Origin of the sequence: Paracoccus alcaliphilus, assembly GCF_028553725.1 — a bacterium.
Taxonomy (GTDB): domain Bacteria; phylum Pseudomonadota; class Alphaproteobacteria; order Rhodobacterales; family Rhodobacteraceae; genus Paracoccus; species Paracoccus alcaliphilus.
In genome coordinates, this window is sequence record NZ_CP067124.1 from 1,976,289 (window position 1) to 2,088,271 (window position 111,983).

Below are 111,983 nucleotides of genomic sequence, written 5' to 3' on the forward strand. Positions count from 1 at the left end.
TGGATGTCGGTGACCCACAGCCGCGCCGCCAGCGCCACCCGCCCGGCCAGATCCCGCTCGGCACGCCAGCCCGCGACCAGCGCCTCGATCGCCTGACTGCTCACCCCCAGATAGAGCCGGTCGGCCTTGTGATAGCCCGCCATCTTCGCCACCCTGCCGGGATCGGCCTCGGCCTCCAGCGCCTTCAGTTCCTGCATGCAGCACCTCGCTTTGCGGCCTTTCTAGGAACTGCGCCCGAAAGCCTCAAGAAGTTGGTGGAGATGGCCGCCCGTCGCGGCTAGAAGAGGCTGCGCGATGATCTGGCCGCCCATCCGGCCCGCCGATAACAGAAGGAATTCCGTGATGTCCCATGCCGGTGACCCCCAACCGATGACCTCTCGTCCCAGTGGCAGCCTGCGGGGCGAGGCGCAGGTGCCCGGCGACAAGTCGGTCAGCCATCGGGCGCTGATCCTCGGGGCGCTGGCGGTGGGGGAAACCCGGATCACCGGGCTGCTGGAAGGGCAGGACATTCTGGACACCGCCAAAGCGATGCAGGCTTTCGGGGCGCAGGTCGAACGCCAGGGCCCCGGCGAATGGTCGGTGCATGGGGTCGGAACCGGCGGCTTCGGCGAACCTGAAACGGCTATTGACTGTGGCAATTCCGGCACCGGCGTGCGGCTTATCATGGGGGCGATGGCCACCACCCCGGTCAGCGCGACCTTCACCGGCGATGCCAGCCTGTCGCGCCGCCCGATGGCGCGGGTGACCGATCCGCTGGCCATGTTCGGCGCCGAAATCACCGCGCGAGAGGGCGGCCGCCTGCCGGTCACCATCCGCGGCGCCACCGATCCGGTGCCGGTCAGCTATCGCTCGCCGGTGGCCAGCGCTCAGATCAAATCCGCGATCCTGCTGGCCGGCCTGAACGCGCCGGGCGAAACCGTGGTGACCGAACCCGAACAGACCCGCGACCATACCGAACGGATGCTGGCGGGATTCGGCGCGCAGGTCCGGACCGAAACCACGCCCGAGGGCCATGTCGTCCGCCTGACCGGACGGCCCGAACTGCGCGCCCAGTCGGTCGCGGTGCCGCGCGACCCCTCCAGCGCGGCTTTCCCGGTGGCAGCGGCCCTGATCGTGCCCGGATCCGAGATCCGCGTCCCCGGCGTCAGCCGCAACCCGACGCGCGACGGCCTCTATACAACCTTGCAAGAGATGGGCGCCGACATCACCTTCGAAAACGACCGCATCGAAGGCGGAGAGCCCGTGGCCGACCTGCTGATCCGCCACAGCCGGCTGAAAGGCGTCAACGTCCCGGCCGAACGCGCCTCCTCGATGATCGACGAATTCCCGATCCTGTCGGTGATCGCCGCCTTCGCCGAAGGCAAGACGGTGATGAACGGCGTCGCGGAATTGCGGGTGAAGGAAAGCGACCGCATCGACGCCATGGCGCGCGGACTGGAAGCGAATGGCGTCAGGGTCGAGGAAACGCCCGACAGCATGACCGTCCACGGCATGCAGAAGGTGCCGGGCGGCGGTCGCGCGGCCACCCATCTCGATCACCGCATCGCCATGTCCTTCCTCGTCCTCGGCCTGGCGACACAGGCGCCGGTCAGCATCGACGACGGCGGCCCGATCGCGACCTCCTTCCCTGATTTCCTGCCGCTGATGCAGGGCCTCGGCGCCGATCTGGGCTGACCCGCCCCTATCTTTGGTGTCTCAAATATCCCGGGGGAAGCCCTGAAGACCCCGTCGAGGGGCCTTCAGGGCTGGGGGCAGAGCCCCCGGACCCGGCCACTACTCAGCGCTTCAATTCCGACAGGGCGCCCGCGATCTCGTCCAGAACCGCGGGATCGTCGATGGTGGCGGGCATCTTGTATTCCTCGCCATCCGCGATCCTGGCCATGGTTGCGCGCAGGATCTTGCCCGAGCGGGTCTTGGGCAGGCGCTCGACCACGCAGGCGTTCTTGAATGCGGCGACCGGGCCGATCTGATCGCGGACCATGCCAACGACCTCGCGGATCACCTGTTCGTGGCTGGTCCCGATGCCCTTCTTCAGACACAGAAAACCAAGCGGAGTCTGCCCCTTCAGCGTATCGGCGATGCCGATCACCGCGCATTCCGCCACCGCCGGATGTGCCGACAGGACTTCCTCCATCGCGCCGGTGGACAGCCGGTGACCCGCGACATTGATCACGTCATCGGTGCGCGCCATGATATAGAGATAGCCCTCCTCATCGACATAGCCCGCATCGCCGGTCTCGTAAAAACCGGGGAAATGCGCCAGATAGGACGTCACGAAGCGCCCTTCCGCATTCCACAGCGTCGGCAGGGTGCCGGGCGGCAGGGGCAAGCGGATGGCGATGGCTCCCAGCGTGCCGGGGGCGACCGGATGGCCCGCCTCGTCCAGCACCTGCACGTCATAGCCGGGCATCGGCAGGGTCGGGCTGCCCTTCTTGACCGGCAGCAGCTCGATCCCGGCGGGATTGGCGGCGATGGCCCAGCCGGTCTCGGTCTGCCACCAGTGATCGATCACCGGCACGCCCAGCCGATCCTCGGCCCATTGGATGGTGTCGGGATCGGCGCGTTCGCCCGCCAGAAACAGGATCTTCAGGCCGGACAGATCGTATTGTCCGATCAGCTTGCCCTCGGGATCCTCTCGCTTGACGGCGCGGATCGCGGTCGGCGCGGTGAAGAAACTCTTGACGCCGTGATCGCGGATCACCCGCCAGAAGGTGCCCGCATCGGGGGTGCCGACGGGCTTGCCCTCGAAGACGATGGTGGTGGCGCCAGCGATCAGCGGGCCGTAACAGATATAGCTGTGACCGACGACCCAGCCCACATCCGAGGCCGCCCAGAACACATCCCCCGCCCCGATGTCATAGATGTTCCGCATCGACCAGTTCAGCGCCACCAGGTGCCCGGCGGTATGACGAACCACGCCCTTGGGCTGCCCGGTCGTGCCCGAGGTATAGAGGATATAGGCGGGATGGTTGCCTTCGACCGGGACGCAATCGGCGGGTTCGGTCCCGTATTGGAAACCGTGCCAGCTGACGTCGCGCCCCTCGGTCAGTTGCGCAACCTCTTGTTCGCGCTGGAAGATGACGCAGAAATCCGGTTTGTGGCTGGCCAGATCGATGGCCTTGTCCAGAAGCGGCTTGTAATGGACGACGCGCCCCGGCTCCAACCCGCAAGAGGCCGCGATGATCGCCTTCGGTCTGGCATCGTCCAGACGCACCGCCAGCTCATTCGCGGCAAAACCCCCGAACACAACCGAATGGATCGCCCCCAGACGGGCGCAGGCCAGCATCGCCTCCAGCGCCTCGGGGATCATCGGCATATAGATGACGACACGGTCGCCCTTTTCGATCCCTCTGGCGCGCAGCGCCCCGGCAAGGCTGGCGACGCGGTTGCGCAGCTCGGCATAGGTGATGCTGCGATGCGACAGGGTGATCGGGCTGTCATGGATGATGGCGATCTGGTCGCCGCGCCCGGCCTCGACATGGCGATCCACGGCATTCCAGCAGGTGTTCACGCGACCATCGGCGAACCATTCCCCGGCCGGACCCTGATCGAAGAATGCGCGGCTGGGGGGCTGGTCCCAGTCGATCTGCGCGGCGGCCTCCATCCAGAATTGCTCGGGGTTTTCTTTCCACCCCTGATACAGATCGCGATACGACATCATAACCCTCCCTGAGCATGATGGTTTGTTACGCAGGCAAAGCGGTTTCACGCAACCATGTTAGCGGTGGAGGACGGCACCGCCGGGGTCGATTTTGCATAATCCGGCCAATTATTGCTGCGCGATTTTGCAAAATGAAGATGCCAGCAAAACCGGCTTTGCCGGGGCGGTGGATTTGCAAACCCGCCCGCGACAGGGTCACGGGCGGGGCATGGTGATTCGCAGGCCCGGACGGTTCAGCCGTAGGCGGCGACGGGGGTTCCGGCCAGCGCGCTCATGTTCAGCAGCCCGCGCGTGGTGATCGAGGGGGTGACGATATGGGCGCGGTTGCCTAGCCCCATCAGGATCGGCCCGACCTCCAGCCCGTTGGCGCGCATCTTCAGCGCGTTGCGCACGCCCGACGCCGCGTCGGTTCCGGCAAAGACCAGCACGTTGGCCGCACCCTCCAGCCGCGATCCCGGAAAGATCCGGTCCCGCAGTTCCGGGTCAAGCGCCGCATCCACATGCATTTCGCCGTCATACATGAAGTCGGGCTTGAAGGTTTCCAGAATGGCCAGCGCCTCGCGCATCTTGCGGCCGCTATAGGTGTCCAGATTGCCGAATTGCGAATGGGCGCACAACGCGATCTTTGGCGTCATGCCAAAGCGGCGGACATGACGGGCCGCGCCCATCACCGTATTGGCGACCTGCAACGGCGTCGGGTCGTTATGGACCTGCGTGTCGGCGATGAACAGCGGCCCTTCCTGCATGATGATCATCGACAGCGCGCCGATCGGGTCGAGCCCTTCACTGGCCAGAATTTCCCGGACATAGCGCAGATGCCACGCATATTGTCCGAAGGTGCCGCAGATCAGGCTGTCGGCCTCGCCCCGGTGAACCATGACCGAGGCGATGGCGGTGGTATTGGTGCGCATGATCGCACGCGCGATATCGGGCGAGACGCCGCGCCGTGCCATCAACTGGTGATAGGTTTCCCAGTAATCGCGATAGCGCGGATCGTTTTCGGGGTTCACGATTTCGAAATCGCGCTCTGGGCGGATCGGCAGGCCGGCGCGTTCGGCGCGCATGGCGATCACCTCGGGGCGGCCGATCAGGATCGGCTTGTCGGTGGTTTCCTCCAGCATCGCATTGGCGGCGCGCAGCACGCGCTCATCCTCGCCCTCGGCGAAGGCGATGCGGCGTTCGCTGGTCGCGGCGGCCTCGAAGACCGGGCGCATGATCATGGCCGAGCGGAAGACCGAACCGTCCAGCTTGCGCTTGTAGCTGTCCAGATCCTCGATCGGGCGGGTGGCGACGCCGGTTTCCATCGCCGCACGCGCCACGGCGGATGAGACGACTCCCATCAGCCGCGGATCGAAGGGCTTGGGGATCAGATATTCCGGCCCGAATGTCAGCGTCTCGCCCAGATAGGCGGCTGCGGCCTCGGCGGTGGTGGTGGCGCGGGCCAGCGCCGCGATGCCTTCGATACAGGCCAGTTCCATCTGGTCGTTGATCGTCGTCGCCCCCACATCCAGCGCACCGCGGAAGATGAAGGGAAAACACAACACGTTGTTGACCTGATTGGGAAAATCGCTGCGCCCGGTGGCGATGATCGCATCGGGGGCGACCTCTCGCGCCAGATCGGGCAGGATTTCCGGCATGGGATTGGCCAGCGCGAAGATAACTGGACGCGGCGACATGCGCGCCACCATCTCGGGTTTCAGCACGCCGGGACCGGACAGGCCAAGGAACAGGTCAGCCCCCTCGATCACCTGATCCAGCGAGCGCAACGCGCTGTCCTGCGCATAGGCGGCCTTTTGCGGGTTCATGTCCTCGGTCCGGCCCTGATGGACCAGCCCGTGGATGTCGCACAGCCAGACGTTCTCGCGTTTCACGCCCAGCTTCAGCAGCATGTCCAGACAGGCGATGCCCGCCGCCCCGCCGCCGGTCGAGACGACCTTGATATCCTCGAACCGCTTGCCCGCGACATGCAGTGCATTGGTGGCGGCGGCACCCACGACGATGGCGGTGCCGTGCTGGTCGTCGTGAAAGACCGGAATGTTCATCCGCTCGCGGCACAGTTTTTCGACGATGAAACAGTCGGGGGCCTTGATGTCCTCAAGGTTTATCGCGCCGAAGGTGGGTTCCAGCGCGCAGACGATATCGGCCAGCTTCTCGGGATCGGATTCGTTCACCTCGATATCAAAGCAGTCGATATTGGCGAATTTCTTGAACAGGACCGCCTTGCCCTCCATCACCGGTTTCGAGGCCGCCGCGCCGATATTGCCCAAGCCCAGAACCGCCGTGCCGTTCGACACCACCGCGACCAGATTGCCCCGCGCGGTATAGCGGGCGGCATTCATCGGGTCGCTCTGGATCTCAAGGCAGGCTTCGGCCACGCCGGGGGAATAGGCGCGGGACAGGTCGCGACCATTCGCAAGGGGTTTGGTCGCCCGGATCTCAAGTTTGCCGGGACGTGGAAATTCGTGGTAATCCAATGCATCCTGGCGGGTCTGATCCTGCCTGCGATCTTCCATCTAAGCCTCCTTCGCGTCGGTTAGTTCACCGTTAAACCATTTTTTGCGCAAGGAACAGATGGCGCGCGCGTGCATTGTGTCAGGCTTGCATTGTGACAAGGCGGGGCGCAGAACATTCGGATGGAACGCCCGGTCGGGATGACGAACAAAGGGGAATGGCAATGACGCTGATGGATGCGGCCCGCGATGTGCGCGAACGGGCCTATGCGCCTTATTCCAGATTCAAGGTCGGGGCGGCCATCCGGGGTGCTTCGGGCAAGATTTATGCCGGCTGCAATGTCGAGAACGTGGCCTATCCCGAGGGCACCTGCGCCGAGGCCGGGGCGATTGCCGCGATGGTCGCCGCCGGAGAGACCGAGCTGATCGAGGTCGCCGTGATCGCCGATGCGTCCGCCCCCTGTCCCCCCTGTGGCGGCTGTCGCCAGAAACTGGCCGAGTTCGGGCGCGCCGATACGCCGGTTCTGCTGGCGACGATAGCCGGGCAGACGATGGCGACGACGGTCGGGGAATTGCTGCCGGGCCGGTTCGGGGCCGAACATATGGACCGGGCGGAATGACCGATCCGCGTCCTGTCATCGCCGCCATTCGCGACGGGCGCGGGCTGGACGGGCCGGGTGCGGCGCTGATCGCGCAGGGGCTGGCCAATGGCTCGGTCAGCGATGCGCAGGCGGGGGCATTCGCGATGGCGGTGCTGACCCGTGGAATCGGCACGCCCGGGCGGGTGGCGCTGACGCGGGCGATGCGCGATTCCGGGCGGGTGCTGCGCTGGGAACTGCCGGGGCCGGTGGTGGACAAGCATTCCACCGGCGGCATCGGCGATACGGTCAGCCTGATCCTTGCGCCGCTTCTGGCGGCGGCGGGGGCCTATGTCCCGATGATCTCGGGGCGGGGTCTGGGCCATACCGGCGGCACGCTGGACAAGCTGGAGGCGATCCCGGGGCTGAGCGTGCAGCAATCCGAGGATGATTTCCGCCGCATCACGCGCGAGGCCGGATGCGCCATCGTTGCGGCTTCGGGCGATCTGGCACCAGCAGATCGCAGGCTTTACGCCATTCGCGACGAATCCGGCACGGTGGAATCGATCGACCTTATCACCGCCTCGATCCTGTCGAAAAAGCTGGCGGCGGGGCTGGATGCGCTGGTCCTCGACGTGAAGGCCGGGGTGGGGGCGTTCCTGAAATCGCCCGAGCAGGCGCGCGATCTGGCCGAGGCTCTGGTCACCACCGCCAATGGCGCGGGATGCCGGACATCGGCCTTCATCACCGATATGGACCAGCCGCTGGCCCGCAGCGCCGGAAACACGCTGGAGGTGGCCGAGGCGATCCGCGTTCTGCGCGGAGAGGCGGGGGCGCTGCGCGATCTGACGCTGGAACTGGCGGCGGAATGCCTGCATCTGGTCGGACGCGGGGCGGATCTGGCGGCGCTGCTGGACAGCGGCGCTGCGGCCGAGGCTTTCGGACGGATGGTGGCCGCGCAGGGCGGGCCCGCCGATCTGCTGGACCGTCCCGACCGGCATCTGCGCGCGGCCCCGGTAATCCGCCCCGTGCCTGCGCCCGAAGGTGTCGTGACCCATATCGACGTGGCGGCGCTTGGCCATGCGGTCGTGGCCCTTGGCGGTGGCCGGGTCCGCGCCGGAGAGGCCATCGACAACAGCGTCGGTCTGGATGCCCTGGCGCGGCTGGGTGAACCCGTCGGCCCCGACCGCCCGCTGGCGATGATCCATGCGGGGGACGAGACCGCCGCCGAAATCTCTGTCGCTGCGGTGCGCGCCGCCTATGATATAGGCAGGTCAACCACTTCGGGACCATTGATTCGCCACAGGATACGGCCGGATGCCTGAGAAGACGATGGCTGGGAAGCGCGCATTCGTGATCGTCATGGACAGCGTCGGCATCGGCGGTGCGCCCGATGCCGACCGCTTTTTCAACGATGGCCGTCCCGATACCGGCGCGAACACTGTCGGCCATATTGCCGCGCGACAGCGACTGAACATGCCGCATCTGGACCGTCTGGGTCTGGGCGCCGCGCTGCGGCTGGCCAGCGGCGCCGAAGTGGACGGTTTGGGCACCGAGCCGCAAGGGCTGTGGGGGGCCGCGACGGAAATCTCGCCCGGCAAGGACACGCCCTCGGGTCACTGGGAGATAGCGGGCGTGCCGGTCCCGTGGGAGTGGCACTGTTTCCCCGACACCACCCCCGCCTTTCTCCCCGAAGTCACCGAGCGGATCTGCGAACTTGCCGCGACCGGGGGCATCCTTGGCAATTGCCATGCCTCGGGAACCGAGGTGATCGAGGAATATGGCGAGGAACATATCCGTACCGGCTGGCCGATCTGCTATACCTCGGTGGACAGCGTGTTGCAGATCGCCGCGCATGAAGAGCGTTTCGGCCTGAACCGCCTTCTGGCGCTGTGCGAGGGGCTGGCGCCGATGCTGCACGAGATGCGGGTGGGCCGGGTCATCGCGCGCCCCTTTCTGGGTGACAAACCGGGCGCCTTCCACCGCACGCCGAACCGCCGCGATTTTGCCATCGCGCCGCCCTCTGACACGATGCTCGACATCGCCCATGCGGCGGGCCGCGTGACCCATGCCATCGGCAAGATCGGCGATATTTTCAGCCATCGCGGCATCAGCCATCTGTGGAAGGGGCGTTCGGATGCAGAACTGGCCGATCACCTGATCCGGCTGGCCGGTCAGGCCGAACCCGGCAGCCTGACCTTCGCCAATTTCGTCGAGTTCGATTCGAATTTCGGGCACCGGCGGGATGTGGCGGGCTATGCCGCGCAGCTGGAATGGTTCGACACCATCGCCGGGCAGTTTCTGGCCGCGCTTCGCCCCGGCGATCTGGCGATCTTCACGGCCGATCACGGCAATGACCCCAGTTGGCGCGGCACCGATCACACCCGCGAAAGGGTGGCCGTGCTGGGGCATGGGCTGGGCGCGCGGGCCATCGGCCATGTCGGCTTCTCGGATATCGGCGCCTCGGTCATGGATCATCTGGACCTGCCGCCGACTCATCACGGGCGCAGTTTTCTTTGAGGGATTTCCGGTGAGCGGCAGCAAGATCGAACTTCACCTGCATCTGGAGGGCGCGGCGCCCCCCGCCTTCATTCGCGGGATCGCCGCCGAAAAGCATGTCGATCTGTCCGGCATCTTCGACGCGCAGGGCCATTATGCCTATGATGATTTCGACGGTTTCCTGCGTGTCTATGAGGCCGCGACCAGCGTCTTGCGGACCCCGCGCGACTATGCCCGCCTGCTGGCCGAGGTGCTGGAGTGTTCCGTCGGGCAGGGCGTAATCTATACCGAGCTTTTCATCTCTCCTGAATTCTGCGGCGGTGCCGATCTGGCGGCATGGCGCGACCATCTGGCCGCGATGACCGAGGTGGCGGAACGCGCAAGGGGGCAGGGAATCGACAGCCGCGCGGTGCTGACCGCCATCCGTCATATGGGCCCCGACCGGGCCAGACAGACCGCCATCTGCGCCGCCGAGACCGCGCTGGATGCCGGGGGCGGCTGGGTCACCGGCTTTGGCATGGGCGGCGCCGAGACCGTGGGGCAGGCGACCGATTTCCACTGGGCCTTCGATTGCGCGCGCGAGGCCGGGCTGGGCCTGACCTGCCATGGGGGCGAATGGGGCGGGCCGGACAGTATCCGGCAGGCCTTGGCGCTGGGATGCACGCGTATCGGCCACGGCATCAGCGCCATTCACGACCCGGCGCTGATGCGCGATCTGGCCGACCGGCAGATCACGCTGGAGCTTTGCCCCGGCTCGAATATCGCGCTGGGGCTGTGTCGTGACTGGGCCGCCCATCCCATCGCGCAGCTGGTGGATGCCGGGGTCCGGGTGACGGTCTCGACCGACGATCCGCCGTTTTTTCACACCACCATGCGGCACGAATATCAGCGGCTGGCCGACGCTTTCGGCTGGGGTCTGGATGAATTCAACCGGATCAATAAATGGGCCCTTGACGCGGCTTTCTGCGACAGTGAAACCCGTGAAAGGCTGAGAAAGGAATTCGCGTGAGCCAGAAACACCTGACCATCATCGACCACCCTCTGGTCCAGCACAAGCTGACGATCATGCGGCAGAAGGATGTCTCGACGGCGGGCTTCCGAAGGCTTTTGCGGGAAATCAGCCTGCTGCTGGCCTATGAGGTCACGCGCGAGCTGGAGCTGACCACCACCCGGATCGAGACGCCCATCTGCGAGATGGACGCGCCGATGCTGGAGGGCAAGAAGCTGGCGCTGATCTCGATCCTGCGGGCGGGCAACGGTCTGCTGGACGGGATACTGGAGATGATCCCCTCGGCGCGGGTGGGCTTTGTCGGGCTGTACCGCGACCCCGAAACCCTGCAACCCGTACAGTATTACAACAAGGTTCCCAAGGAACTGGACGCGCGGATGACCATCGTCGTCGATCCGATGCTGGCCACCGGCAATTCGCTGGTCGCGGCCATCGACCTGCTGAAACAGGCGGGGGCGAAAAACCTGCGTTTCCTGTGCCTTCTGGCCGCGCCCGAAGGGGTCGAGAGGATGCGGCAGGCCCATCCCGATGTTCCGATCTTCACCGCCGCGCTGGACGAGAGGCTGGACGATCACGGCTATATCGTGCCCGGTCTGGGCGATGCGGGCGACCGGATGTTCGGCACGAAATAGCGCCGGTTAACCGACGGTTCAGGTTTTTGCCCTAAGCACGATTGCAATGGTGCGAATCGTGGGGCGACAATGCGGGTCTGGCTGGTTTTTCTGTGGCTTCTGGCTTTGGCCGCAAGGGCCGTGGCCGCGCCCGAACCACCGCCGCCGCAGGATTTCGCGGGCGCGCAATATATCGACGGCAGCGGTTGCGTGTTTGCGCGGGCGGGTGACAATTGGGCGCCGCGTCTGGACCGGCAGGGCGCGCCGGTCTGTGGCTTTCCTCCCACCCTGTCGCAGCGCGGGCTGAATCTGGATGCCGCGCCACGCCCCACGGTCGAGGACCGGCTGTTCGAGCAATTCTCGCAAGGGCTGCGCGACGGCGAATTCACCGCCGACCCACGCCAGCGGCAGGAACTGCACGATCCCGGCCTGCCTGACCGGCAAGACCCGCTGACCCGCAACCTGCAAACGGCCATCGCCCGGCAAGAGGCGTTACGCGCCGCCATGTCCGGTGCGCGCGAAAACAGTGATCTGTGCAACTTGCTGGGCTATCACTCTGACCCCTCAGATCAGCCGGCTTTGGGCGGCGATGTGACCTTCGGGCTGTGCCCCGGCATGCGGGCCGATCCGCCCCGCGCGATCCTGACCGAAGGCGCAAGGCTGGATCGGGTGAAGGTGGCGGCGGCTGAACCCGTTGACGATGAAGCGCAGACTGAGGCGGCGACACCTGCGGCATCGCCGGGCATCGCGGCACCAGTGGCCCGACCCGCTGCCGGGACTTCGCCCGACAAGGGCAAGCGATCCGCGCAGGCGGCCCCTGCAGCGCGGCGTCCGGTGCCTGCCGTCCCGGATGTCGAGATGATCCCGGCAAATGCCCGCTATGTGCAGGTCGGCCTTTATCCCGATCAGGCCAGCGCCGAAATCATTGCGCGGCGTCTGATTGCGCGCGGATATCCGGCGGGACTGGCGCGGCGAGACGGCTATGCCCCCGATGTGCGGGCAGTGCTGGCCGGACCGTTCGAGGATCGGGGCCGGTTGGTGCGGGCGCTGAACGATCTGCGCCGTCAGGGCTATGACCGTGCCGTGGCGCGCTGAGGCGGCGGCAGGCCCGCCGCCCCGGTCTTGGCGCGGTTCAGCCCAGTCGCAGCATCCGGTGCTTTTTCTTGCCGATCGAGACTTTCAGCCCGTCCCCGATCAGCTGCGCCGTGACCGGCATCTGCGGATCGCCGACCGCTTCGTTGTTCAGTCGCAACCCGCCTTCCGCGATCAGCCGCTTGGCCTCCTTGCCCGATCCGGTCAGCCCGGCCTGAACCAGCATCTGTACCACCGACAGCCCTTCGGTCAGCGCCACGGCGGGCAGCAGCGCCACTTCCAGATCGCCGCCCGCGCCGCCCTGTTCAAAGACCTCGCGCGCCGTGGCCTCGGCGCTGGCGGCGGCATCGGCGCCGTGCAGCAGGGTGGTGACCTCATTGGCCAGCCGCACCTTGGCCTCGTTGATCTCGGACCCCTGAAGCGCGCCAAGGCGGTCGCATTCCGCGACCGGCAGTTCGGTATAAAGCTTCAGGAACCGCCCGACATCGGCATCGGTTGTATTGCGCCAGAACTGCCAGAACTCGTAAGACGACAGCATCGCGCCGTTCAGCCAGACCGCGCCGCCCGCCGATTTGCCCATCTTGCGCCCGTCGCTGGTCGTCAGCAACGGAGAGGTCAGCCCCCAGACCACTGCATCATCGACCCGGCGCGTCAGATCGACACCATTGACGATATTGCCCCACTGATCCGATCCGCCCATCTGCAACTGGCAGCCCTGACGGCGATGCAACTCAAGAAAATCATAGGCTTGCAGGATCATGTAGTTGAATTCCAGAAAGGACAGCGACTGCTCGCGGTCCAGCCGGGACTTCACCGATTCGAAGGACAGCATCCGGTTGACGCTGAAATGCCGCCCGATATCGCGCAGGAACTCCAGATAGTTCAGCCCGTCCAGCCATTCCGCATTGTTCAGCATCCGCGCCCCATCCGGGCCGTAATCCAGATAGCGCGCAAAGACCTGCTGCATCCCGTCGATATTCGACTGGATCGCGGCCTCGTCCAGCAGCGGGCGCTCGTCCGAGCGGAAGGACGGATCGCCCACCTTGGTCGTACCGCCGCCCATCAGCGTGATCGGACGGTTGCCGGTGTTCTGGAACCAGCGCAGCATCATGATGTTCAGCAGATGCCCCACATGCAGGCTGGCCGCCGTCGCGTCATAACCGATATAGGCGGTGACCGGCCCCGCCAGCAGCGCCTGATCCAGCGCCTGATAATCCGTGCAGTCGGCGATATAGCCGCGCTCGGCCATCACATGCAGGAAATCGGATCGGGGCTGGTAGGTCATGGGCTTTTTCCTTCTGATGGCGGCGGATATACCGGCTGCGGCAGTAAAGGAAAAGGCGAATGATCCGGGCTTTGGGAATGATGTCGGGCACCTCGCTGGACGGGGTCGATGCCGCGCTGATCGAGACCGACGGCATCCGTATCGGCAGTTTTGGCCGCAGCGCGTTTCGGGCCTATTCCGACAATGAAAGCGCGGTTCTGCATGGCGCGCTGGGGTGCTGGCCCGGTGACAAGCGCACGGCCGAGGCGGCGGCGATATCCGTCGCCAGCCATGCGGCGCTGGCGCAGGATTTCCCCGAGGCCGGGTTGATCGGTTTTCACGGCCAGACGCTGGCCCATGATCCGGGCGGGTGGGGCACCCATCAGGCGGGCGACGGTGCGGCGCTGGCACGGCAGGTGGGGCGCCCGGTCGTCTGGGATTTCCGCAGCGAGGATGTACGTCAGGGCGGAGAGGGGGCGCCGCTGGCCCCGTTCTTTCACTGGGCTTGCGCGGAATGGGCGGTCGGGCAGGGCAGGCTGCCCGCGCGGCCCCTGTGTTTTCTGAACCTTGGCGGCGTCGGCAACCTGACCTGGGTCGATCCGACCGCCACCGCGCCCGAGGCCGATGGCGCCTGTCTGGCCTTCGACACCGGCCCCGCCAACGCGCCGATCAACGATCTGCTGAGGCAGCGTCGCGGGTGGACGCGGGATGAGGGTGGGGCGCTGGCGCTGTCCGGGCAGGCGCGGCACAACGTGGTCGCGGATTTTCTGCGCCATCCCTATTTCCAGCGTCCGCCGCCGAAATCGCTGGACCGCGACAGTTTCGCCGGTCTGGCGGATCAGCTGCGGGGCCTGTCCGATGCGGATGCGGCGGCGACTCTGGTGGCGGTGCTGGCGGAATCGGTGGCGGCAGGGATGCGCTGGTTTCCCCGGCTTCCGGAACAGGTGCTGGTTTGCGGCGGGGGCCGTCACAATCGCGCGATCATGGCGGCGCTGTCCGCGGTGCTGCCCTGTCCGGTTCAGCCGGTCGAGGCGGCGGGACTGGATGGCGACATGCTGGAGGCGCAGGCCTTCGGCTGGCTGGCGGTGCGGGTGCAACGCGGCTTGCCGACATCGGGGCCGTCCACCACCGGCGCGCCGAGGCCGGTCTGTGGCGGGCGCATCTCGTGGCCGCGCATTGGTTAACGGCTATTCGGCGGCTTTCTCGGCCGCCTTGGCCTGATCCCACAGCCGGTCCATTTCCGCCAGGTCGCTGTCCTCGGGGCGGCGGCCATCTGCGGCAAGAGACGCCTCTATCGCGTTGAATCGGCGGGTGAATTTCGCATTGGCTCGGCGCAAGGCCAGTTCCGGGTCGATGTTCAGATGCCGCGCCAGATTGGCCATGACGAACAGCAGGTCGCCAAATTCCTCTTCCATCGCCTCGGGGCCAAGATGGTCGCGCGCCTCGACCAGTTCGGCGGATTCCTCGGTGATCTTGTCCAGAACCTCCTCGGCGCCCGGCCAGTCGAAGCCCACCCGGGCGGCGCGGTTTTGCAGCTTGAGCGCCCGGGTCAGCGCAGGCAGCCCAAGCGCCACCCCGTCCAGCGTGCCGCGTTCGGCCTTGCCCGCGCGTTCGACGGCCTTGATCGCCTCCCAGTCGCGGACCTGCTGCTCGGCCGATTTGTCGCGGTTTTCGTCGCCAAAGACATGCGGATGGCGGAATATCAGCTTGTCGGAAATAGCCGCCGCGCAATCGGCGAAATCGAACATCCCGGCCTCCGTCGCCATCTGGGCGTGGAACACGACCTGTAACAGCAGATCGCCCAACTCGCCCGGCAATTCATCCCATGCCTTGCGTTCGATCGCGTCGGCGACCTCATGCGCCTCTTCGATGGTATAGGGCGCGATCGAGGCGAAGTCCTGCTCTATATCCCAGGGGCAACCGCGATCAGGGTCACGCAGCAGAGCCATGATTTCGATCAGGCGGGCGATCTCGGCCCCGGCGTCGCGGGTGGTCCGGTTGGCGGATGCGTCGGCCATTGCATTTTCCCCGTGGTTGAGGTCCTCATGCCTGGACTGCCACACTGAAAGGTCCAAGTCCACATGCCCGTTCTGAACCGCATCGCGGATTTCGCCGACGAGATGACCGCATGGCGCCGCCACCTGCACCAGAACCCCGAACTTGGCTTTGAATGCCAGCAGACCGCCGGTTTCGTGGCCGAACGGCTGCGCGAATTCGGCGTTGACGAGATCTATGAGGGGATCGGTTCGACCGGTCTTGTGGGCATCATCCGCGGGCGGAAAGAGGGGCCGGTGATCGGGCTGCGCGCCGATATGGACGCGCTGCCGATGGACGAGGAAACCGGCGCCGAATGGGCCTCGAAAGTGCCGGGGCGGATGCATGCCTGCGGCCATGACGGCCATACGACGATGCTGCTGGGTGCGGCGAAATATCTGGCCGAGACGCGCAATTTCGCCGGCAGCGTGGCGCTGATCTTTCAGCCGGCCGAGGAAAACGGCGGCGGCGCAGATGTGATGGTGCGCGAGGGGATGATGGAGCGGTTCGGCATCGAGCGCGTCTTTGCCATGCACAACAATCCCGGTCAGGCGCTGGGGACGTTCCAGACCACGCCCGGCCCGATCATGGCCGCCGTCGATACGTTCGAGATCCATCTGCGCGGGCGCGGCGGCCATGGCGCCATGCCGCATCTGACCGCCGATCCGGTGGTTGCGGCGGTGGCCATCGTCAATGCGATCCAGACGATTTCCAGCCGCAACCACTATGCGCTGGACGAACTGGTCATCTCGGTCACCCAGATCCATACCGGCAGCGCCGACAATATCGTGCCCGAAACCGCCTGGATCTGCGGCACGGTGCGGACCTTCGATCCCGAAGTGCAGGCGATGGTGCGCAGGCGGATGACGCAGATCTGCGACGGGCAGGCGATGGGTTATGATGTCTGCGTCCGGCTGGATTACCAGCAGGGCTATCCGGCGACGGTGAACGATCCGGCCGAGACCGCCCGCGCCGTCGCCGCCGCCACAGAGATCGCCGGAGAGGCCGGGGTTTGTGACGATTCCGGGCGCGAGATGGGGGCCGAGGATTTCAGCTATATGCTGCAGGCGCGGCCCGGCTGCTATCTGTTCATCGGTCAGGGCGAGGGGCCGGGCGTCCATAACGCGAATTACGACTTCAATGACGAGGTCGCCCCGGTCGGTGCCAGCTTCTTTGCGCGGCTGGTCGAAAGGGCGCAGCCGGTCTGAGGCCCGCCGATGCAGGCCCCGGAACAGGGATAACGAAACCGTTGGCGGCACTTGACGCTGCGGGTGGTCGCGCTTTCTTGCCAAGGGCGTGCGCCGCGGCTAGGTTGCGCGCCAATTCACAAGGGTCTGCACCGTGGCAGGTCCACCAGCCAAGAGGATAGTCCATGTTCGTGACCCCCGCCTATGCACAGGCCGCAGGCGGCGCCGGTGCCGGTGCCGCCTTCGCGCAGTTCATCCCGCTGATCCTGATCTTCGCGATCATGTATTTCCTGATGATCCGCCCGCAGCAGAAGCGCGCGAAACAGCATCGCGAAATGGTGGGGGCACTGAAAAAGGGCGATCAGGTCATCACGCAGGGCGGTATCATCGGCAAGGTCGCCTCGGTCCGCGACGACGAAATCGAGGTCGAGATCGCCTCGGGCGTGCGCGTTCGCATTGTCCGTTCGACCGTCGCCCAGGTGCTGAACCCGACAACTGCGGTTGCCGCCAATAACTGAGGATCGGGGCGCCACATGCTTCAGATTGACCGCTGGAAACGCATCCTGATCATCGGGATCTGCGTATTGGGCATGTTCTATGCGCTGCCGAACCTGTTCTATAGCCGGGTCGAGGTGCATAACGATGCCGTCAAGACCATCGAGCAGACCGGTGCCGAGACGCCAGAGCTGATCGACGAGCGCGCGGGCTGGCCGAACTGGATGCCAAGTGGTCTGGTCAATCTGGGGCTGGACCTGCGCGGCGGCGCGCATCTGCTGGCCGAGGTGCATCTGGAGGACGTCTATAAGTCGCGCATGGATTCGCTGTGGCCGGAACTGCGCCGCGACATGAGCGCCGAGCGCGAGACGCTTGGCGCGATTCGCCGCGTAAGCTCGCCCGATGGCACCCTGCGCATCGAGATCGGTGAACCTGCGGGCATCAATCGCGCGGTCGAGATCGTGCGCAGCTATTCCTCGCCCGTCACCTCGCTGACCGGGGCCGGGCAAAGCAGCCTGTCGATCCGCACCGAGGGCAATGCGATCCTCGTGCAGCTGTCGGACGCGGAAAAGACTGCCAGCAATGACCGCACCGTGCAGCAAAGCCTTGAAATCATCCGCCGTCGCGTGGATGAGGTCGGCACCCGCGAACCCACCATCATGCGTCAGGGGGCAGACCGGATCCTGATCCAGGTGCCCGGCATCGGCTCGGCCGAAGAGCTGAAGGCGCTGATCGGCACCACCGCGCGGCTGACCTTCAACTCGGTCGTCTCGACCGGCACCGATCCTGACGGGCCCGCCGATGTGGGGCAGGTCGTATTGCCCGCCGCCGATCAGCCGGGCTTCTATTACACGATCGAGACCAGCCCCGTCGTCACCGGCGAGGAACTGACCGACGCCATGCCCGCGACCGATCAGAACGGCATGCCCGCGGTCGATTTCCGCTTCAACCCGACCGGCGCGCGCAAATTCGGCAACTATACCGCCGCCAATGTCGGCCAGCCCTTCGCCATCGTGCTGGATGACGAGGTGATCTCGGCACCGGTGATCCGGCAGGCGATCACCGGCGGGTCGGGGCAGATTTCCGGCTCGATGAATTTCGAAGAAGCCAGCCGTCTGGCGGTGCTGCTGCGTGCAGGTGCGCTGCCGACCGAACTGACCTTCCTTGAGGAACGCACCGTCGGCCCCGAACTGGGGCAGGACAGCATCGACGCGGGCAGCCTGTCGGCAATCATCGCGACTGTGGCGGTCGCGATCTATATGGTGCTGAGTTACGGGCTGTTCGGCGTCTTTGCCGCCACTTCGGTCATCATCAACGTGGTGCTGATCCTGTCGGCCATGTCGGTCATGGGCGCGACGCTGACTTTGCCGGGGATTGCAGGCATCGTGCTGACCGTCGGTACGGCGGTCGATGCGAACGTGATCATCTATGAACGCATCCGCGAGGAATTGCGTGCCGGAAAACGGGTGGTCCGCGCCATCAATGACGGCTTCAACGAAGCGATGAGTGCGATCATCGACGCCAATGTGACTACCTTCATCGCGGCGGCGGTGATGTTCTTCCTCGGCTCGGGTCCGGTAAAGGGCTTTGCCGTGACGCTGACCATCGGGTTGGTGACATCGGTCTTTACCGCGATCTTCCTGACACGTCTGATGATCATCTGGTGGATCGAATGGCGCAAACCCAAAGAACTGATCCTGTAAGGGGGAACGACACATGGCATTCCGTCTGAAACTCGTCCCCGAGGTTACGCATTTCAACTTCTTCCGCTGGCAATGGGCAACCTTCGGGGTGTCCGCTGCCGCCATGATCGGCTCGGTCCTGCTGGTGCTGGTGATGGGGCTGAACTTCGGGATCGACTTCAAGGGCGGCACCACCATCCGCACCGAAAGCCCGACCGCTTTCGAGGTCAGCGAATATCGCGCGGCCTTGACCCAGCTGGATCTGGGCGATGTCGCCATCACCGAGGTATTCGACCCCAGTTTCGGCACCACCCGCCACGTCGCGATGATCCGCATCGGCACCACGGACGAGACCGGATCGGTCTCGCCCGAACAGTTGAACCAGGTCGAGGCGGCGCTGCACGAGGTCGATCCCGAGGTCCGCTTTGCCTCGGTCGAATCGGTCGGGCCGAAGGTCTCGGAAGAACTCATCAGGACCGCGATCTATGCGGTCGGCGCGGCAACATTGGGGATCATGGCCTATATCTGGCTGCGCTTCGAATGGCAGTTTGCGGTCGGCTGCGTCATTGCGCTGATCCATGACGTGCTGCTGACCATCGGGCTGTTCTCGCTGTTCCAGCTGCGCTTTGATCTGACCACCATCGCGGCGCTGCTGACCACGGTCGGATATTCCTGTAACGATACGGTCGTGGTCTTTGACCGGCTGCGGGAAAACCTGATCAAATACAAATCCAAGTCACTGTTCGACCTGATGAACCTGACCGCCAACGAGACGCTGTCGCGGACCATCATGACCGGCGTGACCACAGCGATCGCGCTGACCGCGATGCTGATCTTCGGAGGTGACGTGGTGCGCGATTTCGTCATTGCCATGCTGTGGGGCGTTGTCGTCGGCTGCTATTCCACGCTTTATGTCGCAAAGAACATCGTGCTGTGGATGGGTGTGAAACGCGACTGGTCGAAGACCCAGAAAAACGTCGATTCGCCCTTCAGCGGCGCGGAAGAGCGTCCCTGATGCCGATGATCCCCACCGATTATCAGGAAGGGGCGCTGCCGGTCGATGGCTATGGGCCGGGCTTCTTCCGCGCCGGTGGGCAGGTGCTGCAAGGCGCCGTCCTTCTGGACGGCACCCGGATGCTGCCCTGGGGCGGGTTGTCGGATCGCGACACGCTGGCGGCGCTGTCGGGGCGGGTCGATGTGCTGTTTCTGGGCATGGGGGCCGATATCAGCCATCCGCCCGCCGATCTGCTGGATGCGCTGGACGCGCTGGGGATCATGGTCGAGACGATGGCCTCGGCCACGGCGGCGCGGACCTATAACGTCACCCTGTCCGAGGGCCGCCGGGTCGCCTGTGCGTTGCTGCCGTTGTGAGCCTGCTGGCCGTTCAGGATCTGGCCGTTTCCCGCGGCGGGATGCGAGCGGTCGAAGGCGTCAGCTTTGCGCTTGAGCCGGGGCAGGCGCTGATCCTGCGTGGCCCCAACGGCATCGGCAAGACCACGCTGCTGCGCACGGTGGCGGGGCTTCAGCCCGCGCTCGAGGGGCGCATCGACATGGCCGGGGATTGTGTCGCCTATGCCGCCCATGCCGACGGGCTGAAAGGCGCGCTGACGGTGACGGAAAACCTGCGTTTCTGGTCCAGCGTCTTTGACGGCGGCCCGGTCGCGCCCGCGCTGATGGCGATGGATCTGGAGCATCTGGCGGACCGTCCGGCAGCGGCCCTGTCGGCGGGGCAGAAGCGGCGGCTGGGTCTGGCGCGGCTGCTGGTCTCGGGCCGCCCGCTATGGGTGCTGGATGAGCCGACGGTATCGCTGGACGCGCCTTCGGTGGCGCGTTTCGGCGTGGCGGTGCGGGCGCATCTGGCGGGCGGTGGCGCGGCGCTGATGGCGACGCATATCGACCTTGGGCTGGATGAGGCGCGGGTGCTGGACCTGACGCCCTATCGCGCCAGACCGGGCAGGGATGCCCGACCCGCCGGCTTCAACGAGGCCTTCGCGTGATGGCGTCCGGGCAGGGCGGCGCAGGGCTGCATGTATTAAAGGGGGCCCCATGCTGGCCCTGCTGAAACGCGACCTGAGCCTTGCCACCCGCGCGGGCGGCGGTTTCGGGCTGGGCGTGGCCTTCTTTCTGATCCTCTGCGCGCTGGTGCCTTTTGGCGTCGGCCCCGAAAGCGATGCGCTGCGGCCGGTCGCTGCGGGCATCCTGTGGGTCGGCGCATTGCTGGCCTGCCTGCTGTCGCTGGACCGCATCTTCGCGCTGGATCACGAGGATGGCAGCCTCGATCTGCTGGCCACCTCGCCCCTGCCGCTGGAGGGGGCGGTGGCCGTCAAGGCCCTTGCGCATTGGATCACCACCGGCCTGCCGCTGATCGCCTCCGCGCCCCTGTTCGGGCTGTTGCTGCACCTGCCCGCGCACGCGGTGCCGTGGCTGGTGCTGTCGCTGCTGCTGGGCACGCCGGCGCTGTCGATGCTGGGGGCCTTTGGCGCGGCGATCACCGTCGGGCTGCGGCGCGGGGGGCTGCTTTTGTCGCTCTTGGTGCTACCGCTCTATATTCCTACGCTGCTGTTTGGCACCGAGGTCGTGCGGCGCGGGGCCGAGGGCATGGCGACGCTGACTCCGGTGCTGTTTCTGGCCGGGATCACCGCTGGCGTGCTGGCGCTGATACCCTTTGCCGCAGCCGCCGCCCTTCGGGTCAATTTGCGGTGAATCCCGCTTGAGCCGCCATCGAGCCGACGCTAGGGAAACGATATGTCGATCTGGGAATACGCAAATCCGGTCAAGTTCATGCGCCTGTCGGGCGCCGTGCTGCCGTGGGTGGCGGCGGCGGCGGCGATCTGCACGGTGGGCGGTGTCCTCTGGGGCTTTCTGACGCCCGAGGATTACAAGCAGGGATCCACCGTCAAGATCGTGTTCCTGCATGTGCCCGCCGCGATGATGGCGATCAATATCTGGGTGATGATGCTGGTGGCCTCGCTGATCTGGCTGATCCGGCGTCACCATGTCAGCGCGCTGGCCGCCCGCGCCGCCGCCCCCATCGGCGCGGTGATGACGCTGATAGCGCTGGCCACCGGGGCGATCTGGGGGCAGCCGATGTGGGGGACATGGTGGGAATGGGACCCGCGACTGACCTCGTTTCTGATCCTGCTGCTGTTCTATGTCGGCTATATGGCGCTGTGGTCGGCGATCGAGGACCCTGACAGCGCCGCCGACCTGACCTGCTTTCTGTGCCTTGTCGGATCGGTTTTTGCGCTGCTGTCGCGCTATGCCGTGCTGTTCTGGAATCAGGGGCTGCATCAGGGCGCCAGCCTGTCGGTCCAGTCGGGCGAGAGGATGAGCGCGGTCTATCGCCACCCGCTCTATCTGTCGATGCTGGGCTTTTTCCTGCTGTTTCTGGCGCTGCTGCTGATCCGCACCCGGACCGAGATCCGCCGCCGCAGGCTGGCCGCGTTGCAGGCAAGGGAGATACGCAGATGATCGAGCTTGGAAAATATGCCGGCACCGTGCTGGCCGCCTATGGCGTGTCGCTGGCGCTGCTGGCGGGGCTGATCTGGCACACCATTGTCGCCAATGCCCGTGCGCGGCGCGATCTGGAAAGGCAGGAACGCAATGGCTAGGCTGTCACCGCTTATCGCACTGCCGCCGCTGATCTTTGCGGCGCTGGCCGCCACCTTCTATTGGGGCATGGGCCGCGACGACCCGGATTCGCTGCCCTCGGCCATGATCGGACGCGAGGCGCCGGCCCTGCCCGAGACGACGCTGCCGGGCAAGGAACAGCTGACCGATGCGATGCTGCGCGAACCGGGCGTGAAGCTGGTGAATTTCTGGGCCAGCTGGTGCCCGCCCTGCCGCGCCGAACATCCGACGCTGATGGAGCTGTCGCAGGACATGCCGGTCTATGGCGTCGATCTGAAGGATCCCGAGGCCAACGCCCTGCGCTTTCTGGCCGAGGATGGCGACCCCTTTCACGCGCTGGCCACCGATCCGCGCGGCCGCGCCGCCATCGACTGGGGCGTGACCGCCCCGCCCGAAACCTTCATCATCGACGGCGATGGCCGGGTGCTGTACCGCTTTGCCGGGCCTCTGCTGCGCGAGGATTACACCAACCGCTTTCTGCCCGAACTGGAAAAGGCATTATCCGCCGAGCAGTGATCCCATGTCTTGCACGGTCCGATTGCAATCGCCAGACTGCCCCTGACTGGAAGCAATGGGGGGACATCATGCGGATCGGTTTGGTGACGGCGCTGGTGTTGGCTGCGGGCTCGGCCTGGGGTCAGCAGGCGGCGGATGGATTCACGCCCGAGGCGGCGACGGATACGGTTGCGGACAGCGACGCCTTTGCCGGTCTGGGACAGGCCGCGCAGGCGGGCTTGCAGGCCAAGACGGCGGGTCAGCCGGTCGCGGCGCAGGACTGGATGGTGACGGCGGCGCATCCGCTGGCGGTCGAGGCCGGCGCGCGGGTGCTGGAACAGGGCGGCAGCGCCGCCGATGCGATGGTCGCCGTTCAGGTCGTGCTGGGGCTGGTCGAGCCGCAGGCCTCGGGGCTTGGCGGCGGTGCCTTTCTTGTCTGGTATGACGCGGAAACGGGCGAGATCACCACACTGGATGCCCGCGAAACCGCGCCTGCCGCCGCCACGCCGCTGCTGTTCCAGACCGAGGATGGCGAGCCTCTGGAGTTCATGGAGGCGGTCGTCGGCGGGCGCTCGGTCGGCACGCCGGGCACGCCCGCGCTGCTGGAAGAGGCGCATCGTCGCTGGGGCCGGGCCAACTGGTCGGGTCTGTTCGCCGATGGTATCCGGCTGGCTGAAGAGGGCTTTCCGGTTTCTCCGCGTCTGGCGCAGCAGGTCGCGGGCGAGGGGATCGAGGCGCTGGGGGTCGATGAGGCCACGCGCGATTACTTCTTTCCCGATGGCCAGCCGCTGGCCGAGGGCGCGACGCTGACCAACCCGGATTATGCCGGGGTGCTGCGCCAGCTGGCCGACAAGGGCAGCCGCGCCTTCTATCAAGGCGAGATCGCCGAGGCCATCGTGGCCGCCGTACGCGGGGCCGAGGGCAATCCCGGCCTGCTGACGATGGAGGATCTGGCGCGTTATCGCGTGGTCGAGCGCGCGCCGGTCTGCGTCGAATATCGCGATCACGACATCTGCGGCATGGGGCCGCCTTCGTCGGGGGCGCTGACCGTGGGGCAGATCCTCGGGATGCTGGGCGGCTATGACCTTGCCGCCTTGGGGGCCGACAATGCCGAAAGCTGGCGGCTGATCGGCGATGCCTCGCGTCTGGCCTTTGCCGACCGCGAACGCTTCATGGCCGACAGCGATTTCGTGCCCATGCCGGTCGAGGGGCTGGTGGCGCCCGATTATCTGGCCGAGCGTGGCGCATTGCTGGCGGGCGATGACAGCCTGCCCGAAGTCACGGCGGGCCAGCCGGGCTGGAGCCATGCGATGCTGTGGGGGCGCGATACGTCGCCGGAACTGCCCTCGACCTCGCATATCTCGATTGTAGATGCCGATGGCAATGCGCTGTCGATGACCACGACCATCGAGAACGGCTTTGGCTCGCGGGTCATGGCCAACGGGTTCCTGCTGAACAACGAGCTGACGGATTTTTCCTTCACCACCCATGACGAGGCCGGATATCCCGTCGCCAACCGGGTCGAGCCGGGCAAGCGGCCGCGGTCCTCGATGGCGCCGACCATCGTGCTGAAGGACGGCCAGCCGGTGCTGGTGATCGGCTCTCCGGGTGGCAGCCGGATCATCGGCTATGTCGCCAAGGCGATCATCGGGACGCTGGATTGGGGGCTGGATGTGCAGCAGGCGATCTCGTTGCCCAATATCGTGAACCGTTTCGGGCCGATGGATGTCGAGGCGGGCACCGATGCCACTGCGCTGTCGCAAGCCCTGTCCGATCTGGGGTTCGAGATCTCGGAGACCGAACTGACCTCGGGGCTGCAAGGGATCGCGATTTCGCCCGAGGGTCTGACCGGCGGGGCCGATCCGCGCCGCGAGGGCATTGCTATCGGCGGGTGAGGAGCCGGCATGATCTGGAACCGCGGGCGTTTCTTGCGTCCCGCGACCGCCGGGGGTTTTACACCCCCGGACCCCCGTAAGGTATTTGGAAGGAGTGCGAGGCCCGGGCGGGTGTTACAGGCCTGCGCGCACTGCTGCCTCGGCGGCGGTGGCCAGCGTCTTGCGGGTCTGGCCTGCGACGGGAATCGGTGGATGCAGGCGCACCGTGACTGATCCCTGACGCGGTGCGGCCAGAACCGTCAGCAGATGGGCGCCCAGCTCCATATCCGCCCACCAGCCGTAGAAGCGCGGATCGGTGCCGGGGGGGGCGTGATAGGTCACGCTCATCGGCTGGATTGCCAGCGCGTCGGGCAGGTCGGGGTCCAGAAAGCCCTGAAACAGCGTCGGCTTGAAGGGCAGCACCCGGCGCCCGTCGCTGGAGGTGCCTTCGGGAAAGAACAGCAGCCGGTGACCGGCGCGGATACGGGCGGCGAATTCCTCGGCCTGCTGGCGGGCGAGGCGGGGGTCGCGGATCACGAAATGGGTATTGGTGACGCGGGTCAGGATATTGATGCCGGGCCAGCCCGCCACCTCGGCCTTGGACACGAAAAAGACCGGCATCGCGGCATTCATCGTCAGGATGTCCAGCCAGCTTGAATGGTTCGCCACCACCGCGCCGGGGCCGGTCATCGCCGCGCCCTCGCGCCGCCAGCGGATGCCCATCGCGGCCAGCGTCAGACGGCAGACGATCTGCACATGCGGGCCGGTCCAGGGGCGGCGGGGGCCGTGGATCAGGCGTTCGACCCCGCGCAGGGGCAGGATCAGGATCACCCCGATCAGCAGCACCAGAATGGCGGGCAGACCGCGCCGGATCACCCGCCACCACGCGGCGATGCCGCGAGGGGCAGGCAGAGGCGGCGGGGTTTCACCACGCCATGTCGCCTGACGCTGCAAAGGCTGGTCGGTCATTGGCCCTGCCAGCGGCCTTCATAGAATTTGCGGTGCTTGGCCGACATGGCGGAAGTGTCCATCAGCAAGAACACATCGGTCGTATTGAAATCGCGGTCGATGAACGCGCCTTCGCCGACCACGCCACCCAGACGCAGATAGGCCTTGATCAGCGCGGGCATGCTGATCATCGCCTCTTTCCGGTCCAGCCTGTCGGGTGCGATCAGGTCCATGCGCTGATAACCTTCGGGGCGGGCTTTGGGGCGCAGATGCGGCGGTGCGGAATGGTGATGGTGCAGCCATGACAGCGAGGGCGCCAGCACCGGGATGTCGGTGCCGTGAAAGCTGGCGACGCCGAACAGGATCTCGATCCCGTGGTCCAGAACGTAATCGGCCAGCGCGTTCCATAAAAGGAACATCCCCGAGCCGCCGCGATGGGCCGGATCGACGCAGGACCGGCCCAGTTCCAGCAGCGGACGCCCGCAGGCACGCAGCGGTGCAAGGTCATATTCGCTGTCGCAATAGAACCGCCCGAATGTCGCCGCCTGTTCGCCCGACATCAGGCGATAGACGCCCACGACGTGATCCAGATCGCCTTCGGAACGGCGCGTATCAACAAGGCAAAGCTGATCGACCACGGGGTCGAATTCGTCGCGTTCCAGCCGCCGGTCGTGATCGACCATCTTGCCGTCGCCGCCCAGTTCCTCGACAAACACGCGATAGCGCAGTCGTTGCGCGGCCAGAAGGTCCGTCTCGGAGCGCGCGATGCGGATGTCGAAAAAGGCGGGGTCGGGTCTCATTCGGCCTGCGGATTTGTTGGCGATGCCTGCGCCGACTGTCTAGGCGGGGTGGCATCCCAATGCAACAGCCTGTTCCCCGTCGTGGATGATCGCGGAGTCAAATCGGTTGATTAACACAAGTTAAGGTTGCATTGTCCGGTTTATGTTAATCGAGTCACCCTGTTACAGATCGTCCCGTCTGAGAATGCGCAGCATCACCCGGCTGCCGTCGATCACCTGTTTTCCGCCTTCGGTGAAATTCACCGTGATCCGGGTCCCGATCCGTGATTGCACCTGTCCTTCGCCCCATTCGGGCGCGGCGGGATGGGTCACGATCATGCCGGGCTCCAATATCTCGTTCATCTGACGTCTCCAGTGTGTTCATGTTAAAAGGTATGTGCAGATGGTTCAGCAAACAACCGCAGCCGCGCGGGTCGCGGCGCAGGAACTGGCGGCGCTGGTCGGCTCTCGCCTGTGTCATGATCTTGTCTCGCCGCTGGGGGCGATCGGCAACGGGGTCGAGCTTCTGACCATGTCCGGCGACTATCCGGGGCTGCGCGACAGCCCGGAATTGCGGCTGATCATGGAATCGGTGGCCTCGGCGCAGCAGCGCATCCAGACCTTTCGGATGGCGTTCGGCCATGCCTCGGCGGATCACCGCATCTCTTGGACAGAGTTGGGGCGGCTGACCGATGCCGTCTCGGGGCAGGGGCGGATCAGGGTAAGGCTGGACGCGGCGGGCGATTTCGCGCGGACCGAGGTGCGGATGCTGATGCTGGCGCTGATGTGTCTGGAAACCGCGATGCCCTGGGGCGGGCAGGTTCTGGCGGTTCATCTGGCGCCCGGCTGGCGTCTGGTGGCCGAAAGCGACCGGATGCGCCCCGATCCGGCGCTGTGGTCATGGCTGGACGGCCCGGCCGCGCAGGACCGCATCGCGCCGTCGCCATCCGAGGTGCATTTCGCGCTGCTGGCCGAACTGGCCGATGGGGCGGGGCGCCGGCTGCAATGGGATATGGACGACAGCGGGGCCGAGATCCGGTTCTGACACACGGCGCGCCGAAAAGGGGGCAGACAGTGGGTTTTCGGCGCGCTAGAACATCGAAATGAGCCTGCCCCGCGCCCCCGACCGCCTGTCCGACGAGATGGCCGCCGCCATCGGTCACGCCGTTTCCGGCTTTGGTTTTCTGGAAGAGGCGCTGAAGCGCGCCATCTTTTCCCTGACCCGGATGGGGTTGGGCGAGGATGCCTCGGACGAGGCCTTGCAGAAATGGCTGCGACTGATGGAGAATATCGCCGATGACACGCTGGGAACGCTGATCGACAGCTTTGGCGCGGCAATGCGGCAATCCGGGGTCGCGGATCGCGAAGCCCTGCGCCAGACGCTGGACGAGCTGCGGCTGAAGCGCAATCTGCTGTGCCATGCCTCGTGGCGGCCGGGCAAGCAGCCGGGACACTGGTATCCGACCTTCGTCAACACCCGAGGCGAGCGTCACCCCGACGACATGACCCCCGCCGATGTCCATGCCATCCATGCCGATACGCTGAGGGCGGGGCGGCGCATCGTGTCGATCATGCGCGCGACCGGCATTGCCGGGGAATGGGCGGGCTATGAAGAGGAAGAGGGATGACGGCCGATTATCCGCAGATCTGGTTTCTGGGCTTTGTGGTGCTGGCCATTCTGACGGGGATGGGGTGGCCGCATGGTCCGGGCTGGCTGATCTGGCCCGGCGGGTTGCTGATGGGGGCGGGCACCGCGCTGATGGGGGCGGCGGTCATCGCCATGCGCCGGGCGCGCACCACCGTCGATCCCTATGGTCGTCCTGCCGCGCTTGTGGTTTCGGGTGTGTTCGCGCTGAGCCGCAATCCGATCTATCTGGGCAATGCGCTGCTGCTGGCGGGGTTGTGTCTGGTCATGCGCGCGCCGTTTGCGGTGATCGTGCTGGTTCCTGCCTTCGTGCTGGTGATCTCGTCCCGCTTCATTCCGCGAGAAGAGGCGCGTTTGCGCGCCAGCTTTCCGCGGGAATTCAGCGACTATTCCGCCCGGACCCGCCGTTGGCTGTGACCTGATCGCGGGGCGGCACCTTTCGCGCGTTGCAACGCGGGCGGCGGCGCGCTAACACCCGTCAAATCCAAGACGAGAGGCTTTCATGTCGTCCCCCCTTCGCCTGGGTATCGCCGGGCTTGGCACCGTCGGGATCGGTGTCGTCAAGATCGTTCAGAAACATGCCGGCCTGCTGGCCCGGCGCTCGGGCCGTCCGGTCGAGATTACCGCCGTCAGCGCGCGCGACCGGATGAAGAACCGCGATGCCGATCTGTCGGCCTTCCGCTGGGAGACCGACCCGATGGCGCTGGCCACGGCAGAGGATGTCGATGTCTTTGTCGAACTGATCGGCGGCGATAACGGTATCGCGAAGGACAGTATCGAGGCGGCGCTGCGGGCGGGCAAGGATGTGGTCACCGCCAACAAGGCGCTGCTGGCGATGCATGGGCAGGAACTGGCGGAACTGGCCGAAAGCCTTGGCCGGGCGATCCGTTTCGAGGCCGCCGTCGCAGGCGGCATCCCGGTCATCAAGACGATGACGGAATCGCTGGCCGGGAATGACATCACGCGGGTCATGGGCGTGATGAACGGCACCTGCAATTATATCCTGACCCGCATGGCCAGTGCAGGTCTGCCCTATGCGGCGGTGTTCGAAGAGGCGCGGCAGCTAGGCTATCTCGAGGCCGATCCGACGCTGGATGTGGGCGGGATCGACGCGGGGCACAAGCTGGCGATCCTGTCCTCGATCGCCTTCGGAACACGGGTGAATTTCGATGCGGTCGAGATCGAGGGGATCGAGCGGGTCAGCATCGACGACATCAACCGCGTTGCCGATATGGGCTATCGCATCAAGCTGCTGGGTGTGGCGCAGATGACGCCGCGCGGGCTGGAACAGCGCATGTCGCCCTGCCTCGTGCCTGCCGACAGTCCGTTGGGACAGTTGATGGGCGGCACCAATATGGTGGTGATCGAGGGTGACAGTGTCGGCCAGATCGTGCTGCGCGGCGCCGGCGCGGGCGAGGGTCCGACCGCCAGCGCGGTGATGTCCGATATCGTCGAGATCGCGCGTGATATCCGTCTGCCGGTCTTCGGTCAGCCCGCGGCGATGCTGACCGACGCGGTTCCGGCCCGGACCGCCGTGCCCGCCGCCTATTACCTGCGGATCGAGTTGCTGGACAAGCCCGGTGCGCTGGCCAAGGTCGCCACCGTGCTGAGCGATGCTGGGATCTCGATCGACCGGATGCGGCAATATGGCCATCCCGACGGAGCCAGTGTGCCGGTGCTGATCGTGACCGACAAGACGACGCCGGATGCGATCGATTTCGCCATCGAGGCGCTGCCCGGAACCGGCGTGCTGATCGGCGATCCCGTCGAGTTGCGGATCGAGGAAGTCTGAGCTTGATCACCGGATAAGGCAGGGGGCGCTCGCGCCCCCTCTTGCGCCTGCGGCGCAATTCACCCCCTGAGGATATTTTTGCACCAAAGATGGGGCGGGCGTTCAGCTGCCGTGAATGATGCGGACGTAGTTTCGCGTTTCGCGATAGGGCGGGATGCCACCATATTTCTGCACCGCGCCGGGGCCTGCATTATAGGCCGCAAGCGCCAGCCGCCAGTTGCCGAACTGATTGTACATCATGCGCAGATAGCGCGCGCCGCCCTCGAGATTCTGCATCGGATCGAGCGGGTTCACACCCAGTTTGGCCGCCGTTCCCGGCATCAGCTGGGCAAGGCCGGTTGCCCCCTTGTGCGAGCGGGCGGACGGATTCCAGCCTGATTCCTGCTGGACCAGCCGCAGGAAAAGATCTTCGGGGATGCCGTGGCGTTGTGCCGCTGCGCGCGCATGGGGCAGAAACTCGCTGCGGCGGCCGCGATAGGCGGGAATGGCCACGGCCAGTTCGGTGGCGTCGCTTGTTGCGGCGCGGCCGGCATTGGGCTGAAGGCGGGCGGAACGCTGATATTGCGCCGAGAGGCGCGAATCCATCAGCCGGGTCTGACGCTGGAACTGATCGGCGCGGGATTTGCTGGAACTGCCGGAAAGGCGCAACCCCTCGGCCGAAACGGGCGCCGCAAGTGCGGCCAGCAGCAGGGCGCAGAGCGCCGTTTTCAGCTTGGGTTGAAACCTCATGAAGCCGCCCTCGTATCCTCATTTTTTGGAAGGACTATACAGCAAAACGCCGGTCTCGCCAGTGAAGGGATTTTCCGCCTCTGTGCGGGCTATCGGGTCGGCGGATTATTGCCTATGACGGCTGCGGCTTGCGTTGCTCGGCAAGGCTGCGATAGACCTGCCCCAACAGACAGTATCGGAGAGCCCATATGGCAGGCAGCGTGAACAAGGTCATTCTGATCGGCAATCTTGGCCGGGATCCAGAAATAAGGACCTTTCAGAATGGCGGCAAGGTCGCCAACCTGCGGATCGCGACATCCGAGCAGTGGAAGGACCGCACCAGCGGCGAGCGTCGCGAGCGGACCGAATGGCATTCCGTCGCGATCATGTCCGAGGGGCTGGTCAATGTGGTCGAGCGGTTCCTGAAGAAGGGCTCGAAGGTCTATGTCGAGGGGCAATTGGAAACCCGCAAATGGCAGGATCAGTCGGGGCAGGACCGCTATACCACCGAGGTGGTTCTGCGCGGCTTCAACGGCACGTTGCAGATGCTGGATGCCCGTGGCGAAGGCGGCGGTGGCAGCCGTGACAGCGGCGGCGGCTATGACGATTATCGCGGTGGCGATTCGGGCGGGGGTTCAGCGCCCTCGGGTTCGGGCGGTGGTGCCGGTCGCGCCGATTATGATGACGAGATCCCGTTCTGAGGTCGGGTTTTCTGGCCCGTCTGGGTTTGTCGAGCGTATCAGGGGCCGGATTTCCGGCCCCTTGGTTTTGCAAGGTCAGGCCGCGCCGTCAGAGGGTCGCCAGCCCAGCCTGAACCTTTTTCGGCAAGCTGTTGCGGATGATGCGATAGCTGGCGGTGATTCGGTGGCGCAGTTCGGCCTCGTCCGCGTCCAGCGGCAAGGCGATCCAGCTGCGGTGCATATAATCGGCCTTTTGGCCGATGCCCGCTTCGATCAGCATTTCGGCGGTCTCGATGCTGTCGGTCTTGACGGCGACGGTGGGGCGGATTGCGGCGGTGAGGGCGAAGATCCGGGCGCCGACCTTCCAGCAATCATGTCCGCCGCCCCAGGGATCGGACCATTCGGCCCCCGGAAACGCGGCGCAGATGCGGTTGACGGTGTCGCGGCTCATATGGCCTCGCGATGTTCCAGCCGGATCAGGATGCCGTCGCGGCCGCGCACGGTCAAGCGGGCGACAGGGATGGGATCGATGCTGCCGCGCGACAGGCGGAAGGCCGCCGTGATCCTGGCCAGCATCAGCACCCCCTCCAGCATAGCAAAACCGGCGCCGGGGCAGGCGCGCTGACCGGCGGAAAACGGGGTGAAGGCATCGCGGGCAGAGGTCTTGCCCTCGGGCGTGTCCCATCGGTCCGGGTCGAAATCGTCGGGGCGGTCCCACAGCCGCTGATGCCGGTGCAGGTGCCAGGGCGAGATCACCAGTTGCGCCCCCTTGGACACGGCGCGGTTGCGGAAGGTTTCGGGGATGCGCGCCTGCCGCACCATCATCGGCACCGGGGGATAGAGGCGCAGCGCCTCGCGGAACACGGCACGGCTGGCCCTGAGGCGGCTGACGGCGGCGAAATCGCGCGGCAGGCCCGTGCCCTCGGCGGCTACGCGGTCCTGCCATTCGGGATGCGCCGCCAGCAGCCACAGCGCCCATGCCAGTGCCGAAGCGCCGGTTTCATGCCCGGCCAGAAAGAAGGTCGCGACCTGATCGACCATCTCGGGGACGGTGAAGCAGGTGCCGGTTTCGGGGTCGGGCGTGGTCATGATCTTGGTCGCCAGATCGTCAGGGGCGGTGCCATCGCGGATCGCCTGCTGGCGGGTGGCGACCAGCGTTTCGATCAGGCCCCGGATCTCGCCTGCGGTCTGGCGGATGCGGCGCGAATGAAAGCGCGGGAACCAGCGCGGCAGCGGTACCACCGAGGCCAGATTGACCAGCGGCTGCGCGGCCTGATGGGCGCGGAAGGCGCGAAACACACGCTCGGCGATCTGGTGTTCGATGGGCAGCGAGAACAGCGCGCGGAAGATCACATCGGCGGCGGCATGGCTGGTTTCGGGCTCGATATCCACCTCTCCGGGGCGCAGGCGGGTGATGGTGGCCTCGGTCGCGTCCCAGATGGCGCCAAAGCTTTCGCGCAGACGGCCGCCCTCGAAGGCAGGGTCGATGATGCGCCGCTGATGGGCCCATTCCCCGCCATTGCTGATGAAGATCGAGTTGCCCAGCAGTGGCGCCAGACCTTCGCGCAGCCGGTTCGATTTCGGGAAATCGCCGGGCCGCTCGCGCAGGATCAGCCGCACCAGTGCCGGGTCGTTGCAGATGAAGCTGTGGATCAGCGGGTTGCGGAACTCGGCCATCCAGCCGCGATAGAGCCGCTCGGGCAGGGCCGACAGCAGGTCGCGCCGAAAGCCCCGCGCCAGCCGGATAAAGCCGCTGCGTCCGTCGCCGCTGGTGGGGCGGGGCGGGATCATGCCAGCCCCTTGCCCGCGGGCGTGGTGATCCGGCCCGGCGAGGGCGGGCGACCCGCGAATCGTTCCGCCAGCGTCAGCGGCCCGGCGGTGATGGCGAAATAGTCGTAATCGCCCGGACGGTCGAAGGCGCAGAGATACTGGAAATGCTTGCGGAACCAGCGGTTGCGCAACTCCTTTTGCCGCTGCGGCGACAGGGTCCGGGTGAAGGCCGCCGAAATCACCAGCGGCCAGCGTTGATCCGGCCCCGCGACGCCCGTGACCGCCACCGGATCGCACAGGCCAAAACAGCAGGCATCGCCGGGTGCCGAGACATCCAGCCAGAACAGGTCCGGGCTTTCCGATACCAGCGCCAGATCGGCACGCAGCCTTTGCGAGCGTGGCAGGAACGAGGCCATCGGCACCACATGCCCCAGCGTCAGCAGCGCCAGCGCCGGGCCATTTTCCGGCACCCGCCCTGAACGGATCAGATCGGCCAGCAGCGACACGCCCAGATAGGCGCCCGAGGAATGGCCGACGACCAGAACCTCGTCCAGATCGCTGTTCAGAACCTCGGCCAGCCGGTCGGTGAACTGGGCCAGCCGCGCCTCCAGTTCCGGGGGATAGGCGCCGCCATGCTGCGCGGTAAAGGCATAGTCATGCATCAGGTAATAGGCGAAAAGCTTGTGATCCAGCGATTTGAACCAGACCAGCATGCCCCAGACGGTGGCCAGCGCCGCGATCAGCCCGACCGGCCAGCCCAGCCAGATCGAGACCAGCCAGCCAATGCCCGCGCCCAGCAGGCAGGCGGCCAGAAGTTGCGCCAGCAGTACCGCGACCGGATAGAAGGCCGCCAGCAAGGGCGCCAGCCGCAGCCGCATCAGCCTGCGGATCGCACCCGAGGCGAAATAGGTCCATGCCGTCCTGACCAGTTGCAGATAGGTGCCGGCGATGCCGCTTTTCATGGATTTCTGCACCAGATCGGCCCAGATCAGAACCTCGATCTGCGCGGCGGTCAGATCGGTGCCAAATTGCCCCTCGACCGACCAGCCGAAGCGGCCGGAATCGTCGTCCGATCTGCCGGTGCCGATGCGATAACCCGAGATACGGGCCTGTTCGGGCCCCTCGCGCCGGTAAAGCTCGCGATAGCGGCGGGGCGGGATCGGGTCGAAGCCGGGCAGGTAAAGCACCCGGCGACGGAACGAAACGCTCATGGATGGCCTCTTGCTGCGTGGCAGCATGATAGGCTGAACGGGACGGTCTGCAAGGGATCAGCCTTTCTGCCAGCGGGCCTCGTGCTGCTCGATCGCGGCGATGCGGCGCTCGACCGGCGGGTGCGACAGGAACCATGCGGGGGCGGTGCTGCGGCCCCCGGCCATCTTGTCCAGCTTGCGAAACAGCGATTTCTGCGGAGCGGTTCCCAGACCGGCGCGCATCATCAGCGCGCTGGCGAAGCGGTCGGCCTCGAATTCGTCCTGTCGCGACAGGCGGGCGGCGACGGCATTGGCGATCAGCGTGGCAATCCACGGCCCGATGCCCGGAATGATCCGGCCCAGCACGCCCGCCAGCGCCATGCGGATCGCGTTCTGCCCGGCAAAGTCGATCATCCGGCGCCGCGAATGGCCAAGGCTGACATGGCCCAGCTCATGCGCGATGACGCTGGCCAGTTCCTCGGGCGTGACCTCGCAGGCGTCCAGCTTGCGGATGAAACCGCGGGTCAGGAAGATGCGGCCATCGGGGGCGGCAAGGCCGTTGACCGGCTCGACCTCATAGATTTGGGCGCGGATCGGCGGCAGGTCCATCGCTTCGCCCAGACGTTTCAGCATCGGCGACAGGCGGGGATGGTTCAGAGGCGAGGATTTCTGCTTCAGGTCCTGCTTCAGCCGCCAGGCCGAAAAGAACCACATCACCGCCATATAGGCGATCAGCAACAGGATGGGGGTCAGTTTCAGCATGCGACCGGCCTCATCCCAGCACCCGCATCGCCTGCGTCAACCCCTCCAGCGTCAGGGGCATCATGCGGTTCTCGAAGATCTGGCCGATCATGGCGATGGACTGGGTATGGCGCCAATGCGGCTGTGGCACCGGGTTCAGCCAGATGTGATCGGGCCATGTCTCGCAGGCGCGGCGCAGCCACAACTCGCCGGATTCGGGGTTCCAGTGTTCATTCGCGCCACCCGGCGCCACGATCTCATATGGCGACATCGAGGCATCGCCGACGAAGATGCATTTATAATCGCGCCCGTAACGGTGCATGACATCCCATGTCGGCGTCTGCTGGTCCCAGCGGCGGCGGTTGTCGGTCCACAGGCCTTCGTAAAGGCAGTTGTGGAAATAGAAATGCTGCATATGCCGGAATTCGGCCCGCGCGGCCGAGAACAACTCGTCCACCACCCGGACGTGATCGTCCATCGAGCCGCCCACGTCCAGAAACAGCAGCACCTTGACCGCGTTGCGACGTTCCGGCCGCGTCTGCACGTCGATATAGCCGTGATCGGCGGTGGCGCGGATGGTGGCGGGCAGGTCCAGTTCCTCGGCCGCGCCGTGCCGCGCCCATTGCCGCAGCCGTTTCAGCGCGACCTTGATATTGCGGGTGCCCAGTTCCACGCTGTCGTCGAAATCGCGGAATTCGCGCTTGTCCCAGACCTTCACCGCGCGACGGTGGCGGCTTTCATGCTGGCCGATGCGCACGCCTTCGGGGTTATAGCCATAGGCGCCGAAGGGCGAGGTGCCGCCGGTGCCGATCCACTTGTTGCCGCCCTGATGGCGGGCCTGCTGCTCGGCCAACCGCTCGCGCAGCTTTTTCATCAGTTCCTCGAAACTGCCGCTGCCTTCGATTGCCGCCTTTTCCTCGTCGGTCAGCAGTTTCTCGGCCAGCTTTTCCAGCCATTCCTTTGGGATCGCCTGTTCAGTGACCAGCGCCTCGACCGGGATATGCTCAAGACCCGAAAATGCCTCGGCGAAGGCGCGGTCGAAACGGTCGATATGGCGTTCGTCCTTGACCAGAACCAGCCGGGCAAAGTGATAGAACCCCTCGACCCCGTGACCGGGCAGACCCGCCGCCATTCCCCCCATCAGATCCAGCCATTCGCGCAGGCTGACGGGAACTCCTTGTCGGCGTAACCCGTCAAGGAAGGGAATGAACATCAGAACATCCGCTCGATGAAGATGGTGGCGAAAAGGCCCAGAATCGCAAAGCCCAAAGCATAAGCCACGGCATATTGCGCCCGGTCGCGCCGGTTCCCCTTCAACTGGGTGGCGCGGCGCCAGCCCAGAATGGCGCCGATGACGGCTGCGGCGATAACGATCATGGCTGCCTCTGTAAAACCCTTCCCTTGCAGATAGACCGGACCGCCCCGCCGCGCAACCGGACTGCCCTGCGTCCAGTTGCAACTGGCCCCGCCTTGGTGCATGAACAGGACATGACAGAGACGCGCGCGAAACAGCTGGAAGAGGCATTGCGGGCCGCAGGCGTGCGGGTGACGCGGCAGCGCGCGGCGTTGCTGCGGGTGCTGGCCGACAGCGCCGATCACCCCGACGCGACGGAATTGCACAGCCGGGCCGAGGCCGCGGGCGCGGGGGTGTCGCTGGCCACGGTCTATCGCACGCTGACCACCTTGCAGGCGCAGGGCGTGATCGAAAAGCTGGAATTTCAGGGCGAACCGGCCCGCTGGGAAACCGCCGACCAGCAGCATCACGATCACATGATCGACGTCGATACCGGCGAGGTGATGGAATTCACCAGCGAAAGGATCGAGCGTCTTCAGGCCGAGATCGCCGCCGCGATGGGATACGAGATCGTCCATCACCGGATGGAACTGTATGTGCGGCGTAAACAGGCGCGCTGAGATGGCCGGATTGCAGGTTTTCGACAAGATCATCTCGGATCGCGGGTCGCGCTACGCGGTGTCGGGCGGTCCTGCGCGCAACCGGGCCGAGGTGGCGGCGCTGCTGGCAAAGCTGAAATCCGCCAAGCGCTTCCAGAAGGCGACCCATCACAGCTGGGCCGCGATCCTGGAGGGAGAGCCGGTCAAGGACGATGACGGCGAAAGCGGCGCGGGGGCGCTGATTTTGCAAATGCTGGAGCGCGCCGGGCTGCACGATCATGTCGTCGTCGTGACCCGCTGGTATGGCGGCAAGCATCTGGGCGGCGATCGTTTCCGCCATGTCGCGGATGCCGTACGCCACTATCTGGCGCATCATTCCTGAAATCCGGCAGGCTGAAGTCTGGCGATGTCGCAGGCTTGGTCGGCACGGATTGCGCCGGGCTGGCTGTATCGCGATTGGCAGGATGGTCGGCTGGCGCGGGGCTGGCAAACTGTCTGGCATACGGTCCGGCTGGCAATCTGCTGGCGGAACGACAAGGGCGGGGCTGGCGCGCGGCGGCTGGCTGGCGGCCCGTGACGTTGGCTGGCTGGAAGGCTGGCTGATTTGACCGAAGTGCTGGCGGGCGTGATGCTGGCTGGCTGGTTCGGAAGGCTGGCTTGCCGCAAGGGGCTGGCTGGCTGTCTTGAGGGTTGAATAGGCGATTCGCGCGGCGGGGTCAAGAAATTTGTTTGTTTTCAAATAGTTGACTGAAACAATCAGGCAATGCAGGCCAAGTGTTTTACTCGGACTTTGGCGCGAAACGGCGATCAATCGGAAAGCAAACGAAAAAAGGCCCGCAGCGGCGGACCTTTTCATCGTGATCTGTCTGGCAGGGGTCAGCTGGCTTCGCGCCCCGCGCGTTCAAGGATGTCGTCAAAGCGGTTCTGCACGCCGCGCGGCATCTTTTCCGGTAGGGTGATTTCGTGGCCCTCGCCGACCTCGATCAGCATGACCATGCCCATGGCGTAATGCGGTGTGCATTTGATGCCATATATGCCTTCCTCGGTCAGGGTGACCTCCAGCTCCTGGTTGATCTTGCCCTTGATGGGCTCGGCGCCTTCGGGGGTCATCTCCTTGATGCTTTCGGCATTGTGGCTGGGATCGGTGGGGATGAACTTGATCGTATCGCCGGGGGCGACGGTCAGGAAATCGGGCTCATAGACCATGTTTCCGGTGTCGTTGCTGTTCAGCATCTTCACTTCATGCACCTCGGCCCAGACGGGGCCGGTCAGAAGCAGCAAAGCGGTCAGGCTGCGAATAATCATATGGGTTCCTCCTCTGTGTCAGACGGACGTTTCTGAGGCGGCGCGCAATTCTGTTCCATCGCCGCGACCGGACAGGGGTGCGGCGGCTGGCAGGTGGCTGGCAGCCAGAACAGAAAGAGACCAGCCCGTCGGACCGGATGCGCCATTTGACGTGACAAACAGGCTGCGTCGGACCGGATAGTGTTGAGGGCGATGCCTTCCGGCAACCCAGACTTTGGTCGCGAAACGCAGCATTTGCTGCCTGATTGGCGGTCGCATCCGGTCAGAGTTTCGTGAACAGGTCCTGACGATGCGGGTTCAGCCGCCGCAGATCTCCCCGCCGCAGGGTCAGCCCGTGGCGGTCGAAGAAGTCGAGGATCTCGATGGCGACCTTGCGTCCGTTCTGGACCCGGTCGCGAAAGGCGGGGGCGCCGAACCAGCCATCGGGGCTTTCGGCGGCCAGTTCGTGCAGGATGCTGACCATCTCGGCGGTGACCTCGCGCGCGAAGAAATGGTCATGCGCGATCTGGTCGGTGCGCCCGGTCTTTTGGGTCAGCTTCAGCACCCGGCGGATCGTGCCCTCGTCGATGCCGAATTCGGTGGCGAAGTCGCGGACCCGAGGCGGGCGGAAGCGCATGTCGCCGGTCAGGGCGGGCAGGATGCGGGCAAACAGCGCCTCGTCCTCGGGCGACAGTTGCACCTCGTGATCGGGCAGGCGCAGGAAGGCACCGTCAAGGCGGATGCGCCCCTGCGCGGCCTCGTCGCGCAGAAAGGCCAGAAACGCCTCTTTCGGCAGGCGGGGTTGCAGGGCAAGGCGGGTGCGTTCGCGGCCCAGTCCGGGCAGGTCGGGCTGTTCCTCGTGCCACCGGCGCAGCGTGTCGGTCAGATCGTCGCGCAACTGCCGATGCGTCGGGGCCGACAGCGCCAGCCCGCCGATCTCGACCGCGTCGGATTGTTCCAGCACGGCATGGATCTGCGTCGTGGTCAGGCTGCGGTCGCGGGCGAAACCGGCGATATCGACCGGAGCGACCTTTAGCAGCGCGGCCAGCGCCTGCGCCGGATCGGGGTGGGCGGCGGCAGAGATCAGCGCCAGACGTTGTGGCGTGCGGCGCTTGCGGGCCGGGCCGCGCAAATCGAGCAACCGCCCGCCGCCGATGGTGCGGCTGGACGAGGTGTCGCGCAGGATGAAGCGGTCGCCCACGGCGGCAGAGATGGGCCGGTCCAGCACGATCTGCACCGGACCCGAGGCGCCGGGCCGCAGCGGATCGCCAAGCGGCACGATCCGCGCGCCCGCTTCGACCGCGTGGCTGTGCAGGCGGGCGGGGAACCATGTGCCGATGGGTTTGGCCTCGGTGGGCAGCACGTCGAGGATCGCGTCGATCCGGTCGGTCGGCGCGTGCAGTTCGGGCGACAGGACCACATCGCCGCGATGGATCGCCTCTTTGGTGATCGCCTCTCCGGCAAGGTTCAGCGCGCATCGCTGCCCGGCCAGACCCTCGGCGGCGGGCTGGTTCTGGGCATGGATGCCGCGCACCCGCGCCGTCAGCCCGCGCGGCGAGACGGTGACGATATCGCCGATCGCGACACGCCCGCCCAGCACGGTGCCGGTGACCACGGTGCCGGTGCCTTGCAGGGTAAAGCTGCGATCCACGGCCAGCCGGAACAGCCCGGCATCCTGCCGCGCGGTGGTCTCGGCCTCGGCCTGAACGACGGCCTTGCGCAGGGCGTCGATGCCGCTGCCGGTCAGCGAGGAAACCGGAAAGACCGGCGCATCTCGCAGCCCGGTCGGCGCCAGCAACTGGCGCAATTGCGTTTCAACCTCGGCCAGCCGGACGTCATCGGCCAGATCGGCCTTGGTCAGTGCCACGATGCCACGGGTGATCCCCAACAGGTCCAGAATCGCCAGATGTTCGCGCGTCTGCGGCATCACCCCATCGTCGGCGGCCACGATCAGCAGCGCCAGATCAATCCCGCCCGCCCCGGCCAGCATGGTGTGGATCAGGCGCTCATGCCCCGGCACATCGACAAATCCGGTGATCGCGCCGCCCCCCAGATCGGCATAAGCAAAGCCCAGGTCGATGGTGATGCCGCGCGATTTCTCCTCGGCCAGCCGGTCGGTATCGGTGCCGGTCAGCGCCTTGATCAGCGCGGTCTTGCCGTGGTCGATATGGCCTGCGGTTCCGACGATCATGGGATTTCCTTCAGCTTGCAGCCGGACATATCTGATAGCGACAAAGCCGCGCAGTGTCTAACCCCCCCGCGGGGACGGTGGACGCCCGCGCAGGCTTTGCTAAGCTGCCCCGGAACAAACGCAATCTGACCCGTGAGGCCGATATGACCCCGTCTGACCAGCAACAAGAGCCGCGCCTGACCTCCCTTGCCCATGGGGGCGGTTGCGGTTGCAAGATCGCGCCGGGGCTGCTGTCGGGCATCCTGCGCGACACGCGGGCAATGCCCATCCCCGAGGCGCTGCTGGTCGGCATCGAGACCTCGGACGACGCGGCGGTTTACCTGCTGAACGAGACGCAGGCGCTGGTGGCGACGACCGATTTCTTCATGCCGGTGGTCGATGATCCGCATGATTTCGGGCGCATCGCCGCCACCAATGCGATCAGCGACGTCTATGCGATGGGGGCCACGCCGATCATGGCGCTGGCGCTGGTGGGGATGCCGATCAACGTGCTGTCGCCCGAAACCATCGGCCGGGTGCTGGATGGCGGCGCCTCGATCTGTCGCGAGGCCGGGATTCCCATCGCGGGTGGCCACAGCATCGATTCGGTCGAGCCGATCTATGGGCTGGTGGCGATGGGTCTGGTCGATCCGGCGCTGCTGAAGAAGAACAGCGGCGCGCGTCCCGGCGATGTGCTGGTGCTGGGCAAGCCGCTTGGCGTCGGGGTCATGTCGGCGGCGCTGAAACAGGGTGCGCTGGATCCTGCGGGCTATGCGCGGATGATCGACACCACCACGCGGCTGAACCGCCCCGGCCCGGAACTGGCGCGGCTGGAGGGCGTGCATGCCCTGACCGACGTGACCGGCTTCGGTCTGGGCGGCCATGCGCTGGAGATGGCGCGCGGCTCGGGCAGCGATCTGGCGCTGGACTGGCGCGCGGTGCCGCTGCTGGAAGGCGTGCGCGATCTGGCCGAACGGGGATTTGTCACCGGCGCCTCGGGTCGCAACTGGGCCAGCTATGGTCAGGGGATCGCGCTGTCAGCCGATATGTCCGAACTGGATCGCGCCCTGCTGAGCGATCCGCAGACCAGTGGCGGGCTGCTGGTCGCCTGCGCCCCCGATGCGGTCGATCAGGTGCTGGGCATCTTTGCCGCGCAGGGTTTCGCCGCTGCAGCGCCCATCGGGCAGATCCTCGACCGCTCGGATACCCCGCGCGTCATTCTGCGATAGGATCGCTGCAATCCCCGGCCTGCCACAGGCGCAGCGGTTCCGAAGCGCTGCGCCCCAATTCGTGACAGATTGCCCCGGCGCACAGGGTCCAGCCGCCGTCCGTGGCGCCCGAGGCGGCCAGAAACACCTGCTTTTGCGGCGGCAGATCGACGCTGAAGCGCCAGCCATCGCTGACGCGGCGGGCATGGTCGGGAATCTCGACCCCGGCGCCGGGTCCGACGACGAAGGCCTCGACCGGGTGCAGGCCTTCGGGGTCGGCCTGCCAGCGTTCCTCCCACGTGGTGCGGGTGACGGAATGGGTCCAGCGCAGCGTGAACTGGTCGGCGGCCAGCGCCATGATCGCGCCCGCCGCCGCGATGCAGATCATGCCGATGCGCCCTGCAACGGACGGCGGTGGCGCAGCCAGTGCTGAAGGATGAAGCCGAAGGCCAGCACGAACCCGATGATGTCGGCCTGCATCGAGGCCAGGATCAGCGCGATCCCCGCAGCCAGCGCCCATGCGCGTTCCCACAACCGGGCGGGCGCCAGCAGATATCCGATCACGGCAACCCCCCACAGCCCGATGGCCAGCGCGGCCTTGACGGTGACATAGGTGACCTCGGCCCAGAAGCCGAAATGCTCGTTCATGAACGACCCCGGATAGGGGGTCTGCAACATCAACGCGGGGGAATAGACCGCGATGAAGGGCATGACGAAGCCGGCGATGGCCAGCCGCGTCGCATCCATCGAAATCTTCAGCCCCGAGACCTTGGCCATTGGCGCCGCCGCGAAACAGGCCAGCGCCACCGGCGGGGTAAGGTCCGCCATGATCCCGAAATAAAAGACGAACATATGGCTGATCAGCAGCGGAACGCCCAGTTGCTCCAGCGCGGGGCCCGCCAGCGACGAGGTGATGATGTAATTCGGGATCGTCGGGATGCCCATGCCCAGCACCAGACAGGTCAGCATGACCAGCACCAGCGACAGAAACAGGTTGTTCTCGCCGATGCGGATCACCGCGCCGATGAAGGTCGAGGCGATGCCGGTCAGGGTCAGCGTGCCGATGATGATGCCGACGATGGCGCAGGCCGTCGCCACCGGCAGCGCATTGCGCGCGCCCAAGGCCAGCGAATCGCGCACGATGATCAGCCCCTCGCGCGCGCCCCGCAGCACGAAGCACAGTGCCATCAGTACCGCTACCACCACGGCCAGCAGGTTGACGCCGTATTTCAGGAACGCCGCCGAGGCCAGCCCGACCGAGATCCAGAACACGATGCGAAAGACGAATGGTCCGATCTGCGCCGCGATGGCTGTGGCAAGGATCAGCACCACCACCAGCGCCAGCCCCATCGAGCCCGCAAAGATCGGCGTGTAATTGGCGAACAGCAGATAGACCAGCATCCCCAGCGGGATCATCAGCATCCATTGCTTCTTGATCGCCTCCCAAGGGCTGGGCAACTGGTCGCGGGGCAGGCCGTGCAGGTTGTGCTTGCCCGATTCCAGATAGACGGTCCAGAAGCAGACGCCGAAATACATCGCCGCCGGGATCAGCGCCGCACGCACCACGTCGCCATATGGGATGTTCAGCGTCTCGGCCATGATGAAGGCCACCGCGCCCATGATCGGCGGCATGATCTGCCCGCCCATCGAGGATGTCGCCTCGATCCCGCCGGCAAAGGCGGCGCGGAACCCCGACCGCTTCATCAGCGGAATGGTGAACTGTCCCGAGGCCACCACATTGGCCACGCCCGAGCCCGACACCGTGCCCATCAGCGCCGACGACAGGGTGCAGACATGGGCCGCCCCGCCGCGCCAGTGCCCGACCAACCCCAGCGCCACATCGTTGAACAGGTCCAGCATCCCCGCGCGTTCCAGAAAGGCCGCGAAGACCACGAAGATGAAGATATAGGCCGACGACACATAGGTGGGAGAGCCATAGATGCCCTCGGTCCCGAAGGCGAAATGCTCGATCAGCATCGGCGCGTCATAGCCGCGATGCCCTATGATCCCCGGCAGGTTCTCGCCAAAGGCGCAATAGCCCAGAAACAGGCAGGCGATGATGAACAGCGGCCAGCCCATCAGCCGCCGCGCCAGCCAGAAGACCAGCACCAGCAGCACCACGCCCATGGTCAGGTCCGCCGTGGTCAGGAAGTTCGAGCGCAGCAGGATGTCGCGATAGAAGAACCAGTTATACAGCCCGGTGCAGAAGCCCGCAGCGCCCAGCAGCCAATAGAACCCCTGCGAGACGCGGCTTTTCGCCAGCAGGTTGCCCAGCAGCACGAAGCCCAGCAGCAGCAGGAACCCCACATGCATCGCCCGGACGATCTGGCTGGGCAGGCTGCCATATGCGGCGATCCAGATCTGGAACAGGGAAAATGTCAGCGCGATCCAATAGGCGACACGCCCCGGCAGCCCCTCGCCAAAACCGGGCGGCAGGCCCTCGATCTGTTCCTCGGCCTGATGTTCACCATCGGACAGATGCAACTGCGTCATGCGGTATATCCTGATTGTCGTCCAAGGGGGCGCGCCGGGATGCGGTGAATCGGCGCGCCTTTGCAGCCAGCCCGCCGCCGCAGCGGGCGGGCCTGGCCACGGGGAAAGGCGGCGTTACTCGATCACGCCGGTTTCGCGATAGTAACGCTCGGCCCCCGGATGCAGCGGGATGGGCAGGTTCTGCACCGCCTCTGCCGGGTCCAGCGTGGCCGCCGCAGAATGGGCGGCGGTCAGGCGCGGGATGTTCTCGAACATCAGCTTGGTCATCAGATAGACGGTTTCCTCGGACACCGCCTCGCTGGTGACCAGAATATTCGTCACCGCCGCTGTCGGCACTTCCTCATCCTGCCCCGGATAGGTGCCCGCGGGAATCGCCGTGGCCTTGTAGGGGGCGCCGACCGCCTCGACCACGCTGGCGGGGATTTCGACGATGTTGATCTCGTGCGTGGTGGCCAGATCGTTGATGAAGGCCGCGCCGAGGCCCGAGCTTTGCAGCGTCGATTGCAGCTGGCGGTTCTTGATCAGCTCGGCCGATTCCGCATAGGGCAGGAACTCGACCCGGCTCATGTCGTCATAGGACATGCCCGCCGCCGCAAAGATCGCCCGCGCGTTCAGTTCCGTCCCCGAGGCGGGCGCACCGACCGAGATGGTCTTGCCCTTCAGATCCTCCAGCGAATCGATGCCTGCGGCCCGTTCGGCGACGATCTGGATATAGTTGTCATAGATCCCGCCGATGGCGCGCAGATTGGTCAGTTCCGACTGGAACCCGGCCTCGCGGTCGCCCGCCCATGCCGCCATCACGGAATCGCCAAGCGCAAAGGCGACCTCGCCCCGGCCCGCCGACAGCAGGTTCAGGTTCTCGACCGATGCCTTGGTGGCCTGAACCTGCGCGCGCGCATCCTCGATCCCGCCCGCATAGAGTTCGGCCAGCGCGACGCCAAGCGGATAATAGACACCCGAGGTGCCGCCGGTCAGCACGTTGATGAACTCGGCCCGGCTGTCGCCCGCCGTCGCCGAAATCCCGGCAACGGCCAGCGCCGTTCCCGCCAGCAGATTGAGCATCCGCTTCATGTCTGTTCTCCCCAATGTCCTCTCATCGGGGACAAGACTGCGCGGAAAACGATATCAGGCAAAGGGTTTTTTGCGAAAACCGGGGTTTGACGGGGAATTGGGGGCGGGCGCGGGTCAGCGCCAGCCCAGTTCCGGGGCGACATGGGTCAGAATCGCGCCGATCACATGGGCGTTGTATTCGACGCCCAACTGGTTCGGCACGGTCAGCAGCAGCGTGTCGGCCTCGGCGATGGCCTCGTCCCCGGCCAGTTGCCGGGCCAGCCTGTCGGGCTCGTCGGCATAGCTGCGGCCAAAGACGGCGCGCATATTGTCGATGACGCCCACCTGATCGCTGTCGCCGGAACGCCCGAAATACGCCCGGTCGCGATCATCGACCAGCGCGAAGATCGAGCGGCTGACCGAGACACGCGGTTCGTGCGCGTGGCCGGCCTCGCGCCATGCGTCGCGGTATTTGCGGATCTGTTTCGCCTGCTGGACGTGGAAGGGCTCGCCCGTTTCATCCTCTTTCAGGGTCGAGCTTTGCAGGTGCATCCCCATCCGCGCCGCCCAGACGGCGGTCGCATCCGAGGCCGCCCCCCACCAGATGCGGTTGCGCAGGCCCGGTGATTGCGGTTCCAGCGGCAGCATGCCGGGCGGGTTGGGGAACATCGGATTGGGGTTCGGCTGGGCAAAGCCCTTGCCCTCAATGATGTTCAGAAACACCTCGGCATGGCGGCGCGCCATATCGGCCTCACTTTCCCCCTCGGCGGGGTGATAGCCGAAATGCCGCCAGCCATCGATCACCTGTTCGGGCGAGCCACGCGAAATGCCCAGCTGCAACCGCCCGCCCGCGATCAGATCCGCAGCCCCCGCGTCCTCGGCCATATAAAGCGGGTTTTCATAGCGCATGTCGATGACGCCGGTGCCGATCTCGATCCGGCTGGTGCGGGCGCCGATGGCGGCCAGCAGCGGGAAGGGCGAGGCCAGCTGGCGCGCGAAATGGTGGACGCGGAAATATGCGCCGTCGGCCCCCAGTTCCTCGGCGGCCACCGCAAGGTCGATGGATTGCAGCAGGGCGTCCGAGGCGCTGCGGGTGCCGGAATGGGGCGACGGCGACCAATGCCCGAAGGAAAGAAAGCCGATCTTTTTCATGGTTCGTATCCGGTATTGAAATGGTGTGGCGTGGCCCTTGCGACGGGTCACGGGGGGTCACGGGGATTTGTCCCAAAGCTAGGCAGTGCCGACCTGTGCGACAAGGCGCAGGCCCCGGCCATCGGCGCACAGGTTTTGTGCGCAGCCGCGCAGCAGGGGCGAAAATCGGGCGAATCGCGGGCGGTTTTCCCCTGCCGCAGGGGGCGGGTTTTTGCCGGGTTGCCACCAATGTCGCAAAATGTCCCCTCCAGACTGAAATCGGTCGCAAACAGGCGCTCGGACCCGGGGGATCGGGCGCTAGATGAGGGTATCCGAGGCGCGATCCGGTCCGCCGGACCCGACTCGGACAAGACATCAAGCCGCGGCGATCGCGGTCAGGACAACCTTCCCCGAAAGGGGCGGCCTGATCCGCGAAAACCGCAGATCTTCAATCTGTTCCGCCAGTGTCATCTGCGGACAAACCGGGGTTGCCAGATGCTGAGCCCTCATCAAATCCGGGCGGAAATCGCCAACAGACGCCCCAACTTCTCGCTGAGCAGAGAGCTCTATTGCGACGAGGGTGTCTATCAGACGGATCTGGAGCAGATCTTCTATCGCGAATGGCTCTATGCCGTGCCCGCCTGCGAAATTCCCAAGACCGGCAATTTCGCGACATTGCAGGTGGGTGCCTATCCCGTCATCATCGTGCGCGGCGGCGATGGCCGGGTGCGTGCCTTCCACAATGTCTGCCGCCATCGTGGTCAGCGCCTGTGTCCCAAGGCCAATGGCAGCGCGCCCAAGCTGGTCTGTCCCTATCACCAGTGGACCTATGATCTGGATGGCAAGCTGCTTTATGCCCGTGACATGGGCGACGATTTCGACGCCAGCAAATACGGGCTGAAGCCGGTTCACTGCGTCGATCTGGCCGGGCTGATCTATATCTGTCTGGCCGCCGTGCCGCCTGCGATCAACGATCTGGCCAAACAGCTGATGTCCTATCTGGCCCCCAGCGGGCTGGCCGATGCCAAGGTCGCCCACAGCTCGACCATCATCGAGGAGGGCAACTGGAAACTGGTCATGGAGAACAACCGCGAATGCTATCACTGCGGCGGCTCGCATCCCTCACTGTGCCGGACCTATTCCGACAACCCGCTGATGACGGTAATGGAAGGCCCGAACGCGGCCAGCGCGGAAATTCTGGCGCATTGGAAACGCTGCGACGATGCCGGGTTGCCTGCACGCTTCGTGAACCATCCCGACATGCAATGGCGTCTGGCCCGCGTGCCGCTGCTGGACAATGCGGAATCCTTCACCATGTCCACCAAGGCCGCCGTGGCGCGGCGCATGGGCACGATCCCGTGGAACGATGCGGGCAGCCTGATGTATTACCACTTCCCGTCCAGCTGGACCCATTTCCTGCCGGACCATGCCATCGTCTTCCGCATCATGCCGATCAGCCCGACCCAGACGCAGGTCACCACCAACTGGCTGGTCCACAAGGACGCGGTCGAGGGCGTGGATTACGATCTGCAAAAGCTGACCGAGGTCTGGCTGGCCACCAATGACGAGGATCGCCGCGTGGTCGAGGAAAACCAGAAGGGCATCCTGTCGCCCGCCTATGAGCCCGGCCCCTATTCCCCGCATCAGGAGGAAGGGGTGATCCATTTCGTCGACTGGTATTGCAAGACGATGACGGAACGGCTTGAGCCTGTGGCGATGGCGGCGGAGTGACGGCATGACGAAACCCCGGCTGAACTGGGATGTCGAGCCCTGGTCTGACGACGAGCCTCTGGAATGTGCGATGGTGGTGCCCGAGACGCAGGACACCGCCACCTTCACCTTCCGCGCCCCATCGGGCGCGTGGTTCGATTATCAGCCGGGGCAATTCGTCACGCTGGACCTGCCTGTTCCGGGCGGCAATGTGCAGCGCACCTATACGATCAGTTCCTCGCCCTCGCGGCCGCTGTCGATCTCGGTGACGGTGAAGGCGCAGCCGGGGTCGATCGGCACGCGCTGGATGCTGGATCATCTGCGGCCGGGGGTGCGGCTCAAGGCTTATGGCCCCTCGGGGATCTTCAGCTTTCACCGTCACCCGGCGCGGAAATACCTGTTCATCTCGGCCGGGTCGGGGATCACGCCGGTCATGTCGATGACGACATGGGCCTGGGATTCGGGCGAGGCGGCGGATATCGTCTTTGTCCACGCCGCCCGCCGCCCGTCCGAGATCATCTTCCGCAAACGGCTGGAGCAGTTCGTCGATCGCAACCCGAACCTGCAACTGCATTTCACCGTCGAGGAACCCGATACCTTCGGTGCCTGGCCCGGTTATCGCGGGCGGCTGAGCCAGATCATGCTGGGGCTGATGGCGCCGGATTATCTGGAGCGCGAGGTGTTCTGCTGCGGCCCCGAACCCTTCATGCAGGCCGTGCGCGACATGCTGAACGGGCTTGGTTTCGACATGGACCACTATCATCAGGAAAGCTTCGGCGCGCCGGTCCGGGTCGAGGCCGATGCGCCGGTAATTGACGATGTGGTGCCCGATGACGATGCGGGGGCCGAGATCACCTTTGCCGCGTCGGGCGTCACCACCGCCTGTTCGGAAACCGACACGGTGCTGACGGTGGCCAAGCGATCGGGGCTGAACATCCCGTCGGGCTGCACCTTCGGGCTGTGCGGCACCTGCAAGGTCAGGAAGATCTCGGGCGAGGTGCATATGGTCCATAACGGCGGCATCTCGGACGAAGAGATCGAGGAAGGCTATATCCTCGCCTGCTGCTCGAACCCGATGGGCAGGGTCTCGGTCGAGGTCTGAACCCGCGTCACGGATGCAAAAAGGCCGGTCCCTGCGACCGGCCTTTTTCTGTGGGTCCCGGCCCGCGGGTTTCAGGCGGCCTCGTCCTGCGTCTGGCCCGGGACATAGTTCAGGATCGGCGTCAGCCAGCGTTCGACCTGCTCGATGGGCATGCCCTTGCGCTGCGCATAGTCCTGAACCTGATCGCGTTCCACCTTGGCGACGCCGAAATAATAGGCGTCGGGATGGCCGATATACATCCCCGACACCGAACTGCCGGGCCACATCGCCATGCTTTCGGTCAGCGTGACGCCGGTCGCGGCTTCGGCATCCAGAAGGCTGAACAGGGTCAGTTTCTCGGTATGGTCGGGCTGGGCGGGATAGCCCGGCGCGGGGCGGATGCCGCGATAGGGTTCTGCGATCAGTTCCTGCGGGCTGTAGGCCTCATCGGGCGCATAGGCCCAGAATTCGCGGCGCACCCGTTCATGCAGCATCTCGGCCATGGCTTCGGCGATGCGGTCGGCCAGCGCCTTGACCATGATCGCGGCGTAATCGTCATTCGCGCGCTCGAACCGGGCGGAAATCTCGGATTCCTCGGGGCCTGCCGTGACCACGAAACCGCCGACGTAATCCGGCACGCTGCCCTCGGGGGCGACGAAATCCGACAGCGCCACGTTGGGGCGTCCGCCGCGTTTGCTGGTCTGCTGGCGCAGCGTGTGCAGCATGGCCTGCGTTTCCGCGCGCCCGTCATCGGTATAAAGCCGGATATCGTCGCCGACGGTATTGGCGGGCCAGAAACCGACCACGGCGCGGGGGCGGAACCATTTGCCCTCGATGATCCGCTCCAGCATCTCTTTCGCTTCGGCAAACAGGGTGCGCGCGGCCTCTCCCTGTTTTTCGTCGTCGAGGATGCGGGGATAGACGCCTTTCAGCTCCCATGTCTGGAAGAAGGGGGTCCAGTCGATATAGCGCGCGATTTCGGCCAGGTCCCAGTCCTCGAGGATCCTGGTGCCAAGGAAGGTCGGGGCAGGGACGTGATAATCCGACCAGTCGATCTGCAAGGCATTGGCCCGCGCGGTGGCCAGCGGCAGGCGCGATTTGGCGGATTCGGCCCGTTCGTGGCGCGCGGCCACATCGGTATATTCGGCCCGCACCTGCGCCACGTAATCGGCCCGCTGCGTCGGGCTGAGCAGCTGGCTGACCACGCCCACCGCGCGGCTGGCATCGGTGACATAGACCGCAGGCCCATGCAGATAACGCGGCGCGATCTTGACCGCCGTATGCACCTTCGAGGTGGTCGCGCCGCCGATCAGCAGCGGGATGTCGAAACCCTCACGCTCCATCTCGGCGGCCATGTGGACCATCTCGTCAAGGCTGGGGGTAATCAGGCCCGACAGCCCGATGGCATCGACATTCTGTTCGCGCGCCACTTCAAGGATCTTCTGCGGCGGCACCATCACCCCAAGGTCGATGATCTCGTAATTGTTGCATGCCAGAACGACGCCGACGATGTTCTTGCCGATGTCGTGGACGTCGCCCTTGACCGTGGCCATCAGCACCTTGCCCGCGCTTTCACGCTCGGACCCGCCGTTCAGGCGCTTTTCCTCCTCCATATAGGGCAGCAGCACGGCGACGGCCTGTTTCATCACCCGCGCCGATTTCACCACCTGCGGCAGGAACATCTTGCCCGCGCCGAACAGGTCGCCGACGACGTTCATGCCTGCCATCAGCGGCCCCTCGATCACGTCCAGCGGGCGGGTTGCGACCAGACGCGCCTCTTCGGTGTCGGCCTCGATGAATTCGGTGATGCCGTTGACCAGCGCGTGTTCCATCCGCTTTTCGACCGGCCATTCGCGCCATGCCAGATCGCGCACCTTTTCCTCGCGCGCGCCGCCCTTGAAACGCTCGGCGATTTCCAGCAGCCGCTCGGTCGAGTCGTCACGGCGGTTCAGCACCACATCTTCGCAGGCTTCGCGCAGTTCCGGCTCGATCTGGTCATAGACCGCCAGCTGGCCCGCATTGACGATGCCCATGTCCATCCCCGCCTGAATGGCGTGATAGAGAAAGACGGCATGCATCGCCTCGCGCACGGGTTCGTTGCCGCGAAAGCTGAAGGACAGGTTCGAGACCCCGCCCGAAATATGGCAATGCGGCAGGTTCTGGCGGATCCAGCGCGTGGCCTCGATGAAATCGACGCCATAGTTGTTATGTTCCTCGATCCCGGTCGCCACGGCGAAGATATTGGGATCGAAAATGATATCCTCGGGCGGGAAGTCCAGTTCCTCGGTCAGGATGCGATAGGCACGGGCGCAGATCTCGGTCTTGCGCTGGAAGGTGTCGGCCTGGCCCTGTTCGTCAAAGGCCATGACCACGACCGCCGCGCCGTAAGCCAGACACAGGCCCGCGTGATGGCGGAACTGTTCCTCGCCCTCTTTCAGGCTGATCGAGTTCACCACCGGCTTGCCCTGCACGCATTTCAGCCCGGCCTCGATCACCTCCCATTTGGAACTGTCGATCATCACCGGCACCCGGGCGATATCGGGTTCCGAGGCGACGAGGTTCAGGAACTCGACCATCACCGCCTTTGAATCGATCAGCCCCTCATCCATGTTGATGTCGATGATCTGGGCGCCGTTTTCGACCTGATCGCGGGCGACCTCCAGCGCGGCGGCATAGTCGCGATTGGTGATCAGCTTGCGGAACCGGGCGCTGCCGGTGACGTTGGTGCGCTCACCCACGTTCACGAAGGGGATGTCCGGGGTCAGAACGAACGGTTCCAGACCCGAGAGGCGAAGATAACGATCAGACATGGGGCACCTCGCGGGGGGCGAAGGGGGCGACGGCCTCGGCAATCGCGCGGATATGGTCGGGCGTGGTGCCGCAGCAGCCGCCGGTCAGGTTGATCAGCCCCTCGGCCGCGAATTCGGCGATCTGAGCGGCGGTGTCGGCTGGGCCTTCGTCATACTGGCCGAAGGCATTGGGCAGACCGGCATTCGGATAGGCGCAGGTGAAGGTGTTCGCGACGCCGGCCAGTTCCGCCAGATGCGGCCGCATGGCCGAGGCGCCAAGCGCGCAGTTCAACCCGATGGTGAAGGGCCGCGAATGGCGGACCGAGTGCCAGAAGGCCGTCGGCGTCTGCCCGGTCAGCGTGCGCCCCGAGGCATCGGTGATCGTGCCCGAGATCATCACCGGCAGGCGCTGGCCCACTTCGGCGAAGGCCTCGAAACAGGCGAAGATGGCGGCCTTGGCATTCAGCGTGTCAAAGATCGTCTCGATCAGGATGATGTCAGCGCCGCCCCGGATCAGGCCGCGGATCTGCTGGCCATAGGCCACGCGCAATTCGTCAAAGCTGACCGCGCGATAGCCGGGATCGTTCACGTCCGGGCTGATCGAGGCCGTGCGGTTGGTCGGCCCAACCGCGCCGGCGACGAAGCGCGGTTTGCCGTCGATGGCGGTGGCGCGATCCAGCGCCGCCCGGACGATCCGCGCGCCTTCCACGTTCAGGTCATCGACCGCCGCTTCCATGGCGTAATCGGCCTGCGCGATGGTCGTGGCCGAGAAGGTGTTGGTCTCGACGATATCGGCACCGGCCATGGCATAGTTGAAATGGATTTCTTCGATCGCCTTGGGCTGGGTCAGGATCAGCAGGTCGTTATTGCCCTTTTGCGGCTTCTCGGAATGATGGCGGCAGGCGCAACCGGCACCGTGGCCGCCATAATCCTCTTCCGACAGGCCCAGTTGCTGGATCTGCGTGCCCATCGCCCCGTCAAGGATCAGGATGCGTTCGCGGGCCAGCTGTTGCAACTGGCGCAGGGTATCGGAAGGGGGAAGCTGGAATGCCTGCATGATCATCGGTCCTTTGCGCAAGTGGGCACTATGGCCTGCCCGGCACGAAAGGTAAAATTCATAATCCTCCAGAAGATCATGAATTTGATTCAGGTTGGGACGCTGCCCGGAAGGGTGGCGAATGATCCGGGCCTGTTCCCGCCCGGCCTGCGGCGGAACCGGATCATTCGCGCGTTGTCACGCATCAGCCCCGACTGCGGGGCCGATGCGGCTGGTCCGGTCAGCTGCCGGTTTCAGCCTGTTCCTTCAGCCCGTTCAGTCCTTCGGTGATATAGGCATCCATGAAGGTCACGGCGGCCTCGTCGCTGTATTGCTCTTCGGGCTCGTTGGTGGTGTCGGCGCGGAAGAAGCTGGCGCGCCAGGTCACCTCGGACCCCGCGTCGGTTTCCTTGACCACCAGCGTATTGGTATAGAAGCTGACCGGGATCACGTCGCGGTTTTCCTCGGCCAGACGCCAGCGGGTGGTCAGGTTGTCGTCGTTGATGATGTCGATCCCATCGCCGACGGTGCCGGATTCCAGTTCGGTCGTGCGCTTGGCGCCGGGACCTTCGCCCTCCATCGTGGCCGAGGTCACGTCGGGGTGCCAGTCGCTGATGGTGGCGGGATCCTTCAGGATCTCCCACACAGTCTCGGCGGGGGCGTCGATCTCGACACTGTGTGTCAGATCCTGCGGAGTTGGGCCGTGGGCCCATGCCGGAGCCGCCAACAGGGTGGCGACCAGAACGGCTTGCATGCGACTTATCATCATTCCTCCTTTCGCATGTATTTCATGACGGGGCTGGCGGCCAACCATGTCCCGGCCATGATCAATAACGCCACCAAAGCCAGAACCGGCGCAAGGCTGCGTTTCACAGATACGACATCGGCAGGGGCGTTGGCGGCCAGTGCGCGGTCGATGGCGGCGGGGCCGTCGGACAGCCGGGCAAAGCCCAGTCCGCGGCCCTGCGCCAGTTGTTGCAGGTAATCCGCGTGCAGGGACGACAGATGTTCTTCGCCCTCCAGATCGGATTCGCCATAGGGGTTGTTGCGCGGATGATAGCCGGGGCGTTCGGCCGCATCCGGCGGCGGCGCGCCGATCCGGGCGGGGGCGTGCTGCACATCGGCAGGGGTATAGAACCCGGTTTCCCGGCCCAGATCGTCGAATTTCGGGATCGGCGCCGGATCCTCGCCGCCCACGCCCAGAACCACCCCGCCCGGGCTTTCGCCGCGAAAATCCGCCGGGCCGCCATAGGGTAGGGGCGGGGCCTCGTGCCCATCCGTCACGAAGACGACCGAAACGCCCATGTCGCGGGCGCGGGTCATGGCATGATCGATCCCGCGCGAGATCATGCTGTCGCCTTCCCACGCCATGCGCCAGCTCAGCCCCTCGATCGTGTCCGAGATGGTGGCGAAATCCTCGCAGATCTCGATGGGTTCGAACAGGGTCAGGCTGCGGCGTTCGGTGAACACGGCCAGCCCCAGCCTCGTTCCGCAGGGCCGCGCGGCGACCCAGTCGCGCAGCGCGTCGCGGGCATAGTCCAGACGTCCCCGCCCCCCCATGTCGCGCACATTCATCGAGCGGGTGATATCGACCACCAGCAGCACATCGGTCAGCGGCATCTGCCGCGAGATGCCCGGCCCGAAGGCCGCCAGCAACGCCAGTCCGGTCACCGCCAGAGGCGGCAGCACGCGGCGGGCGATATGCTGCGGACCGGCGCTCATGGCGCGCCGCGCGGCAGGCCCGGCAGATCGGTCCACAGCCGCCGGGGCTGGTTTTCGGGGTCCTCGTTGCCATCGGCCTCGCCCCTTGGCAGGTCGCGCACCAGCCGCATGGCCAGATCCAGATTGACCTTGGAATCGCGGTCCGAGGGATCGGCCTGCAAGGCCGAGCGATAGGCCTGCTTGGCCAGTTCGATTTCCGGCTCGGCATCCTCGAAACGGCTGGTCTCGATATTTTCGAAGCCCAGCCGCATCCTGGCATTGCCGATGGCGAACCAGGCATCGGCCAGCAGGTCGGGGCGGGCATTCTGCATCAGGGGCAGCAGCTCCTGCGCCTCTTCCAGCCGCTCTCGCCACGCAAAGAACAGGATCGCGGCATGGACGGCGCGTGCATCGGCGCCTTCGCGCAGCTGCGCGCCGCGCCCGGCGGCCAGATTGCGGATGGCGGCATTGTCGCGGGCATCGTTGCGCACGGCCACGCCATACCACGCCACCCCCGCGCCCGAGATCAGCAGCGCCAGCACCAGCGCCAGAAGGGTCAGCCGCCGTTTCATGTCTGCCTCATCAATGCAGCGGGGCGGCGGGGGGCATAGGGCCGTTCCAGCCAGCGCGCCAGCGTCAGCCCGCCCGCCGCCACCGCCGCCAGCAGATAGCATATCCAGTCCAGATCGCGCCGGGGCAGGACACGCTCGGTCAATATCGGGCGGGCCTCCATCTTGCCGATCTCCTCGACCGCCTGTTCGACCGCCTCGGGGCTTTCGGCCTCGAAGGCGCGATAGGTGATGCCAAGCCGTTGCAGGAACAGATGCAGGTGCCGCTCGGGTCGGGTCTGGGGGGTGTTGCTTTCGCCCGGCGCGCCATCGTCGAAGATGCTTTTCGCGCCCACGGTGCGCAGATACAGCCAATAGAGGTTGATCCGCTGTTCCGCCGCCAGTTCGCGCAGCATGTCCTGCACCTCGGCCGAGATCACCCCGGCCCCGTCCGACACCATCACCACCGCCCGCGATCCCATCGATGAGGCATCGCGCATCATCTCCATCGCCAGCGCCAGTCCGCGCCCGACGTCGGTCTGCGACAGCCCGCGTTCGTCCTGCGCGGCGATGGCGGCGTTGATGGCGTTGCGGCTGACCGTCATCGGCAGCACCTCCAGCGGCGCGGTCGAGAAGGCGGCGATGCCGATGCGGTCGTCGGGGCGTTGCTGGATGAATTCCTGAAGGATGCGGCGGGCGGCGGTGGATTTGCTTTCCTCGTTGCCGTTCGGCGCGCGACCCGCAAATGTGTCGTCCATGCTGGACGAGCGGTCGATCAGCAGCACCAGATTGGTGCCGTTGCCGCGATAGGACACGGTGCCGCCCTTCAGGACCGGATCGGAAATCCCCAGCACCAGCGCGGCAATGGTGATCATCCCCAGCGCGGTCAGCCCGATATCGACGGCACGCGAAGCGCCATCGGCGGGGCGCAGGTCCAGCCGTGGCACCCGATCCGCCCGCAGCCAGCGCGCCAGCAGCGGCAACAGCGCCAGCGGCAGCGCGGCAAGGGCATAGGGCAGGCCGAAACCGATCACTTCAGCCCCCTTTCAATCCGCGACAATTCACGCGCCAGAACGGCAGGGTCGGTCGGTTGATCCGCCGGGGCGCGGCCAAAGAAGCTTTGATCGGATTCTGCAAAGTAGCCCGAGAGGCGATCCGAAAGGCCGGCGAATTGCGGATGCGCAGACAGGAATTGCGGCAGATCGGCGCTGATCAGCACCCGCCCGAAGGCGCGATCAAAGGCGCGATGCAGCAGGCGGCGACGCTGGGGCCCGGCATCGGCGGGCAGCCGGTTGATGTGACGCGCGGCCTGTGTGAATGGCCGGTCTGCGCGGCGGCGGAACGGCCCCCATGCCTGATGCCACGCAAAGCCCACCAACACCGCCAGCAGCGCAAGGCCCGACAGCGCGAGCCCGATGCGGTTATCGTCCGGGTCGATCAGCCGATAGACCGGATCGGCCAGCAGCTGATCCCCCGTCGAGGGCGCCGCCAGCGGTCGGATCGGAGAGGTGACGAAGCGGAACCCCGGCAGCCGCGTCTGGGTGCCATCGCTGAGCCGGATGGGCGAGGGCGGCACCTCGCGCGCCTGCGGCTCCAGCGCGGAATAGAAGTTCTGCCATTCCAGCCGCAGCGTGACACCGCTGTCGGTTTCCGTGCTGGTGATGCTGCGCAGGTCCAGCCAGTAATCGACGGCGCGGAGGCGGGGCAGGCTGGCCTGCTCGATCGTCACCCCGTCGGGCAGGTCGATATGGATGCGCTGAACCAGCACATCGCCCAGCCACCAGCCATAGCCATGCGGGTTCTCGACCCGGATGTTGGGCTGGGCGGTTTCGGTTTCGGGTGCCGTTTCGGTCTGCGCGGCCAGCGGCGCGGGCAGGGCCAGCAGCAGCAGCGCCAGCGGCAACCATATGCGGGGGCGGCTCACAGCGGGGCCTCGTCCAGTTCGGCGATCAGCATGTTCATGTCGATGCTGTCGGTAATCTCGATGGCGCGCAAGCCGTGGCTGGCAAAGACCTTGCGCAGCGACTGGCGATGATCCTCGCCCGCGGCGATTTGCCTTGCGGCCCATTTGCGGGTGGCCAGCACGGTGCGGCGGCGGCCGGATTCCGGGTCGCGGGTCTCGACCAGACCGAAGGCGCCCGAGGGGTTTTCGATCGCCGTATCGCGCAGCCAGATCGGCAGCACCGGACGTGGGCTGAGCGCGCCGAGCAGCCGTTCCAGCTCATCCGCGCTCAGATCGAAATCCGAGATCAGCACGACCAGAACCCGGCTTTGCGGCAAAACCTCTGCGGCCCGGATCAGGCCCTCGGGATCATGGCCGGTGGGCGTCAGCGCCTCGACGGTCTGGCGGATCTCGTCGCCCAGACCGGCGCGGCGCGAGGGGTCCTGTTCGGCCAGAACCGCGCCTCCGCCGATGGCCTGCATGGCGAAACGGTCGCCACCCCGGCGCGCGGCCTGCGCCAGCCCCCCCGCCAACAGCGCCGCCAGCCCCTGCCGGTCAGAGGATGCCCCCGCCGCCAGAGAGCCAGAGGCGTCCAGCAGCAGATGCAGTACCAGATCGGTATGGCGTTCGAACCGGCGCACGAAAAACCCGCCGAACGGGTCGGTGATCGAGCGGCGGACATCCAGCCTGCGCGGGTCGGGATGGGCCAGCAGGCCCGCGACATCGGCGAAGGCCTCGCCCGCGCCGCGCATCCGCCCACGATGGGCACCCTGACGGATGCCCGGCTGGGCGCGCGCCAGACGCCATGCCAGCGCATCGAAAAGATACAGCTCGGCCGTCCCGGCAGTCATTCCGAGGGCACCGGGATCTTGTCGAACGCGGCCCGGATCAGCGCGGGCACCAGCGTTTCGCGGCGCGGCTCATAGGCGGGGGACAGGAAGGTCCGGTGCGCCATGACCGGCTCGAACACCTCGCGCACGTCCTGCGGCAGCACCGCGTCGCGGCCATCCGCCCAGGCCGAGGCGCGGGCAACCCGCACCAGCGCCTGCATGCCGCGCGGACTGACGCCGCCGCGTACCAGACGCTCGCTGTCGGCGCCCTCGATCTGCAACCCGGCCTCGGCGGGGTCGCGCAAGGCGGCGCAGAGGTCATAGACATAGCGTTGCAGGGCAGGGCTGGCATGAACCCGGTCCTGAATGTCGCGGGCCAGCGCGCCAAGACCGTGATAGGGCAGCAGCCCCTGATCCAGCGTGCCGATCAGGCTGTCGGTATCGTGAAACCGGGTCTCGAAGGCCAGCGCCACCCGATCCTCGCGGCTTTCGGGCAGCAGCACCGGGATTTCCATCATGAAACGGTCGCGGGCGGCGGCGGGCAGCTCGAAGGTCTCGTCGCGCTCGATCTGGTTGCGGTCGGCAAAGACCTGCAGGTGCGGGAAACGCCATTCGCGGCGGAAGGCGGTCAGCGTGCGTTCCGCCATCAGCCGCAGCAGAAGCGCATGAACTTGCGGGCGTGCGCGGTTGATTTCGTTGAAGAAAAATATCGACAGATCTTCGCCGTGGGACAGGACGGATCCGGCCTCGATCTGCGGGCGGCCGGATTCGTCGATATGGGCGTCATAGATCAGATCGGTCGGCAGCAGGTCCACCGTGCCCTCGATCCGGGCATAGGGGCCGCCGATCACGCGGGCGACGGCGCGCAGCAGCGTGGTCTTGCCGGTGCCGACATCGCCTGCCAGCAGCACATGGCCCCGCGTCAGCACGGACAGCAGCAGCAGATGAATAGACCGCCCCTGTCCCAGAATGACCCCGTTCAGTTGCTGTTCAGCCTGACGGAGCCGGCTGAGCCAGTCGGCGGGGGAATTGGGGTCGTTCGTCATTCAGGATATGCCTGTCAGGAAAAGTGCCGCACAGCCACGCTCGAAGGCGGGATCTGCGCGGCACCGGGCGAGGTCTTATTCGGCGGCGGGTGGTTCGGCCCCTTCCTCATAGCCTTCGATGCGGGACACATCATACTGGAATTCGCCTGTCTGGCTCATGTTCCAGATGCGCCAGGCGTTGCGGTTGTCCATCGCCGTCAGCGATTCGCCCTGCTTGTTCAGTTCTGCCGGGTCATGCTGAGGGTCATATTGCGAACCCTCGACCTGCTCGGGATAGTCGGGCTTCGGTTCCCAGCAATTGCCGGGCGCGCGGCAGTTCGTGCCGTCATAGGCCAGCGCCGGGGCGGCAACGGCCATGGCCGCGACGAGACTGTATGCAAAGAGTTTCATGGGTTCCTCCTCCTCCTCCTTGGTCGAGCGCCGGTTTCCCGGCAATCCTCCGGGCCGGGTCATCACGACCGGCCCGACGGGTGTCACAGCGGCCTCAGGATTGCTCCTCGGCCTCGGCTTCGCCCCCGCCCTTGGGCTTGAACGGGGTGAAATTCTCGCGTTGTTCAGGCGTCAGCCAGCTCGCGGTGGATGCTTCGCCGGTGTACAGGTGGCGCACCCAGGACATGACCAGCAACATCTCGTCCAGCGTCAGGCTGCCATACATCGGGCCCATCTGGCCGGTGGTGCCGCCAAAGACGATCGAGAACAGACCCTCGTCGGTCAGACCCTGCTGATAGCTCCAGAAGTCGTCGTTCAGCCCCGGTCCGATCTTGCCCTCGGCATAGTGGCCGTGGCAGCCCGAACACATGGTGTTGAAGAGGCTTTCGCCTTCCGGCAGGTGTTCGGGATCCTCGTTATAGGGGTTCATCCCGGTTTCCATGAATTCCTGCACCGCCTCGGTGTCGCGGCCCTCTTCCAGGGCGTCGTCGAAATTCAGCGGCGTGCCTTCGACGGCGTGATAGAATTGCGGCTGGGCAACGGCTGCCGTCGCCGTCAGACCGGCCATGATGCCTGCAAGCACGATTTGCTTCATCGCTACTACTGCTCCTTGAGTTTTCATTCCAGCGGCAGGGTCGGTATGCCCTCGTCCGCCAGCACGGCCTCGATACGTTCGCGGCCGGATTCGAGCGCCGAATTGATCGTATCGACAAGCTCGGGTTTTTCTTTCGAGATGCCGACGGACTGGCTGTATTGCAGCGGGATCATCAACCCGTCCGAACGCTCTATTTCATTGGTGATCAGGGTCATCTTCAGCGGCTCACGCGAGTCGCGGACATAGCGTCCGGCATCGGGGGCGAAGATGATGCCCAGATCGGCATTTCCCGCGGCAACTTCAGAGACGACGCGTGACGCCTCTACCTGGGTGTACTGATTGCGCCGGTCCTGGAAGTCGGTCAGGGATGCCTGATAGACCAGATTATACTCGTAACGCCCGGTATATTTCAGGATGGTTTCCGCCGGGCTGTGATAGCGGTAGGCGAAGGTATTGTAACCGTCCTGATCCGCATCCTGCCACTCGTCGCCCTCGAACCCGCGATCCTCGCGGCTGACGAAAGCATAGGCGGAACGGTAATAGGGTTCGCTGGTCAGCAGTCGCTCGTCGCCCGCATCCACGCCGATCAGAACATCGCAGATGCCCTCGTCGATGCCGTCGCGGGCCAGATAGATCGCCGCCTTGTCGATCATCACCAGATCAAGTTCCATACCGGCTTCTTCTGCAAGAATGCCCGCGATGACGTTCTCGAAACCCGTGCCATCCTTTGTCGAATAAGGGGCCTCCTGGGTCGATGCGCAGACGCGCAGGGTCGTTTCGTCGGTTCCGGTGGCTTCGGTCTGCTGGTCTTGCGCCGTCGCCGTGCCGATCCCTGTCAACAAGATCGCTCCGCCCCACGCCAGGCGTGCCATTGCCGTCTTCATTTCAATCTTCTCCCGTTTGGTCTGCTGCAAGGTGGGTGCGGCCTGCCGAGCGGATTGGGCAGGCCGCGCCCGGTTTTGCATCAGGCGTCTTCACCCTGAACGTATTCGCCGTTCATCGGGTCAGAGTAGGGGCCTTCGCCGTCGATCGAGAAGACCATCACGCCGCCACCCATCTGGGTGAACTCGGCCAGACGGCGGAACGCACCCACCGAACCAAGACCGGCAGTCGGGTCGTTCAGGTCGAAGACCAGACCAACACCCGGCCAGCCGCCGACACCATACATGATGGCGACATATTGACGGCCGTCATGCTGATAGGTCATCGGATGGCCGATCACGCCCGAGGGAAGCTTGAACTTCCACAGCAGCTCGCCCGTGTCGCTGTCGCGGGCCTTCAGGAAGCCGTCCAGCGTGCCATAGAAGGTCAGACCGCCAGCGGTCGCCATGGTGCCGCCCCAGACCGAGAAGCGTTCCATTTCTTCCCAGGCCATTTCGCCGGTGATGGCGTTATAGGCCTTGATCTGACCCAGACCCAGACCGTTCTGACGGTCGCCCTTCGGTCCCGGATACATGCTCAGCGTCGCACCGACGAAGAACTGACCCGCACGATAGGGCAGCATGAAGGGCTCCCAGTCCATGCAGATGTGGTTGATGCCGAGGAAGAACAGCTCACGCTCGGGGTCATAGCTGTCGTGACCCTGGTTGTGATAGCCCATGGCCGACGGGCAGATGTCGCGGGCCATGTGGTCCATGCGGGTGCCGAATTCCGGGTCACGCACGGGCAGGCCGGTATCCAGCTGCACCTCGGTCACCCAGTTGACCGTATCGTCCATCTTGTCGGCCGAGATCAGGTCGCCATTGGTGCGGTCCAGCGTATAGACGATGCCGTTGCGGTCCGGGTGGGTCAGCAGCTTGCGCTCGTTGCCTTCCTTGTCGGTCTGCTCGGACAGCATCATCACGTTGACGCCGGCATAGTCCCATTCGTCATGCGGGGTCTTCTGATAGGCGAACTTGGCCAGACCGGTTTCGGCCTCGCGGCCCCAGATGGCCATGGTCCACTTGTTGTCGCCCGGACGCATGGTCTCGTTCCACGGCGCCGGGTTGCCCGAGCCGTAATAGAACAGGTCCTCGTCGGGATCATAGGCATACCAGCCCCAGTTGGTGCCGCCGCCGATCTTCCAGGCTTCGCCTTCCCAGGTATCCATGCCCAGATTGAACTGGCCATAATGCGGGTTGGGTGCGTTGAAGTCTTCGGCCAGCAGCATTTCTTCGTCCGGCCCGGTCGCGAAGGCACGCCAGCGCTGTTCGCCGGTCTTCACGTCATAGGCGGTGACATAGCCGCGAACGCCCAGCTCGGCGCCCGAGCTGCCCACCAGCACCATGTCCTTGATGACATAGGGCGCGATGGTCAGGGTCGAGCCGACGCGGATGTCCGAGTTCTCCATCATCCACACGGTTTCGCCGGTTTCGGCGTCCAGCGCGGCGATGTGGCCGTCCAGCTGGGTGCGGAAGATCAGCGGGCCGCGCTCGTCGTCGCCCGGCCAATAGCCCAGACCGCGGTTGACCACGTCACAGCAGGCCACTGTCCGCGCGGTCGGATTCTGCCGCGGCTTGTTCTGCCACAGAATCGTGCCCGGATCTTCCAGATCCAGCGCGAAGACGGTGTTGGGAAAAGGCGTATGGACATACATCTTGCCGTCCACCACCAGCGGCGTGCCTTCGTGGCCGTGCAGCAGGCCGGTCGAGAACGACCATGCCGGACGCAGCTGGCTGACGGTCTCCTTGTTGATCTCGTCCATGGTCGAGTAGTTCTGCGCGTTATAGTCGCGCCCGGTCATGATCCAGTTCGCCGGATCATTGGCAAGTTCGACAAGCTTGTCGTTCGCCATGGCCGGCTGAACGCCCAGCATGCCGATGCCAAGCGCCGTGGCCATTGCCAGGCGCGACACATGATGCCGCTTCTTTCTGAGTATCTGGTGCATGTAATCCTCTCCCTTACGCGCAGCCAACGGTTCCGAATGGGTAGCCCACCATCCGTTCGGGGCGCTTCACCGTCGATGACGAACTCCTCATTCCGTCATCGCCTTCCTGATAGGATCATTGCGCGGTGCCGATGTCTGCGAGCATTATATCCTGATATTTCCGGGATAAATACCCCGTGTCATTCGGGGTGTATCGCCCTGACATCCGCATTCCATCATACCATCGGGCGAGCCTGCGACAGGTTGTCTCACACCTTAGGCGGATTTAGCGTTGGGTGATCATGAAAACTTCGTGACGAATCACCCCGCCGGGGAGAAAGGAGGAACGATATGGCATTTGCCGAAAGACGGCCCCGGATGAGAGCGGTTCTTGCACTGACCGCCCTTCTGGCGGTCGCGGGATGTTACGAGGACGACGATGAGACCTTGCCGTCCTCTTCCCAAACCCAGCAGGAAAACGAAGAAGTTTCAGATAACTGGCTGGAAGTTCTGGACGACGAAACACCCGTGGCCTTTATCGTGCGGGCCACGGGAGAGCCGCGCGACGATATCGTGCCCCTGCTGGAGCAGGCCGCCCGCCGCTATCGCGAAAGCCCCCGCATGATCGCCAATCGCGTGGTCCAGCTCTGGGCCGAAATCCGCCAGCGCGACGGCGTTGAAATCACCGTTACATCGTTGCTGGAACGGCTGAATGAGGGCGAATCTGCCCCGCATGGCGGCAGTCTGGGCTCGGTTGTGCAATATTATCGCGTATCGCGCCTGCAAGGGGCAGATCACGACAGCGCGCTGGCCGCCGCCATGAGCCGGAAGGCGCCCGAATGACCCCTGACGCCCCGCCGCTGGACGAACCGCTGGATGAGGACGCGGCCCGGATCGCTTCGGCGTTGCATGACCAGACCGGGCCTTGCCTGTTCGCGCTGAACGCGGCGCTGCACCGGCTGCGGATGGCGCTGGACGGCCTGCCCGAGACTGAACGCGCCCCGCTGGCGGCCGCACTGGCCGAGGCCGAGCGGCAGGCAGGGGCGCTGAAGCGGGCGATCCGCAACGCGCTGGAGGAACTCGACCCCGCCGAGGGCGGCGATCTGCGGCAAATGCTGGCGGAACTGGCCGAAGGATTCTCGGGGCAGGGTGCCACCGTGCGGCTGACGGCTGGTCCCGCGCCGCGCCTGCCGCCCCGGGTGACGGTGGTGTTTTACCGCTTCGTGCGCGAATCCGTCCTGAACGCCTTGCGCCACGGCAAAGCGTCGCGGGTCGATATCAGACTTTTTTACGAGGGAACGGATCTTGTCGCCCATGTTATCGATACGGGTCAGGGTCCGCCCGCCGATACCTTGCGACCCGGTCGCGGGTTCCGGGGGATCGCCTCGCGCGCAGCATCTGTTCATGCCAGCTGGCAGCCACCGCATCACCGGGATGGCCGGACGATAACCGAATTGAGGATGACCACCCAATGATGAACAGCCGCAGCCGTCCAGATGCCCAGCCGCGCCGGATCGTCGTCGTGGACGACCATCCCGTGGTGATCGAGGGCTGGCGCTCGATCGTCGAGACGCGGGTGAATTGCGAGGTGATCCCGGTCATCTCGGCGCTGGAGGGCTGGAAGATCTGGCGCACCCGGCGGCCCGACCTGATGGTGATCGACCTGCAACTGGCCGACAACAAGACCGCCGGGATCAAGCTGATCGACCGCTTGCGGCTGCTGGACCCGACGCTGCCGATCCTTGTGTTCAGCATGCATCGCAGCCCGGTGCTGGCGCGCCGCGCGCTGCATGCCGGGGCCAATGGCGTGCTGAACAAGGACGCCCCGGCCTCGGAAATCATGACCGCGCTGGACGAGGTTCTGCGCGGCGGCCATTATGTCGAAAGCCGCCTTGCCACCCAGATCGCGCTGATGAACGTCCCCGGCAAGCGCAGCACCAGCACCCGCCTGACCGCGCGGGAAGAGGAAATCCTGGGCCTGATCACCGAAGGGCTGGCCTATCGCGAAATCGCCGACCGGGCCTGCATCAGTTACAAGACCGTGTCCAATGTCAGCCTTGTGCTGCGCGAAAAGCTGGGCGCGAACAGCCTTGCCGATCTGGTGGTCAAGGGGATCCGCTACTTCGAGGGGATCTGATCCGCGCAAGGGCAGGGGCCGCAGCCCCCGCCGCCCGCAAGCATCAGAACCCGGCCTTAATCTTCTCGAACTCGGCCAGTTGCTTTTCACGCTGCGCAGGATCGTTCGGCGTCTGGGCCAGAATCGGCACGTCGATATCGGACAGACCCTCGGCCACGGCAGGATCGTCGGCGATGGTCGCCATCGCCTCGGTCGAGGTATGGCCGTAACCGATGGTGTCCAGCAGCCCGCGCGCCGCCGAAGGCTCCAGCCAGGCGTTGATATAGTCATAGACCTTGTCTTCGCTGCCCTGACCGTTTTTCAGCTTCACATAGCCGCAGAAGAAGGTAGAGGAGCCTTCCTCGGCCTCGCGCTGGAAACCGACGGGATAGTTGTCGCCCTTCAGCACCACCACGCCGTCATTCCACGACCATGCCACATCGACCGCGCCCGAGGCCATCAGCTGCGACTGTTCCGCCGGATCGGCCCAATAGGCGGCGACGTTCTGATGCGCCTGACGCAGCCAGTCGGCGGCCTTCTGGAATTCCTCGTCGGTCACATCGTCCCAATCGGTGGTGCCGGTCGCCAGATAGGCCAGCGCCCAGACATCATCCGATGAATCGGGCAGCGAGGTGCGGCCCTGATAGGCCGGATCGACGAAGATCTGCAAGGTGGCCACATCCTCGGCCGGGACGTTTTCGGTGTTGTAGGCGATGGCGGTCGCGCCCCAGTCGGTGGGGATGTACCAGACGCCCTCGTCGTCCTGAAATACTTCGGAATCAAGGAATTCCGGGGCGATCTTGTCAAAGTTCGGAATGCGCGCGGTGTCGAACGGCTCGATCAGTCCGGCATCGCGGTATTTGCTGACCATCTGGCTGCATGGATGGGCAAGATCGGCCCGGAAGCCCGAGGCGAGCTTCTGGAACGCCTCGTCATCGTCGCCATAGAAGGCATAGGTCGGGCCGGTGCCGTGCTTGTCGATATATGCCTGGAAGATCACCGGCTCCTCGAACCCGGCCCAGTCGAAGACGGTCAGTTCGGGATCGGCGGCGAATGCCGGCGCGGCAAGGGCGGAAACCAGCAAGGTGGTGGACAGTAAACGCATGAAACGCGGGCCTTCCTGTTGCGGGGATTTGCCCTTGACGCTAGCCGTGGCGCCGTACTGGCGCAAGGGGTTTGCTGGCCCCGCTCGGGCGCCCTACCACCGCCCCGAGGCCCCCCCGCCCGAGGATCGTCCGCCGCCGAAACCGCCGCCGCGCCCCGAGGGGCGGCCTGCGCGCTGCGTCCGCCGCTCGCCCTCGCTGCGCCAGCCGCAACGGGGGCAACGCCGCCAGACGATCCGCGATGGCGGCGCATCCTGCGGGGCCTGAGGGTCGGGTTGCGTTTCATCCACCAGACCGCGCCCGCCGCATTGCGGACAGGGGCGGCGGGAATGGCGGACCCGGCGCAGGATGTTGCGAGCGATGCCCTGCGCGACGATCCCGGCGATGCCCAGCCCGATCAGCGCCGGGATCAGCGGCACCGGCTGCCGCACCCGACGCGGCGCCTCGCCCCGCGCCGAGGGCTGCGCGATATGGTCGATCACCGCCAGAGTGCCCTCGCGGATGCCCTCGGACAGGCGGGCGTCACGAAAGGCGGGCAGCATGATGTTGCGCATGATGTCCTGCGCGACGATATCGGCCTCGGGGGAATAGCCCGCGCCAAGCTCGATCCGGGCCTCGCGGTTATCGGCCAGCACCAGCAGCATGAAGCCGTCATTGCGCCCGGCATCGCCCACGCCCCAATGGTTGAACAGCCGCGTGGCGAAAGCCTCCAGCCCATCGCTGCCGCCATAGGCCGCGCGGTCGGGCAGGGTGACGACGGTGCCCTCGATATCGGTCTGCTGGAACAGGTCGATCAGCGCATGATCCAGAAGGCGGGTGTCGTCATCGCTCAGCAGCCCGGCGAGATCGTTGATGCTGGTATGCTGCCAGTCGGGCAGGTCCTGCGCTGCCAGCGGCAGGGTCAATGCCAGCCAGATCAGCGCTGCGCGGATCATCCGGGGATGATCTCGGGGCCGCCCGCGATCTGCGGATCGACCTCGCCGATGGCAGCGACGTCCTTGCCCGCGTAATCGACCGCATGCAGCACCGTCTGGATCGCCGCGATCCGTGCCCGGCGCTTGTCGTCCGAGCGGATCACCGTCCAGGGCGTGATCGGCGAATGCGACAGGTTCAGGGTCTCATGGATGGCCTGGCTGTAATCGTCCCATTTCGCCAACCCTTCGACGTCGATCGAGGACAGCTTCCATTGTTTCAGCGGGTCGCTTTCCCGGTCGAGGAAGCGGCGCATCTGTTCCGCCCGGCCCACATTCAGCCACAGCTTGACCAGAATGATGCCGTCATCGACCAGCGTCTGCTCGAAACCGGGAAGCTGGCGGAAAAAGGCGTTGCGCTGTTTTTCGGTGGCAAAGCCGAAGACCCTCTCAACCACGCCGCGATTATACCAGCTGCGGTCGAACAGCGCGATTTCCCCCGCCGCGGGCAGCCAGTCCGCATAGCGCTGGAAATACCATTGCCCGGCCTCGCGTTCGGTCGGTTTGGGCAGCGCGACGATATAGGCCGAACGCGGGTTGAGGTTCTTGCTCATCCTCTCAATGGTGCCGCCCTTGCCCGCCCCGTCGCGCCCCTCGAATAGCACCACGACGCGCTTGCCGGCAGAGACGACGCCATGCATCATCCGCACCAGTTGCAGTTGCAGCCGGTCCATATGGGCCTGGTATTCCTTCTTCGGCATCTCTTCGCGATAAGGATAGCCGGGGTCGAGGACAGCGCCCTTGTCCGCGCCTTCGACGGCCTTGCGGATGTCCTTGGGCGCGTCCTTCAACGCCTTGCTGATCTGGCCGACCAGCGGCATGTCGGGCAGTTCGTTCGAGGTTTTGTCCACGATGATCTCCTTGCTGGCAGGCGTCGGTTACCGCGATTCCGCGACCGGGGTTCCGATCTGGTCCATGTCATACCATGTCGTCTGATAGATCTCGTTGATCCAGTTGCCGTAAAGCAGATGGGCATGGCTGCGCCAGCGGTTCGCCGGAGGCCGCGACGGATCATCTTCGGGGTAATAGTTGCGCGGAATGTTGATCGCCTTGCCCGCCAAGACGTCGCGGTCATATTCGTCCTTCAGCGTCGTGCTGTCATATTCGAAATGGTTGAAAACATAGAGCGCGCGGTGGCATGGATCCTCCAGCAGGCAGGGCCCGGCATCGGGGCTGGCCAGCAGCGTGCGCAGCGCCGGGCGGGCATCGACATCGGGCTGGCGGATCTCGGTCCAGCGGCTGACCGGCACCAGCACATCATCGGAAAAGCCGCGCAGATAGGGCGAGGCCGGGGCAAGGTTCTGATGGCGGAAACAGCCGAAGGCCTTGTGTTCCAGCGCATGTTTTTCCAGCCCGTGGAAATGCCAGGCCATCGCCATGCCGCCCCAGCAGACGCCGAAGGTGGAATGGACATGGCTTTGCGTCCAGTCGAAGACGCGGGTCAACTCGTCCCAATAGGTGACCTGATCGAAATCCAGCAGCTCGATCGGGGCGCCGGTGATGACCAGCCCGTCGAATTTCTCGCCCGTCGCCTCGACCTCGCGGAAGGGGCGGTAAAAGCTTTTCATGTGATCGGCGGCGGTGTTGCGGCTGTGATGGTCCGACATGCGGATCAGCTGAAAGTCGATCTGAAGCGGCGTCGCGCCGATCAGCCGGGCAAACTGGTTCTCGGTCTGGATTTTCCTGGGCATAAGGTTCAGCAATCCGATGCGCAGCGGCCGGATGTCCTGCATCGCCGCCCGGCCCGGAGACATGACCATCACGCCCTCATCCGACAGGATGCGATAGGCGGGCAGGTTCTCGTTCAGGGTGATGGGCATCTTCAGGTTTCCCGGTTCTGGATGGTGCGGTCGATGGCGCGGGCAATGAGGTCGGTGAAATCGGCGGGGGATTTGACGCCCGCCACCTCTTCGGCGGTGACGGTGACGCCGCGCCGCGCCATCGCCTCGTATCGTGGCTGTCTGTGGGCCAATGCGCGGGCATAGGTCCAGCGGATGAAATCGTCGGGATTGACCTCGTCTTCATTCGCGCCCTTCTCGACGCGATATCCGATCCATGCGCGTTCCAGAAATTCCGGCTGGTAATACATCGGCTTGGGGGCACGGTCGAAGCGGCGCACCAATTCGGCGGTATGCGCCTCTGATCCCTTGATCCAGACCAGCAGCAAATCGTGCGACAGCGCCGTCAGCACCGGATCCTCGGGATTGTCGGGGTCCACCACCTCGCAGATCGAGCCGCCGGAATCGCAGACGAAATTGGCAAGGCCATAGATGTCGCGCGCGCGGTGCATGAAATAGGGCGTATCCAGCAGCGCGGCGATCTCGGCCCGGCGGTGCTGGTTCTGGCGCAGGCAGTATTCGTCGAAGGGCAGCCCGCCCCGGCTGGGATTGCCGGGCTTGCCCAGATAGGTGGACAGCGGCGCCAGATTGTCGAAGGTGATGTTGCTGGCGATATAGACGCTGTCGGACAGCAGCAGTTCACGCAGGAACGGCACCTTCATCGCCTCGCGCTTGAAGTTGTCGGCGATGTATTCGCCCATGTAACGGGTGCCGATCCGGTAATCGACCGAATAGTGGAACCACTCGCCCGCATCGCGCAGCATGCTGGCCAGATAGGTCTTGCCCAGACCCGACATGCCGAACAGCACGACCCGCTTGCTGGCCGATTGCCGCCATGCCTCACCGTCTTTGTAGATCATGACCTGCCCCTTGCTGACCGAGGCATATAGGTAATCCGCCAGACCGGGCGAGGGAAGGGGGCCAGCGCCACGCCGACCCGTGCCGCGATATATGTGACGCCGGACGGGCTTCCAAAAGATCTATTAGGTATTTGTAAGGAGTGCGAGGGGCTGTGGCTTTTCCTTGCCGCGCCGACGGGATAGGGTTTCGCGGCCAGCAAGAGGATACGGATATGTCGTTTTTCACCAAACTGCGCGAGCGGCTGACCCGGTCGTCAAGCAAGATCGGACAGGGGCTGGACGAGATCGTGGCCGACAACGCGCCGTCGGATGGTGAGGCGGCGCCCGCCGCGCCCGAGCCCGCCGCGACGCCGGCGGTGGTGTCGGCGCCCTCGGCCGCTGGCGGACTGGTGGGGCGGCTGTTCGGGCGCGGGCCGGAAGCGGTCGATGAGCCGCGCCGGGCGCTGGATGACGACATGCTGGAAGAGCTGGAGGACATGCTGGTCCAGGCCGATCTGGGGGTCGAGACCGCCTTGCGGGTGACGGCCAATATCGCCGAGGGGCGGATGGGGCGGCGGGTCGGCTCGACCGAGCTGAAGCAGTTACTGGCCACCGAGATCGCCCGGATCATGGCGCCGGTGGCGCGGCCCTTGCCGCTTTATGCGAAGGTGCCTCAGGTGGTGCTGGTCGTGGGGGTGAACGGCTCGGGCAAGACGACGACCATCGGCAAGCTGGCCAGCCAGTTCAAGGCGGCGGGCAAGAAGGTGGTGATCGCCGCCGGTGACACGTTCCGCGCCGCCGCGGTGGAGCAGTTGCAGGTCTGGGGCGATCGCGCGGGCGTGCCGGTGATGGTGGCCGCGCAGGGCTCGGACCCGGCCAGTCTGGCCTTCGACGCCATGACCCGCGCCGAGGCCGAGGGTGCCGATCTGTTGCTGATTGACACGGCCGGGCGGTTGCAGAACCGCACCGACCTGATGGAGGAACTGGCCAAGATCGTCCGGGTGATCCGCAAGAAGGACCCCTCGGCGCCGCATAACACGCTGCTGGTTCTGGATGCGACCACCGGCCAGAACGCGCTGAGCCAGGTCGAGACCTTCCGCAAGCTGGCTGATGTTTCGGGTCTGGTGATGACCAAGCTGGACGGCACGGCGCGGGGTGGTGTGCTGGTGGCGCTGGCGGATCGCTTTGGCCTGCCCATCCATGCCATCGGCGTGGGCGAGCAGATCGACGATCTGGACGCCTTCGATGCCGAGGAATTCGCGCGGGCGCTGGTCGGGCTGTGACCGGCCCGCTCAGGGCTTCCAGCGCAGGAAATTCGCGATCAGCCGCAGCCCGATGGCCTGAGATTTTTCCGGGTGGAACTGGGTGCCGATGATATTGTCGCGCCCGACCACCGCACTGACCTGCCCGCCGTAATCGACATGGGCCAGACGATGTGCCGGATCGGTGGTGCGGAACTGCCAGCCATGCACGAAATAGGCGTGATCGCCCGTCGCCACGCCTTCCAGCACCGGATGCGGGTGATCGATCACCAGATCGTTCCAGCCCATATGCGGCACCTTCAGACCTGGCGCGTCGATCGCCACCACCTGTCCGGCGATCCAGCCGAGGCCGGGGGTTTCGCGATATTCATGCCCCGTGGTCGCCAACATCTGCATGCCGACGCAGATGCCCAGAAAGGGCACGCCGCGGGTCAGCACGGCCTCGGCCAGCGCCTCGGGCATACCCTCGACCGCATCCAGCGCCTTGCGGCAGGCCGGAAAGGCGCCGTCGCCCGGCAGCACGATCCGGTCGGCCTTGCGCACGATGTCGGGGTCCGAGGTGACCTCGATCGCGGCCCCGGTCTCTCGGCCCATCAGTTGCAGCGCCTTTTGCGCCGAATGCAGGTTGCCGCTGTCGTAATCGACCAGAGCGACCTTCATCACAGCGCGCCCTTGGTCGAGGGCAGCACACCCGCCATGCGCGGATCGGGCTCGACCGCTTCGCGCAGGGCGCGGGCCACGGATTTGAACGCGGCTTCGGCGATGTGGTGGCTGTTCAGCCCGTGGATGCGGTCCACATGCAGGGTGATGCCGCCATGCGTGGACAGGGCCTGAAAGAATTCGCGCACCAGTTCGGTGTCGAAGGTGCCGATCTTCTCGGTCGGGAAATCGACGTTCCAGACAAGGAAGGGCCGCGCCGACAGATCCAGCGCGCAACGCACCTGGGTGTCGTCCATCGCCAGATTGAAATGGCCATAGCGGCGGATCCCCGTCTTGTCGCCAAGCGCGCGGGTCAGCGCCTGACCGATGGCGATGCCGGTATCCTCGACCGTGTGGTGATCGTCGATATGCAGATCGCCCGTGGCGCGGATGGTCAGGTCGATCAGCGAATGGCGCGACAGCTGGTCCAGCATGTGATCGAAAAAGCCGACGCCGGTTTGGTTGTCGTAACGTCCGGTCCCGTCAAGGTTCAGCGTGACCTCGATCTGGGTCTCGGCCGTGTTGCGGGTGATGGTGGCTGTGCGCATGGCATGTCCTTTCGTCGCAAGCGTCTTATAGGGGGCGCGGGCCTTCTCGCCAAGACGCGCCGGATCGGGATCGCGGCTTGCGCAAAAGGCAAGAATTTGCCTGAATGGCGTTTGACAGACCCCCGGGCCGCCAAGGTTTTTCGTCGCGTTCTTGTTTTATGGCGCGGTCAATGCCAAAACCGACGATAACGCCAAGGAAGGACCGACGCGATGAGCGATATCTCTGTCAGCGAACGCAGGCTCAGCGCCGCGCTGGACCGGATCGACCGGATACTGGAAGCCGGTGGCGGTCGCCGCGCTGCCGAAGGTGGTCCCGCCCCGGACGAACTGACCGCCGTGCAGGAACGGCTGGATGCGGCCAATGACCAGATCGCCGCGCTGGCACGGGCGAATGATGCGCTGACCAATGCCAACCGCGCCCTGATCGACGGCGAGGATGTGGGCGAGGACGGCGTCCGGCGCGCGCTGGAGGCCGAGATCAGCGCCCTGCGTGCCGCGCGCGGCGCCGAGATCACGCAATTGGGAGAGTTGATGGCCGAGCTTGAGCGTTATCTTGGCAATGCCGGTTCCGCCGCTCCGGTCACGCCCGAGGTGATCGGCGATGCCGGTGGGCTGCCCGAGGCGGATGATGATGCCGGGGCCGAAACAGGCGATGCGCAGGAAGAGGGCAGGTAGATGGCCGAAGTCGAATTCACCATCGGACACAAGGAATACAGCCTTTCAGCGCAGGATGGCGAGGAAAAGCTGCTGAAACGCGCGGCGCAGGTTCTGGATGCCGAGGCGCAGGCGATTCTGGGGCAGGCCGGGCGCGTGCCCGAACCGCGCCTGCTGCTGCTGGCCGGGCTGATGCTGGCCGACCGCTTTGCCAGTATGGAAGAGCGTGCCGAAAGGGCCGAGCGTCATCTGAACCGGCTGCAATCGAACCCCCAGCGGGTCGAGGTTCCGGTGATCCCGTCAGAGCTGAAAGAGGCGATGGCCGAACTGGCCGCCCGCGCCGAGGCTTTGGCCGAACGTCTGGAAGATCAGCGCGACGAGTGATTCTGATTGCCCGTTAACGCGGCGTTAATCCATTGTCGCGATGATGCGGGTATGAAGCTGATTCTGCCCCTCATATCCCTGATCGCCGTCCTGTCGGGCTGCGCCACTCCGTCGCCCGACATGATGGGTGCGGCGCGGCACGAGATCTCGGTCGGTGGCATGGATTTCGTCGTTTTCCATTATGGCGCGGAGGCCGAGGTGGTGCGCATGGGCTATCTGACCCGGCGCGAACGCGATCCGGTGCCGCAGCTGATGATCCGGGCGGCAGAGGCCACGACCGGCTGCGCGGTGATACCCGGCAGCATGACCACGAAAATCCCCGGCGATACCGGCGTGGCCAGATTCGATCTGGATTGCGGATGGGGAACCTAGCCCTCGCCCAGAAACACCGCCAGCGTCTCGGACAGGGCTTCGGGCTGATCGGCATGCAGCCAGTGGCCGGCATCCTTCAGCGTGACCAGCCGCGCCTGCGGGAAATAGGCGCGGATCTCGACCTCTCCCTGCCGGGTAACATAGTCGGATTGCGCGCCGCTGATGAACAGCGCCGGACCGCCAAAGCTGCCGCGCGGCAGGCCTGCGGGCCAGCCGACGATCCCGGACATTTCGCGGGCAAGGACGGGCAGGTTCAGCTTCCAGCGCGCCGGATCGGTCTTGATATCCAGCGATTGCAGGAAGAACGCCCGCAGCCTGCTGTCGTCGAGCTGTTCCGCCAGCCTAAGGTCGGCTTCGCTGCGCCGGTCGATGCCGTTCAGGTCGATGGCCTGCATCGCCGCCGCATATTGCGTCTGGTCATGCTGATAGACGACGGGTGCGATATCCATCACCACCAGCTTGCGCAGCAGTTCGGGCCGCGTCAGCGCCAGCACCATCGCCGCCTTGCCGCCCATCGAATGCCCCGCCAGATCGACCTTGCCGCCATGCGCTTCGATCACCTCGACCAGATCCCCGGCCATGGAATCGTAATCGTGACGCTCGGAACGCGGGCTGTCGCCGTGATTGCGCTGGTCCACAAGGATCACCCGCCGCGATTCAGCCAGCCGCCGGGCAATGGCGCCCAGATTGCGGCCCTGACCATACAGCCCGTGAACGATCAGCACCGGCACACCGCCCTCTGGCCCGGAAATGATTTGGTTCAGCATCACGTCTCCGCCTGTCACATCGGTGGTTCGGGGCGGCTGGTGCCGCCGCCCCATCCCGTCTATCCTGCGCGGCATGAGGCAACAAGCAAAGACCATCGACGATATCCGGCGCATGGCGGACGAGGTGGCGCAACTGATGGTGTCGCGCTTTGGCGGCGGCAGGTCCGGCGACCGGCCCAGCCTGGACGAGATGTTCCGCCGCCGTGGTGCCGCCCTGCCGCGCCGCCTGCGGGGACCGGCCCGGCGGCTGGCCGAGGCCGATCGGCGATGCGCCCAGCCCCGCGTCGGACGACAACAGGACATGCGCGCCGTCAGCCGCGCCTATCATGCGCTGACCAGCCATCTGCGCCCGTTGGGAGAGGTCAGCCGCTTTCAGAACCGGGCGCTGCATATCGGCGCCTCGGTCGCGCTGGCGTTGCTGTTGATCGCGGCGGGGGCGATCTGGATCATGTTGCGTCGCGGCACGCTCTGACCAGATCGTGAACCCGATGCAAAGCCGCTTGCGGATGCTGCGCCGCGGCATATGTTAGGGCGAACATCCCTCAGGAACACGCCGCAATGACCCATCCCCGCAGCACACGCAACGCCATCCTTGCGATGGCGCTTGGCGCCTTTGCCATCGGCACATCCGAATTCGCCGCGATGGGGCTGTTGCCCTATTTCGCCGCCGATCTGTCGATCACCGAACCACAGGCGGGCCACGTTATCAGCGCCTATGCGCTGGGGGTGGTGGTCGGCGCGCCGCTGACCTCGATTCTGGGCGCGCGGTTGCCAAGGCGGCGCTATCTGGCCGCGCTGATGGCTGCCTATGGGATGATGAACCTGCTGGCGGCGATTCTGCCGGGATTGTCGGCGCTGACGGTGACGCGGTTTCTGGCCGGACTGCCGCATGGCGGTTTTCTGGGCGTGGCGATGCTCTATGCCGCCGATGCGCTGCCGCGCGAGAAACGGGCAAGGGGTGTCGCGCAGGTGCTGCTGGGGCTGACGCTGGCCAATGTCGCCGGTGTGCCTCTGGCCGGGGCGCTGGGGCAGGGGATCGGCTGGCGCTGGGGCTTTGCCTTGCCGGGGGTGATCGCGCTGATCTCGGCCGGGGCGATTCTGCGGCTGGCCCCGCGAGTCGGAGGCGATCCCGACGCGCGACCGCTGGCCGAGCTGAGGGCGCTGAGCAATCCGCGCGTGCTGTGGCTGCTGGCCGTGAGCGCGGTCGGTTTTGGCGGGCTGTTTTCGGTCTATTCCTTCCTGACCGCCGCGATGCTGGCCACCACCGACGGTCCGGATTGGGCGATTCCGCTGGCGCTGGCGATGTTCGGGGTCGGCGGCACCTTGGGAACATGGGGCGCGGGGCGGTTCACCGAAATACTTGGCAGCACCCGCGCGGCCTATCTGAGCCTTGCGCTGATGGCGGTGACGCAGGGGTTCGCGGCACTGGCGGTTGGCGACTGGGTGCTGATGGTTCTGTCGTCCTTCGCGCTGGCGGCGGGGGCCGGGCTGGTCATTCCGTTGCAGACCAAGCTGATGGATGTGGCGGGCCCGGCGCAGAACATGGCGGCGTCGATGAACCACGCATCCTTCAACGCGGCCAACGCGCTGGGGGCCTGGCTGGGCGGCGCGGCGCTGGCCGCAGGCTGGGGCTGGTCGTCGCCCGGGCTGGTCGGGATCGCGCTTACGGCTGCGGGGGCGGTGGTTCTGACCCTGGCTCTCTGGTCGGAAAGGACAGCCGCGGCGGCGGCAGGCTGCGCAAGATGACCTGCCGCGAGGTCGAGGCGAATTCCCGCCGCCAGGTCACATAAAGCACCACTGCCGTGCTGAGAACCAGCGCCCATGTCCCGGCCATCCAGCCAAGCGCACCCAGCGCGAAATAGACGCTGCGCAGCCCGGCATTGAAGTTGCGCGCGGCGGTGATGTTCAGATCCGCCGCCTGCATCGCCCGCTGCATGGCGGCGGGGTCGTGCGGGTCGTTGGGGACCGCCGCCATCATCACCGCGCAATAGCCGAACAGCCGATGCGCCCAGACGAATTTCAGGAAGGCGTTGACGACGAAGAACATCGTCACCAGCAGCTTGGCGCGCAGCAGGGCGCCGGTGACATCAAGGATCTCGATCCCCTCGGCCAGACCCAGCAACCGCTCGGAATTGCCGATCAGCGCCAGAAGGCCGCCGGTCGCGATCATGCAGGCCGAGGCGAAGAACGAGGTGCCCTCGCGCAGCGTCGTCAGGATGTTGGCATCGAAGATGCGTGGGTCGCGCGCGACGAATTGCCTCATCCATTCGCGCCGGAACCGCGTCATCAGCACCGAGACCGATGGCTGGCCTGCGGGCGGGCGCTCGATCAGCCAGCCGATGCCATACCAGCAGATGAAAAGCAGCAGCACCGCCAGAATGTCGGGCAGGCCAAGGGTGATCGAGAGGGGCAGATCGAAGCGCATGTCCAAGGTTTAGGCCCGCGCCCGGCAGGTTGAAAGTCCCATTGATGGGGACGCGGTCATTTCGGCGGGCGGGCCAGGTCTTGAAACCGTCGCGGGGCTTTCCCAGATCAGGTCTGTCGGCGGCCACAATGGCGCCGGTGAACCGCCCGCCCGGATGATCGGGGGGCAATGACAACATCGCTTTGGAAGGATGTAACCCATGCGTAGCTTTGACCTGACCCCGCTTTATCGCGCCTCGGTCGGCTTTGACCGGTTGGCGGATGTCATGGACCGGGCCCTGTCGGCCGATGTCGCCGCGCCCACCTATCCCCCCTATAATATCGAAAAGACCGGCGAGGATACCTATCGCATCTCGATCGCCGTGGCCGGATTCGCCGCGGATGATCTGGATGTCGAGGTCCGCGACGGCGCCGTGATCGTCTCGGCCCGCAAGGCGGATGAGGATGACAGCCGGACCTATCTGCATCGCGGCATCGCCACCCGCGCCTTCGAGCGCAAGTTCACCTTGGCCGATCATGTCCGCGTCGAGGGTGCGAGCCATGTGGACGGCATGCTGCATATCGACCTGCTGCGCGAGATCCCCGAGGCGCTGAAACCGCGCCGGATCGAGATCGCGAAATCGGCGGCGAAGGTCGAAAAACTGGACGCCTGAGGGCGGTTGGCTAACGCTGGGGGACTTTGCGTCCCCCAGACCCCCTGCAGGATATTTGCACACCAGAGATGGGAAGGGCGCGGCTTTTTCAGATGCGGCGGCGGGCGCGCAGGGCGGCGCTGATGGTACCATCGTCGAGGTAGTCGAGCTCGCCGCCGATGGGGACGCCCTGCGCAAGGCCGGTGATGGTGACCGCGGTCTGATCGAGCGCGTCGGCGATGTAATGGGCGGTGGTCTGGCCCTCGACCGTGGCGTTGAGCGCAAGGATCACTTCGGTCATGGAGTCGCGGGTGATACGGTCGATCAGTTCGGGGATGCGCAGGTCCTCGGGGCCGATTTCGTCCAGCGCCGAGAGGGTGCCACCGAGAACGTGATAGCGGCCCCGGAAGGCACCGCCGCGTTCGAGCGCCCAGAGGTCGGCCACATCCTGAACCACGCAGATTTCGCCATTGGCGCGGGCGGGGTCGGTGCAGATCGCGCAGATGTCGCGGTCGGTGATGTTGCCGCAGCTCAGGCATTCGCGCGAGTTCATGGCCACGCGCTCTATCAGCGTTGCAAGCTGCGCCATCTGGCCGCCGCGTTTGCGGATCAGTTGCAGCACGATGCGCCGGGCCGAGCGGGGCCCGAGACCGGGCAACCGCGCCAGAAGCCCGATCAGCGCCTGAATGTCGTCGCTGCCTGCCTCCATCAGCGGGTCAGAAGGGCAGTTTCATATCGGCGGGCAGGCCCAGGTCCTGAGTGATGCGGGCCATTTCCTCTTGCATCTTTTCCTGTGCGCGGCGTTGGGCATCCTTGACCGCAGCCAGGATCAGGTCCTCGACCACCTCTTTTTCGCTGGGAACGAAGATCGAGGGGTCGATATCCAGAGCCGTCAGTTCGCCCTTGGCGGTGGCGGTGGCCTTGACCAGACCGGCGCCGGATTCGCCGGTCACCGTCAGCTTGTCCAGATCCGCCTGCATCTGCTGCATGCGGTCCTGCATGTCCTTCGCGGCCTTCATCATTCTGGTCATGTCGCCAAGACCGCCCAAGCCCTTGATCATCTGTCAGTCCTCATCCTCGAACGGGTCCCATTCCTCGACTTCGGCGACGGGACCGTGCTGCGTGTCATGCGGGTTGTCTTCGGGGCCAAAGTCGGGTTCGGCCTCGGGCGCGATGCGGCTGATCGCGGTCAGTTTCGCGCCGGGAAAGGCGGCAAAGACCTGCTGCACGATCGGCAGTTCCATGGCGCGGGCGCGGGCGGCCTGCTGCTCGGCCTCGCGGGTCTCGGCGATGGTGGGTGCGCCGCCGGTATTCGTCACGCTGACCGCCCAACGCTGGCCGCCGGTCCAGCCACGCAGCCGTTCGGCCAATCGCTGCGCCAGATCGGCGGGGGCGTTGCCGCGTGGTTCGAATTCGATCCGGCCGGGGCTGTAGCGCACCAGCGCCACATGGTTTTCGACCTGCATCAGCAGCAGCATGTCGCCCATGCGCCGGATCATCTGCGTGACCGAATCGAAATCGGGGAAATCGGCGAAGGCTTCGGGGGACAGCGCCAGCGCGGCGGCGCCGGATCGGGCGACGACAGATGCCGCACGGGGGGCTTGAGCTGAGGGTGCGCCTGCCGGGGCCTGTCCCGCCGGGGCGGCGCGTCTGGTGAAATCGCCAGCGGCCTGCGCCTGCTGCACCTTGCGGATCAGCGTCTCTGGGTCGGGCAGGTCGGCGACATGGGTCAGCCGGATCACCGCCATCTCTGCCGCCATCATGGCGTTGGGTGCGGCCGAGACCTCTTCCAGCGCCTTCAGCAGCATCTGCCACATCCGCGTCAGCACCCGCATGGCCAGTCGGTCGGCCAAGGTCTGGCCGCGCGTGCGCTCATCTGGTGAAATCGTCGGGTCTTCAATTGCTTGCGGCGTGATTTTGACGATCGAGATCCAATGCGTGATCTCGGCCAGATCGCGCAGCACGGCGACCGGATCGGCGCCATCGGAATATTGAGACTGCAATTCGGTCAGGGCGGCGGCCGCATCGCCGCGCAGGATCATCTCGAACAGGTCGATCACCCGGCCCCGGTCGGCAAGGCCCAGCATGGCGCGGACCTGATCGGCGGTAGTTTCGCCCGCGCCGTGGCTGATCGACTGATCCAGCAGGCTGGTCGCGTCGCGGGCAGAGCCCTCGGCCGCGCGGGTAATCAGCGCCAGCGCGTCATCAGAGATCTGCGCGCTCTCGGCCGTGGCGATGCGCCGCAGAAGCGCGATCATCACCTCTGGCTCGATCCGGCGCAGGTCGAATCGTTGGCAGCGCGACAGGACGGTGACCGGCACCTTGCGGATCTCGGTCGTGGCGAAGATGAATTTCACATGCGGGGGCGGTTCCTCCAGCGTTTTCAGCAATGCGTTGAAGGCGCTGGTGGACAGCATGTGGACTTCGTCGATGATATAGATCTTGTAGCGCGCAGAGGCCGCGCGATAGTGAACCGATTCAATGATTTCGCGGATATCACCGACGCCGGTGCGTGATGCCGCGTCCATTTCCAGCACATCGACATGACGGCCTTCGCTGATCGCGGTGCAATGTTCGCAAGTCCCGCAGGGTTCGGTCGTCGGCCCGCCCGCGCCATCGGGGCCGATGCAGTTCATGCCCTTGGCGATGATCCGGGCGGTGGTGGTTTTGCCGGTGCCGCGAATCCCGGTCATGATGAAGGCCTGCGCGATGCGGTCGGCAGCAAAGGCGTTCTTCAGCGTCCGCACCATCGCATCCTGACCGACCAGATCGGCAAAGGTCTCGGGCCGGTATTTGCGGGCCAGAACCTGATAGGTTTGCTGTGTGTCGGTCATCGTACCCTCGGCAGTTGCGTCACATTAACGGTGCCGGGCTCCATCGACAACCTGCGCCTTCATTATCTGTCCGTGAGTTCGTTGGATAAAATTCAACACATTGATTTATATCGTTTTAAGGCGGATCTGGTATCGGTGTGTATGTCTGTTTTCTTTATCCTGCGGAGTTGAAATGACGTTCCCATTTTCCAAGTGGTTGTTGGCCACTTCCATGTTGGGTCTCGCAGCCTGCGCCCAGACATCGATCCAGCCGATGTCCAAGGACACCTTCAAGGTTGCAACCAATGCTGCTCCCGCCTGCGGGCCTGCCGGGGCGCGAAATGTGGCCTTCAAGACGGCGGCAATCGAGGTCATCCGGAAGGGTGGTGATAGATTCGTGGTTGCTGGCGACCATGCCGACAGCGGTTTGCAAGGAGACTTTTTCTCTGGTTTTCAGCAGAACTATTCGCAGGGAATGGTTATCAGGATGGTCGAGCAGGGATCCAGCGAGGCCGCGAATGCGCTCTCGGCGCGTGAGACATTGGGCAGCAACTGGCAAGAACTTGTCAGAAAGGGCGCGCCCACAACGTGCGGCTGACTAATCCAATGAGTGCGCGGGAAAGGGTGAGAGGCTGGACAACGACCCAAGCGGGGCTCGTTACGGCTGCTTCCTTCCGGACCTGACCGGGTTGGCGAGGTGCCTGCCCGCGCCAACCTCTCGAAGGGACAGATAATGCGGGCGGGCAGCGATTGCAACCCCGTCCGCCGACCTTCACCGCGCCGCCGTCACAGGAACAGCCGCAGACGGGCGAAGCCGTCGTCGCTGAGGCCCAGATATTCGATACTGTCGCGGATTTTCGGATCGGCCCCTTGCAGATGCGGCATCGCATCGGGGCCGGTCTCGAACAGGGCCGAGGTGCCGGGCATGGCGCGGAAATGCCAGTTGCGGCGGGGCGCGACCTCCAGCCGGCGGCGGCGGCGGATATATTGGCGCAGCACATCGCGGGTCAGCGCACCGTCACTCAGCGCCACGCCATTCTGCGCCACCAGTGGGCTGTAAAGGCCACATGCCGCCAGACGATAGGAATTCGTCGCCAGCAGGAAACGCTGATCGGGGTGGACGGGCTGGCCGTGGCGCGACAGGTGTGTGATCCGGTTCGCCTGCGGATTCAGCAGGCGCCCATCGGGGCTGAAACGCGGGGGTTGCGACAGATCCACCTGCCATTCCACCCCGTCGATCACGTCAAAGTTATAGCAGGGAAATTCCGGGTCGATCAGCGGCTGATCGGCCTTTCCGGGGTGGATGGTCCGGAAGATGCTGGCAGAGCGTTCAAGCCATTGCTGCAATTGCGTCCCGGTCAGGTGCACGGCGCAGATGCGGTTGGGAAACAGATAGAGGTCGGCCAGATTGCGCAGGGTCAGCGCGCCTGCGGCGACATTGGTGTAATGCTGCGGCCCTCCGCGCCCGCCCGCGCGAAAGGGGGCGGCGGCGGACAGGACCGGCAATCCGGCCAGATCGCGGCGCAACTGGCGGCGGATATGCCAGCGTTGCGCCATGCTGACCAGCCGCAGGCAGGGATCTTCGCCGATCAGGGCGAAAAAACTGTGCAGCGGCATACCCACATGACCGATCCGGCGCCGGAAATGCCGCAGGGTCGCGCGATGGGCGGACAGGGCCGGGGTGGCGACATGGGTGGCTGGCGGGGCCTCGGTGCAGACCTGCTGTGCCTGCACGCAGAAATCCTCGACCTGCATCCGGCCCGTGGCGGTGGCGCGCAGCCGAAGGTCGATCACCCCCAGATGAGAGCCGCCGAAGCCCGCCATCACCGCAGGCTTGCCCGCCAGCACGCCCCGCTGCGGGTCGATGCCGGGGCCGGGCGGGATATGCGGGCCGGGAAAGACCTGATGACTATGCCCGGCGATCACGACATCGATACCCTCCAGCGCGGCCAGCGCGGTGGCGGCATGCTCCATCCCCGGGCGGGGGGTCAGCGGACCTATGCCGGAATGGGCCAGCGCAATCACCAGTTGAGCGCCCGCCGCCCGCATCCGTGGCAACACGTCCCGCGCCGATTCGATGATGTCGCGGCATTCGATATGGGCGGACAGGTCGCGATCCCATTCGACCGTCTGCGGCGGCAGAAAGCCCGTCACCCCGATTCGCAGCTGGACGGGCTGGCCCAGATCATCGGTCATCTCGCGTTCCAGAATCACGAAACGCGGCAGATCGCCCCCGCGCAGGCAGCGCAGATTGGCAGAGACGACGGGAAAGCCCGCTTGGGCGATCACGCGACGCAGGAAGGGCAGGCCGAAATTGAAATCGTGATTGCCAAGCGTGCCCACGTCATAGCGCATGGCATTCATCGCCGCGATGGCGGGGTGGCGCGCGCCGCAACTGGCCTTGCCCGCAGCATAATCCCCCAGCGGGTTGCCCTGAAGGAAATCGCCATTGTCCAGCAGCAGGCTGTTCCGCACCTCTTGCTGACGGCGCATTGCCAGCGAGGCGACCCGCGCCAGCCCGATCCGGTTGCTGGGGCGGTCGCTCAGATAATCATAGGGCAGCACATGCATATGCATGTCGGTGGTCGCAAGGATCCTGAGCGACAATCCGCCGGGCGCCTTGCCCTGACTGGTCATGCCAATCGCACTGTGTCGGACCATTCCGGGCTCACTTGTAACAGCCGCATCGCCAGCCTGCGGGACACGGCAACCATTGACCTTTCCACCTTAGGACGCGCCGATTCGTTTCACAACCTGAGATTGTTTTGATCTTGCTGGCTGATTGGGCAGGGGTTTCGGTTCTGCCGCCTTCACCATCAAAAATACGCCCTCGCGCGGGGTTTGTCACACGATTGAGCAAGTTTCCGAGCAAGGCTGGGCATTCGGTTGAACATGGCCGCGAATATGGACTATCAGCAGGGCGCTGTCGGCTGATTTTCGACACCCCGGAATTGGATGATCAGGTTGCTTGCATGAAATTTTCGACCCGATGCGACACGGATATCTGCGCGGTTGATCTGTTTGCCCGGATCAGCGATTTCGACCGGATCGAAAGCATCCTTCTGCGCCGGGGCGCCACCGTCCAGCGGATCGATCCGGCACAGGAACCCGGCACCGGCATGGGCTGGAATATCGGCTTCGACTGGCGCGGCAAGGCGCGCGACCTGCGGCTGGAGGTGATCCGTTTTGATCGGCCCGAACGGGTATCGCTGGCCGGGCAGTCCGATTCCTTCACCATCGACACCGACATGAGCGTGGTGGCGCTCAGCCGCACGCGGTCGCGCCTGCTGTTCGACACGAATGTCCGCCCCCGCAACATGCGCGCGCGGCTGATGTTGCAGACCGCCAAGCTGGGCCGGGGCCAGCTGGAGCGCAAGTTCGCCGAGCGTATCCAGCTGTTCGTGTCGGAATTGCAGACGGCCTGATCGCGGCGCGTCTGCTGTGGTTCAGTCGGCCTGCTGGCTGGCGCGCAGCGGATCGGCGGGATAGGTGCCCAGAATGTTCAGCACCGAGGTGAAATAGCGCAGCTCTTCCAGCGCGCGTTGCAGGGCCGGATCGTCGGGATGGCCTTCCACATCGGCATAGAACTGCGTCGCGGTGAACACGCCATCCACCATATAGCTTTCCAGCTTGGTCATGTTGACGCCATTGGTCGCGAAACCACCCATCGCCTTGTAAAGCGCGGCGGGAATGTTGCGTACGCGGAACACGAATGTCGTCATCATCCGTTCGGCCCGGCGGCTGGTGTCGGGTTCGCGCGACATGATCAGGAAGCGGGTGGTGTTGTTCTGCCGGTCCTCGATCCGGTCGGCCAGCGGGTCCAGGCCATAGATCTCTCCGGCCAGCGGAGAGGCCAGCGCCGCCAGCGACCGATTGCCGCGGGCGGCGACTTCTTTGGCGGAACCCGCCGTATCGGCGCCGGTGATGCCGTGGATGCCGTGACGGCGCATGAAACCCCGGCACTGGCCCAGCAGGACGGTATGGCTCATCGCTTCGGTGATCTCGGACAGGGGCGTTCCGGGCACGGCCAGCAGGCTGATATGCACCCGCACGAAGGCTTCGTCGATGATGTGCAGGCCGGATTCGGGCAGCAGGTGATGGATATCGGCCACCCTGCCATAGGTCGAATTCTCGACCGGCAGCATCGCCAGATCGGCCTGATGGCTGCGCACGGCCTCGATCACGTCCTCGAAGGTACGGCAGGGCAGCGCCTCCATCGAAGGGCGGGCCTTGCGACAGGCTTCGTGGCTATAGGCGCCGGGTTCGCCCTGAAATGCGATGCGGTTCGTTTTCACAGCCCACTCCGAACAACTGAGTTTTTGAATTTTCCAGCGGTAAGTATACCTTGATCCCGGAAAGCGAAAGCGGATAGATACTGCCGGAATTGACGAGCTTACCAATCGGGGACCGCACGCGATGTTCAATACCATGACAATCACCAAGGCCGCCGGCGCACTGATTGGTGCCCTGCTGCTGCTTTTGCTGGCCAACTGGGCCGCCAGCGGGCTGTATCACGTCGGCCCTGCCGGGCATGGTGGCGACGAAGAACATGCGCAGGCCTATTCCATCCCGGTCGAGGAAACCTCGGCCGAACCCGAAGACGACGCACCCGCGCTTGATGTCGAGGCGCTGATGGCTGTGGCCGATGCCGCCGCAGGCGAACGCGAATGGGGCAAATGCCGCGCCTGCCACAAGCTGGACGGCACCGACGGCACCGGCCCGCATCTGAATGGCGTCGTTGGTCGCGCCGTGGGATCGGTCGATGGCTTCGGCTATTCCGACGGCATGACCTCGCATGGCGGCGAATGGGAGCCCGAGGTGCTGATCCGCTTCCTGACCAACCCGCGCGCCGAAGTGCCGGGCACCAAGATGGCCTTTGCCGGGATCCGCGACCCGCAGGCGATCGCCCATCTGATCGCCTATCTGGAACAGAATTCCTGACGGGACGCGATCCTTTGGACGTGTGAATACAGGGGTGCAAGCCGCAGGGCCTGCGCCCCTTTCTCGTTCCCCGCAGCCCTGCCGCCCTGCAATTCGCCCGGCTCACGAAAACGCGGCTTGATCGCCGCCGCCGCGCTGGCCTAGCGTTGGTTGAAATGAACGAAGGATGTCCGCCAGATGCGCCGAATGAACCTTGCCGCCCTGACCCTGCTTCTTGCCAGCACCACAGCCGCCATCGCGCAGCAGCCAGAGCAGACGGGCGACACGGAATCGGCCAATGGCGAACAGGTCATCCGTGCCCACGGCGTCGGCGTCTTTGACGAGCTGAACCTGCCCGCCGATTTCACCCATCTGCCCTATGTCAATCCCGACGCGCCCAAGGGCGGAGAGATCGCGCAATCGATTCCGAACTCGACCGGCTTTGACAATTACAACCCCTTCACCTTTCGCGGACGGGCGGCGGCGCTGTCATCCTTCATGCTGGAATCGATCCTGACCGGCACCGCGGACGAGGTCGGCGCGGCCTATTGCCTGCTGTGCGAAAGCCTCGAATATCCCGAAAGCCGCGACTGGGTGATCTTCAATCTGCGCCCCGAGGCTGCCTTCAGCGACGGCACGCCACTGACCGCGCATGACGTGCTGTTCAGCTATGAGCAGTTGCGCGACAAGGGACTGTCGTCCTTCCGCACGGTGATCGCGCAGCAGGTGGCCGAGGCCGAGGTGCTGGACGATCACCGCATCCGCTTTACCTTCACCCCCGATTATCCGCGCCGCGATCTGATTCAGGGCGTCGGCAGCCTGCCGGTTTTCAGCCGCAAGGATTTCGAGGATAACGACCGCGATCTGGAACAGACCATGTCGAAGGCGCTGATCGGGTCCGGCCCCTATATGTTCGAGGGCGCGGACATCAATCGCCGCGTGACCTATCGCCGCAATCCCGATTACTGGGGCGCGGATCTGCCGATCAACCGGGGGCGCTTCAATTTCGACCGCATCCGCTTTGAATATTTCGCCGATTACGATGCCGCGTTCGAAGCCTTCAAGGCAGGGGAATACACCTTCCGCCGAGAGGTCAGTTCCATCCACTGGGCCTCGCGCTATGACTTTCCGGCGCTGAGCCGGGGATGGGTCAAACAGGAAACGCTGCATGACGGCAATGTCGCCTCGGGTCAGACATGGGTGCTGAATCTGCGCCGCCCGAACTGGCAGGATATCCGCGTACGGCAGGCCATCGGGATGATGTTCAATTTCGAATGGTCGAATGACGCGCTGTTCTATGGCCTTTACGACCGGGTGAACAGCATCTGGGAAAACAGCGATCTGGCGGCCAGCGGCACGCCCTCGGATGGGGAACTGGAGTTGCTGGAGCCGGTGGCCGCCGATCTGCCCGAAGGCATCCTGACCGATGAGGCGGTGATGGCCCCCGTCAGCGGAGAGCGTCAGCTGGACCGGCGCAACCTGCGCGCCGCCGCCGCGCTGCTGGACGAGGCCGGGTGGGAGGTTGGTAATGACGGCATGCGCCGCAACCCCGATGGCCGCCCGCTGGTGTTGCAGATCCTGAACGACAGCCAGACCTTCGACCGTGTCATCAACCCCTTCATCGAAAACCTGCGCGCACTGGGGGTCGATGCCCGAAATGTCCGCGTGGACAATGCGGAATATGAGAACCGCAAGCGCAGCCATGATTTCGACATGATCAGCGATCATCTGGGGCAGGGCGAGATCCCCGGATCAGGGTTGCAGCAATATTTCGGTTCGGCCAATGCGGGCGATGTGTTCAATACGATGGGGCTGGCCAATCCGGCCATCGACCGGCTGATCACCCATGTCGAGGCCGCCGAGACCCGCGACGAGCTGATCACCGCGGTTCATGCGCTGGACCGGGCGCTGCGCAGTCTCAGCTTCTGGGTGCCGCAATGGTATAACGGCAATCATCTGGTCGCCTATTACGACCAGTTCGGCCGCCCGGACGAGCTGCCGCCCTATTCCCTGGGTGAGATGGATTTCTGGTGGTATGACGCCGAAAAGGCCGAAGCCCTGCGGGCGGCGGGCGCGCTTCGGGCGGGACGGGCGCTTGATTAATCGGGCAGAAATGCCCACAAGGCGGAACAACCGAACAGGGCCGCAAAGGCCCGGAAGGCCCTTCGGGGCGGGCACAGAGGCAGGCTGATGGGCGCCTATATCCTGCGGCGATTGCTGCTGATCATCCCGACATTGATCGGCATCATGCTGGTCAACTTCACCCTGACCCAATTCGTGCCGGGCGGGCCGATCGAGCAGATCGCGGCGCAGGTGCAGGGGCAGGGCGACGTTTTCGCCAATATCGCAGGCGCGGGCGGCGAAACCGGGGGCGGGGCGCAGGAAACCTATCAGGGTGCGCGCGGCCTGCCGCCGGAGTTCATCGAGCAGCTGGAGCGTGAATTCGGTTTCGACAAACCTCCGGTCGAACGGTTCCTGTCCATGCTGTGGAACTATCTGCGCTTCGATTTCGGCAGCAGCTGGTTCCGCTCGGTCAGCGTCATCGATCTGGTGCTGGAAAAGATGCCGGTCTCGATCACGCTGGGGCTGTGGTCCACGCTGCTGGCCTATCTGATCTCGATCCCGCTTGGAATCCGCAAGGCGGTGCGCGACGGGTCGCGGTTCGACACATGGACCTCGGGCGTCATCATCATGGCCTATGCGATCCCGGCCTTCCTGTTTGCGGTGCTGCTGATGGTGCTGTTCGCCGGCGGCAGCTACTGGAAGATCTTTCCCCTGCGCGGGCTGACCAGCGACAATTTCGCCGACCTGTCGCTGCTGGGCAAGATCAAGGATTACGCATGGCACGCCACGCTGCCGGTCGTGGCCTCGACCATTTCCAGCTTTGCCACGCTGACGCTGCTGACCAAGAACAGCTTTCTGGACGAGATCAACAAGCAATATGTGATGACCGCCCGCGCCAAGGGGCTGACACAGGGCCGCGTCCTTTACGGCCATGTGTTCCGCAACGCCATGCTGATCGTGATCGCGGGTTTTCCGGCGATGTTTCTGGGCGTGTTCTTCGGCGCCAGCATCCTGATCGAGACGATCTTTTCGCTGGACGGCCTTGGGCGGTTGGGCTTCGAGGCTGCGGTGCAACGCGACTATCCGGTGATCTTCGGCACGCTTTACGTCTTCGGGCTGATGTCGCTGGTCGTCGGCATCCTGTCAGACATGATGTATGTCTTCGTCGATCCGCGCATCGATTTTGAATCGAGGGCGGGCTGATGGCGTTGTCGGAACTGAACCGCCGCCGCTGGCGCAATTTCCGCCGCAACAAGCGCGCCTTCTGGTCGCTGATCATTTTCGCGGTGCTGTTCGTGACCGCGATGTGTGCCGAACTGGTGGCCAATGACAAACCGATCCTTGTCAGCTATCGCGGCGAATGGCGCGTCCCGGCCTATAACTTCTATCCCGAGACCGCCTTCGGCGGCGATTTCCGCACCGAGGCGATCTATAGCGACGAAGCCGTGCAATGCCTCATCGTCACTGGCGGGCGCGAGGAATGCTGGGACGAACCCGAAGCGCTGATCGAGGCGGTCGCAAACGGCACCAGCGACATCCCCGCAGAGGAACAGGGCTGGATGATCTGGCCGCCGATCCCCTATCACTATTCGACCGTCAATAACGTGGGCACCGCCCCCAGCGCGCCCGACGCCAATCACTGGCTGGGCACCGACAATACCGCGCGCGATGTGACGGCGCGGATCATCTATGGCTTCCGCATCTCGATCCTGTTCACGCTGATCGTGACCGTGATCGCCTCGACGCTTGGCATCGCGGCGGGGGCGGTGCAGGGCTATTTCGGCGGGCGCACCGACCTGATCTTTCAGCGCCTGCTGGAGATCTGGTCCTCGACGCCGTCGCTTTACGTCATCATCATCCTGTTCGCGATTCTGGGACGAAGTTTCTGGCTGCTGGTCTTTGTCACCATCCTGTTCGGCTGGCCCGCCCTGACCGGCGTCGTCCGGGCCGAGTTCCTGCGCGCGCGCAATTTCGAATATGTCCGCGCTGCCCGCGCGCTGGGGGTTTCCGACCGCAAGATCATGTTCCGCCACATCCTGCCCAATGCGATGGTGGCGACGCTGACCATGCTGCCCTTCGTCGTTACCGGCACGATCTCGGGCCTCGCCGCGCTGGATTATCTGGGCTATGGGCTGCCCGCCTCGGCACCCTCGCTGGGGGAACTGGCCTTGCAGGCCAAGCAGAACCTTCAGGCACCGTGGCTGGCCTTCAGCGCCTTTTTCACCTTCGCGATCATGCTGTCGCTGCTGGTCTTCATCTTTGAAGGCGTGCGCGACGCCTTCGACCCCCGAAAGACCTTCAGATGAGCCTTGGCAGATGAGCGGCAAAGACCTGCGCCCGACCATTCCCGCCGCCGGAGCGGCCGCCGCCGTGACCGAGGAACACGGCGCCTCGATGCCCGGCGAACAACTGGCCCACGCCGTTCCCTCGCCCGACAGCGATGCGGTTCTGGCGGTCCACGATCTGAAGATCAGCTTTCGGCAAGAGGGGCAGATCGTTCCGGCGGTCAAGGGCGTCAGCTTTCACATCGGCCGGGGCGAGACCGTTGCGCTGGTGGGCGAATCCGGGTCGGGCAAGTCGATCACGGCGCTGTCCACGGTGCAGCTTCTGGGCGATGCGGCGGTGGTCGAGGGATCGGTGAAATACGAGGGGCGCGAAATCATCGCCCTGCCGGAACGCGAACTGCGCGCGATCCGGGGCAATGACATCAGCTTCATCTTTCAGGAGCCGATGACCTCGCTGAACCCGCTGCACACGCTGGAAAAGCAGCTGGCCGAAAGCCTTGCGCTGCATCAGGGCCTGACGGGCGACGCCGCGCGGGCGCGGATCGTCCAGTTGCTGACCCGTGTGGGTATCCGCGACCCCGAATCGCGGCTGGCCGATTATCCGCATCAGCTGTCGGGTGGGCAGCGGCAGCGGGTGATGATCGCCATGGCGCTGGCCAATGGCCCCGACCTGCTGATCGCAGACGAACCCACCACGGCGCTGGACGTGACCATTCAGGCGCAGATCCTCGATCTGCTGGCGGTACTGAAGGCCGACGAGGGGCTGTCGATGCTGTTCATCAGCCATGATCTGGGCATCGTGCGCCGCATCGCCGACCGGGTCTGCGTGATGAAGGACGGCGAGATCGTCGAGCAGGGCCCGGTCGAGCAGGTCTTTGCCGCCCCGCAGCACGACTATACCCGCAAGCTGCTGGCGGCCGAACCCACCGGCCTTGCAGACCCGGTCCCCGATGGCGCCGAGGTGATGGTCGAGACCCGCGACCTGAAGGTCTGGTTCCCGATCCAGCGCGGGCTTTTACGCCGCACCGTGGGCCATGTGAAGGCCGTCAACGGCGCGACCCTGACCGTGCGCGCGGGCGAGACGCTGGGGATCGTCGGCGAATCCGGTTCGGGCAAGACCACGCTGGCGCTGGCGATCATGCGGCTGATCGACAGCGACGGGCCGATCCTCTATCTGGGTCAGGATATTTCCGAATGGCGCTCGAAGCGGTTGCGGCATCTGCGCCGCGACATGCAGATCGTGTTTCAGGACCCGTTCGGCAGCCTGTCCCCGCGCATGACGGTCGAACAGATCATTGCCGAGGGGCTGGGCGTCCACGGTGTCGAAAAGGGCCGCGACCGGCGTCGGATGGTGGCCGATATCATGGCCGAGGTCGGGCTGGATCCCGCCAGCATGCACCGCTATCCACACGAGTTTTCCGGCGGTCAGCGCCAGCGCATCGCCATTGCCCGCGCCATGATCCTGCGCCCGAAACTGGTGGTGCTGGACGAACCGACAAGTGCGCTGGACATGACCGTTCAGGTGCAGATCGTCGAGTTGCTTCGCAGCCTTCAGCGCAAATACGGGCTGGCCTTCCTGTTCATCAGCCATGATCTGCGGGTCGTGCGCGCCATGTCGCATCAGATCATGGTCATGCACGCGGGCGAGGTGGTCGAGCATGGCGATGCCACGCAGATTTTCGACGCGCCGCGCGACGAATATACCCGCACATTGCTGGCGGCGGCCTTTCCGGATCGGGCCGGATGAAAATCCTGTTCGTGCACCAGAATTTTCCGGGCCAGTTTCCGCATCTGGCTCCGGCGCTGGTGGCGCGTGGCCATCAGGTTCTGGCGCTGACGGATGAGAAGAACCAGCGCACCAGCCCCGTGCAGGTGGTGCGCTATCGCGCGCCCGAGCCGGTCAGCACCGATGGCGTTCTGGGCCGGACCTATTCCGAACACGCGCAGCGCGGGCTGATGGCGGCGCGTGGCGCGCGGGCATTGCGGGACCGGCACGGCTTTACCCCCGACATCATCATCGGCCATACCGGCTGGGGAGAGACGCTGTTTCTGCGCGAAATCTGGCCCGACGCAAAGCTGCTGGTCTATGCCGAACTGATGTATCGCACGCGCGGCCATGATGTCGGTTTCGACCCCGGGATTTCGCCAGACAGCGATGAGGGGCGGTTCATGACCGTGGCGCGATCCGCCCATCTGATACAGGGCATCGTGCAGGCGGATGCGGCGCTGGCGCCCACCCGCTATCAGGCCGACAGCTTTCCGGCAGGGCTGCGCGACAGGATCACGGTGATCCATGACGGCATCGACACCACCCGCGTCTGCCCCGATCCGCAGGCCAGCCTGACGCTGCCCGATGGCCGCGTGCTGCGTGCGGGCGACGAAGTGCTGTCCTATGTCAGCCGCTCGCTGGAGCCTTATCGCGGTTTCCATGTATTCATGCGCGCATTGCCCGAGGTGCTGGCGGCGCGGCCTGCTGCGCAGGTGGTGCTGGTGGGGGCCGAGGGCGTCAGCTATGGCGCGGCGCCGCGTGACGGGCGCAGCTGGAAACAGCTGATGCTTGACGAACTGGGCGACAGGCTGGATCTGTCGCGGGTCCATTTCGTCGGGCGGCAGAGCTATGACGATTATCTGGCGCTGATCCGGCTGGCGCGGGTACATTGCTATCTGACCTATCCCTTCGTGCTGTCATGGTCGCTGACCGAGACGATGGCGGCTGGGGGCTATGTCGTGGCCTCGGATACGGAACCCGTGCGCGAAGTGATCCGCGATGGCGAGAACGGGCGGCTGGTGCCGTTCTTCGACGTGGCCGCCCTGTCGGCGGCGCTGATCCGGGGGCTGGATGGCGATCGGGACGCACCACGCCTGCGTCAGGCGGCGCGGCAGACCATTCTGGACGGCTATGATCTGCACCGCCACAGCCTGCCGCGCCAGATCGAATGGGTGGAAAGCTTTGCGCCGATGCGCTAAGCCCCCCGTGATTTTCAGACGTGACTTTCACGCAGAGGCATATCATGGTCGAGATCCGGCTAACGAATACCCGTACAAGGAAAAAAGAGGTTTTTCAGCCTCTGGATGCAGGCAATGTTCGGCTGTATCTGTGCGGGCCGACCGTCTATGACCGCGCCCATCTGGGCAATGCGCGCCCCGTGCTGGTCTTTGACGTGCTGGTCCGGCTGCTGCATCATGTTTACGGTCGCGACCACGTGACCTATGTGCGCAATTTCACCGATGTCGATGACAAGATCAACGCGCGGGCGGCCGAGACAGGCCGCTCGATCCGTGAGATCACCGAGGAAACGATTGGCTGGTATCACGACGACATGGACGCGCTGGGGGCGCAGCGCCCCGATCACGAGCCCCGCGCGACGGATTACATCACGCAGATGGTCGCCATGATCGAGCGGCTGATCGAATCGAACCATGCCTATGCCGCCGAGGGGCATGTGCTGTTCGACGTGCGCTCATTCCCCGATTACGGCAGTCTGTCGGGGCGTTCGGTGGATGACATGATCGCGGGCGCGCGGGTCGAAGTGGCGCCCTTCAAGCGTGAGCCGATGGATTTCGTGCTGTGGAAGCCCTCGACCGGCGATCTGCCCGGTTGGGACAGCCCCTGGGGGCGGGGACGTCCGGGCTGGCATATCGAATGCTCGGCCATGTCCGAGGCGCTGCTGGGGCCGTCATTCGACATCCATGGCGGCGGCATCGACCTGCAATTCCCGCATCATGAAAACGAGATTGCGCAAAGCTGCTGCGCCCATCCGCAGGCGGATTTCGCCCGGGTCTGGCTGCATAACGAGATGCTGCAGGTCGAGGGGAAGAAGATGTCCAAGTCCTTGGGCAATTTCTTTACCGTGCGCGATCTGCTGGATCGCCCAATGGAAGAAGGTGGGGGCGTGCCGGGCGAGGTGATCCGCTTCGTCATGCTGTCCACCCATTACCGCAAGCCGATGGACTGGACCGAAGCGAAGGCGCAGGAGGCCGAAGCGGTACTTCGGCGGTGGCGCGGGCTTGCGGCGGGCATCGAGCCCGCCGCAAGCCCGGCACCCGCGCTGATGACGGCGCTTGCCGATGACCTGAACACTGCGGGTGCGATGGCGGTGTTGCACGATCTGGCGGGCCGTGGTGATGCGGCGGGGCTGCTGGCCTCGGCGCGGATGCTGGGGCTGCTGCTGCCCGATATGGGGGCGTGGGCAGAGGCGGGCGATGATACGGCGGCGCTGATCGAAGGGTTGCTGGCGGCGCGTTCGGATGCCCGCAAGGTGCGTGACTTTGCCCGCGCCGATGCGATCCGCGATGGATTTGCCGGTGCCGGGGTCGAGGTCAAGGATACGCCCGCCGGTGCGGAATGGTCGCTGGCGCCGGGCTTCGATGCCGCCCGACTGGCGGAACTGGCGCGGGCGTTGGGGTCGTGACCATCGAGGCCTGCACCGAGCTGCTGCGCGAAAAGGACCCGGATCGCTTTGGCGCCGTGCTGGTGGCGAATGCGGCGGATCGACCGGCGCTGGTGACGCTTTATGCGCTGAATCTGGAGCTGGCGCGGGCGCCGTTTCAGTCGGCGGAACCGATGCTGGCCGAGATGCGGCTGCAATGGTGGATCGACCGGCTGACGGAAATGGGGCGCGGGACCGAGCCGCCGCTGCATGACGTGCTGACCCCGTTGTGGTCCGAATGGGGGCAACAGGCGGGCGATCTGGTCGCGCTGGCCGAAGCGCGGCGGCGCGATTGCGAACGCCAGCCGCTGAACGGGGTCGAGGCCGTGGTGGCCTATGTCGATGCCACGGCGGGCGCGCTGATGTGGCAGGCGGCGCAGCGGCTGGGGGCGCCTGCGGGCGCGCGCCGGGTCGTGGCCGATCATGCGCTGGGGGCGGGGCTGGCGGCGTGGCTGCGGGCCTTGCCGAAATTGCAACCCCTGCGGCTGGGGCTGGCCGGGGCGCAGCAGGCCGATGTGCTGCGGCTGGCGGAACTGGCGCGCGAGGCGCTGCGCCGTGCCGCAAGGGGGCGCAGCCTGCTGCCCAAACGCGCAACGGCCAGCCTCTATCCCGGCCCACGCGTGCCGCGCCTGTTGTCCGAGATCGCCGCGGGCCATATCGACCCTTTCACGGAAACGCCTGAGATCACGCCATTTATTCGCCGTGCCTCATTGGCGCGGCTGGTGCTGACCGGGCGCTGGTGGCGCTGAATTCACGACCATTGGCCGGGACAGAAAGCCCTTTTTTTTGTCGCGATCATGTGGAAGGAATTGAGAAGGCGACAAGGGCGGTGGGGCAATGGCAAAGGGCAGGGTGGATGCGCAGGCAAGGCAGGGCTATGCCCTGATCGCGCCGCCGTTTCTGTACACGCTGCTGGTGCTGGCGGCGCCGCTGCTGACGCTGCTGATCTATTCGTTCTTTTTCTTCAAGGTCGGCTATGGTGATCTGGCCACGGGCTTTACGCTGGAGAACTATCGCCAGATCTGGGCCGATCCGATCTTTCGCGCCATCATGCAGCGGTCGCTGTGGGTGTCGGGGCTGGTGACGGTGGTGACGGTGGTTCTGGCCTTTCCCATCGCCTATTACGTCAGCTTTGTCGTCAAGCCCGAGCGCAAGGCGCTGTGGCTGTTTCTGATCACCATCCCGTTCTGGACCAGCTATCTGATCCGGGTGTTCCTGTGGAAGGTGATTCTGGAGCAGAACGGCGTGGTCAATTCGGTGCTGCTGGGCACGGGCATCACCGATCAGCCGCTGATCATGCTGCGCACGGTGGGCGCCATCGTGGCGACGCTGGCCCATGCCTATGCGCCCTTCGCGATCCTGCCGATCTTCGTGGCGCTGGAGCGGATCGACCGCTCGCTGCTGGAGGCCGGGCGGGACCTGGGTGAATCGCGGCTGATGACCTTCTGGCGGGTGACGCTGCCGCTGGCCATGCCCGGCGTGATCGCGGCGGCGCTGATCGTGTTCATCCCGACGGTCGGCGATTACGTCACCCCGGAACTGGTGGGCGGAGGGCGCATTCCGATGGTGGCCAACTTCATTCAGGTGCAGATGCTGGGGCTGGACAACCGCCCGCTGGGATCGGCCATGTCGGTCAGCGCGATGCTGGCGGTGGCGGTGGTTTCGGCGATCTTCCTGCTGTTGAACCGCCGTTTCCTGAAGGTGCGGACATGAGCCGGCGGAACGGGCGCGCGTTGCAGGGCTATGCGCTGATCTATCTGCTGTTTCTTTATGCGCCGATCATCCTGTTGCCGCTGTTCGCCTTCAATTCCGGTACCATCATCGCCTTTCCGTTGCAGGGCTTCACCACCGACTGGTTCGCGCAGATGTGGGCCAATACGACGCTGCGCCGGGCGCTGACCAATTCGCTGACGATTGCGTTCTCGGCCTCGGTCCTGGCGACCTGTTTCGCGATCTTCGCCGCCCGCGCCTCGACCCGTTTCGCCTTTCCGGGCAAGGGTGGCATCATGGGCTTTATCATGCTGCCGATGGTTCTGCCGGAAATCATCATCGCCATGTCGCTGCTGGTCGTGCTGCTGGGCGCGGGGGTGGAACTGTCGATCCTGACGGTGATCGTCGGCCATACGCTGATCTGCATGCCTTACGGCATCGCGGTGCTGTCCACTGCCTTTTCCAGTCTGGACCGCTCGCTGGAAGAGGCCGCCTATGATCTGGGCGAATCGAAATGGGGCGCTTTCCGGCTGGTCACCCTGCCGCTGGTGATGCCGGGGATCGTCAGCTCGCTGCTGATTTCCTTCACCATCAGTCTGGACGAATTCATCATCGCCTTCTTCCTTGCGGGCAATCAGCCGACGCTGCCCACCTATATCTTCAGCCAGCTTCGTTTCCCCAAGCAGATCCCGATGATCATGGCGCTTGGCACGATGCTGGTCGCGCTGTCGATCGTGCTGCTGGCGATCGGTGAACATCTGCGCCGTCGCGGCAATGCCCGGATGGGCGCCAATCCTTCGGGGGGCCTTCTGTGACCGAAACCGCCAAGCCAATGATCGAATGCCGCGACGTGCAAAAGCATTACGGCGAATATCACGCGCTGCGCGGCATCGACCTGACCATCCGCGCCGGAGAGTTCTTTTCCCTGCTGGGGCCGTCGGGCTGCGGCAAGACCACGCTGCTGCGCACCATCGCGGGGTTCGAGGATATTTCCTCGGGCGTGGTGCTGATCGACGGACAGGACATGGAGGACGTGCCCGCCAACCGCCGCCCGACCAATATGGTGTTCCAGTCCTATGCGATCTTTCCGCATCTGACGGTGGCGCAGAACGTGGCCTTCGGGCTGCGCCGCGATCCGCGTTCGCGGGCCGAGAAATCGGCGCTGGTCGATGAGGCGCTGGCGATGGTCGGGCTGAAGGGTTTCGGCAACCGCGCCGCTCATGCCCTGTCGGGCGGTCAGCGGCAGCGGGTGGCGCTGGCCCGGGCGCTGATCCTGAAGCCCAAGGTGCTGCTGCTGGACGAACCCTTGTCGGCGCTGGACCGCAAGATGCGCGAACAGATGCAGGTCGAGCTGATCAAGCTGCAACGGCAGGTCGGCATCACCTTCGTCCTTGTCACCCACGATCAGGAAGAGGCGCTGGTCATGTCCGATCGGATCGCGGTGATGTTCGACGGCCAGATCGCCCAGCTTGACGGGCCCGAGGCGCTCTATGCCCGGCCGGTCACGCGGCGGGTGGCGGATTTCATCGGGGTGATGAACTTTCTGCCCGCACATATCCTGGGCGAGAAGGACGGCGTGACCACGGTCGAGGTGCCGGGGCTGGGCGTGGTCGAGTTGCCCGCGCATCAGATCAGCCGGGCCGATCCCGAGGACACCGGCCCGATGATCGGTTTTCGTCCCGAAACCATGACCCTGGTGGGGCCGGGCCAAAACCATACCCAGCCGCGCGAAAGCCGGGCCATCATCGACGAGGTCGTCTATTACGGTGACATGACCTATTACGATCTGCGGCTGGATGGCGCGGCCGCGATGAATGGCAAGGCGCAGCCGGTCAGGATCTCGATGCGCAACGTCTTTGGCCGCGACGTGCAAGAGGTCGGCACCCGTACCAGACTGGCATGGTCGCCCGGCTCACTGGTGCTGTTTCGCTGAACTTGCCGGTGGGACTGCGGCGGAACCGCCCCGTCAGGCCGGGGCCATCATCCCCAGAACCGCACCAAGCACGGCGAACATCAGGCCGAAGATGACCGCGTTCTGACCAAAGCTTTTATGCGGGCCGATCGGGGATTTGTCGGGATCGGGGCCTTCACCGGCCAGAAACTTCTGCTTGCGCTTTTCATACCCGCGCCTGTTTGTCGCATTGGTGAATACCCACGCCATTCCCGGTCCGCCAATAACCGCCATGAGAACTGCCATAATGATCGGGGCCATGATTCAAATCTCTTGATGTTTCCTATGGCGGTCATTCTGCCGGGTTTTCCCGCCTGTTCAAGCCGCAGGCCGCGCATGGGCGGGAAGCTGCAAGCGGGCAGCACCGCCCGGGAAGCGTAAACAGACCTGACGGTTCAGCTTCTCTTGAGGGCGGTTAATCGTTATGATCGCGGTGGGACTCGGGGGCGACCTGTCCAAAGTGTCAGCTTTCATTGGGGCGGAATGCGTTTTACTCGTTATGTCTGCGGTTGTTTGGGTACGCGGTGATTGTCATGTGTAGGGCGGATTGCCGAAATCTGCCGAAAATCAAGGAAGTTTCGCCCGATTCAATGGGTGGATTTTTCGCCCTCGTCCCAGATATTGACGCAGCGCGGCAACGATTCGGCGTCGCGGCATTACGCGATGTGTTTTCGGGGGATATTGGTTAATGGCGCGTGATGATTTCGAGGGAACCCTGCCCGAAAACGCCATTGCGATCACCGGCATGGCGGCGCATCTGCCCGGCGCGCCGGATGTGGCGACATTCTGGACCAATCTGCGCGATGGCATCGAATCGATCCGGCATCTGACGGTCGAGGAACTGCTGGCCAATGGCGAAAGCCCCGCCCGGATGCGCCAGCCGAATTTCGTGCCCGCCGCCTCGGTCCTCGACGGGTTCGAGCGGTTCGACCCCGAGTTCTTCGGTCTCTCGCTGAAAGAGGCCGCGATCATGGACCCCCAGCACCGCCAGTTTCTGGAATGTGCATGGGAGGCGTTGGAAAATGCCGGGCATATGCCGGAAAATTTCGGCGGTCCCATTGGCGTTTTCGCCGGCTGCGGGATGGGCAGCTATTTCTATTTCAACATCTGCTCGAACCCGGATCTGGTGCGGAATACCGGGATGTTCCTGTTGCGCCATACCGGCAATGACAAGGATTTCCTGTCCACCCGCGTCAGCCATATTTTTGATCTGAAAGGCCCCAGCCTCTCGATCCAGACCGCGTGTTCGACCTCGCTGGTGGCGGTGCATCAGGCCAGCCAGTCGCTGCTGAACGGCGAATGCGACATGGCCCTTGCCGGTGGCGTGACGTTGGAGCTGCCGCACGGCCGGGGCTATCTGTTCGAGGAGGGCGAGATCCTGTCGCCCGACGGCCATTGCCACGCTTTCGACCATCGCGCGCAGGGCACGGTTTTCGGCTCGGGCGCGGGCTGCGTGGTGCTGCGACGGCTGGAGGATGCGATTGCCGACGGCGATCACATCTGGGCGGTGGTGCGCGGCACGGCGGTCAACAATGACGGCGCGGCCAAGGCGGGTTATCTGGCTCCTTCCGTCGAGGGGCAGGCCCGCGCCGTGGCCGAGGCGCATGGCGTCGCGGGTGTCTCTGCCGACACCATCGGTTATGTCGAATGTCACGGCACCGGCACCTATCTGGGCGACCCGATCGAGGTCGCCGCGCTGACGCAGGCCTTCCAGGAGACGACGCAAGACAGCGGCTTTTGCGGCATCGGCAGCGTCAAGACCAATATCGGCCATACCGATACGGCGGCGGGCGTGGCCAGCCTGATCAAGGTCAGCCTTGCGCTGCATCACGGCCAGATCCCGCCCTCATTGGGATATGAGGCGCCGAACCCCGCGATTGATTTCGACGGCTCGCCCTTCCGGGTGACCGACCGGCTGAGCGATTTTCCCCGCCTGAAGGGGGCGCCGCGCCGGGGCGGGGTCAACAGCCTGGGCGTCGGCGGCACCAATGCCCATGCCGTGGTCGAGGAAGCGCCCAAGCGCGCCGCGTCGGGGATCAGCGACTGGCCGTTCCAGATTCTGGTCCTGTCGGCGCGTAACAAACCGGCGCTGGATGATGCCAGCCGCAACCTGGCGGCCCATCTGCGCGCCCATCCCGAACAGGATCTGGCCGATGTGGCCTGGACGCTGAAACAGGGCCGCCGCGCCTTTGAACATCGCCGGGTGCTGGTGGCGACCAGCCACGAGGACGCCGCCGCGAAACTGGAGGCGGGCGACCGATTCAGCATCTTCACCCATCAGGCCTTGCCCGAGCGCCCGGAACTGGTCTTCATGTTCCCCGGTGGCGGCGCGCAATATGCGGGCATGGCACGCGATCTTTATGAGACCGAGCCGGTTTTTCGCGAATGGATGGACAAGGGGCTGGACCATCTGGCGCCCCAACTGGATTACGACCTGCGTGCGCTGTGGCTGCCCGAACCCGGCGCGGAACCCGATGCCGTCGAACGGTTGAAGCGCCCCTCGGTGCAACTGCCGCTGATCATGATTACCGAATATGCGCTGGCGCAGTTGTGGATCAGCTGGGGGGTGCAGCCTGCCGCGCTGATCGGGCATTCGATGGGCGAGAACGCCGCCGCCTGCGTCGCGGGCGTCATGTCCTTCGAGGATTGCATCGGGTTGGTGCATCTGCGCGGGCAGTTGTTCGACACCATCGCGCCGGGGGGAATGCTGTCGGTGCCGCTGTCGGCGGATGCGTTGCAGGCCTATTGGGCCGATGATCTGGACATGGCCTCGGTCAATGCGCCGGACCTTTGTGTCGTATCCGGCCCGCAGGCGGCGCTGGACGCGCTGGAGGCGCGGCTGGCGGCGGATGAGATCGAGGCGCAGCGCATCCAGATCGACATCGCCGCCCACAGCCGCATGCTGGAGCCGATCCTGACCCGTTTCGGCGACTATCTGCGCGGGATCACGCTGTCGCCGCCGCGCCTGCCGGTGATCTCGAACCGCACCGGCCAGCCGCTGACGGCGGATCAGGCGACCAGCCCCGATTACTGGGTCACCCATCTGCGCAATTCGGTGCTGTTCGCGGATGGCATCGCCCATCTTGCCCAGCACAAATGCCGGGTCTATCTGGAGGTCGGGCCGGGCCGGGCGCTGGCCTCTCTGGCGCAGGCGAACGGGGTGCCGGGCAATCAGGTGCTGTCATCGCTGCGCCATCCCGACCACGGGGTGCCCGACGACGAATGGTTCATCGCCACGCTGGGGCGGCTGTGGTCGCTTGGCGTCGATGTGGACTGGACCCCGATCTGGGGCGAGGCACGGCGCAACCGCGTGCCGCTGCCGACCTATCCCTTCCAGCGCGGCAGCTATTTCATCCAGCCGGGCCGCGCCACTGCACAGCCCGAGGAAGAGCTGATCGAGCGGGTCGAGGGCGTCGAGAACTGGGGCTGGCAGCCGCATTGGCGCCCCCGCGCCGCCGATACCGATGTCGAGGCCGATGAATTGGACCGGGCCGAGCCGCGCACATGGCTGGTCTTTGCCGACGAGGCCGGGCTGGCCGCGCGCACCATCACCCGGCTGCGGGGTGCGGGCCATCGCGTGATCGAGGTCCGGGCGGGCGATCTTTATGCGCAGACTTCTGCGGACAGTTTCACGATCTCGCCCGAGCGGGGGCGCGAGGATTACGACCGGCTGATCCACGACCTTGTCGCCACCGGTCTGGCGCCGCAGCGGATCGCGCATTTCTGGCTGATCACGGCGGGCGAGACCTTCCGCCCCGGTTCCAGCTTTTTTCACCGTAATCAGGAACAGGGCTTCTATAGCCTGATGTTCCTTGCGCAGGCCATGGCCGAGGAGAACCTGCCGCGTCCGATCCATCTGCTGGCGGTCTCAAACGGCGCGGTGCAGGTGCGGGATGAGGCGCTGCCCTATCCCGACAAGGCGACGGCCGTCGGGCCGCTGCGGGTGATGCCGCGCGAATTGCCGGGCGTGAGCTGTTCGGCGCTGGATGTGACCCTGCCCGAAGGCCGCCGCAATGACGCGGCATGGCAGGCGCTGGCCGATCGCGTGATCGAGGAAATGCTGGCCGAACCAGCCAACCTTTCCGCCGCTTTGCGCGGGGATCGCCGCTATCAGCTGGGCTGGCGGAAATTGCCGCTGAGCGATGCGTCGGGGGCGCTGCCGCAAGGTGCGGTCTGCCTGCTGACCGGCGGTTTCGGTGGAATCGGGCTGACCGTTGGCGAGCGCCTGGCCCGCGATCTGGGCGCGAAACTGGTGCTGATCGGCCGCCGCCCGCTGCCTGACCGGGCACAATGGGACACGCTGCTGCGCAATGCCGCGCCGAATGATGTGACCGCCGCCCGCATCCGCGGTGTGCAGCGGCTGGAGGCGGCGGGGGCCGAGGTTCTGTGCCTGACCGCCGATGTCTGCAACCTTCAGGACATGGCCGCCGCCCGCGATCGGGCCGTCAGCCGCTTTGGCCGCATCGACATGGTGATCCATGCGGCGGGCGTGGTCGATGATGCGCCGATCCTGACCAAGACCCTTGCCAGCGTCGAAAACGTCTTTGCCGCCAAGGTCCACGGCACCGAAGTTCTGGGCGAGGTTTTCCCCGACGGCTCGGTCGGGCGGATGGTGGTGTTCAGCTCGACCTCGACCGCGATCGCGCCCGCCGGGCAGGTGGATTACGTCGCCGCCAATGAATTCCTGAACGCATGGGCCAGATCGCGCGCGGGTGGGAAAACGCAGGTGACGGCGGTGAACTGGGGCATCTGGGCCGAGGTCGGTATGGCCGCCGAAGCCTTCGCCCGACCCGAACCCGCGCCCGTCACCGATGTCGATGCCCCCATGCTGGACAAGGCGACATTCGATGCCGAGGGCAACCGCGTCTTTACCACCGGCCTGACGACACGGCGCTGGATTCTGGATGGCCACCGCACGAAGGACGGGCAGGCGCTGATCCCCGGCACCGGCTATCTGGATCTGATCGCACAGGGTCTGCGGGCGCATGGCGAAAGCGGTCCGTTCGAGATCCGCGACCTCTATTTCTTCCGTCCGCTGGCCGTCGATGACGATACCCCGCGAGAAATGCGCCTGACGCTGAGCCGCAACGATGAAGGCTACAGCGTCCAGATCCGCAGCGATGTGATCACAGACGGCCGCAAGGGATACGAGTTGAACGCGCAGGGGCAGGTCGGTTTTGATGCTCCCGCATCTTCGGCGATTGATATTGACGCGATTTCAGATCGTTGCGGCGATAGTATCGAAAGCGACCCGCGCGGGTTGCGCAGCCCGCAAGAGGAGCATCTGAATTTCGGACCGCGCTGGCGGGTCCTGCGCCGTCGCGCCTATGGGGCGGGCGAAGGGCTGGCCGAACTGGCGCTGCCCGACACATTTCGCGCGGAACCTGCGCAGGGCTGGCCCATTCACCCGGCGCTGATGGATCTGGCGACGGGCTGGGCGATGGGGCTGATCGAGGGCTATGCGCCAGATCATCTCTGGGTGCCGGTCAGCTATGGCTCGGTTTTGGTCCATGCACCGCTGACCGCCGAAATCCGTAGTTGGGTGCGCAATGCGGGCGAGAACCGGGCCGATGATCCTTCGGCGCGTTTCGATGTGACACTGACCGATCCCGAGGGTCGCGTGCTGATCGAAATTTCTGGCTTTACCATTCATCGCCTTGATGGTGCGCTTGATTTTGCCGCTTCCTCGGTCCAGCGCGACGTGATTTTTCCCGACTCGAAGTCGGAAAACCGCCAATTGTCCCCGGCCGAGGAACGGCTTCAGCACAACCTGTCCCAGGGCATCCGTCCCGAGGAAGGCGCCGAGGGCTTTCTGCGCGCGCTTGCCACCGGCAGGCCGCAGGTGGCGGTCAGTTCCATGCCGCTTCTGACGCTGATCGAGCAGGCCGGGCAGGGTGTTGATAATATCGAAGAGCGTCAGGGCTTCGAGCGCCCGCAACTGGACAGCGACTATGTCGAGCCCCGCAACGGGGTCGAGCGCACGCTGGTCGGGTTCTGGCAGGAATTGCTGGGCGTGGGGCAGGTCGGCGTCGAGGACAGCTTCTTCGATCTGGGCGGCCATTCGCTGATCGCCGTACGGCTGTTCGCGATGATCCGCAAGACCTGGGCGGTGGACTTCCCGATCTCGATCCTGTTCGAGGCGCCGACCATCGCCGCCTGCGCCGCGCTGATCGAGGACCGCATCGGCCCGCAGGATGGTGATCTGTCCGAGGTCCCGAAGCCGAAAGCGCCCGCCCGCCGCTTCACCCATCTGGTGCCCATGCATCAGGGCGAGGGCGGACCGCGCCGCCCCTTCTTCCTTGTCGCGGGGATGTTCGGAAATGTGCTGAACCTGCGCCATCTTGCGCAGCTGCTGGGCGGCGACCGTCCCTTCTATGGATTGCAGGCACGCGGGCTGTTCGGAGAAGATCAGCCGCACGATAATTTCCCTGATACCGCAAGAGATTACATCGCAGAATTGAAGCAGGTTCAACCACATGGACCCTATCTTCTGGGCGGGTTTTCGGGTGGCGGGCTGATCGCTTGGGAAATGGCCCGGCAGCTGGAATCCGAGGGCGAGGAGGTCGCGCTGACCGTGCTGCTGGACACGCCGCTGCCGATGCGCCCGGCGCTGACGCGGCAGGATAAGGCGCTGATCAAGCTGGCCGAGTTGCGTCGCAAGGGGCCGGGTTATCTGCGCGAATGGATGCAGGCGCGCGCCGATTGGAAGCGCCAGCAGCGCGAACGTGCCGATGCCGCGCCCGAGGCCGCGGGCCAGTTCCACAATACCGCCATCGAGGCCGCATTCCGCGCCGCGCTGCCGGGTTACGATATGCTGAAACGCGACGGCCGGGTGGTGCTGGTGCGGCCGCCTCTGGACCGGCACTGGCAGGTTTCTGGCGGGCGCTGGGTCAGCGCGGCCAAGGAATATGTCTTTGCCGACAATGACCTGACCCGTTTCGCGCCCGCGCTGGAGGTGATCGAGGTGCCGGGGGATCACGACAGTATGGTGCTGGAACCCAATGTGCGGGTGATGGCGGCGCGGCTGCGCGAGGTCATCGCAGAGACCGAGGCGGGGATCGGCACCCCCTTGGCGCAGGCGGCGGAGTAGTTATGGCAACGGTTCTGACGGTCATCCTGAACTGGCGCACGCCGGAAATGACCCTGCGCTCGGCCGAGGCGGCGCTGACCGCCATGCAGGGGATCGAGGGTGCGATTACCATCGTCGATAACGACAGCGGCGACGGCTCCGAGGAAATGCTGCGGGCGGAAGTGGCTGCGCGCGGCTGGGATCGGGTGCGGGTGATCCAGTCGGGGCATAATGGCGGCTTCGGCGCGGGCAACAATGTCGGTATCCGCGCGGGCCTGCCAGATGGCGGGCGGCCCGATTTCGTCTATCTGCTGAACTCGGACGCCTTTCCCGCCTCCGACGCGATCCGCATCCTGCGCGATTATCTTGAGGCCGATCCGGGTCTGGGCATGGCGGGCAGCTTTATCCACGGCGAGGACGGCGACCCGCATGTGACCTGCTTCCGCTTTCCGTCCGTCGCCTCGGAATTCGAGGGCGGCGCCCAGACCGGTCCGATCACGCGGCTGTTACGGCGCCATGTCGTCCCGCAGGTGATCCCTTCGCAGCCTGCCGCGATGGATTGGGTCGCCGGGGCCAGCCTGATGATGCGGCAGGATATGCTGGACCGGATCGGGTTGTTCGACGAAGGCTATTTTCTTTATTTCGAGGAAACCGATCTGTGCCTGCGCGCCGCGCGCGGCGGCTGGCGGGTGCTGTATATCCCGCAAAGCCGGGTCGCGCATATCGGTTCGGTCTCGACCGGCATGAAGGGCTGGGGGCGGACTCCGACATATTGGTTCGATAGCCGCTGGCGTTATTTCCGCAAGAATTACGGGGTGTTGACCGCCTGTCTTGCGACATTGGCGGTGCTGGCGGGACTGTCCGTCAACCGCTTGCGCGCCGCCATCGGCAATGCCCCCCGCAACGGCGGGCCGCATCACCTGCGCGATCTGATCCGCCATGATCTCCGCGCCCTGTTGCGCGGCATCGACACCCGACATCAGCCCATAGCCTCCCCCTCTGTCAGCCCGAGGACGACATGACCATTTCCGCCCTGTTCATCGGTAACGAATCCCTGCTGATCCAATGTGCCGGACAATGGCGCGACCGGGGTCATCGCATCAGCGCCGTCGTGACTCGCGATTCCGATATCCGGATCTGGGCCGAGGGGCAGGGCATTCCCGTGCATGCGCAATCGGACCTGCGCGAACCGGGCGATCTGGCCTATGACTGGCTGTTCAGCGTCGCGAACCTGTCGCTGGTGCCCGATGCGTTGCTGAAGCAGGCGGCGATGGGCGCGATCAACTTCCATGATGGTCCGCTGCCGCGCCGGGCGGGGCTGAACAGCCCGGCCTGGGCGATCCTGCAAGGGGACAGCAGCCACGGCATCACCTGGCACCTGATCGAGGGCGGCTTGGACGAGGGCGACATTCTGGAACAGCGCCTGTTCGATCTGTCCCCCGATGAGACCACGCTGACCCTGAATACCCGCTGTTTCGAGGCCGCCATCGACAGTTTCGCCGCCGTGATCGCGCAGGTCGAGACCGGGCTGGACCGCAAGCCGCAGGACCTTTCCCAGCGTGGCTATCACGCCCGCGCCGACCGGCCCGATGATGCCGGGGTGCTGGACGTGACCGGGTCGCGCGATGCCGCGCTGAGGCTGATCCGGGGGCTGGATCACGGCGATTATGCCAACCCGCTGGCCTTGCCAAAATTCCAATGCGATGGCCGTGTCTTTGCCCTGCGCGGCGCCCAGCCTGCCGATGGTCATGGTGTCCCCGGCACGGTTCTGGACGCCTGCGCGGAAGGCGCGACGGTGCTGTTTGCCGATGGCGCGCTGCGGTTGACGGGGATCGAGCCTCTGGATGGCGGCGAATATGATCCGGCGGCGCTTCGGGACCGGGTGCTGGAGACGCCCGACAGGCAGGCGCTGACGCAGGCGATCGCGGCAGTCGTCGCGGGTGAGGGTTACTGGCGCAAGGCGCTGAAAACATTTGCCGCCGCCAGCCTGCCGCTGGCGAACCATGCCGAGGGCAAGGGCGACTGGCAGTCCCTGTCGGTGCCGGGTCAGGCGGGTGATCTGCTGGCGGCGGCGGGTCTGCTGGCCACTGCGCTGGCGGGCGAATCCGTTGTCGATCTGGCCTTGCACGATCCGGCGGGTCCTGTTGCTGCGGGCTATCTGTCCGATTGGGTGCCGTTACGGGCCGAGGTCGATCCCGCATCGCCAGCCGCCGCGCTGCGCGAGGCGATGCAGGCGCGGCTGGCCCGGGCCCGGCAATATCCGGCCTTCGTGCTGGACCTGCCGCTGCGCGACCCCGCCATCCAGCGCCCCGGCCTGCCGCAGATCGGGATCGCGGCGGCAGGCGACGCCCCGCTGGCCGGAACCGTGATCACGCTGGCGCTGGAAAGCGGGCGGCTGCATTACGATGCCTCGCGCCTCGATGCCGCGCCCGCCGGGTTGCTGGCGGCGCGGTTGGCGCATCTGGCAGCCGCGGTGGCAGCGGGCGGTCCGGTCGGGGATATCCCGCCCATGCCGCAGGCCGAGCGTGACCTGACCGTCAAGGACTGGAACCGGACGCAGACCGATTTTCCCGATCTTTGCGTGCATCAGGCTTTCGAGGCGCAGGTGGCCCGGACCCCCGATGCCATCGCGCTGACGGTCGAGGACCGGCATCTGAGCTATGCCGAACTGAACCGCTGCGCCAATCGCGCCGCGCATGTGCTGCGGCAGATGGGGGTGGCACCCGGCACGCTGGTCGGCATCCACACCACCCGCAGCGAGCATCTGCTGATCGGCACGCTGGCGATCATGAAGGCGGGCGGCGCCTATGTGCCGCTGGACCCGGCCTATCCCGCCGACCGCATCGCGCTGTATATCGAGGACAGCGCCTGCCCGGTCATCGTCACCGAAAGCGCGCTGTCGCAGGGCCTGCCCGCACATGGCGCGCAGCTGCTGGTGCTGGATCAGGATACGCGGCTGGCTGACGCACCCGGGGACGATCCCGACAGCGGCGTGACGCCTGCCGATCTGGCCTATCTGATCTATACCTCGGGTTCGACCGGGCGTCCCAAGGGCGTGATGCTGGAACATCGCAACGTCGCCAATTTCTTTACCGGCATGGACGACCGCATCCAGCATGATCCGGCCGGGGTGTGGCTGGCGGTGACCTCTCTGTCCTTTGACATCTCGGTGCTGGAACTGTTCTATACGCTGGCGCGGGGTTTCCGCATCGTGCTGATGGGGGACGAGGAACGGGCGCTGGTATCCGGCGGCGGGGCGGTCAGCGACAAGCCGATGGATTTCAGCCTGTTCTATTGGGGCAATGATGACGGCGTCGGGCGCGAGAAATACCATCTGTTGCTGGAAGGCGCGAAATTCGCCGACGAGCACGGATTCTGCGCCGTCTGGACGCCGGAACGCCATTTCCACGCCTTTGGCGGCCCTTATCCCAACCCCTCGGTGACAGGCGCGGCGGTCGCGGCGGTGACGCGCAATCTGGAGGTGCGGGCGGGGTCCTGCGTGGCGCCGTTGCATCACCCGATCCGCATCGCCGAGGAATGGGCGGTGATCGACAACCTGACCAATGGGCGCACCGGGCTGGCCATCGCCTCGGGCTGGCATCCCGAGGATTTTGTGCTGAAGCCGGAAAACTCGCCCCCCGAGAACAAGCCCGCGATGTATAAAACCATCGACATTCTGCGCCGCTTGTGGCGGGGCGAGAAGGTGGCCTTCCCGATGGCCGGCGGCAAGATGGTCGATGTGCTGACCCAGCCGCGCCCGGTCTCGGACGAGATCAATATCTGGGTGACGACGGCGGGCAACCCCGCCACTTGGCGCGAGGCGGGGGAAATGGGCGCCCATGTGCTGACCCACCTGCTGGGCCAGACCATCGACGAGGTGGCCGAGAAGATCGGCATCTATCACAAGGCGTTGCGCGATTCCGGTCGCGATCCGGCGAAATATCGCGTCACGCTGATGCTGCATTCCTATCTGGCGGCGGATCGGGAAACGGCGCGCGAGGTCGCCCGGCAGCCGATGAAGGATTACCTGGCCGCCGCCACGGCGCTGGTCAAGCAATATGCCTGGGCCTTCCCGGCCTTCAAGAAGCCGCAGGGCGTCAACAACCCGATGGAGATCGACCTTGGCACCCTGTCGGACGAGGAAAACGACGCCATCCTCGAATTCGCCTTCAACCGCTATTTCGAGGATTCGGGCCTGTTCGGCACGGTCGAGGAAATGCTGCCCCGGATCGAGCGGCTGAAACAGATCGGCGTGACCGAGGTGGCGGCGCTGATCGACTATGGCATTGCGCGCGAACAGGTGCTGGAGGGGCTGCGCCCGCTGGCCGAGCTGCTGGCCCGCGCCAATGCCGGGACCGCGCCCGCGCCGGATGATTTCTCGATTGCGGCGCAGATCCGGCGTCATGGGGTGACGCATCTGCAATGCACGCCCTCGATGGCGCGGATGATTGCGATGAATGACGATGCGTATGCGGCCCTGTCGCAGGTCCGGCATCTGATGATCGGCGGCGAGGCCCTGTCGGGATCGCTGGTGGCCGATCTGAACAAGGCCAGCCCCGCGGCGCGGATCGAGAACATGTATGGTCCGACCGAGACGACGATCTGGTCCACCACCGCCACGGCAGACGCGCTTGAGCCCATCGCCAGCATCGGCACGCCCATCGCCAATACGCAGGTCTATGTGCTGGACGATCAGTTGCGTCCGATGCCCGTTGGCGCGCCCGGAGAGTTGTGGATCGGCGGCGATGGTGTCGCGCGCGGCTATTGGCAGCGCGAGGATCTGACCGGCGAACGCTTCCGCCCCAACCCCTTCCATCCGGGGCGGATGTATCAAACCGGTGATCTGGTCCGCTGGCGCTCTGACGGGCGGCTGGAATTTCTTGGCCGCGCCGATCATCAGGTGAAGATGCGCGGCTATCGGATCGAACTGGGCGAGATCGAGGCCGTGGCCGAGGGCTTTGCCGGTGTCCGTCAGGCGGTGGTGATGGCGCGCGAGGACCGGCCTGGCGACATGCGGCTGGTGGGTTATGTCACCGGCGACAGCTGGCTGGCGGAGGAGGCACTGAAGGATCATCTGGCGACGGTGCTGCCTGCGCATATGGTGCCCTCGCATATCGTCAAGCTGGCGGAATTTCCGTTGACGCCGAACCGCAAGGTGGATCGCAAGGCGCTGCCCGCGCCCTCGGACGGGGCGGAACAGCGCCCCGAGACCTATGTCGCGCCGGCGGGCGGGGTGCAGGCCACCATCGCGGGCGTCTGGTCGCGGATCCTGAACCGCGCCCAGATCGGCGCGAAGGACAATTTCTTCGCACTGGGGGGGCATTCGTTGCTGGCGGTGCAGGCCCATCGCGAAATCCGGCAGGCGCTTGGCGGTATCCGGCTGTCGATCACCGATATCTTCCAGTATCCGACGCTGGAAGGGCTGGCCGGGCATCTGGACGCCGCATCCGGGACCAATGGCGCCGGTCAGGCCCCGACCGATCCGGTGGCGGCGACCCCGGACCGGGCGGTTGCGCGGGCCGAAGCGATGTCGAAGCGCCGCGCCCTCCGGGCCGGGCGGGCGCAGGGTTAAGGCCGGTTTCGGTCTGCAAGTGAACGAGTGGGGAATGTCTGGATGAATCGCAGGATGGCCGTTTTGTCTGGTGCGGGTTTCGCCGGGCTGCTGGGACTGGGGGCAGGGGCGCTGTTATGGCGCCGCCGTCGCGCCGCCCGTGGCCCCGCGCCGCTGGCGCAACTGTCGCTGGCCGAATTCACCGATGCGCATCCGCCGCTGACCCCGCCCGAGGGTCCGCTGCATGTCTATCACCTGGGGCACAGTCTGGTCGGGCCGCATATGCCCGCCATGCTGAAGCAACTGGTCGCGGGGCATCGCTATGGCGCGCAGATCGGCTGGGGCACGACGCTGCGCGCACATTGGGAAGAACGCACCAGTCTGCCGGGCTATGAGAGCGTCCATACCCAGCCCGAATTCGCCGACGCGACCGGGGCCATCGCCAGCGGTCAGTATGATGCCGTGGTACTGACCGAGATGGTCGAGTTGAAGGACGCGATCAAATGGCATTCCAGCAGCCATTACCTTGCGAAATGGGCGCGGCATGCCCGGCAGGCGCGGCCCGATCTGCGGCTGTATCTCTATGAGACATGGCATTCGCTGGACGATCCGGCGGGCTGGCTGGAACGGATCGACAGCGATTCCGATACCCTGTGGCGCGATGAAATCATCCGCCGCGCCATGAACGACCCCGAGGCCGGGGCGATCTATCGCATTCCGGGCGGGCCGGTTATGGCCGCCGTCGCCCGCGCCGCCGAGGCGGGTACGCTACCCGACCTGACCCGGCGTGAACAGCTGTTTGCCCGCAACGAGGAAGGGACGCAGGACAATATCCATCTCAGCGATCTGGGCACCTATGTCATCGCACTGACGCATTACGCGGTGCTGTATCAGCAAAGCCCCGAAGGGTTGCCGCATCGGTTGGCCTTGGCCGATGGGCAGCCGGCCGATGCCCTGTCGGATGAGGCCGCCGCCATCGTGCAGCGCATCGTCTGGCAGGTCGTGCGTGATGATCCGCTGTCCGGTGTGGCGTGAACGCGCATCATGGGTTTCCGTCCAGGCAGTCGCCACGCGGAATGTCGGAAAGTGAAAGGGGCATCATGCGGATCGGCTATCTTCTGAACACCTATCCGCAGCCGAGCGTGACCTTCATCCGGCGCGAAATCCACGCGCTGGAGCGTCAGGGCCTGCATATCCATCGCTTTGCCATGCGCAGCGACCGTTCGGTGCTGGTCGATGCCGGGGATCTGGCCGAATACGATCAGACCGAACTGGTGCTGAAGGCAGGCGGTCTGCGTCTGCTGCGCGATCTGGCGCATCTGACCCTGCGCCGCCCTTCGGCTGTGGCGCGGGCCCTGCGTCTGGCGTGGCGCCTTGGCGGCAGGCAGCCGGGGATGCGGCTGAAGCACCTGATCTATCTGGCCGAGGCGGCTTATGTCGCGCGCCGGGCCGACGCGCTGGCTCTGGACCATATCCACGCGCATTTCGGCACCAATCCCGCAGCCGTCGCGATGCTGGTGCGGGTGCTTGGCGGGCCGGGCTTCAGCTTTACCGTCCACGGCCCCGAAGAGTTCGACCAGCCTAAGGCGCTGGCTCTGGGCGAAAAGATTGCCGCCAGTCGCTTTGCCGTGGCGATTTCGTCTCATGGTCGCAGCCAGTTGTCGCGTTGGGCGGATGGCGCGGACTGGCCGCGATTGCAGGTGGTGCATTGCGGCATCGATCCTTTGCGGTTCGCGGAGCCGGCCCCGATGCCCGACGGGCCCCTGCATCTGGTCAATATCGGCCGCTTCGTCGAGCAGAAGGGTCAGCTGCTTTTGCCGCAGGCGGTGGCGATGGCTCGTGCCGGGGGGGCGGACCTGCACCTGACGCTGGTCGGCGATGGCCCCATGCGCGCCGCGATCGAGGCAGCCATTCGCGACCACGACGTGGCCGATCACGTCACCCTGACCGGCTGGCAGGACGAGGCCGGAGTGCGCGCCATCCTCG

107 protein-coding genes and 1 other RNA gene (2 of these 108 cut by a window edge) are annotated in these 111,983 nt (G+C 65.4%); 58 read left to right on the top strand and 50 right to left on the bottom strand.

The annotated features are described in order from the left end of the window. Nucleotides 1–197 carry the 5' end (the start) of a DNA alkylation repair protein gene (locus JHW40_RS10130; protein ID WP_090610163.1) on the bottom strand. 475 nt of this gene lie to the left of the window's left edge, so the window shows 197 of its 672 coding nt (coding positions 1–197); the start codon lies at nucleotides 195–197; its stop codon lies off the left edge, out of view. A 145-nt stretch (nucleotides 198–342) separates the two neighbouring features. Here JHW40_RS10130 and aroA point away from each other — a divergent pair, with 145 nt between their 5' ends. After that, the gene (gene aroA / locus JHW40_RS10135; protein ID WP_090610237.1) at nucleotides 343–1,674 is read left to right on the top strand and encodes a 3-phosphoshikimate 1-carboxyvinyltransferase; all 1,332 of its coding nucleotides are present in this window, start codon (nucleotides 343–345) and stop codon (nucleotides 1,672–1,674) included. 103 nt (nucleotides 1,675–1,777) lie between these two features. Here the strand turns inward: aroA and JHW40_RS10140 are convergent, their stop codons facing one another. Then, nucleotides 1,778–3,658, bottom strand: coding sequence for a propionyl-CoA synthetase (locus JHW40_RS10140; protein WP_090610236.1), 1,881 nt, complete (start codon nucleotides 3,656–3,658; stop codon nucleotides 1,778–1,780). Nucleotides 3,659–3,894: 236 nt separating this feature from the next. Then, the gene (locus tag JHW40_RS10145) at nucleotides 3,895–6,174 is read right to left on the bottom strand and encodes an NADP-dependent malic enzyme (RefSeq protein WP_090610162.1); all 2,280 of its coding nucleotides are present in this window, start codon (nucleotides 6,172–6,174) and stop codon (nucleotides 3,895–3,897) included. A gap of 161 nt (nucleotides 6,175–6,335) precedes the next feature. On the opposite strand from JHW40_RS10145, the gene JHW40_RS10150 reads away from it, so the two are divergent. The 6 genes from JHW40_RS10150 (at nucleotide 6,336) to JHW40_RS10175 (ending at nucleotide 11,903) form a co-directional block, all read left to right on the top strand. Further along, nucleotides 6,336–6,731, top strand: coding sequence for a cytidine deaminase (locus JHW40_RS10150; protein WP_090610161.1), 396 nt, complete (start codon nucleotides 6,336–6,338; stop codon nucleotides 6,729–6,731). Beyond that, nucleotides 6,728–8,014 carry a thymidine phosphorylase gene (locus tag JHW40_RS10155; RefSeq protein ID WP_090610160.1) on the top strand — a complete coding sequence of 429 codons (1,287 nt, stop codon included), beginning with the start codon at nucleotides 6,728–6,730 and terminating at the stop codon, nucleotides 8,012–8,014. Before JHW40_RS10150 ends, JHW40_RS10155 begins: the two co-directional genes overlap by 4 nt. A gap of 7 nt (nucleotides 8,015–8,021) precedes the next feature. Continuing rightward, nucleotides 8,022–9,209 (top strand): phosphopentomutase, encoded by a 1,188-nt coding sequence (locus JHW40_RS10160; protein ID WP_090610235.1) that lies wholly within the window; start codon nucleotides 8,022–8,024, stop codon nucleotides 9,207–9,209. Nucleotides 9,210–9,219: 10 nt separating this feature from the next. Beyond that, nucleotides 9,220–10,197, top strand: a complete 978-nt coding sequence (locus JHW40_RS10165) for an adenosine deaminase (RefSeq protein ID WP_170851689.1) — start codon at nucleotides 9,220–9,222, stop codon at nucleotides 10,195–10,197. After that, nucleotides 10,194–10,829: a uracil phosphoribosyltransferase gene (gene upp / locus JHW40_RS10170; protein WP_090610159.1), complete on the top strand. Its 636-nt coding sequence runs from the start codon at nucleotides 10,194–10,196 to the stop codon at nucleotides 10,827–10,829. Before JHW40_RS10165 ends, upp begins: the two co-directional genes overlap by 4 nt. A gap of 69 nt (nucleotides 10,830–10,898) precedes the next feature. Beyond that, on the top strand, nucleotides 10,899–11,903 hold the full coding sequence (locus JHW40_RS10175; RefSeq protein WP_090610158.1) for an SPOR domain-containing protein: 1,005 nt from the start codon (nucleotides 10,899–10,901) through the stop codon (nucleotides 11,901–11,903). A gap of 37 nt (nucleotides 11,904–11,940) precedes the next feature. Here JHW40_RS10175 and tyrS read toward each other — a convergent pair whose 3' ends face one another. Next, complete coding sequence (gene tyrS / locus JHW40_RS10180; protein ID WP_090610157.1) at nucleotides 11,941–13,185, bottom strand: tyrosine--tRNA ligase; 1,245 nt, start codon at nucleotides 13,183–13,185, stop codon at nucleotides 11,941–11,943. 59 nt (nucleotides 13,186–13,244) lie between these two features. On the opposite strand from tyrS, the gene JHW40_RS10185 reads away from it, so the two are divergent. After that, nucleotides 13,245–14,348, top strand: a complete 1,104-nt coding sequence (locus JHW40_RS10185; protein WP_090610156.1) for an anhydro-N-acetylmuramic acid kinase — start codon at nucleotides 13,245–13,247, stop codon at nucleotides 14,346–14,348. A 3-nt stretch (nucleotides 14,349–14,351) separates the two neighbouring features. Here JHW40_RS10185 and mazG read toward each other — a convergent pair whose 3' ends face one another. Then, nucleotides 14,352–15,182 (bottom strand): nucleoside triphosphate pyrophosphohydrolase, encoded by an 831-nt coding sequence (gene mazG, locus JHW40_RS10190; protein ID WP_090610155.1) that lies wholly within the window; start codon nucleotides 15,180–15,182, stop codon nucleotides 14,352–14,354. A gap of 63 nt (nucleotides 15,183–15,245) precedes the next feature. Between mazG and JHW40_RS10195 the strand changes: the two genes are divergently transcribed. From JHW40_RS10195 to ggt, 11 genes are all read left to right on the top strand, one after another. Continuing rightward, on the top strand, nucleotides 15,246–16,406 hold the full coding sequence (locus JHW40_RS10195; RefSeq protein WP_090610154.1) for a M20 aminoacylase family protein: 1,161 nt from the start codon (nucleotides 15,246–15,248) through the stop codon (nucleotides 16,404–16,406). Nucleotides 16,407–16,570: 164 nt separating this feature from the next. After that, nucleotides 16,571–16,903 (top strand): preprotein translocase subunit YajC, encoded by a 333-nt coding sequence (gene yajC, locus JHW40_RS10200; protein WP_090610153.1) that lies wholly within the window; start codon nucleotides 16,571–16,573, stop codon nucleotides 16,901–16,903. A 15-nt stretch (nucleotides 16,904–16,918) separates the two neighbouring features. Further along, nucleotides 16,919–18,583, top strand: a complete 1,665-nt coding sequence (secD, locus tag JHW40_RS10205; RefSeq protein ID WP_090610152.1) for a protein translocase subunit SecD — start codon at nucleotides 16,919–16,921, stop codon at nucleotides 18,581–18,583. Between the two features lie 13 nt (nucleotides 18,584–18,596). Beyond that, nucleotides 18,597–19,577, top strand: coding sequence for a protein translocase subunit SecF (gene secF / locus JHW40_RS10210; protein WP_090610151.1), 981 nt, complete (start codon nucleotides 18,597–18,599; stop codon nucleotides 19,575–19,577). Beyond that, nucleotides 19,577–19,933, top strand: coding sequence for an Mth938-like domain-containing protein (locus JHW40_RS10215; protein WP_090610150.1), 357 nt, complete (start codon nucleotides 19,577–19,579; stop codon nucleotides 19,931–19,933). Before secF ends, JHW40_RS10215 begins: the two co-directional genes overlap by 1 nt. A 41-nt stretch (nucleotides 19,934–19,974) precedes the next feature. After that, entirely contained in the window at nucleotides 19,975–20,559 is a 585-nt protein-coding gene (ccmA, locus tag JHW40_RS10220; RefSeq protein WP_244519080.1) for a heme ABC exporter ATP-binding protein CcmA, read from the top strand. A 49-nt stretch (nucleotides 20,560–20,608) separates the two neighbouring features. After that, nucleotides 20,609–21,265, top strand: coding sequence for a heme exporter protein CcmB (gene ccmB, locus JHW40_RS10225; protein ID WP_090610148.1), 657 nt, complete (start codon nucleotides 20,609–20,611; stop codon nucleotides 21,263–21,265). A 42-nt stretch (nucleotides 21,266–21,307) separates the two neighbouring features. Next, nucleotides 21,308–22,033 (top strand): heme ABC transporter permease CcmC, encoded by a 726-nt coding sequence (gene ccmC / locus JHW40_RS10230; protein ID WP_090610147.1) that lies wholly within the window; start codon nucleotides 21,308–21,310, stop codon nucleotides 22,031–22,033. Beyond that, entirely contained in the window at nucleotides 22,030–22,173 is a 144-nt protein-coding gene (gene ccmD, locus JHW40_RS10235; protein WP_090610146.1) for a heme exporter protein CcmD, read from the top strand. The genes ccmC and ccmD overlap by 4 nt, the downstream gene beginning before the upstream one ends. After that, nucleotides 22,166–22,708, top strand: a complete 543-nt coding sequence (locus JHW40_RS10240; protein WP_090610145.1) for a DsbE family thiol:disulfide interchange protein — start codon at nucleotides 22,166–22,168, stop codon at nucleotides 22,706–22,708. Before ccmD ends, JHW40_RS10240 begins: the two co-directional genes overlap by 8 nt. 68 nt (nucleotides 22,709–22,776) lie before the next feature. After that, complete coding sequence (gene ggt, locus JHW40_RS10245) at nucleotides 22,777–24,582, top strand: gamma-glutamyltransferase (protein WP_090610144.1); 1,806 nt, start codon at nucleotides 22,777–22,779, stop codon at nucleotides 24,580–24,582. Nucleotides 24,583–24,696: 114 nt separating this feature from the next. Here the strand turns inward: ggt and olsA are convergent, their stop codons facing one another. From olsA to JHW40_RS10260, 3 genes are all read right to left on the bottom strand, one after another. Further along, a complete protein-coding gene (gene olsA / locus JHW40_RS10250) occupies nucleotides 24,697–25,530 on the bottom strand; it encodes a lyso-ornithine lipid O-acyltransferase (RefSeq protein WP_090610143.1) in 834 nt (277 codons plus the stop codon). After that, the gene (olsB, locus tag JHW40_RS10255) at nucleotides 25,527–26,309 is read right to left on the bottom strand and encodes an L-ornithine N(alpha)-acyltransferase (protein ID WP_090610142.1); all 783 of its coding nucleotides are present in this window, start codon (nucleotides 26,307–26,309) and stop codon (nucleotides 25,527–25,529) included. Before olsB ends, olsA begins: the two co-directional genes overlap by 4 nt. A 162-nt stretch (nucleotides 26,310–26,471) precedes the next feature. Then, entirely contained in the window at nucleotides 26,472–26,651 is a 180-nt protein-coding gene (locus JHW40_RS10260) for a DUF3553 domain-containing protein (RefSeq protein ID WP_090610141.1), read from the bottom strand. A 40-nt stretch (nucleotides 26,652–26,691) separates the two neighbouring features. Between JHW40_RS10260 and JHW40_RS10265 the strand changes: the two genes are divergently transcribed. The 4 genes from JHW40_RS10265 (at nucleotide 26,692) to JHW40_RS10280 (ending at nucleotide 29,725) form a co-directional block, all read left to right on the top strand. Beyond that, a complete protein-coding gene (locus JHW40_RS10265; RefSeq protein ID WP_090610140.1) occupies nucleotides 26,692–27,333 on the top strand; it encodes a histidine phosphotransferase family protein in 642 nt (213 codons plus the stop codon). Nucleotides 27,334–27,391: 58 nt separating this feature from the next. Then, on the top strand, nucleotides 27,392–27,916 hold the full coding sequence (locus JHW40_RS10270; protein ID WP_090610139.1) for a hypothetical protein: 525 nt from the start codon (nucleotides 27,392–27,394) through the stop codon (nucleotides 27,914–27,916). Next, complete coding sequence (locus tag JHW40_RS10275) at nucleotides 27,913–28,350, top strand: methyltransferase family protein (protein WP_090610138.1); 438 nt, start codon at nucleotides 27,913–27,915, stop codon at nucleotides 28,348–28,350. The genes JHW40_RS10270 and JHW40_RS10275 overlap by 4 nt, the downstream gene beginning before the upstream one ends. A gap of 85 nt (nucleotides 28,351–28,435) precedes the next feature. Further along, nucleotides 28,436–29,725, top strand: coding sequence for a homoserine dehydrogenase (locus JHW40_RS10280; RefSeq protein WP_090610137.1), 1,290 nt, complete (start codon nucleotides 28,436–28,438; stop codon nucleotides 29,723–29,725). A gap of 102 nt (nucleotides 29,726–29,827) precedes the next feature. Here JHW40_RS10280 and JHW40_RS10285 read toward each other — a convergent pair whose 3' ends face one another. Next, a complete protein-coding gene (locus JHW40_RS10285; RefSeq protein WP_090610136.1) occupies nucleotides 29,828–30,454 on the bottom strand; it encodes a lytic transglycosylase domain-containing protein in 627 nt (208 codons plus the stop codon). Between the two features lie 188 nt (nucleotides 30,455–30,642). On the opposite strand from JHW40_RS10285, the gene ssb reads away from it, so the two are divergent. Beyond that, the gene (ssb, locus tag JHW40_RS10290) at nucleotides 30,643–31,134 is read left to right on the top strand and encodes a single-stranded DNA-binding protein (protein WP_090610135.1); all 492 of its coding nucleotides are present in this window, start codon (nucleotides 30,643–30,645) and stop codon (nucleotides 31,132–31,134) included. 88 nt (nucleotides 31,135–31,222) lie between these two features. Here ssb and JHW40_RS10295 read toward each other — a convergent pair whose 3' ends face one another. The 6 genes from JHW40_RS10295 to JHW40_RS10320 are packed head-to-tail and all read right to left on the bottom strand — an operon-like array spanning nucleotide 31,223 to nucleotide 36,191. Continuing rightward, nucleotides 31,223–31,564, bottom strand: a complete 342-nt coding sequence (locus JHW40_RS10295; RefSeq protein ID WP_090610134.1) for an MmcQ/YjbR family DNA-binding protein — start codon at nucleotides 31,562–31,564, stop codon at nucleotides 31,223–31,225. Then, on the bottom strand, nucleotides 31,561–32,904 hold the full coding sequence (locus tag JHW40_RS10300; RefSeq protein ID WP_090610133.1) for a cytochrome P450: 1,344 nt from the start codon (nucleotides 32,902–32,904) through the stop codon (nucleotides 31,561–31,563). Before JHW40_RS10300 ends, JHW40_RS10295 begins: the two co-directional genes overlap by 4 nt. Beyond that, nucleotides 32,901–34,094 (bottom strand): hypothetical protein, encoded by a 1,194-nt coding sequence (locus JHW40_RS10305; RefSeq protein ID WP_090610132.1) that lies wholly within the window; start codon nucleotides 34,092–34,094, stop codon nucleotides 32,901–32,903. Before JHW40_RS10305 ends, JHW40_RS10300 begins: the two co-directional genes overlap by 4 nt. Before the next feature lie 57 nt (nucleotides 34,095–34,151). Beyond that, the gene (locus JHW40_RS10310) at nucleotides 34,152–34,835 is read right to left on the bottom strand and encodes a M48 family metallopeptidase (RefSeq protein ID WP_090610131.1); all 684 of its coding nucleotides are present in this window, start codon (nucleotides 34,833–34,835) and stop codon (nucleotides 34,152–34,154) included. 10 nt (nucleotides 34,836–34,845) lie between these two features. Beyond that, entirely contained in the window at nucleotides 34,846–36,027 is a 1,182-nt protein-coding gene (locus tag JHW40_RS10315; RefSeq protein WP_090610130.1) for a vWA domain-containing protein, read from the bottom strand. Then, complete coding sequence (locus JHW40_RS10320; RefSeq protein ID WP_170851688.1) at nucleotides 36,027–36,191, bottom strand: hypothetical protein; 165 nt, start codon at nucleotides 36,189–36,191, stop codon at nucleotides 36,027–36,029. The genes JHW40_RS10315 and JHW40_RS10320 overlap by 1 nt, the downstream gene beginning before the upstream one ends. A 111-nt stretch (nucleotides 36,192–36,302) precedes the next feature. Here JHW40_RS10320 and JHW40_RS10325 point away from each other — a divergent pair, with 111 nt between their 5' ends. Genes JHW40_RS10325 through JHW40_RS10335 form a run of 3 tightly spaced genes read left to right on the top strand, consistent with a single transcriptional unit; the run spans nucleotide 36,303 to nucleotide 37,284 of the window. Continuing rightward, entirely contained in the window at nucleotides 36,303–36,728 is a 426-nt protein-coding gene (locus JHW40_RS10325; RefSeq protein ID WP_090610129.1) for a Fur family transcriptional regulator, read from the top strand. Nucleotide 36,729: 1 nt separating this feature from the next. Then, the gene (locus JHW40_RS10330) at nucleotides 36,730–37,089 is read left to right on the top strand and encodes a YigZ family protein (RefSeq protein ID WP_090610128.1); all 360 of its coding nucleotides are present in this window, start codon (nucleotides 36,730–36,732) and stop codon (nucleotides 37,087–37,089) included. A 24-nt stretch (nucleotides 37,090–37,113) separates the two neighbouring features. Further along, entirely contained in the window at nucleotides 37,114–37,284 is a 171-nt protein-coding gene (locus JHW40_RS10335) for a hypothetical protein (protein WP_170851687.1), read from the top strand. A gap of 299 nt (nucleotides 37,285–37,583) precedes the next feature. Here the strand turns inward: JHW40_RS10335 and JHW40_RS10340 are convergent, their stop codons facing one another. Both JHW40_RS10340 and selB read right to left on the bottom strand, forming a co-directional pair. Then, nucleotides 37,584–38,012 carry a pseudoazurin gene (locus JHW40_RS10340; RefSeq protein WP_090610127.1) on the bottom strand — a complete coding sequence of 143 codons (429 nt, stop codon included), beginning with the start codon at nucleotides 38,010–38,012 and terminating at the stop codon, nucleotides 37,584–37,586. A gap of 262 nt (nucleotides 38,013–38,274) precedes the next feature. Beyond that, nucleotides 38,275–40,182, bottom strand: a complete 1,908-nt coding sequence (selB, locus tag JHW40_RS10345) for a selenocysteine-specific translation elongation factor (protein ID WP_090610126.1) — start codon at nucleotides 40,180–40,182, stop codon at nucleotides 38,275–38,277. A 143-nt stretch (nucleotides 40,183–40,325) separates the two neighbouring features. On the opposite strand from selB, the gene selD reads away from it, so the two are divergent. Beyond that, the gene (gene selD, locus JHW40_RS10350) at nucleotides 40,326–41,390 is read left to right on the top strand and encodes a selenide, water dikinase SelD (RefSeq protein ID WP_090610233.1); all 1,065 of its coding nucleotides are present in this window, start codon (nucleotides 40,326–40,328) and stop codon (nucleotides 41,388–41,390) included. Here the strand turns inward: selD and JHW40_RS10355 are convergent. From JHW40_RS10355 to JHW40_RS10370, 4 genes are all read right to left on the bottom strand, one after another. After that, nucleotides 41,377–41,757, bottom strand: a complete 381-nt coding sequence (locus JHW40_RS10355) for a DUF1850 domain-containing protein (RefSeq protein WP_090610125.1) — start codon at nucleotides 41,755–41,757, stop codon at nucleotides 41,377–41,379. The genes selD and JHW40_RS10355 overlap by 14 nt on opposite strands. Beyond that, nucleotides 41,754–43,862 carry a TRAP transporter permease gene (locus tag JHW40_RS10360; RefSeq protein WP_090610124.1) on the bottom strand — a complete coding sequence of 703 codons (2,109 nt, stop codon included), beginning with the start codon at nucleotides 43,860–43,862 and terminating at the stop codon, nucleotides 41,754–41,756. The genes JHW40_RS10355 and JHW40_RS10360 overlap by 4 nt, the downstream gene beginning before the upstream one ends. A 114-nt stretch (nucleotides 43,863–43,976) precedes the next feature. After that, nucleotides 43,977–44,933: a TAXI family TRAP transporter solute-binding subunit gene (locus tag JHW40_RS10365; protein ID WP_211657180.1), complete on the bottom strand. Its 957-nt coding sequence runs from the start codon at nucleotides 44,931–44,933 to the stop codon at nucleotides 43,977–43,979. A gap of 114 nt (nucleotides 44,934–45,047) precedes the next feature. Beyond that, complete coding sequence (locus tag JHW40_RS10370) at nucleotides 45,048–46,064, bottom strand: LLM class flavin-dependent oxidoreductase (protein ID WP_090610123.1); 1,017 nt, start codon at nucleotides 46,062–46,064, stop codon at nucleotides 45,048–45,050. A 474-nt stretch (nucleotides 46,065–46,538) separates the two neighbouring features. On the opposite strand from JHW40_RS10370, the gene JHW40_RS10375 reads away from it, so the two are divergent. Both JHW40_RS10375 and JHW40_RS10380 read left to right on the top strand, forming a co-directional pair. Next, nucleotides 46,539–47,774, top strand: coding sequence for an aromatic ring-hydroxylating oxygenase subunit alpha (locus tag JHW40_RS10375; protein ID WP_090610122.1), 1,236 nt, complete (start codon nucleotides 46,539–46,541; stop codon nucleotides 47,772–47,774). 4 nt (nucleotides 47,775–47,778) lie between these two features. Continuing rightward, complete coding sequence (locus tag JHW40_RS10380) at nucleotides 47,779–48,855, top strand: FAD-binding oxidoreductase (protein WP_090610121.1); 1,077 nt, start codon at nucleotides 47,779–47,781, stop codon at nucleotides 48,853–48,855. 71 nt (nucleotides 48,856–48,926) lie between these two features. Here JHW40_RS10380 and metH read toward each other — a convergent pair whose 3' ends face one another. From metH to JHW40_RS10445, 13 genes are all read right to left on the bottom strand, one after another. Beyond that, a complete protein-coding gene (gene metH, locus JHW40_RS10385) occupies nucleotides 48,927–51,644 on the bottom strand; it encodes a methionine synthase (protein WP_090610120.1) in 2,718 nt (905 codons plus the stop codon). Beyond that, on the bottom strand, nucleotides 51,637–52,680 hold the full coding sequence (locus JHW40_RS10390; RefSeq protein ID WP_090610231.1) for a homocysteine S-methyltransferase family protein: 1,044 nt from the start codon (nucleotides 52,678–52,680) through the stop codon (nucleotides 51,637–51,639). The genes metH and JHW40_RS10390 overlap by 8 nt, the downstream gene beginning before the upstream one ends. Before the next feature lie 220 nt (nucleotides 52,681–52,900). Then, nucleotides 52,901–53,425 carry an SRPBCC family protein gene (locus tag JHW40_RS10395; protein WP_272848960.1) on the bottom strand — a complete coding sequence of 175 codons (525 nt, stop codon included), beginning with the start codon at nucleotides 53,423–53,425 and terminating at the stop codon, nucleotides 52,901–52,903. After that, entirely contained in the window at nucleotides 53,425–54,381 is a 957-nt protein-coding gene (locus JHW40_RS10400) for a VWA domain-containing protein (protein ID WP_244519071.1), read from the bottom strand. Before JHW40_RS10400 ends, JHW40_RS10395 begins: the two co-directional genes overlap by 1 nt. Further along, nucleotides 54,378–54,932, bottom strand: a complete 555-nt coding sequence (locus JHW40_RS10405) for a hypothetical protein (RefSeq protein WP_090610117.1) — start codon at nucleotides 54,930–54,932, stop codon at nucleotides 54,378–54,380. The genes JHW40_RS10400 and JHW40_RS10405 overlap by 4 nt, the downstream gene beginning before the upstream one ends. Next, nucleotides 54,929–55,942 carry a vWA domain-containing protein gene (locus JHW40_RS10410; protein WP_090610116.1) on the bottom strand — a complete coding sequence of 338 codons (1,014 nt, stop codon included), beginning with the start codon at nucleotides 55,940–55,942 and terminating at the stop codon, nucleotides 54,929–54,931. Before JHW40_RS10410 ends, JHW40_RS10405 begins: the two co-directional genes overlap by 4 nt. Next, nucleotides 55,939–56,832, bottom strand: a complete 894-nt coding sequence (locus tag JHW40_RS10415; protein WP_244519070.1) for a nonribosomal peptide synthetase MxaA — start codon at nucleotides 56,830–56,832, stop codon at nucleotides 55,939–55,941. The genes JHW40_RS10410 and JHW40_RS10415 overlap by 4 nt, the downstream gene beginning before the upstream one ends. After that, nucleotides 56,829–57,701, bottom strand: coding sequence for a DUF58 domain-containing protein (locus JHW40_RS10420; RefSeq protein ID WP_090610115.1), 873 nt, complete (start codon nucleotides 57,699–57,701; stop codon nucleotides 56,829–56,831). The genes JHW40_RS10415 and JHW40_RS10420 overlap by 4 nt, the downstream gene beginning before the upstream one ends. Next, complete coding sequence (locus JHW40_RS10425; protein ID WP_090610114.1) at nucleotides 57,698–58,726, bottom strand: AAA family ATPase; 1,029 nt, start codon at nucleotides 58,724–58,726, stop codon at nucleotides 57,698–57,700. Before JHW40_RS10425 ends, JHW40_RS10420 begins: the two co-directional genes overlap by 4 nt. A 75-nt stretch (nucleotides 58,727–58,801) precedes the next feature. After that, complete coding sequence (locus tag JHW40_RS10430) at nucleotides 58,802–59,116, bottom strand: methanol dehydrogenase (RefSeq protein WP_090610113.1); 315 nt, start codon at nucleotides 59,114–59,116, stop codon at nucleotides 58,802–58,804. Between the two features lie 94 nt (nucleotides 59,117–59,210). After that, complete coding sequence (moxG, locus tag JHW40_RS10435) at nucleotides 59,211–59,750, bottom strand: cytochrome c(L), periplasmic (protein WP_090610112.1); 540 nt, start codon at nucleotides 59,748–59,750, stop codon at nucleotides 59,211–59,213. 23 nt (nucleotides 59,751–59,773) lie between these two features. Continuing rightward, nucleotides 59,774–60,622 carry a methanol oxidation system protein MoxJ gene (moxJ, locus tag JHW40_RS10440; protein WP_090610111.1) on the bottom strand — a complete coding sequence of 283 codons (849 nt, stop codon included), beginning with the start codon at nucleotides 60,620–60,622 and terminating at the stop codon, nucleotides 59,774–59,776. Between the two features lie 92 nt (nucleotides 60,623–60,714). Beyond that, the gene (locus JHW40_RS10445; RefSeq protein ID WP_090610110.1) at nucleotides 60,715–62,568 is read right to left on the bottom strand and encodes a methanol/ethanol family PQQ-dependent dehydrogenase; all 1,854 of its coding nucleotides are present in this window, start codon (nucleotides 62,566–62,568) and stop codon (nucleotides 60,715–60,717) included. Between the two features lie 405 nt (nucleotides 62,569–62,973). On the opposite strand from JHW40_RS10445, the gene JHW40_RS10450 reads away from it, so the two are divergent. From JHW40_RS10450 to JHW40_RS10460, 3 genes are read left to right on the top strand one after another with little or no spacing between them, the layout of a single operon-like run. Next, on the top strand, nucleotides 62,974–63,438 hold the full coding sequence (locus tag JHW40_RS10450; RefSeq protein ID WP_139208088.1) for a protein moxZ: 465 nt from the start codon (nucleotides 62,974–62,976) through the stop codon (nucleotides 63,436–63,438). Beyond that, complete coding sequence (locus tag JHW40_RS10455; protein ID WP_090610108.1) at nucleotides 63,435–64,070, top strand: sensor histidine kinase; 636 nt, start codon at nucleotides 63,435–63,437, stop codon at nucleotides 64,068–64,070. The genes JHW40_RS10450 and JHW40_RS10455 overlap by 4 nt, the downstream gene beginning before the upstream one ends. After that, on the top strand, nucleotides 64,067–64,732 hold the full coding sequence (locus tag JHW40_RS10460) for a response regulator transcription factor (RefSeq protein WP_244519069.1): 666 nt from the start codon (nucleotides 64,067–64,069) through the stop codon (nucleotides 64,730–64,732). The genes JHW40_RS10455 and JHW40_RS10460 overlap by 4 nt, the downstream gene beginning before the upstream one ends. Before the next feature lie 43 nt (nucleotides 64,733–64,775). Here the strand turns inward: JHW40_RS10460 and JHW40_RS10465 are convergent, their stop codons facing one another. The 5 genes from JHW40_RS10465 to JHW40_RS10485 form a co-directional block, all read right to left on the bottom strand. Beyond that, nucleotides 64,776–65,816, bottom strand: a complete 1,041-nt coding sequence (locus JHW40_RS10465; protein WP_090610107.1) for an ABC transporter substrate-binding protein — start codon at nucleotides 65,814–65,816, stop codon at nucleotides 64,776–64,778. 93 nt (nucleotides 65,817–65,909) lie between these two features. Then, nucleotides 65,910–66,749 carry a TPM domain-containing protein gene (locus JHW40_RS10470; RefSeq protein ID WP_090610106.1) on the bottom strand — a complete coding sequence of 280 codons (840 nt, stop codon included), beginning with the start codon at nucleotides 66,747–66,749 and terminating at the stop codon, nucleotides 65,910–65,912. Beyond that, nucleotides 66,746–67,606 (bottom strand): polyphosphate kinase 2, encoded by an 861-nt coding sequence (gene ppk2, locus JHW40_RS10475; protein WP_090610228.1) that lies wholly within the window; start codon nucleotides 67,604–67,606, stop codon nucleotides 66,746–66,748. The genes JHW40_RS10470 and ppk2 overlap by 4 nt, the downstream gene beginning before the upstream one ends. Before the next feature lie 57 nt (nucleotides 67,607–67,663). Beyond that, the gene (locus JHW40_RS10480) at nucleotides 67,664–68,605 is read right to left on the bottom strand and encodes a homoserine O-succinyltransferase (protein ID WP_090610105.1); all 942 of its coding nucleotides are present in this window, start codon (nucleotides 68,603–68,605) and stop codon (nucleotides 67,664–67,666) included. A gap of 2 nt (nucleotides 68,606–68,607) precedes the next feature. After that, nucleotides 68,608–69,483 carry an ATPase gene (locus JHW40_RS10485; protein WP_090610104.1) on the bottom strand — a complete coding sequence of 292 codons (876 nt, stop codon included), beginning with the start codon at nucleotides 69,481–69,483 and terminating at the stop codon, nucleotides 68,608–68,610. 212 nt (nucleotides 69,484–69,695) lie between these two features. On the opposite strand from JHW40_RS10485, the gene ftsY reads away from it, so the two are divergent. Further along, nucleotides 69,696–70,745 carry a signal recognition particle-docking protein FtsY gene (gene ftsY / locus JHW40_RS10490; protein ID WP_090610103.1) on the top strand — a complete coding sequence of 350 codons (1,050 nt, stop codon included), beginning with the start codon at nucleotides 69,696–69,698 and terminating at the stop codon, nucleotides 70,743–70,745. Between the two features lie 9 nt (nucleotides 70,746–70,754). On the opposite strand, the gene hisH is transcribed toward ftsY, so the two are convergent. Both hisH and hisB read right to left on the bottom strand, forming a co-directional pair. Continuing rightward, nucleotides 70,755–71,384: an imidazole glycerol phosphate synthase subunit HisH gene (gene hisH / locus JHW40_RS10495; RefSeq protein ID WP_090610102.1), complete on the bottom strand. Its 630-nt coding sequence runs from the start codon at nucleotides 71,382–71,384 to the stop codon at nucleotides 70,755–70,757. Next, nucleotides 71,384–71,971: an imidazoleglycerol-phosphate dehydratase HisB gene (gene hisB / locus JHW40_RS10500; protein ID WP_090610101.1), complete on the bottom strand. Its 588-nt coding sequence runs from the start codon at nucleotides 71,969–71,971 to the stop codon at nucleotides 71,384–71,386. Before hisB ends, hisH begins: the two co-directional genes overlap by 1 nt. Before the next feature lie 210 nt (nucleotides 71,972–72,181). Here hisB and JHW40_RS10505 point away from each other — a divergent pair, with 210 nt between their 5' ends. The 3 genes from JHW40_RS10505 to JHW40_RS10515 are packed head-to-tail and all read left to right on the top strand — an operon-like array spanning nucleotide 72,182 to nucleotide 73,381. Beyond that, a complete protein-coding gene (locus JHW40_RS10505) occupies nucleotides 72,182–72,646 on the top strand; it encodes a hypothetical protein (RefSeq protein WP_211657179.1) in 465 nt (154 codons plus the stop codon). Beyond that, the gene (zapA, locus tag JHW40_RS10510; RefSeq protein ID WP_090610100.1) at nucleotides 72,647–73,009 is read left to right on the top strand and encodes a cell division protein ZapA; all 363 of its coding nucleotides are present in this window, start codon (nucleotides 72,647–72,649) and stop codon (nucleotides 73,007–73,009) included. 51 nt (nucleotides 73,010–73,060) lie between these two features. After that, nucleotides 73,061–73,381, top strand: a complete 321-nt coding sequence (locus JHW40_RS10515; RefSeq protein ID WP_090610099.1) for a hypothetical protein — start codon at nucleotides 73,061–73,063, stop codon at nucleotides 73,379–73,381. On the opposite strand, the gene JHW40_RS10520 is transcribed toward JHW40_RS10515, so the two are convergent. Then, a complete protein-coding gene (locus tag JHW40_RS10520) occupies nucleotides 73,378–74,148 on the bottom strand; it encodes an alpha/beta fold hydrolase (RefSeq protein ID WP_090610227.1) in 771 nt (256 codons plus the stop codon). The two genes, JHW40_RS10515 and JHW40_RS10520, sit on opposite strands and share 4 nt — an antisense overlap. Before the next feature lie 73 nt (nucleotides 74,149–74,221). Between JHW40_RS10520 and JHW40_RS10525 the strand changes: the two genes are divergently transcribed. Together JHW40_RS10525 and JHW40_RS10530 are read left to right on the top strand one after the other, a co-directional pair. Continuing rightward, nucleotides 74,222–74,620 (top strand): hypothetical protein, encoded by a 399-nt coding sequence (locus JHW40_RS10525; RefSeq protein ID WP_090610098.1) that lies wholly within the window; start codon nucleotides 74,222–74,224, stop codon nucleotides 74,618–74,620. An 86-nt stretch (nucleotides 74,621–74,706) separates the two neighbouring features. Beyond that, nucleotides 74,707–75,894: an MFS transporter gene (locus JHW40_RS10530; protein WP_090610097.1), complete on the top strand. Its 1,188-nt coding sequence runs from the start codon at nucleotides 74,707–74,709 to the stop codon at nucleotides 75,892–75,894. Here the strand turns inward: JHW40_RS10530 and JHW40_RS10535 are convergent. Next, nucleotides 75,812–76,573 (bottom strand): DUF599 domain-containing protein, encoded by a 762-nt coding sequence (locus tag JHW40_RS10535; protein ID WP_090610096.1) that lies wholly within the window; start codon nucleotides 76,571–76,573, stop codon nucleotides 75,812–75,814. The genes JHW40_RS10530 and JHW40_RS10535 overlap by 83 nt on opposite strands. Before the next feature lie 199 nt (nucleotides 76,574–76,772). Here JHW40_RS10535 and JHW40_RS10540 point away from each other — a divergent pair, with 199 nt between their 5' ends. Then, entirely contained in the window at nucleotides 76,773–77,225 is a 453-nt protein-coding gene (locus tag JHW40_RS10540; protein ID WP_090610095.1) for an Hsp20 family protein, read from the top strand. Between the two features lie 88 nt (nucleotides 77,226–77,313). Here the strand turns inward: JHW40_RS10540 and recR are convergent, their stop codons facing one another. From recR to JHW40_RS10555, 3 genes are read right to left on the bottom strand one after another with little or no spacing between them, the layout of a single operon-like run. Beyond that, on the bottom strand, nucleotides 77,314–77,913 hold the full coding sequence (recR, locus tag JHW40_RS10545) for a recombination mediator RecR (RefSeq protein WP_090610094.1): 600 nt from the start codon (nucleotides 77,911–77,913) through the stop codon (nucleotides 77,314–77,316). Between the two features lie 7 nt (nucleotides 77,914–77,920). Continuing rightward, the gene (locus JHW40_RS10550; protein ID WP_090610093.1) at nucleotides 77,921–78,265 is read right to left on the bottom strand and encodes a YbaB/EbfC family nucleoid-associated protein; all 345 of its coding nucleotides are present in this window, start codon (nucleotides 78,263–78,265) and stop codon (nucleotides 77,921–77,923) included. 3 nt (nucleotides 78,266–78,268) lie between these two features. Then, complete coding sequence (locus JHW40_RS10555) at nucleotides 78,269–80,038, bottom strand: DNA polymerase III subunit gamma/tau (protein WP_090610092.1); 1,770 nt, start codon at nucleotides 80,036–80,038, stop codon at nucleotides 78,269–78,271. A gap of 172 nt (nucleotides 80,039–80,210) precedes the next feature. On the opposite strand from JHW40_RS10555, the gene JHW40_RS10560 reads away from it, so the two are divergent. Then, a complete protein-coding gene (locus JHW40_RS10560; protein ID WP_244519067.1) occupies nucleotides 80,211–80,615 on the top strand; it encodes a hypothetical protein in 405 nt (134 codons plus the stop codon). Between the two features lie 25 nt (nucleotides 80,616–80,640). Here the strand turns inward: JHW40_RS10560 and ffs are convergent. Next, an RNA gene (ffs, locus tag JHW40_RS10565) (signal recognition particle sRNA small type) lies at nucleotides 80,641–80,737 on the bottom strand. A 66-nt stretch (nucleotides 80,738–80,803) separates the two neighbouring features. Continuing rightward, the gene (locus JHW40_RS10570) at nucleotides 80,804–82,678 is read right to left on the bottom strand and encodes a bifunctional 2',3'-cyclic-nucleotide 2'-phosphodiesterase/3'-nucleotidase (protein ID WP_090610091.1); all 1,875 of its coding nucleotides are present in this window, start codon (nucleotides 82,676–82,678) and stop codon (nucleotides 80,804–80,806) included. Nucleotides 82,679–82,989: 311 nt separating this feature from the next. Between JHW40_RS10570 and JHW40_RS10575 the strand changes: the two genes are divergently transcribed. Further along, nucleotides 82,990–83,442 (top strand): hypothetical protein, encoded by a 453-nt coding sequence (locus JHW40_RS10575; protein ID WP_090610090.1) that lies wholly within the window; start codon nucleotides 82,990–82,992, stop codon nucleotides 83,440–83,442. 21 nt (nucleotides 83,443–83,463) lie between these two features. Here the strand turns inward: JHW40_RS10575 and JHW40_RS10580 are convergent, their stop codons facing one another. After that, complete coding sequence (locus tag JHW40_RS10580; protein ID WP_244519066.1) at nucleotides 83,464–84,312, bottom strand: prephenate dehydratase; 849 nt, start codon at nucleotides 84,310–84,312, stop codon at nucleotides 83,464–83,466. 121 nt (nucleotides 84,313–84,433) lie between these two features. On the opposite strand from JHW40_RS10580, the gene JHW40_RS10585 reads away from it, so the two are divergent. From JHW40_RS10585 to JHW40_RS10635, 11 genes are all read left to right on the top strand, one after another. After that, nucleotides 84,434–84,958, top strand: coding sequence for a c-type cytochrome (locus tag JHW40_RS10585; RefSeq protein WP_090610088.1), 525 nt, complete (start codon nucleotides 84,434–84,436; stop codon nucleotides 84,956–84,958). 177 nt (nucleotides 84,959–85,135) lie between these two features. Further along, nucleotides 85,136–87,040, top strand: a complete 1,905-nt coding sequence (locus JHW40_RS10590) for an extracellular solute-binding protein (protein ID WP_090610087.1) — start codon at nucleotides 85,136–85,138, stop codon at nucleotides 87,038–87,040. Between the two features lie 87 nt (nucleotides 87,041–87,127). Further along, on the top strand, nucleotides 87,128–88,204 hold the full coding sequence (locus JHW40_RS10595; protein WP_090610086.1) for a microcin C ABC transporter permease YejB: 1,077 nt from the start codon (nucleotides 87,128–87,130) through the stop codon (nucleotides 88,202–88,204). Then, complete coding sequence (locus JHW40_RS10600) at nucleotides 88,204–89,307, top strand: ABC transporter permease (RefSeq protein ID WP_090610085.1); 1,104 nt, start codon at nucleotides 88,204–88,206, stop codon at nucleotides 89,305–89,307. Before JHW40_RS10595 ends, JHW40_RS10600 begins: the two co-directional genes overlap by 1 nt. 88 nt (nucleotides 89,308–89,395) lie before the next feature. Beyond that, on the top strand, nucleotides 89,396–91,033 hold the full coding sequence (locus JHW40_RS10605) for an ABC transporter ATP-binding protein (protein WP_090610225.1): 1,638 nt from the start codon (nucleotides 89,396–89,398) through the stop codon (nucleotides 91,031–91,033). Then, nucleotides 91,030–92,253 carry a glycosyltransferase gene (locus tag JHW40_RS10610; protein WP_090610084.1) on the top strand — a complete coding sequence of 408 codons (1,224 nt, stop codon included), beginning with the start codon at nucleotides 91,030–91,032 and terminating at the stop codon, nucleotides 92,251–92,253. The genes JHW40_RS10605 and JHW40_RS10610 overlap by 4 nt, the downstream gene beginning before the upstream one ends. A 44-nt stretch (nucleotides 92,254–92,297) precedes the next feature. Next, nucleotides 92,298–93,698 carry a cysteine--tRNA ligase gene (gene cysS / locus JHW40_RS10615; protein WP_090610083.1) on the top strand — a complete coding sequence of 467 codons (1,401 nt, stop codon included), beginning with the start codon at nucleotides 92,298–92,300 and terminating at the stop codon, nucleotides 93,696–93,698. Next, a complete protein-coding gene (locus tag JHW40_RS10620) occupies nucleotides 93,695–94,465 on the top strand; it encodes a squalene/phytoene synthase family protein (RefSeq protein WP_170851685.1) in 771 nt (256 codons plus the stop codon). The genes cysS and JHW40_RS10620 overlap by 4 nt, the downstream gene beginning before the upstream one ends. A gap of 88 nt (nucleotides 94,466–94,553) precedes the next feature. Then, the gene (locus JHW40_RS10625) at nucleotides 94,554–95,429 is read left to right on the top strand and encodes an ABC transporter permease (RefSeq protein ID WP_090610081.1); all 876 of its coding nucleotides are present in this window, start codon (nucleotides 94,554–94,556) and stop codon (nucleotides 95,427–95,429) included. Then, nucleotides 95,426–96,241, top strand: a complete 816-nt coding sequence (locus JHW40_RS10630; RefSeq protein WP_090610080.1) for an ABC transporter permease — start codon at nucleotides 95,426–95,428, stop codon at nucleotides 96,239–96,241. The genes JHW40_RS10625 and JHW40_RS10630 overlap by 4 nt, the downstream gene beginning before the upstream one ends. Beyond that, on the top strand, nucleotides 96,238–97,359 hold the full coding sequence (locus JHW40_RS10635) for an ABC transporter ATP-binding protein (protein ID WP_244519064.1): 1,122 nt from the start codon (nucleotides 96,238–96,240) through the stop codon (nucleotides 97,357–97,359). The genes JHW40_RS10630 and JHW40_RS10635 overlap by 4 nt, the downstream gene beginning before the upstream one ends. Before the next feature lie 33 nt (nucleotides 97,360–97,392). Here the strand turns inward: JHW40_RS10635 and JHW40_RS10640 are convergent, their stop codons facing one another. Then, entirely contained in the window at nucleotides 97,393–97,587 is a 195-nt protein-coding gene (locus JHW40_RS10640) for a hypothetical protein (protein ID WP_090610079.1), read from the bottom strand. Nucleotides 97,588–98,065: 478 nt separating this feature from the next. Between JHW40_RS10640 and JHW40_RS10645 the strand changes: the two genes are divergently transcribed. The 5 genes from JHW40_RS10645 to JHW40_RS10665 all read left to right on the top strand — a co-directional run. Next, nucleotides 98,066–104,467, top strand: a complete 6,402-nt coding sequence (locus JHW40_RS10645; protein WP_090610078.1) for a type I polyketide synthase — start codon at nucleotides 98,066–98,068, stop codon at nucleotides 104,465–104,467. 2 nt (nucleotides 104,468–104,469) lie between these two features. Continuing rightward, nucleotides 104,470–105,468, top strand: coding sequence for a glycosyltransferase family 2 protein (locus JHW40_RS10650; RefSeq protein WP_090610077.1), 999 nt, complete (start codon nucleotides 104,470–104,472; stop codon nucleotides 105,466–105,468). Continuing rightward, nucleotides 105,465–110,018, top strand: a complete 4,554-nt coding sequence (locus JHW40_RS10655) for a MupA/Atu3671 family FMN-dependent luciferase-like monooxygenase (protein WP_090610076.1) — start codon at nucleotides 105,465–105,467, stop codon at nucleotides 110,016–110,018. Before JHW40_RS10650 ends, JHW40_RS10655 begins: the two co-directional genes overlap by 4 nt. Before the next feature lie 54 nt (nucleotides 110,019–110,072). Further along, nucleotides 110,073–111,032 (top strand): hypothetical protein, encoded by a 960-nt coding sequence (locus tag JHW40_RS10660; RefSeq protein ID WP_244519063.1) that lies wholly within the window; start codon nucleotides 110,073–110,075, stop codon nucleotides 111,030–111,032. A 65-nt stretch (nucleotides 111,033–111,097) separates the two neighbouring features. Then, nucleotides 111,098–111,983 carry the 5' portion of a glycosyltransferase family 4 protein gene (locus tag JHW40_RS10665; protein WP_090610075.1) on the top strand. Its footprint extends 323 nt past the window's final position, so 886 of the gene's 1,209 nt are visible here — the first part of the coding sequence; the start codon lies at nucleotides 111,098–111,100; its stop codon lies off the right edge, out of view.

Excerpts from the sequence above, each read along its gene's own strand:
- JHW40_RS10425 (WP_090610114.1), bottom strand. The coding sequence starts at position 58,726 with ATGACGAACGACCCCAATTCCCCCGCCGACTGGCTCAGCCGGCTCCGT.
- JHW40_RS10540 (WP_090610095.1), top strand. The coding sequence starts at position 76,773 with ATGCGTAGCTTTGACCTGACCCCGCTTTATCGCGCCTCGGTCGGCTTT.
- JHW40_RS10340 (WP_090610127.1), bottom strand. The coding sequence starts at position 38,012 with ATGATTATTCGCAGCCTGACCGCTTTGCTGCTTCTGACCGGCCCCGTC.
- JHW40_RS10355 (WP_090610125.1), bottom strand. The coding sequence starts at position 41,757 with ATGATCTGCATCGCGGCGGCGGGCGCGATCATGGCGCTGGCCGCCGAC.
- zapA (WP_090610100.1), top strand. The coding sequence starts at position 72,647 with ATGGCCGAAGTCGAATTCACCATCGGACACAAGGAATACAGCCTTTCA.
- JHW40_RS10365 (WP_211657180.1), bottom strand. The coding sequence starts at position 44,933 with ATGAAGCGGATGCTCAATCTGCTGGCGGGAACGGCGCTGGCCGTTGCC.
- olsA (WP_090610143.1), bottom strand. The coding sequence starts at position 25,530 with ATGACCGACCAGCCTTTGCAGCGTCAGGCGACATGGCGTGGTGAAACC.
- JHW40_RS10285 (WP_090610136.1), bottom strand. The coding sequence starts at position 30,454 with ATGAGGTTTCAACCCAAGCTGAAAACGGCGCTCTGCGCCCTGCTGCTG.
- JHW40_RS10430 (WP_090610113.1), bottom strand. The coding sequence starts at position 59,116 with ATGAAACTCTTTGCATACAGTCTCGTCGCGGCCATGGCCGTTGCCGCC.
- JHW40_RS10380 (WP_090610121.1), top strand. The coding sequence starts at position 47,779 with ATGACGAAACCCCGGCTGAACTGGGATGTCGAGCCCTGGTCTGACGAC.
- JHW40_RS10560 (WP_244519067.1), top strand. The coding sequence starts at position 80,211 with ATGACGTTCCCATTTTCCAAGTGGTTGTTGGCCACTTCCATGTTGGGT.
- JHW40_RS10625 (WP_090610081.1), top strand. The coding sequence starts at position 94,554 with ATGGCAAAGGGCAGGGTGGATGCGCAGGCAAGGCAGGGCTATGCCCTG.
- ftsY (WP_090610103.1), top strand. The coding sequence starts at position 69,696 with ATGTCGTTTTTCACCAAACTGCGCGAGCGGCTGACCCGGTCGTCAAGC.
- JHW40_RS10375 (WP_090610122.1), top strand. The coding sequence starts at position 46,539 with ATGCTGAGCCCTCATCAAATCCGGGCGGAAATCGCCAACAGACGCCCC.
- tyrS (WP_090610157.1), bottom strand. The coding sequence starts at position 13,185 with ATGACCTACCAGCCCCGATCCGATTTCCTGCATGTGATGGCCGAGCGC.
- JHW40_RS10480 (WP_090610105.1), bottom strand. The coding sequence starts at position 68,605 with ATGCCCATCACCCTGAACGAGAACCTGCCCGCCTATCGCATCCTGTCG.
- selD (WP_090610233.1), top strand. The coding sequence starts at position 40,326 with ATGACCCCGTCTGACCAGCAACAAGAGCCGCGCCTGACCTCCCTTGCC.
- olsB (WP_090610142.1), bottom strand. The coding sequence starts at position 26,309 with ATGAGACCCGACCCCGCCTTTTTCGACATCCGCATCGCGCGCTCCGAG.
- cysS (WP_090610083.1), top strand. The coding sequence starts at position 92,298 with ATGGTCGAGATCCGGCTAACGAATACCCGTACAAGGAAAAAAGAGGTT.
- JHW40_RS10260 (WP_090610141.1), bottom strand. The coding sequence starts at position 26,651 with ATGAACGAGATATTGGAGCCCGGCATGATCGTGACCCATCCCGCCGCG.
- metH (WP_090610120.1), bottom strand. The coding sequence starts at position 51,644 with ATGTCTGATCGTTATCTTCGCCTCTCGGGTCTGGAACCGTTCGTTCTG.
- JHW40_RS10550 (WP_090610093.1), bottom strand. The coding sequence starts at position 78,265 with ATGATCAAGGGCTTGGGCGGTCTTGGCGACATGACCAGAATGATGAAG.
- secF (WP_090610151.1), top strand. The coding sequence starts at position 18,597 with ATGGCATTCCGTCTGAAACTCGTCCCCGAGGTTACGCATTTCAACTTC.
- JHW40_RS10570 (WP_090610091.1), bottom strand. The coding sequence starts at position 82,678 with ATGGTCCGACACAGTGCGATTGGCATGACCAGTCAGGGCAAGGCGCCC.
- ccmB (WP_090610148.1), top strand. The coding sequence starts at position 20,609 with ATGCTGGCCCTGCTGAAACGCGACCTGAGCCTTGCCACCCGCGCGGGC.
- JHW40_RS10525 (WP_090610098.1), top strand. The coding sequence starts at position 74,222 with ATGAGGCAACAAGCAAAGACCATCGACGATATCCGGCGCATGGCGGAC.
- moxG (WP_090610112.1), bottom strand. The coding sequence starts at position 59,750 with ATGAAGCAAATCGTGCTTGCAGGCATCATGGCCGGTCTGACGGCGACG.
- JHW40_RS10270 (WP_090610139.1), top strand. The coding sequence starts at position 27,392 with ATGAGCCTGCCCCGCGCCCCCGACCGCCTGTCCGACGAGATGGCCGCC.
- JHW40_RS10330 (WP_090610128.1), top strand. The coding sequence starts at position 36,730 with ATGGCCGGATTGCAGGTTTTCGACAAGATCATCTCGGATCGCGGGTCG.
- JHW40_RS10595 (WP_090610086.1), top strand. The coding sequence starts at position 87,128 with ATGGGCGCCTATATCCTGCGGCGATTGCTGCTGATCATCCCGACATTG.
- JHW40_RS10575 (WP_090610090.1), top strand. The coding sequence starts at position 82,990 with ATGAAATTTTCGACCCGATGCGACACGGATATCTGCGCGGTTGATCTG.
- JHW40_RS10360 (WP_090610124.1), bottom strand. The coding sequence starts at position 43,862 with ATGACGCAGTTGCATCTGTCCGATGGTGAACATCAGGCCGAGGAACAG.
- secD (WP_090610152.1), top strand. The coding sequence starts at position 16,919 with ATGCTTCAGATTGACCGCTGGAAACGCATCCTGATCATCGGGATCTGC.
- hisB (WP_090610101.1), bottom strand. The coding sequence starts at position 71,971 with ATGCGCACAGCCACCATCACCCGCAACACGGCCGAGACCCAGATCGAG.
- JHW40_RS10325 (WP_090610129.1), top strand. The coding sequence starts at position 36,303 with ATGACAGAGACGCGCGCGAAACAGCTGGAAGAGGCATTGCGGGCCGCA.
- JHW40_RS10140 (WP_090610236.1), bottom strand. The coding sequence starts at position 3,658 with ATGTCGTATCGCGATCTGTATCAGGGGTGGAAAGAAAACCCCGAGCAA.
- JHW40_RS10280 (WP_090610137.1), top strand. The coding sequence starts at position 28,436 with ATGTCGTCCCCCCTTCGCCTGGGTATCGCCGGGCTTGGCACCGTCGGG.
- JHW40_RS10310 (WP_090610131.1), bottom strand. The coding sequence starts at position 34,835 with ATGCTGAAACTGACCCCCATCCTGTTGCTGATCGCCTATATGGCGGTG.
- JHW40_RS10630 (WP_090610080.1), top strand. The coding sequence starts at position 95,426 with ATGAGCCGGCGGAACGGGCGCGCGTTGCAGGGCTATGCGCTGATCTAT.
- JHW40_RS10535 (WP_090610096.1), bottom strand. The coding sequence starts at position 76,573 with ATGCGCTTCGATCTGCCCCTCTCGATCACCCTTGGCCTGCCCGACATT.
- JHW40_RS10590 (WP_090610087.1), top strand. The coding sequence starts at position 85,136 with ATGCGCCGAATGAACCTTGCCGCCCTGACCCTGCTTCTTGCCAGCACC.
- JHW40_RS10420 (WP_090610115.1), bottom strand. The coding sequence starts at position 57,701 with ATGACTGCCGGGACGGCCGAGCTGTATCTTTTCGATGCGCTGGCATGG.
- JHW40_RS10295 (WP_090610134.1), bottom strand. The coding sequence starts at position 31,564 with ATGAGCCGCGACACCGTCAACCGCATCTGCGCCGCGTTTCCGGGGGCC.
- JHW40_RS10660 (WP_244519063.1), top strand. The coding sequence starts at position 110,073 with ATGGCCGTTTTGTCTGGTGCGGGTTTCGCCGGGCTGCTGGGACTGGGG.
- JHW40_RS10145 (WP_090610162.1), bottom strand. The coding sequence starts at position 6,174 with ATGGAAGATCGCAGGCAGGATCAGACCCGCCAGGATGCATTGGATTAC.
- yajC (WP_090610153.1), top strand. The coding sequence starts at position 16,571 with ATGTTCGTGACCCCCGCCTATGCACAGGCCGCAGGCGGCGCCGGTGCC.
- JHW40_RS10175 (WP_090610158.1), top strand. The coding sequence starts at position 10,899 with ATGCGGGTCTGGCTGGTTTTTCTGTGGCTTCTGGCTTTGGCCGCAAGG.
- JHW40_RS10585 (WP_090610088.1), top strand. The coding sequence starts at position 84,434 with ATGTTCAATACCATGACAATCACCAAGGCCGCCGGCGCACTGATTGGT.
- JHW40_RS10265 (WP_090610140.1), top strand. The coding sequence starts at position 26,692 with ATGGTTCAGCAAACAACCGCAGCCGCGCGGGTCGCGGCGCAGGAACTG.
- JHW40_RS10335 (WP_170851687.1), top strand. The coding sequence starts at position 37,114 with ATGTCGCAGGCTTGGTCGGCACGGATTGCGCCGGGCTGGCTGTATCGC.
- JHW40_RS10155 (WP_090610160.1), top strand. The coding sequence starts at position 6,728 with ATGACCGATCCGCGTCCTGTCATCGCCGCCATTCGCGACGGGCGCGGG.
- ppk2 (WP_090610228.1), bottom strand. The coding sequence starts at position 67,606 with ATGCCGCTGGTCGGCCAGATCAGCAAGGCGTTGAAGGACGCGCCCAAG.
- JHW40_RS10405 (WP_090610117.1), bottom strand. The coding sequence starts at position 54,932 with ATGAAACGGCGGCTGACCCTTCTGGCGCTGGTGCTGGCGCTGCTGATC.
- JHW40_RS10470 (WP_090610106.1), bottom strand. The coding sequence starts at position 66,749 with ATGATCCGCGCAGCGCTGATCTGGCTGGCATTGACCCTGCCGCTGGCA.
- JHW40_RS10455 (WP_090610108.1), top strand. The coding sequence starts at position 63,435 with ATGACCCCTGACGCCCCGCCGCTGGACGAACCGCTGGATGAGGACGCG.
- JHW40_RS10370 (WP_090610123.1), bottom strand. The coding sequence starts at position 46,064 with ATGAAAAAGATCGGCTTTCTTTCCTTCGGGCATTGGTCGCCGTCGCCC.
- JHW40_RS10395 (WP_272848960.1), bottom strand. The coding sequence starts at position 53,425 with ATGATAAGTCGCATGCAAGCCGTTCTGGTCGCCACCCTGTTGGCGGCT.
- JHW40_RS10655 (WP_090610076.1), top strand. The coding sequence starts at position 105,465 with ATGACCATTTCCGCCCTGTTCATCGGTAACGAATCCCTGCTGATCCAA.
- mazG (WP_090610155.1), bottom strand. The coding sequence starts at position 15,182 with ATGGCCGACGCATCCGCCAACCGGACCACCCGCGACGCCGGGGCCGAG.
- ccmA (WP_244519080.1), top strand. The coding sequence starts at position 19,975 with ATGCGAGCGGTCGAAGGCGTCAGCTTTGCGCTTGAGCCGGGGCAGGCG.
- JHW40_RS10555 (WP_090610092.1), bottom strand. The coding sequence starts at position 80,038 with ATGACCGACACACAGCAAACCTATCAGGTTCTGGCCCGCAAATACCGG.
- JHW40_RS10645 (WP_090610078.1), top strand. The coding sequence starts at position 98,066 with ATGGCGCGTGATGATTTCGAGGGAACCCTGCCCGAAAACGCCATTGCG.
- JHW40_RS10600 (WP_090610085.1), top strand. The coding sequence starts at position 88,204 with ATGGCGTTGTCGGAACTGAACCGCCGCCGCTGGCGCAATTTCCGCCGC.
- JHW40_RS10215 (WP_090610150.1), top strand. The coding sequence starts at position 19,577 with ATGCCGATGATCCCCACCGATTATCAGGAAGGGGCGCTGCCGGTCGAT.
- hisH (WP_090610102.1), bottom strand. The coding sequence starts at position 71,384 with ATGAAGGTCGCTCTGGTCGATTACGACAGCGGCAACCTGCATTCGGCG.
- selB (WP_090610126.1), bottom strand. The coding sequence starts at position 40,182 with ATGATCGTCGGAACCGCAGGCCATATCGACCACGGCAAGACCGCGCTG.
- recR (WP_090610094.1), bottom strand. The coding sequence starts at position 77,913 with ATGGAGGCAGGCAGCGACGACATTCAGGCGCTGATCGGGCTTCTGGCG.
- ccmC (WP_090610147.1), top strand. The coding sequence starts at position 21,308 with ATGTCGATCTGGGAATACGCAAATCCGGTCAAGTTCATGCGCCTGTCG.
- JHW40_RS10515 (WP_090610099.1), top strand. The coding sequence starts at position 73,061 with ATGAAGCTGATTCTGCCCCTCATATCCCTGATCGCCGTCCTGTCGGGC.
- JHW40_RS10185 (WP_090610156.1), top strand. The coding sequence starts at position 13,245 with ATGATCCGGGCTTTGGGAATGATGTCGGGCACCTCGCTGGACGGGGTC.
- JHW40_RS10300 (WP_090610133.1), bottom strand. The coding sequence starts at position 32,904 with ATGATCCCGCCCCGCCCCACCAGCGGCGACGGACGCAGCGGCTTTATC.
- JHW40_RS10640 (WP_090610079.1), bottom strand. The coding sequence starts at position 97,587 with ATGGCGTGGGTATTCACCAATGCGACAAACAGGCGCGGGTATGAAAAG.
- moxJ (WP_090610111.1), bottom strand. The coding sequence starts at position 60,622 with ATGGCACGCCTGGCGTGGGGCGGAGCGATCTTGTTGACAGGGATCGGC.
- JHW40_RS10505 (WP_211657179.1), top strand. The coding sequence starts at position 72,182 with ATGAGCGATATCTCTGTCAGCGAACGCAGGCTCAGCGCCGCGCTGGAC.
- JHW40_RS10650 (WP_090610077.1), top strand. The coding sequence starts at position 104,470 with ATGGCAACGGTTCTGACGGTCATCCTGAACTGGCGCACGCCGGAAATG.
- JHW40_RS10320 (WP_170851688.1), bottom strand. The coding sequence starts at position 36,191 with ATGATCGTTATCGCCGCAGCCGTCATCGGCGCCATTCTGGGCTGGCGC.
- JHW40_RS10400 (WP_244519071.1), bottom strand. The coding sequence starts at position 54,381 with ATGAGCGCCGGTCCGCAGCATATCGCCCGCCGCGTGCTGCCGCCTCTG.
- ccmD (WP_090610146.1), top strand. The coding sequence starts at position 22,030 with ATGATCGAGCTTGGAAAATATGCCGGCACCGTGCTGGCCGCCTATGGC.
- ggt (WP_090610144.1), top strand. The coding sequence starts at position 22,777 with ATGCGGATCGGTTTGGTGACGGCGCTGGTGTTGGCTGCGGGCTCGGCC.
- JHW40_RS10520 (WP_090610227.1), bottom strand. The coding sequence starts at position 74,148 with ATGCTGAACCAAATCATTTCCGGGCCAGAGGGCGGTGTGCCGGTGCTG.
- JHW40_RS10160 (WP_090610235.1), top strand. The coding sequence starts at position 8,022 with ATGGCTGGGAAGCGCGCATTCGTGATCGTCATGGACAGCGTCGGCATC.
- aroA (WP_090610237.1), top strand. The coding sequence starts at position 343 with ATGTCCCATGCCGGTGACCCCCAACCGATGACCTCTCGTCCCAGTGGC.
- JHW40_RS10240 (WP_090610145.1), top strand. The coding sequence starts at position 22,166 with ATGGCTAGGCTGTCACCGCTTATCGCACTGCCGCCGCTGATCTTTGCG.
- JHW40_RS10150 (WP_090610161.1), top strand. The coding sequence starts at position 6,336 with ATGACGCTGATGGATGCGGCCCGCGATGTGCGCGAACGGGCCTATGCG.
- ssb (WP_090610135.1), top strand. The coding sequence starts at position 30,643 with ATGGCAGGCAGCGTGAACAAGGTCATTCTGATCGGCAATCTTGGCCGG.
- JHW40_RS10605 (WP_090610225.1), top strand. The coding sequence starts at position 89,396 with ATGCCCGGCGAACAACTGGCCCACGCCGTTCCCTCGCCCGACAGCGAT.
- JHW40_RS10390 (WP_090610231.1), bottom strand. The coding sequence starts at position 52,680 with ATGCAGGCATTCCAGCTTCCCCCTTCCGATACCCTGCGCCAGTTGCAA.
- JHW40_RS10195 (WP_090610154.1), top strand. The coding sequence starts at position 15,246 with ATGCCCGTTCTGAACCGCATCGCGGATTTCGCCGACGAGATGACCGCA.
- JHW40_RS10315 (WP_090610130.1), bottom strand. The coding sequence starts at position 36,027 with ATGTTCATTCCCTTCCTTGACGGGTTACGCCGACAAGGAGTTCCCGTC.
- JHW40_RS10305 (WP_090610132.1), bottom strand. The coding sequence starts at position 34,094 with ATGAGCGTTTCGTTCCGTCGCCGGGTGCTTTACCTGCCCGGCTTCGAC.
- JHW40_RS10485 (WP_090610104.1), bottom strand. The coding sequence starts at position 69,483 with ATGATCTACAAAGACGGTGAGGCATGGCGGCAATCGGCCAGCAAGCGG.
- JHW40_RS10460 (WP_244519069.1), top strand. The coding sequence starts at position 64,067 with ATGATGAACAGCCGCAGCCGTCCAGATGCCCAGCCGCGCCGGATCGTC.
- JHW40_RS10275 (WP_090610138.1), top strand. The coding sequence starts at position 27,913 with ATGACGGCCGATTATCCGCAGATCTGGTTTCTGGGCTTTGTGGTGCTG.
- JHW40_RS10450 (WP_139208088.1), top strand. The coding sequence starts at position 62,974 with ATGAGAGCGGTTCTTGCACTGACCGCCCTTCTGGCGGTCGCGGGATGT.
- JHW40_RS10530 (WP_090610097.1), top strand. The coding sequence starts at position 74,707 with ATGACCCATCCCCGCAGCACACGCAACGCCATCCTTGCGATGGCGCTT.
- JHW40_RS10445 (WP_090610110.1), bottom strand. The coding sequence starts at position 62,568 with ATGGCCACGGCGCTTGGCATCGGCATGCTGGGCGTTCAGCCGGCCATG.
- JHW40_RS10465 (WP_090610107.1), bottom strand. The coding sequence starts at position 65,816 with ATGCGTTTACTGTCCACCACCTTGCTGGTTTCCGCCCTTGCCGCGCCG.
- JHW40_RS10610 (WP_090610084.1), top strand. The coding sequence starts at position 91,030 with ATGAAAATCCTGTTCGTGCACCAGAATTTTCCGGGCCAGTTTCCGCAT.